This is a genomic window from Pseudomonas sp. NPDC090201, from assembly GCF_044746825.1.
GTDB lineage: Bacteria > Pseudomonadota > Gammaproteobacteria > Pseudomonadales > Pseudomonadaceae > Aquipseudomonas > Aquipseudomonas putida_AD.
The window spans coordinates 1-114,311 of sequence record NZ_JBIVCX010000011.1 but is presented as its reverse complement, the minus strand read 5'-3'; the positions used below and the strand labels follow the sequence as shown (position 1 = coordinate 114,311).

General features: G+C 63.0%; 98 protein-coding genes, 2 tRNA genes and 1 pseudogene (1 of these 101 running past the window's edge). 52 read left to right on the top strand and 49 right to left on the bottom strand.

The genetic code is table 11. The features are described 5' to 3' along the window. Positions 1-32, bottom strand: a pseudogene (locus tag ACIPOO_RS22590) (putative bifunctional diguanylate cyclase/phosphodiesterase); its annotated part reaches 2,056 nt to the left of the window's first position; the annotation flags it as partial. Positions 33-119: 87 nt separating this feature from the next. After that, on the bottom strand, positions 120-1,013 hold the full coding sequence (locus ACIPOO_RS22585) for a LysR family transcriptional regulator (protein ID WP_400609946.1): 894 nt from the start codon (positions 1,011-1,013) through the stop codon (positions 120-122). Positions 1,014-1,171: 158 nt separating this feature from the next. Between ACIPOO_RS22585 and leuC the strand changes: the two genes are divergently transcribed. From leuC to asd, 4 genes are all read left to right on the top strand, one after another. Then, on the top strand, positions 1,172-2,596 hold the full coding sequence (leuC, locus tag ACIPOO_RS22580) for a 3-isopropylmalate dehydratase large subunit (RefSeq protein WP_400609944.1): 1,425 nt from the start codon (positions 1,172-1,174) through the stop codon (positions 2,594-2,596). A 10-nt stretch (positions 2,597-2,606) separates the two neighbouring features. Further along, positions 2,607-3,245, top strand: coding sequence for a 3-isopropylmalate dehydratase small subunit (gene leuD / locus ACIPOO_RS22575; RefSeq protein ID WP_274130191.1), 639 nt, complete (start codon positions 2,607-2,609; stop codon positions 3,243-3,245). Positions 3,246-3,386: 141 nt separating this feature from the next. Further along, positions 3,387-4,469 (top strand): 3-isopropylmalate dehydrogenase, encoded by a 1,083-nt coding sequence (gene leuB / locus ACIPOO_RS22570; RefSeq protein WP_400609942.1) that lies wholly within the window; start codon positions 3,387-3,389, stop codon positions 4,467-4,469. Between the two features lie 80 nt (positions 4,470-4,549). After that, positions 4,550-5,662, top strand: a complete 1,113-nt coding sequence (asd, locus tag ACIPOO_RS22565; RefSeq protein ID WP_400609940.1) for an aspartate-semialdehyde dehydrogenase — start codon at positions 4,550-4,552, stop codon at positions 5,660-5,662. 796 nt (positions 5,663-6,458) lie between these two features. Here the strand turns inward: asd and ACIPOO_RS22560 are convergent. Both ACIPOO_RS22560 and ACIPOO_RS22555 read right to left on the bottom strand, forming a co-directional pair. Next, complete coding sequence (locus ACIPOO_RS22560) at positions 6,459-6,785, bottom strand: hypothetical protein (RefSeq protein ID WP_274130188.1); 327 nt, start codon at positions 6,783-6,785, stop codon at positions 6,459-6,461. Positions 6,786-6,868: 83 nt separating this feature from the next. Then, positions 6,869-7,780, bottom strand: a complete 912-nt coding sequence (locus tag ACIPOO_RS22555; protein WP_400609938.1) for a LysR substrate-binding domain-containing protein — start codon at positions 7,778-7,780, stop codon at positions 6,869-6,871. Between the two features lie 119 nt (positions 7,781-7,899). Here ACIPOO_RS22555 and ACIPOO_RS22550 point away from each other — a divergent pair, with 119 nt between their 5' ends. The 9 genes from ACIPOO_RS22550 (at position 7,900) to pstB (ending at position 16,181) form a co-directional block, all read left to right on the top strand. After that, on the top strand, positions 7,900-9,024 hold the full coding sequence (locus tag ACIPOO_RS22550; protein ID WP_400609936.1) for an NAD(P)/FAD-dependent oxidoreductase: 1,125 nt from the start codon (positions 7,900-7,902) through the stop codon (positions 9,022-9,024). Next, a complete protein-coding gene (locus ACIPOO_RS22545; protein WP_274130185.1) occupies positions 9,014-9,355 on the top strand; it encodes a (2Fe-2S)-binding protein in 342 nt (113 codons plus the stop codon). The genes ACIPOO_RS22550 and ACIPOO_RS22545 overlap by 11 nt, the downstream gene beginning before the upstream one ends. Then, positions 9,348-10,772: an FAD-dependent oxidoreductase gene (locus ACIPOO_RS22540; RefSeq protein ID WP_400609934.1), complete on the top strand. Its 1,425-nt coding sequence runs from the start codon at positions 9,348-9,350 to the stop codon at positions 10,770-10,772. Before ACIPOO_RS22545 ends, ACIPOO_RS22540 begins: the two co-directional genes overlap by 8 nt. Continuing rightward, positions 10,769-11,125 (top strand): RidA family protein, encoded by a 357-nt coding sequence (locus ACIPOO_RS22535; RefSeq protein WP_400609932.1) that lies wholly within the window; start codon positions 10,769-10,771, stop codon positions 11,123-11,125. Before ACIPOO_RS22540 ends, ACIPOO_RS22535 begins: the two co-directional genes overlap by 4 nt. A gap of 133 nt (positions 11,126-11,258) precedes the next feature. Further along, positions 11,259-12,035 carry an ABC transporter substrate-binding protein gene (locus ACIPOO_RS22530; RefSeq protein WP_274130182.1) on the top strand — a complete coding sequence of 259 codons (777 nt, stop codon included), beginning with the start codon at positions 11,259-11,261 and terminating at the stop codon, positions 12,033-12,035. A gap of 406 nt (positions 12,036-12,441) precedes the next feature. After that, positions 12,442-13,458, top strand: coding sequence for a phosphate ABC transporter substrate-binding protein PstS (gene pstS, locus ACIPOO_RS22525; RefSeq protein ID WP_274130181.1), 1,017 nt, complete (start codon positions 12,442-12,444; stop codon positions 13,456-13,458). Between the two features lie 73 nt (positions 13,459-13,531). Beyond that, positions 13,532-14,527, top strand: a complete 996-nt coding sequence (gene pstC, locus ACIPOO_RS22520) for a phosphate ABC transporter permease subunit PstC (RefSeq protein WP_274130180.1) — start codon at positions 13,532-13,534, stop codon at positions 14,525-14,527. Beyond that, complete coding sequence (gene pstA, locus ACIPOO_RS22515; protein ID WP_274130179.1) at positions 14,524-15,402, top strand: phosphate ABC transporter permease PstA; 879 nt, start codon at positions 14,524-14,526, stop codon at positions 15,400-15,402. Before pstC ends, pstA begins: the two co-directional genes overlap by 4 nt. Next, entirely contained in the window at positions 15,402-16,181 is a 780-nt protein-coding gene (pstB, locus tag ACIPOO_RS22510; RefSeq protein WP_274130178.1) for a phosphate ABC transporter ATP-binding protein PstB, read from the top strand. Before pstA ends, pstB begins: the two co-directional genes overlap by 1 nt. Before the next feature lie 262 nt (positions 16,182-16,443). Here the strand turns inward: pstB and ACIPOO_RS22505 are convergent, their stop codons facing one another. Further along, the gene (locus ACIPOO_RS22505; protein ID WP_274130176.1) at positions 16,444-17,376 is read right to left on the bottom strand and encodes a LysR family transcriptional regulator; all 933 of its coding nucleotides are present in this window, start codon (positions 17,374-17,376) and stop codon (positions 16,444-16,446) included. Between the two features lie 757 nt (positions 17,377-18,133). Between ACIPOO_RS22505 and ACIPOO_RS22500 the strand changes: the two genes are divergently transcribed. Together ACIPOO_RS22500 and ACIPOO_RS22495 are read left to right on the top strand one after the other, a co-directional pair. Then, entirely contained in the window at positions 18,134-18,934 is an 801-nt protein-coding gene (locus ACIPOO_RS22500) for a glucose 1-dehydrogenase (protein WP_400609928.1), read from the top strand. A gap of 12 nt (positions 18,935-18,946) precedes the next feature. Beyond that, positions 18,947-19,156 (top strand): DUF2945 domain-containing protein, encoded by a 210-nt coding sequence (locus ACIPOO_RS22495; protein ID WP_400609926.1) that lies wholly within the window; start codon positions 18,947-18,949, stop codon positions 19,154-19,156. Between the two features lie 12 nt (positions 19,157-19,168). On the opposite strand, the gene ACIPOO_RS22490 is transcribed toward ACIPOO_RS22495, so the two are convergent. Genes ACIPOO_RS22490 through ACIPOO_RS22470 form a run of 5 tightly spaced genes read right to left on the bottom strand, consistent with a single transcriptional unit; the run spans position 19,169 to position 25,153 of the window. After that, a complete protein-coding gene (locus ACIPOO_RS22490) occupies positions 19,169-20,596 on the bottom strand; it encodes a DUF2723 domain-containing protein (RefSeq protein WP_400609924.1) in 1,428 nt (475 codons plus the stop codon). Between the two features lie 40 nt (positions 20,597-20,636). Beyond that, positions 20,637-21,617, bottom strand: a complete 981-nt coding sequence (locus ACIPOO_RS22485) for a YbhN family protein (RefSeq protein ID WP_400609922.1) — start codon at positions 21,615-21,617, stop codon at positions 20,637-20,639. Further along, a complete protein-coding gene (locus tag ACIPOO_RS22480; RefSeq protein WP_400609920.1) occupies positions 21,614-22,360 on the bottom strand; it encodes an SDR family oxidoreductase in 747 nt (248 codons plus the stop codon). Before ACIPOO_RS22480 ends, ACIPOO_RS22485 begins: the two co-directional genes overlap by 4 nt. Positions 22,361-22,388: 28 nt before the next feature. After that, positions 22,389-23,705, bottom strand: coding sequence for an FAD-dependent oxidoreductase (locus ACIPOO_RS22475; RefSeq protein ID WP_400609918.1), 1,317 nt, complete (start codon positions 23,703-23,705; stop codon positions 22,389-22,391). Then, positions 23,702-25,153 carry a UbiA family prenyltransferase gene (locus ACIPOO_RS22470; protein WP_400609916.1) on the bottom strand — a complete coding sequence of 484 codons (1,452 nt, stop codon included), beginning with the start codon at positions 25,151-25,153 and terminating at the stop codon, positions 23,702-23,704. The genes ACIPOO_RS22475 and ACIPOO_RS22470 overlap by 4 nt, the downstream gene beginning before the upstream one ends. A gap of 316 nt (positions 25,154-25,469) precedes the next feature. Between ACIPOO_RS22470 and norR the strand changes: the two genes are divergently transcribed. Next, entirely contained in the window at positions 25,470-27,029 is a 1,560-nt protein-coding gene (gene norR / locus ACIPOO_RS22465; RefSeq protein ID WP_274130167.1) for a nitric oxide reductase transcriptional regulator NorR, read from the top strand. Positions 27,030-27,234: 205 nt separating this feature from the next. Here norR and ACIPOO_RS22460 read toward each other — a convergent pair whose 3' ends face one another. Beyond that, a complete protein-coding gene (locus tag ACIPOO_RS22460) occupies positions 27,235-28,671 on the bottom strand; it encodes an MFS transporter (protein ID WP_400609913.1) in 1,437 nt (478 codons plus the stop codon). Positions 28,672-28,799: 128 nt separating this feature from the next. On the opposite strand from ACIPOO_RS22460, the gene ACIPOO_RS22455 reads away from it, so the two are divergent. Continuing rightward, the gene (locus ACIPOO_RS22455; protein ID WP_400609911.1) at positions 28,800-30,119 is read left to right on the top strand and encodes an Nramp family divalent metal transporter; all 1,320 of its coding nucleotides are present in this window, start codon (positions 28,800-28,802) and stop codon (positions 30,117-30,119) included. Positions 30,120-30,269: 150 nt separating this feature from the next. On the opposite strand, the gene ACIPOO_RS22450 is transcribed toward ACIPOO_RS22455, so the two are convergent. Both ACIPOO_RS22450 and pbpG read right to left on the bottom strand, forming a co-directional pair. Beyond that, positions 30,270-30,728, bottom strand: coding sequence for a DUF2214 family protein (locus ACIPOO_RS22450; RefSeq protein WP_274130164.1), 459 nt, complete (start codon positions 30,726-30,728; stop codon positions 30,270-30,272). Between the two features lie 179 nt (positions 30,729-30,907). Next, a complete protein-coding gene (gene pbpG, locus ACIPOO_RS22445) occupies positions 30,908-31,843 on the bottom strand; it encodes a D-alanyl-D-alanine endopeptidase (protein ID WP_274130163.1) in 936 nt (311 codons plus the stop codon). A 281-nt stretch (positions 31,844-32,124) separates the two neighbouring features. Here pbpG and ACIPOO_RS22440 point away from each other — a divergent pair, with 281 nt between their 5' ends. Then, positions 32,125-32,685, top strand: coding sequence for a hypothetical protein (locus tag ACIPOO_RS22440; protein WP_400609909.1), 561 nt, complete (start codon positions 32,125-32,127; stop codon positions 32,683-32,685). Between the two features lie 96 nt (positions 32,686-32,781). Here ACIPOO_RS22440 and ACIPOO_RS22435 read toward each other — a convergent pair whose 3' ends face one another. Further along, complete coding sequence (locus ACIPOO_RS22435) at positions 32,782-32,964, bottom strand: hypothetical protein (protein WP_274130161.1); 183 nt, start codon at positions 32,962-32,964, stop codon at positions 32,782-32,784. Positions 32,965-33,201: 237 nt separating this feature from the next. Beyond that, positions 33,202-33,552: a hypothetical protein gene (locus tag ACIPOO_RS22430; RefSeq protein ID WP_274130160.1), complete on the bottom strand. Its 351-nt coding sequence runs from the start codon at positions 33,550-33,552 to the stop codon at positions 33,202-33,204. Between the two features lie 227 nt (positions 33,553-33,779). On the opposite strand from ACIPOO_RS22430, the gene ACIPOO_RS22425 reads away from it, so the two are divergent. Continuing rightward, entirely contained in the window at positions 33,780-34,595 is an 816-nt protein-coding gene (locus ACIPOO_RS22425) for a shikimate 5-dehydrogenase (RefSeq protein WP_274130159.1), read from the top strand. A gap of 127 nt (positions 34,596-34,722) precedes the next feature. Here ACIPOO_RS22425 and ACIPOO_RS22420 read toward each other — a convergent pair whose 3' ends face one another. Continuing rightward, positions 34,723-35,391 carry a YceH family protein gene (locus ACIPOO_RS22420; protein WP_274130158.1) on the bottom strand — a complete coding sequence of 223 codons (669 nt, stop codon included), beginning with the start codon at positions 35,389-35,391 and terminating at the stop codon, positions 34,723-34,725. A 119-nt stretch (positions 35,392-35,510) separates the two neighbouring features. Between ACIPOO_RS22420 and ACIPOO_RS22415 the strand changes: the two genes are divergently transcribed. Next, on the top strand, positions 35,511-36,020 hold the full coding sequence (locus ACIPOO_RS22415; protein ID WP_274130157.1) for a DUF1993 family protein: 510 nt from the start codon (positions 35,511-35,513) through the stop codon (positions 36,018-36,020). A gap of 77 nt (positions 36,021-36,097) precedes the next feature. Further along, positions 36,098-37,255: an MFS transporter gene (locus tag ACIPOO_RS22410; protein ID WP_400609905.1), complete on the top strand. Its 1,158-nt coding sequence runs from the start codon at positions 36,098-36,100 to the stop codon at positions 37,253-37,255. Here the strand turns inward: ACIPOO_RS22410 and nhaR are convergent. Next, complete coding sequence (gene nhaR, locus ACIPOO_RS22405) at positions 37,252-38,148, bottom strand: transcriptional activator NhaR (RefSeq protein WP_400609903.1); 897 nt, start codon at positions 38,146-38,148, stop codon at positions 37,252-37,254. The genes ACIPOO_RS22410 and nhaR overlap by 4 nt on opposite strands. 127 nt (positions 38,149-38,275) lie before the next feature. On the opposite strand from nhaR, the gene ACIPOO_RS22400 reads away from it, so the two are divergent. Then, positions 38,276-39,040 carry a TerC family protein gene (locus ACIPOO_RS22400; RefSeq protein ID WP_274130154.1) on the top strand — a complete coding sequence of 255 codons (765 nt, stop codon included), beginning with the start codon at positions 38,276-38,278 and terminating at the stop codon, positions 39,038-39,040. Between the two features lie 516 nt (positions 39,041-39,556). Next, a complete protein-coding gene (locus ACIPOO_RS22395) occupies positions 39,557-40,243 on the top strand; it encodes a cysteine peptidase family C39 domain-containing protein (protein ID WP_400609901.1) in 687 nt (228 codons plus the stop codon). A 148-nt stretch (positions 40,244-40,391) separates the two neighbouring features. On the opposite strand, the gene ACIPOO_RS22390 is transcribed toward ACIPOO_RS22395, so the two are convergent. Continuing rightward, the gene (locus ACIPOO_RS22390) at positions 40,392-41,675 is read right to left on the bottom strand and encodes an NAD(P)/FAD-dependent oxidoreductase (RefSeq protein ID WP_400609899.1); all 1,284 of its coding nucleotides are present in this window, start codon (positions 41,673-41,675) and stop codon (positions 40,392-40,394) included. A 205-nt stretch (positions 41,676-41,880) separates the two neighbouring features. On the opposite strand from ACIPOO_RS22390, the gene ACIPOO_RS22385 reads away from it, so the two are divergent. After that, positions 41,881-41,957, top strand: a tRNA-Val gene (locus ACIPOO_RS22385). Between the two features lie 204 nt (positions 41,958-42,161). Here the strand turns inward: ACIPOO_RS22385 and ACIPOO_RS22380 are convergent. From ACIPOO_RS22380 to ACIPOO_RS22370, 3 genes are all read right to left on the bottom strand, one after another. Next, positions 42,162-42,380, bottom strand: coding sequence for a hypothetical protein (locus tag ACIPOO_RS22380; protein WP_274130151.1), 219 nt, complete (start codon positions 42,378-42,380; stop codon positions 42,162-42,164). A 152-nt stretch (positions 42,381-42,532) separates the two neighbouring features. Continuing rightward, the gene (locus ACIPOO_RS22375; protein WP_274130150.1) at positions 42,533-42,868 is read right to left on the bottom strand and encodes a hypothetical protein; all 336 of its coding nucleotides are present in this window, start codon (positions 42,866-42,868) and stop codon (positions 42,533-42,535) included. 95 nt (positions 42,869-42,963) lie between these two features. Continuing rightward, positions 42,964-44,004, bottom strand: coding sequence for a hypothetical protein (locus ACIPOO_RS22370; protein WP_400609896.1), 1,041 nt, complete (start codon positions 44,002-44,004; stop codon positions 42,964-42,966). Between the two features lie 229 nt (positions 44,005-44,233). On the opposite strand from ACIPOO_RS22370, the gene ACIPOO_RS22365 reads away from it, so the two are divergent. The 3 genes from ACIPOO_RS22365 to ACIPOO_RS22355 all read left to right on the top strand — a co-directional run bounded on the left by ACIPOO_RS22365 (position 44,234) and on the right by ACIPOO_RS22355 (position 45,513). After that, positions 44,234-44,310, top strand: a tRNA-Val gene (locus ACIPOO_RS22365). A 231-nt stretch (positions 44,311-44,541) separates the two neighbouring features. Beyond that, the gene (locus tag ACIPOO_RS22360) at positions 44,542-45,096 is read left to right on the top strand and encodes a DUF4174 domain-containing protein (RefSeq protein ID WP_400609894.1); all 555 of its coding nucleotides are present in this window, start codon (positions 44,542-44,544) and stop codon (positions 45,094-45,096) included. A 72-nt stretch (positions 45,097-45,168) separates the two neighbouring features. Further along, positions 45,169-45,513: a 2-oxoacid ferredoxin oxidoreductase gene (locus tag ACIPOO_RS22355; protein ID WP_274130147.1), complete on the top strand. Its 345-nt coding sequence runs from the start codon at positions 45,169-45,171 to the stop codon at positions 45,511-45,513. A gap of 884 nt (positions 45,514-46,397) precedes the next feature. On the opposite strand, the gene ACIPOO_RS22350 is transcribed toward ACIPOO_RS22355, so the two are convergent. Together ACIPOO_RS22350 and dacB are read right to left on the bottom strand one after the other, a co-directional pair. After that, positions 46,398-47,030, bottom strand: a complete 633-nt coding sequence (locus ACIPOO_RS22350) for a hypothetical protein (protein WP_400609892.1) — start codon at positions 47,028-47,030, stop codon at positions 46,398-46,400. 150 nt (positions 47,031-47,180) lie between these two features. Next, the gene (dacB, locus tag ACIPOO_RS22345; RefSeq protein ID WP_400609890.1) at positions 47,181-48,647 is read right to left on the bottom strand and encodes a D-alanyl-D-alanine carboxypeptidase/D-alanyl-D-alanine-endopeptidase; all 1,467 of its coding nucleotides are present in this window, start codon (positions 48,645-48,647) and stop codon (positions 47,181-47,183) included. Positions 48,648-48,964: 317 nt separating this feature from the next. Here dacB and ACIPOO_RS22340 point away from each other — a divergent pair, with 317 nt between their 5' ends. Then, positions 48,965-49,309 carry a YggL family protein gene (locus ACIPOO_RS22340; RefSeq protein ID WP_274130144.1) on the top strand — a complete coding sequence of 115 codons (345 nt, stop codon included), beginning with the start codon at positions 48,965-48,967 and terminating at the stop codon, positions 49,307-49,309. A 68-nt stretch (positions 49,310-49,377) separates the two neighbouring features. Here the strand turns inward: ACIPOO_RS22340 and ACIPOO_RS22335 are convergent, their stop codons facing one another. From ACIPOO_RS22335 to ACIPOO_RS22300, 8 genes are all read right to left on the bottom strand, one after another. Next, on the bottom strand, positions 49,378-53,013 hold the full coding sequence (locus ACIPOO_RS22335; protein WP_400609888.1) for a transporter substrate-binding domain-containing protein: 3,636 nt from the start codon (positions 53,011-53,013) through the stop codon (positions 49,378-49,380). Positions 53,014-53,021: 8 nt separating this feature from the next. After that, positions 53,022-53,648, bottom strand: coding sequence for a response regulator (locus tag ACIPOO_RS22330; protein ID WP_400609886.1), 627 nt, complete (start codon positions 53,646-53,648; stop codon positions 53,022-53,024). A 363-nt stretch (positions 53,649-54,011) separates the two neighbouring features. Continuing rightward, positions 54,012-54,410, bottom strand: a complete 399-nt coding sequence (locus ACIPOO_RS22325; RefSeq protein WP_400609884.1) for a response regulator — start codon at positions 54,408-54,410, stop codon at positions 54,012-54,014. Positions 54,411-54,671: 261 nt separating this feature from the next. Continuing rightward, positions 54,672-56,003, bottom strand: a complete 1,332-nt coding sequence (locus ACIPOO_RS22320) for a deoxyguanosinetriphosphate triphosphohydrolase (protein WP_274129990.1) — start codon at positions 56,001-56,003, stop codon at positions 54,672-54,674. 85 nt (positions 56,004-56,088) lie between these two features. Then, positions 56,089-57,252, bottom strand: coding sequence for an EAL domain-containing protein (locus tag ACIPOO_RS22315; RefSeq protein WP_400609882.1), 1,164 nt, complete (start codon positions 57,250-57,252; stop codon positions 56,089-56,091). A 123-nt stretch (positions 57,253-57,375) separates the two neighbouring features. Further along, the gene (locus tag ACIPOO_RS22310; protein ID WP_274129988.1) at positions 57,376-57,717 is read right to left on the bottom strand and encodes a hypothetical protein; all 342 of its coding nucleotides are present in this window, start codon (positions 57,715-57,717) and stop codon (positions 57,376-57,378) included. Then, positions 57,714-58,100, bottom strand: a complete 387-nt coding sequence (locus ACIPOO_RS22305) for a phage holin family protein (RefSeq protein ID WP_274129987.1) — start codon at positions 58,098-58,100, stop codon at positions 57,714-57,716. The genes ACIPOO_RS22310 and ACIPOO_RS22305 overlap by 4 nt, the downstream gene beginning before the upstream one ends. A 5-nt stretch (positions 58,101-58,105) precedes the next feature. Beyond that, positions 58,106-58,420, bottom strand: a complete 315-nt coding sequence (locus tag ACIPOO_RS22300; RefSeq protein WP_274129986.1) for a YqjD family protein — start codon at positions 58,418-58,420, stop codon at positions 58,106-58,108. 356 nt (positions 58,421-58,776) lie between these two features. Between ACIPOO_RS22300 and ACIPOO_RS22295 the strand changes: the two genes are divergently transcribed. Together ACIPOO_RS22295 and ACIPOO_RS22290 are read left to right on the top strand one after the other, a co-directional pair. After that, positions 58,777-59,985, top strand: a complete 1,209-nt coding sequence (locus tag ACIPOO_RS22295) for an ammonium transporter (RefSeq protein ID WP_400609879.1) — start codon at positions 58,777-58,779, stop codon at positions 59,983-59,985. 101 nt (positions 59,986-60,086) lie between these two features. Further along, complete coding sequence (locus ACIPOO_RS22290) at positions 60,087-60,323, top strand: glutaredoxin family protein (protein ID WP_274129984.1); 237 nt, start codon at positions 60,087-60,089, stop codon at positions 60,321-60,323. A gap of 32 nt (positions 60,324-60,355) precedes the next feature. On the opposite strand, the gene ACIPOO_RS22285 is transcribed toward ACIPOO_RS22290, so the two are convergent. Then, a complete protein-coding gene (locus ACIPOO_RS22285) occupies positions 60,356-60,622 on the bottom strand; it encodes a hypothetical protein (RefSeq protein WP_274129983.1) in 267 nt (88 codons plus the stop codon). Between the two features lie 353 nt (positions 60,623-60,975). Here ACIPOO_RS22285 and ACIPOO_RS22280 point away from each other — a divergent pair, with 353 nt between their 5' ends. Next, a complete protein-coding gene (locus ACIPOO_RS22280) occupies positions 60,976-61,866 on the top strand; it encodes a pseudouridine synthase (RefSeq protein ID WP_400609877.1) in 891 nt (296 codons plus the stop codon). Between the two features lie 294 nt (positions 61,867-62,160). Here ACIPOO_RS22280 and ACIPOO_RS22275 read toward each other — a convergent pair whose 3' ends face one another. After that, positions 62,161-63,057, bottom strand: coding sequence for a DMT family transporter (locus ACIPOO_RS22275; RefSeq protein ID WP_400609875.1), 897 nt, complete (start codon positions 63,055-63,057; stop codon positions 62,161-62,163). 118 nt (positions 63,058-63,175) lie between these two features. Here ACIPOO_RS22275 and ACIPOO_RS22270 point away from each other — a divergent pair, with 118 nt between their 5' ends. Both ACIPOO_RS22270 and ACIPOO_RS22265 read left to right on the top strand, forming a co-directional pair. After that, the gene (locus tag ACIPOO_RS22270) at positions 63,176-64,510 is read left to right on the top strand and encodes a PLP-dependent aminotransferase family protein (RefSeq protein ID WP_400609873.1); all 1,335 of its coding nucleotides are present in this window, start codon (positions 63,176-63,178) and stop codon (positions 64,508-64,510) included. A gap of 175 nt (positions 64,511-64,685) precedes the next feature. Beyond that, positions 64,686-65,378 (top strand): ATPase, encoded by a 693-nt coding sequence (locus ACIPOO_RS22265; protein ID WP_400609871.1) that lies wholly within the window; start codon positions 64,686-64,688, stop codon positions 65,376-65,378. A gap of 76 nt (positions 65,379-65,454) precedes the next feature. Here ACIPOO_RS22265 and ACIPOO_RS22260 read toward each other — a convergent pair whose 3' ends face one another. Genes ACIPOO_RS22260 through ACIPOO_RS22250 form a run of 3 tightly spaced genes read right to left on the bottom strand, consistent with a single transcriptional unit; the run spans position 65,455 to position 68,337 of the window. Next, positions 65,455-66,204, bottom strand: a complete 750-nt coding sequence (locus ACIPOO_RS22260) for a substrate-binding periplasmic protein (RefSeq protein WP_400609869.1) — start codon at positions 66,202-66,204, stop codon at positions 65,455-65,457. A 16-nt stretch (positions 66,205-66,220) separates the two neighbouring features. Beyond that, positions 66,221-67,564 (bottom strand): diguanylate cyclase, encoded by a 1,344-nt coding sequence (locus ACIPOO_RS22255; RefSeq protein ID WP_274129974.1) that lies wholly within the window; start codon positions 67,562-67,564, stop codon positions 66,221-66,223. A gap of 2 nt (positions 67,565-67,566) precedes the next feature. Then, positions 67,567-68,337 carry an ABC transporter substrate-binding protein gene (locus ACIPOO_RS22250; protein ID WP_274129973.1) on the bottom strand — a complete coding sequence of 257 codons (771 nt, stop codon included), beginning with the start codon at positions 68,335-68,337 and terminating at the stop codon, positions 67,567-67,569. A gap of 581 nt (positions 68,338-68,918) precedes the next feature. On the opposite strand from ACIPOO_RS22250, the gene cydP reads away from it, so the two are divergent. The 5 genes from cydP to ACIPOO_RS22225 are packed head-to-tail and all read left to right on the top strand — an operon-like array spanning position 68,919 to position 72,276. After that, positions 68,919-69,116 (top strand): cytochrome oxidase putative small subunit CydP, encoded by a 198-nt coding sequence (gene cydP, locus ACIPOO_RS22245; protein ID WP_274129972.1) that lies wholly within the window; start codon positions 68,919-68,921, stop codon positions 69,114-69,116. Beyond that, the gene (locus tag ACIPOO_RS22240; protein WP_400609866.1) at positions 69,113-70,702 is read left to right on the top strand and encodes a cytochrome ubiquinol oxidase subunit I; all 1,590 of its coding nucleotides are present in this window, start codon (positions 69,113-69,115) and stop codon (positions 70,700-70,702) included. The genes cydP and ACIPOO_RS22240 overlap by 4 nt, the downstream gene beginning before the upstream one ends. Positions 70,703-70,712: 10 nt before the next feature. Beyond that, positions 70,713-71,855 carry a cytochrome d ubiquinol oxidase subunit II gene (cydB, locus tag ACIPOO_RS22235; protein WP_400609864.1) on the top strand — a complete coding sequence of 381 codons (1,143 nt, stop codon included), beginning with the start codon at positions 70,713-70,715 and terminating at the stop codon, positions 71,853-71,855. A gap of 12 nt (positions 71,856-71,867) precedes the next feature. Beyond that, positions 71,868-71,984, top strand: a complete 117-nt coding sequence (gene cydX, locus ACIPOO_RS22230) for a cytochrome bd-I oxidase subunit CydX (RefSeq protein ID WP_400609863.1) — start codon at positions 71,868-71,870, stop codon at positions 71,982-71,984. Next, on the top strand, positions 71,974-72,276 hold the full coding sequence (locus ACIPOO_RS22225) for a cyd operon YbgE family protein (protein WP_400609862.1): 303 nt from the start codon (positions 71,974-71,976) through the stop codon (positions 72,274-72,276). Before cydX ends, ACIPOO_RS22225 begins: the two co-directional genes overlap by 11 nt. On the opposite strand, the gene ACIPOO_RS22220 is transcribed toward ACIPOO_RS22225, so the two are convergent. Next, positions 72,264-73,562: an MFS transporter gene (locus ACIPOO_RS22220; protein ID WP_400609860.1), complete on the bottom strand. Its 1,299-nt coding sequence runs from the start codon at positions 73,560-73,562 to the stop codon at positions 72,264-72,266. The two genes, ACIPOO_RS22225 and ACIPOO_RS22220, sit on opposite strands and share 13 nt — an antisense overlap. Before the next feature lie 475 nt (positions 73,563-74,037). Between ACIPOO_RS22220 and ACIPOO_RS22215 the strand changes: the two genes are divergently transcribed. From ACIPOO_RS22215 to bla, 8 genes are all read left to right on the top strand, one after another. Continuing rightward, positions 74,038-74,955 carry a LysR family transcriptional regulator gene (locus ACIPOO_RS22215; protein ID WP_400609858.1) on the top strand — a complete coding sequence of 306 codons (918 nt, stop codon included), beginning with the start codon at positions 74,038-74,040 and terminating at the stop codon, positions 74,953-74,955. Beyond that, a complete protein-coding gene (locus ACIPOO_RS22210) occupies positions 74,955-75,863 on the top strand; it encodes a LysR family transcriptional regulator (protein WP_400609856.1) in 909 nt (302 codons plus the stop codon). Before ACIPOO_RS22215 ends, ACIPOO_RS22210 begins: the two co-directional genes overlap by 1 nt. Positions 75,864-76,010: 147 nt before the next feature. Further along, positions 76,011-76,634 carry a glutathione S-transferase gene (locus tag ACIPOO_RS22205; protein ID WP_400609854.1) on the top strand — a complete coding sequence of 208 codons (624 nt, stop codon included), beginning with the start codon at positions 76,011-76,013 and terminating at the stop codon, positions 76,632-76,634. An 85-nt stretch (positions 76,635-76,719) separates the two neighbouring features. Further along, a complete protein-coding gene (locus ACIPOO_RS22200) occupies positions 76,720-78,774 on the top strand; it encodes a pyridoxamine 5'-phosphate oxidase family protein (protein WP_400609852.1) in 2,055 nt (684 codons plus the stop codon). Positions 78,775-78,802: 28 nt separating this feature from the next. Beyond that, positions 78,803-79,006, top strand: coding sequence for a hypothetical protein (locus ACIPOO_RS22195; RefSeq protein WP_274129963.1), 204 nt, complete (start codon positions 78,803-78,805; stop codon positions 79,004-79,006). A gap of 68 nt (positions 79,007-79,074) precedes the next feature. Then, complete coding sequence (locus tag ACIPOO_RS22190; RefSeq protein WP_400609849.1) at positions 79,075-79,734, top strand: M24 family metallopeptidase; 660 nt, start codon at positions 79,075-79,077, stop codon at positions 79,732-79,734. 99 nt (positions 79,735-79,833) lie between these two features. Beyond that, positions 79,834-80,262 (top strand): molybdopterin-binding protein, encoded by a 429-nt coding sequence (locus ACIPOO_RS22185; protein WP_274129961.1) that lies wholly within the window; start codon positions 79,834-79,836, stop codon positions 80,260-80,262. 91 nt (positions 80,263-80,353) lie between these two features. Continuing rightward, complete coding sequence (gene bla, locus ACIPOO_RS22180; RefSeq protein ID WP_400609847.1) at positions 80,354-81,238, top strand: class A beta-lactamase; 885 nt, start codon at positions 80,354-80,356, stop codon at positions 81,236-81,238. Between the two features lie 419 nt (positions 81,239-81,657). On the opposite strand, the gene ACIPOO_RS22175 is transcribed toward bla, so the two are convergent. Next, on the bottom strand, positions 81,658-82,140 hold the full coding sequence (locus ACIPOO_RS22175; RefSeq protein ID WP_400609845.1) for a DUF2938 domain-containing protein: 483 nt from the start codon (positions 82,138-82,140) through the stop codon (positions 81,658-81,660). Positions 82,141-82,446: 306 nt separating this feature from the next. Here ACIPOO_RS22175 and ACIPOO_RS22170 point away from each other — a divergent pair, with 306 nt between their 5' ends. Next, the gene (locus tag ACIPOO_RS22170; protein WP_400609843.1) at positions 82,447-83,040 is read left to right on the top strand and encodes a trypsin-like peptidase domain-containing protein; all 594 of its coding nucleotides are present in this window, start codon (positions 82,447-82,449) and stop codon (positions 83,038-83,040) included. On the opposite strand, the gene ACIPOO_RS22165 is transcribed toward ACIPOO_RS22170, so the two are convergent. The 7 genes from ACIPOO_RS22165 to ACIPOO_RS22135 all read right to left on the bottom strand — a co-directional run bounded on the left by ACIPOO_RS22165 (position 83,041) and on the right by ACIPOO_RS22135 (position 104,495). Next, positions 83,041-84,249, bottom strand: coding sequence for an HlyD family efflux transporter periplasmic adaptor subunit (locus ACIPOO_RS22165; protein ID WP_274129957.1), 1,209 nt, complete (start codon positions 84,247-84,249; stop codon positions 83,041-83,043). Beyond that, entirely contained in the window at positions 84,246-86,405 is a 2,160-nt protein-coding gene (locus ACIPOO_RS22160; RefSeq protein WP_274129956.1) for a type I secretion system permease/ATPase, read from the bottom strand. The genes ACIPOO_RS22165 and ACIPOO_RS22160 overlap by 4 nt, the downstream gene beginning before the upstream one ends. Further along, positions 86,402-87,853, bottom strand: coding sequence for a TolC family outer membrane protein (locus ACIPOO_RS22155; protein WP_400609840.1), 1,452 nt, complete (start codon positions 87,851-87,853; stop codon positions 86,402-86,404). Before ACIPOO_RS22155 ends, ACIPOO_RS22160 begins: the two co-directional genes overlap by 4 nt. A gap of 67 nt (positions 87,854-87,920) precedes the next feature. Beyond that, positions 87,921-100,949 carry a BapA/Bap/LapF family large adhesin gene (locus ACIPOO_RS22150; RefSeq protein WP_400609838.1) on the bottom strand — a complete coding sequence of 4,343 codons (13,029 nt, stop codon included), beginning with the start codon at positions 100,947-100,949 and terminating at the stop codon, positions 87,921-87,923. 472 nt (positions 100,950-101,421) lie between these two features. Then, the gene (locus ACIPOO_RS22145; RefSeq protein ID WP_400609836.1) at positions 101,422-102,765 is read right to left on the bottom strand and encodes an MFS transporter; all 1,344 of its coding nucleotides are present in this window, start codon (positions 102,763-102,765) and stop codon (positions 101,422-101,424) included. A 48-nt stretch (positions 102,766-102,813) separates the two neighbouring features. After that, positions 102,814-103,734 carry an SMP-30/gluconolactonase/LRE family protein gene (locus ACIPOO_RS22140; protein WP_274129952.1) on the bottom strand — a complete coding sequence of 307 codons (921 nt, stop codon included), beginning with the start codon at positions 103,732-103,734 and terminating at the stop codon, positions 102,814-102,816. An 83-nt stretch (positions 103,735-103,817) separates the two neighbouring features. Then, positions 103,818-104,495 (bottom strand): RraA family protein, encoded by a 678-nt coding sequence (locus ACIPOO_RS22135; RefSeq protein ID WP_400609834.1) that lies wholly within the window; start codon positions 104,493-104,495, stop codon positions 103,818-103,820. Positions 104,496-104,706: 211 nt separating this feature from the next. Here ACIPOO_RS22135 and ACIPOO_RS22130 point away from each other — a divergent pair, with 211 nt between their 5' ends. Together ACIPOO_RS22130 and ACIPOO_RS22125 are read left to right on the top strand one after the other, a co-directional pair. Continuing rightward, on the top strand, positions 104,707-105,684 hold the full coding sequence (locus ACIPOO_RS22130) for a hydroxyacid dehydrogenase (RefSeq protein WP_400609832.1): 978 nt from the start codon (positions 104,707-104,709) through the stop codon (positions 105,682-105,684). Positions 105,685-105,759: 75 nt separating this feature from the next. Further along, entirely contained in the window at positions 105,760-107,085 is a 1,326-nt protein-coding gene (locus tag ACIPOO_RS22125) for an MFS transporter (protein WP_400609830.1), read from the top strand. A gap of 40 nt (positions 107,086-107,125) precedes the next feature. Here ACIPOO_RS22125 and ACIPOO_RS22120 read toward each other — a convergent pair whose 3' ends face one another. The 4 genes from ACIPOO_RS22120 to ACIPOO_RS22105 all read right to left on the bottom strand — a co-directional run bounded on the left by ACIPOO_RS22120 (position 107,126) and on the right by ACIPOO_RS22105 (position 111,618). After that, the gene (locus ACIPOO_RS22120; RefSeq protein WP_274129948.1) at positions 107,126-107,818 is read right to left on the bottom strand and encodes an IclR family transcriptional regulator; all 693 of its coding nucleotides are present in this window, start codon (positions 107,816-107,818) and stop codon (positions 107,126-107,128) included. A 46-nt stretch (positions 107,819-107,864) separates the two neighbouring features. After that, on the bottom strand, positions 107,865-108,344 hold the full coding sequence (gene greB, locus ACIPOO_RS22115; protein ID WP_274129947.1) for a transcription elongation factor GreB: 480 nt from the start codon (positions 108,342-108,344) through the stop codon (positions 107,865-107,867). An 80-nt stretch (positions 108,345-108,424) separates the two neighbouring features. Then, positions 108,425-110,935, bottom strand: a complete 2,511-nt coding sequence (locus ACIPOO_RS22110; RefSeq protein WP_400609827.1) for an ABC transporter permease — start codon at positions 110,933-110,935, stop codon at positions 108,425-108,427. Next, positions 110,935-111,618 (bottom strand): ABC transporter ATP-binding protein, encoded by a 684-nt coding sequence (locus ACIPOO_RS22105; RefSeq protein ID WP_274129945.1) that lies wholly within the window; start codon positions 111,616-111,618, stop codon positions 110,935-110,937. Before ACIPOO_RS22105 ends, ACIPOO_RS22110 begins: the two co-directional genes overlap by 1 nt. Before the next feature lie 10 nt (positions 111,619-111,628). Here ACIPOO_RS22105 and ACIPOO_RS22100 point away from each other — a divergent pair, with 10 nt between their 5' ends. The 3 genes from ACIPOO_RS22100 to ACIPOO_RS22090 all read left to right on the top strand — a co-directional run bounded on the left by ACIPOO_RS22100 (position 111,629) and on the right by ACIPOO_RS22090 (position 113,992). Then, positions 111,629-112,234 carry an arylesterase gene (locus ACIPOO_RS22100; RefSeq protein ID WP_400609825.1) on the top strand — a complete coding sequence of 202 codons (606 nt, stop codon included), beginning with the start codon at positions 111,629-111,631 and terminating at the stop codon, positions 112,232-112,234. A gap of 344 nt (positions 112,235-112,578) precedes the next feature. After that, positions 112,579-112,872 (top strand): hypothetical protein, encoded by a 294-nt coding sequence (locus tag ACIPOO_RS22095; protein WP_274129943.1) that lies wholly within the window; start codon positions 112,579-112,581, stop codon positions 112,870-112,872. 151 nt (positions 112,873-113,023) lie between these two features. Further along, positions 113,024-113,992, top strand: coding sequence for a L,D-transpeptidase family protein (locus tag ACIPOO_RS22090; RefSeq protein ID WP_400609823.1), 969 nt, complete (start codon positions 113,024-113,026; stop codon positions 113,990-113,992). The last annotated feature ends 319 nt before the right edge of the window (positions 113,993-114,311 follow it).

The following is a 114,311-nucleotide window of genomic DNA, read 5'->3' as shown; positions in this document are numbered from 1 at the left end:
GCGAAGTGTTTCTCCGACTCCTTTGCGGTCAGGGCCAGGCCGGTCAATTGAAACATCGAGTTGTCTGCGGTTGTGGGCATGTGATCACGAGCCTTGAAGGCATAAAGCCGGTAAGTCGATCAGTGAGCTTCACCGCTCAGGACATTCGCCTGGGCATCCAGCAGCGCCATGAACGCTTTTGCCGCGTTCGACAGCGTGCGTTCCGTGTGGACAATGTAGCCTAGCTCGCGGCGCAGCTGTATGCCCGGCAACGGAATACGTGCAACTTGTTCGTCCAGCATGGTTCTGGGCAGCACACTCCATGCCAGGCCGATGGATACCATCATCTTGATGGTTTCCATGTAGTTGGTGCTCATGGCGATATTGGGCTTGATCCCCTGGGCTTCGCACAGGCCACTGACGATGTGATGGGTAAAGGTGTTGCCGCCGGGAAACACCGCCGGATAGCCCGCGACATCGGCCAGGCTGACGTTTTCGATGTTGGCCAGCGGATGCTCGGGCGCGGCCACGAACTCCAGCAGGTCGTCCCAGACCGCCACCGCCTTGACCGATGAATGCGGCTGGGGTGCCAGAGTGATGACCGCAAGCTCGGCGCGGCCGTGGAGGATCTCGTCGTAGGCGACCTCCGAATCGAGAAACTCGATATCCAGCGCGACATTGGGGTAGGTGCGGGTGAATGTCCTCAATAGTGGGGGCAAGCGGTGCAGGCCGATGTGATGGCTGGTGGCTAGGCTCAGGCGCCCGGTGACCTCGCCGGTGAGGTTGGTCAGCGCCCGGCGGGTGTCGTCCAGCACGTTCAGAATCTGGTAGGCCCTGGGCAGCAGCGCCCGGCCGGCCTCGGTCAGGTTGATCTCGCGGCCCAGCCGGTCGAACAGGCGCACATTCAATTGTTGCTCAAGCCCTGCGATACGCTTGCTGATGGCCGGTTGCGTCAGGTGCAGGCGCTCGCCCGCTGCAGAGAAGCTGCCGGTCTCGGCGATGGCAATAAAGGCGTTGAGGTTGGCCAGGTCCATCTCGAATTCCTGTTGGTTATCCAAAGCATGAAAATTATGAATTTGAGTTATTTAAGCATATTCCATAGCATCTCCCTCACAAGCCAAGGGGTTTTTAAGAGATGTCATCGAGATGTCCGACCCAAGGCATAGAAACACGCTGATGAGGAAACCGTCTGATGGCTGGCAAAACGCTCTACGACAAGCTCTGGGATTCGCATTTGGTCAAACAGCGCGACGATGGCTCGGCGCTGATCTACATCGACCGTCATATCATCCACGAAGTGACTTCGCCGCAAGCGTTTGAAGGCCTGCGTCTGGCCGGTCGCAAGCCTTGGCGCATCGACGCCAATATCGCGACCCCGGACCACAACGTACCGACCACCCCTGAGCGCAAGGGCGGCATCGAAGCCATTGCCGACCAGGTGTCGCGCCTGCAGGTCCAGACTCTGGACGACAACTGCGACGAGTACGGCATCACCGAATTCAAGATGAACGACACCCGTCAGGGCATCGTTCACGTGATCGGCCCGGAGCAGGGCGCCACCTTGCCGGGCATGACCGTGGTCTGCGGTGACTCCCACACCTCGACCCACGGCGCATTCGGCGCTCTGGCTCACGGTATCGGCACTTCCGAGGTCGAGCACGTGCTCGCCACCCAGTGCCTGGTCGCCAAGAAAATGAAAAACATGCGGGTGTTGGTCGAAGGCAAACTGCCATTCGGCGTGACTGCCAAGGACATCGTCCTGGCCATCATCGGCAAGATCGGTACTGCCGGCGGCAACGGCCATGCCATCGAATTCGCCGGCAGCGCGATCCGCGACCTGTCTGTCGAAGGCCGCATGACCATCTGCAACATGTCCATCGAGGCAGGCGCCCGCGTCGGCCTGGTGGCCACCGATGAAAAGACCATTGCCTACGTCAAGGGTCGCCCGTTCGCACCGACTGCCGAGCAGTGGGATGCAGCGGTCGAAGCCTGGAAAGACCTGGTGTCCGACGACGACGCGGTGTTCGACACCGTGGTCGAGCTCGACGCCGCCCAGATCAAGCCACAAGTGAGCTGGGGCACTTCGCCTGAAATGGTTCTGGCCGTCGATCAGAACGTGCCGGACCCTGCCAAGGAAACCGACCTGGTCAAGCGTGGCTCCATCGAGCGCGCCCTGAAGTACATGGGCCTGAGCGCCAATCAGGCGATCACCGACATCCAGCTCGATCGCGTATTCATCGGTTCCTGCACCAACTCGCGGATCGAAGACCTGCGCGCTGCGGCGGATATCGCCAAGGGCCGCAAGGTGGCTTCGACCATCAAGCAGGCGATCGTGGTGCCGGGCTCGGGCCTGGTCAAGGAACAGGCCGAGAAGGAAGGGCTGGACAAGATCTTCATCGAAGCCGGTTTCGAATGGCGTGAGCCAGGCTGCTCGATGTGCCTGGCGATGAACCCTGACCGCCTGGAGAGCGGCGAGCATTGCGCGTCGACCTCCAACCGCAACTTTGAAGGCCGTCAGGGCGCCGGTGGTCGTACCCACCTGGTGAGCCCGGCGATGGCCGCGGCGGCAGCGGTCAACGGTCGTTTCGTCGATGTTCGCACCATGAGCCAGCACTAAGGAGCCCAGCATGAAGCCATTTACCCAACACACCGGCCTGGTCGCTCCGCTGGATCGTGCCAACGTCGACACCGACCAGATCATTCCCAAGCAGTTTCTGAAGTCGATCAAGCGCACCGGTTTCGGTCCCAACCTGTTCGACGAGTGGCGTTACCTGGATGTGGGCCAGCCGTATCAGGACAACTCCAAGCGTCCGCTGAACAAGGAGTTCGTGCTCAACCACGAGCGTTATCAGGGCGCCAGCGTGCTGCTGGCCCGTGAGAACTTCGGCTGCGGTTCGAGCCGCGAGCACGCGCCGTGGGCGCTGGAAGAGTACGGTTTCCGCAGCATCATCGCGCCGAGCTACGCCGACATCTTCTTCAACAACAGCTTCAAGAACGGCCTGTTGCCGATCATCCTGAGCGAAAGCGAGGTTGACGAGCTGTTCAAGGCGGTCGAGGCGAAGGAAGGCTACCAGCTGAAGATCGACCTGCAGGCGCAGACAGTCACCGGCGAAGATGGCAAGGTGTACAGCTTCGAAGTCGACGCGTTCCGCAAGCACTGCCTGCTCAACGGCCTGGACGACATCGGCCTGACCCTGGTGGACGGCGACGCGATTGCAGCGTTCGAGGGCAAGCACCGCGCAGCACAACCCTGGCTCTTCCGCTGACGAGCAGCTTCAAGCTTTAAGCTACAAGCGGCAAGTTGTCCGTGGCGCGGCTGCTTTTTCTTGCAGCTTGCAGCTCGAAGCTTGCCGCTCCCGAGTCGGCTCCGTATATGGGGCCGACAGCAATTTTGAAACGAGAGTTTTATGAGCAAGCAGATTCTGATTCTCCCTGGTGACGGCATTGGTCCGGAAATCATGGCTGAGGCGGTCAAGGTGCTGGAACTGGCCAATGACAAGTACCAGTTGGGTTTCGAATTGAGCCACGACGTTATCGGCGGCGCTGCCATCGACAAGCATGGCGTGCCGCTGGCCGACGAGACCCTGGAGCGTGCCCGCGCTGCCGACGCCGTGCTGCTGGGCGCGGTGGGCGGCCCGAAATGGGACACCATCGAGCGTGACATCCGCCCAGAGCGCGGCCTGCTGAAGATTCGTTCGCAACTGGGCCTGTTCGCCAACCTGCGTCCGGCCATCCTGTACCCGCAACTGGCCGAGGCGTCGAGCCTGAAGCCGGAAATCGTTTCGGGCCTGGACATTCTCATCGTCCGTGAGCTGACCGGCGGTATCTACTTCGGCGCGCCACGTGGCACCCGCGAGCTGGAAAACGGCGAGCGCCAGGCTTTCGACACCCTGCCGTACAGCGAAAGCGAAATCCGCCGCATCGCCCGTGTCGGTTTCGACATGGCCCGCGTGCGTGGCAAGAAGCTGTGCTCGGTGGACAAGGCCAACGTCCTGGCTTCCAGCCAGCTGTGGCGTGAAGTGGTCGAGCAGGTCGCCAAGGACTACCCGGACGTCGAACTGAGCCACATGTACGTCGACAACGCCGCCATGCAGCTGGTCCGCGCGCCGAAGCAATTCGACGTGATGGTCACCGACAACATGTTCGGCGACATCCTGTCGGACGAAGCTTCGATGCTGACCGGTTCCATCGGTATGCTGCCATCGGCCTCGCTGGATTCGAACAACAAGGGCATGTACGAGCCTTGCCACGGTTCGGCGCCGGACATCGCGGGCAAGGGCATCGCCAACCCGCTGGCGACCATCCTCTCGGTATCGATGATGCTGCGTTACAGCTTCAATCAGCACAGCGCCGCAGACGCCATCGAGAAGGCCGTCAGCCTGGTTCTTGACCAGGGCCTGCGCACCGGTGACATCTGGTCCGAAGGCAATGCCAAAGTCGGTACGCAGGAAATGGGTGACGCCGTAGTCGCCGCGCTGCGCAATCTGTAATATCTCGGGCCCACTGCTGCAATGTCGAGCTTCGGCTCCGTGCAAGAAGGGGCCCCACTTTTAACTAAGGTGTAGTTGCGATGAAACGTGTAGGTCTGGTCGGTTGGCGCGGTATGGTTGGTTCCGTGCTCATGCAGCGCATGCTGGAAGAGCAGGATTTCGATCTCATTGAGCCGGTTTTTTTCACCACCTCCAACGTCGGCGGCCAAGGCCCGTCGGTGGGCAAGGACATTGCGCCGCTCAAGGATGCCTACAGCATCGATGAGCTCAAGACCCTTGACGTGGTACTGACCTGCCAGGGCGGCGACTACACCAATGAGGTGTTCCCCAAGCTGCGTGAAGCGGGCTGGCAGGGTTACTGGATCGACGCGGCTTCTTCCCTGCGCATGCAGGACGACGCGGTCATCATCCTCGATCCGGTCAACCGCAAGGTCATCGACCAGCAACTGGACACCGGCACCAAGAACTTCATCGGCGGCAACTGCACCGTCAGCCTGATGCTGATGGGCCTGGGCGGCCTGTTCGAAGCCGGTCTGGTCGAGTGGATGAACGTCATGACCTACCAGGCGGCATCCGGTGCCGGTGCGCAGAACATGCGTGAACTGATCAAGCAGATGGGCGCGATCAATGCGTCGGTGGCCGACGATCTGGCCAACCCGGCCAGCGCCATCCTGGACATCGACCGCAAGGTGGCCGAAGCCATGCGCGGCGACAGCTTCCCGACCGAAAACTTCGGCGTGCCGCTGGCCGGCAGCCTGATCCCGTGGATCGACAAGGAACTGCCGAACGGCCAGAGCCGCGAAGAGTGGAAAGGCCAGGCGGAAACCAACAAGATCCTGGGCCGCTTCAAGAGCCCGATCCCGGTGGACGGCATCTGCGTGCGCATCGGCGCCATGCGTTGCCACAGCCAGGCGCTGACCATCAAGCTGAACAAAGACGTGCCGATCACTGACATCGAAGGGCTGATCAGCCAGCACAACCCGTGGGTCAAGCTGGTGCCGAACACCCGTGAAGCCAGCATCCAGGAACTGAGCCCGACCTCGGTGACCGGCACGCTGAACATTCCGGTGGGTCGTCTGCGCAAGCTGAACATGGGTTCGCAGTACCTGGGCGCGTTCACCGTGGGTGACCAGCTGCTGTGGGGCGCGGCCGAACCGCTGCGCCGCATGCTGCGTATCCTGCTGGAGCGTTGATTCGCAAGGTTTGATGCCTAAACAGAAAAACCGCCCTCAGGGGCGGTTTTTTGTTTTCACGCCTCCACTCCGGCGCCACTCGGGGGCATGCCATGATGGGCCATCCATGCCCAGGACTGGTACGGATGTAGTCACCTCAACCCTGTAGTAGCGCGCTTGCCGCGATAGCGTCCACAAGATCACCGACGCCGGCAAGCCGGACTGCTACGGATGACGTGTACCGGTCTTGTAGGAGCGCGCTTGCCCGCGACGGCGTCCTCAAGACCACCGACGCCAGCAAGCCGAACTGCTACGGATGTGGCTGACCTCACCCCTGTAGGAGTGAGCTTGCTCGCGATGACGCCTTTGAGATCGCTCCCGCCGGCAAGCCGTGCTGCTACGGGGCGGTGTACAACCAAAGATTTTGATCTTGCTTCTGATCTTGGTGCGCGATGGTGCAGGCGACACAGAACGCGACGTTAAGGCGCCAGGCCGAGCGCAGGCGTCGTGCAGGGGGATGAGCGGCAGGGATGCCGCTAGCCGTGCTGGCCATGGACGGCGCTCAGATGGACGGGATGGCGTGCCCCCGGAACGGCGCCGGAGTCAAGGGAAGTCCGAAGGACCCCAGCCTGTCGCAGGGCTTTTTTGGTTACTTTTTCAGCTCTTGGAAAAAGTGACCCGCCGTAAGGGCGGAAGGCACACTTCGCACCTCAGACACTACTGGATATACACTCGACAGAGCGTCACCCAACAACGCGGAGCGTCCAGAGCGCCGTTCCCACGCAGAGCGTGGGAACCAGCCTCGTGGCAAGCCGCTTTACTTGGCACCACTCCCACCACCCGAACCCGAGCTACCACCCGCACCACCGCCACTACCACCCATCCCGTTGCCATTACTCATCCCGCCACCCTGGCTGGTGCTGCCATTAGTGCCGTTATTCCCGCCCATGCCCTTGGTCCCAGGCGTGGAAGTCTTCGGTGAAGTCGTCGAGCCGTCAGTGTTCTGCCCCATGCTCGAACTCCCGGTACGCGGACTGTTGTTGTCCACCGGATCAGTAGGGCCGGTTGAGCCTGCGAATGCAGAACCCGCCGCAACACTCAGCAGGCCGGCAAGGGTCAAGGCAGTCAGTTTTTTGGTGATCATGATGTGAATCCCTTTTTGGTCATGGATACACATTGGTCTAACGTTCCCGCCCAGACGTGCAGTCATACCGACAGACGGTCAGCTCACGCCGTGAAGCGGTACGCCTTTGGCACATGACGCTCGATGAACGCCTGGGTGTGCTCCAGAAACGCCGTATGCAGCTTGGACACCGGACCGTGAACCGGCAGCAGCATCGCGAAATCCATCTCGATGGCAGGCTCGAACGGCTTGAACACGATGCCGTCGCCACGGTAATTCACGGCGCTCAGGGCATCGACCAGGGCAACCCCGAGCCCATGCTCGACGAACTCGCACATCGGTTGCGACAACTGGGTTTCCAGACGCAGTTCGCGCTCGACGCCATGGGCGGCGAAGATCGTGTCGATCTGCTGGCGCGAGCCGATGGAGTGGGGATAGGAGATGAACGCCTCGCCGCGCAGGTCTTCGGGCACGATCACCGGCTTCTCGCACAGCGAGTGGGAAGCGGGCAGGGCGCACAGCATGCGGGTGGCGATCAACTGTTCCGAGCGCGGGCTGGGGTAGGTGTTGGGCAGCACGATGATGCCCAGGTCGCAGCGCTGGCCGACCATCAGCTCGATCACCTGCGCCGAAGAGTGGACGACCAGGGAAACGTGCACCCCCTCGTGTTCGGCCATGAACGAGGCAATGACGCGGGGCATGAAGATCAGGCCCATGGCCGGGGCGCAGGCAATGTGCAACGAACCGCGCTTGAGGCTGCGGATGTCCTGGGCAGTGCGGGCGATGCGTTCCACGCCGATCAGTGAGCGCTGCACTTCCTGGTACAGCGTCAAGGCCTCCGGTGTGGGCTGCAGCCGGCCCTTGACCCGGTCGAACAGCTCGAAGCCGATGTCCGCTTCAAGGCTTGCGATCAGTCGTGTCGCGGCGGGTTGCGAGATGTGCAGCATCTCGGCTGCACGAGTGACGGTCTGACCGAGAATCACTGCACGAAAAGCTTCCAGCTGTCGTAGATTCATCCTGAATTCCATAACAAAAGAACATGACCGGCAGACAATAAAGCATTTTTCACGCCATTGTCTGGCCACTAGGATCGGTGGTGTCGGAATTCACAGCCAGGCAGGCCGGGTAGTTGAAGATGGACAAGACAGATGTAATTGTCGTCGGTGGCGGTTTGGTGGGTATGTCCATTGCGTATGGACTGGCACTGGCCGGACGCCGCGTCACCGTGCTTGACGAAGGTGATGACGCATTGCGCGCCGCCCGTGGCAACTTTGGCCTGCTCTGGGTTCAGGGCAAGGGCTATCGCAACAGCCTGTATGCCAGCTGGACCCGTCAATCCGTGGCACTTTGGCCGCGTCTGAATGAACTGCTCCACGCTGACACCGGCATCGACCTGCACCTGCGTCAGCCTGGCGGCTTCCAGTTGTGCATGGACGATGCCGAGCTTGCCGAAGAAACCCGTCGCCTGAACTGGTTGCGCGATGCCTTTGGCGGCGACTATCCCTTCGAATTGCTGGACCCCGCACAGTTGAAGAAGCGCCTGCCCGGTGTCGGACCGGGTGTCGTGGGCGCCTGCTATTCGCCCATGGATGGCCACGTCAACCCGCTCAAACTGCTGCGCGCATTATATGTAGCGTGCCGCGCCCGTGGCGTGGTCATCGTCAATGGCCAGAGCGTGAACGCCATCGACCAGTGCGTTAACGGGTTCGAAGTGCGCACCGCCGAACATCGCTTCAATGCCGAATACCTGGTGCTCGCAGCGGGGCTGGGCAACCGCCAGCTGGGCGCGATGCTCGGCATGGAGGTGCCGGTGCGGCCCAATCGCGGGCAGATCCTGGTTACCGAACGCTTGCAGCCGTTCCTGCAGTACCCCACCACATACGTACGCCAGACTGACGAGGGCACGGTGCAACTGGGCGACTCGCTGGAGGCCACCGGCTTCGATGACCGCACCAGCAGCCCGGTAATGGCCGAGATCGCGGCCCGCGCCGTCAAATGCTTCCCGCGCCTTGAAAACGTCAGGATGGTCCGGGCCTGGGGCGCGTTGCGCGTGCTCAGCGCCGATGGCTACCCGATCTACGAAGCGGCCCATGACAGCCCCGGCGCGTTCGTCGTGACCTGCCATAGCGGCGTGACCCTGGCCGCCGCTCACGCCTTGCGACTGGCGCCGTGGATCGCAGGCGAGCTTGACGAGCCGGCCATCGCACCCTTCAACCTGGCCCGGTTCAAGGATTTACGCGAGGTGCGCTATGCCCACTGACGCCTTGTTTCGCCGTATGCAGCAGAGCGGACGGCAGGTGCGCATCGAATTCGAAGGCCGGTCGTTGAACGTCCCGGCGGACGTCTCGCTGGCCGCCGCGTTGCTGCTCCACGACGTCGGCCACACCCGCGAAAGCGCGGTCAACGGCAGGCCCGGCGCGCCCTATTGCATGATGGGCGTGTGTTTCGAATGCCTGATGGAGGTCGACGGTCAGGCCAACGCACAGGCCTGTCTGATTGAAGTGGCGGACGGCATGTCGGTCCGTCGTCAGCGTGGGGCGCGGGATCTGATGATCGATCCGCAGCCGGACCAGGAGGTGGTCGATGAGTGATTCACGGGTGGACCTTATCGTCATCGGCGCAGGCCCTGCCGGCATAAGCGCGGCACTCGAGGCCGCAGCCCAGGGGCTCAAGGTGATATTGCTCGATGAGCAACGCCAGCCCGGCGGACAGATCTATCGCAATGTCGGGCAGGCCGACGAGCGCAGCCGCAAGATACTCGGCGCGGACTACAGGGCCGGCAAGCAGCTGGTACAGGCATTGCTCGCCAGTGAGGTGCGCTACGTGCCCAATGCCGCAGTGTGGCAGGTGACGGACGAGCATCGGGTGCATGTGCTGCTCAATGGCAATGCCCGGGTGCTGCAAGGTCGCCAGATCCTGATCGCCACCGGCGCCATGGAGCGGCCCATGCCCATCCCCGGCTGGACCTTGCCTGGCGTGATGACCGCAGGCGCCGGGCAGATTCTCTTGAAAAGCGCGGCCATGGTGCCCCAGGGGCCCGTGGTGCTGGCGGGCTGCGGACCGTTGCTGTATTTGCTGGCGGTGCAGTACTTGCGCGCCGGGATTCACATCGAAGCCCTGGTCGACACCAGTGGCCGCCGCGAAGCCTTAAGGCACGGCCGGCAACTGCGCGCAGCACTGGCCGGCTGGCCGGATCTGCTCAAAGGCGTTTCGTTGCTGGCCAGGCTCAAGTGGGCGGGCGTGCAGCATTACCGCGCTGCGCGCAACTTGCGGATAGAGGGCGAACGGCGCGCCGAGGCGCTGAGCTTCGACAGCGAAGGGCAGTCGCACAAGGTCTGGGCCTCGCTGATTCTGCTGCATCAGGGCGTGGTGCCCAATACCCAGATCAGCCAGTCCCTGCGCGCTGAACACGCCTGGGACGAGCAGCAGCTGTGTTGGGTCGCTCGCCGTGACAGCTGGGGCGAAACCAGCGTTTCCGGGATTTTCATTGCCGGTGATGGCGCAGCGATTGGCGGTGCGAAGGCGGCTGCGAGCCAGGGGCGTCTGGCGGCGCTGGCCATCGCTCATCGCCTGCACAGGCTCGATGAACTGAAGCTGACCTCACTCGCCCAGCCCTGGCAGCGGCGGCTGCGCCGACAAATCGCGGCGCGCCCGTTGATCGATGCCCTGTATCGCCCGCAGTCGCCGAACCGCATCCCCGAGGACGACACCATCGTCTGTCGCTGCGAAGAAGTCAGCGCAGGCGCGATTCGCAGCTACGTCGACCTCGGCTGCCTGGGGCCCAATCAGACCAAGGCCTTCGGCCGCTGCGGCATGGGCCCTTGCCAGGGCCGGCAGTGCGGGCTGAGCGTCACCGAGATCATCGCCGAGCACCGCAAGGTCGCTGCCGGCCAAGTGGGTTACTACCGCATTCGTCCCCCTCTGAAACCCATCACCCTGGGCCAGATGGCGGGCGAGCGTGAGTTCGATCTGTCTGTTTTTTCACCCTTGAAAAGGATTCCGTCATGAGCACCCCGATTCAACGCATCGAAAGCAATCCACGCCTGAGCCGCAGCGTGGTGCACAACGGCGTGGCTTACCTGGCCGGCATCGTCGCCGCCGATTGCACCCAGGACATTCGTGGCCAGACCCGTCAGGTGCTGGCACGTGTCGACGAGCTGCTGGCGGCCTCTGGCAGCGACAAGAGCCGCCTGCTCAGCGTGCAGATCTGGATGAAAGACATGACCGCCGATTTCGCCGGCATGAATGAAACCTGGAGCGCCTGGGTCGATGCCATCCAGACCCCGGCACGGGCGACCTGCCAGGTGCAGTTCGACGACCCTGAAATTCTCGTGGAGATCATCGTCACCGCGGCGCTTTAAGCGTTGCAGGGCAGGGCGTCGTCCTTCGGGAATCAAGAACGCCCGCCCACCGTTCACATTGCTGCTGCCATAACGGGCGCTGTCCTGAATCCCGGGGCGTGCCCGACCTGAACAACATCGTTTGGAGCTTTGCATGAACATCAAGACCCTCATTGGTACCCTGAGCCTGGCCTCTGTGCTGGCCTTCAACGCCCATGCCGCTGACGCCCCTCTGAAGCTGGGGATCGAGGCTGCTTACCCGCCATTCGCCTCCAAGACCGCCGACAACCAGATCGTGGGCTTCGACTACGACATCGGCCAGGCCCTCTGCGCCGAGATGAAGGTGAAGTGCGAGTGGAAGGAAAACGAGTTCGACGGGCTGATCCCGGCGCTCAAGGTGAAGAAGGTCGATGCGATCATCTCTTCGATGTCGATCACCCCTGAGCGGATGAAATCGGTGGACTTCACCAACCGCTACTACCGCATTCCGGCGCGTCTGGTGGTGCGCAAGGACAGCGGCATCACCGAGGTTCCTGCCCAGCTCAAAGGCCTGCGCATCGGCGTGCAGCGCTCCACCAACTTCGAGCGCTACGTGACCGACAAATTCGTTCCCGCCGGTGCCACCATCGTCAGCTACGCCTCCCAGAGCGAAGTGTTCCTGGACCTGCTGGGCGGGCGCATCGACGCCACCATGGCAAGCTCGGTGGCTATCGACGAAGCGCTGCTGAAGAAGCCTGAAGGCAAGGACTACACCTTCGTGGGACCTGCGTTCACCGAAGAACAGTATTTCGGCACCGGCATTGGCGTGGCCGTGCGCAAGGGCGATCCGTTGCAGGAGCGCTTCAACCAGGCCCTGGCCAGCATCCGTGCCAACGGCACCTACGCGAAGATCGAGAAAAAGTACTTCGATTTCGATATTTACGGGGAGTGAGGCAGGGGGCTTTCCACGCTCGATCAGCTTCGCTGCAAAACTTCGACACACTTAAGCGGAAACGAGGTGTTCGTCAAATGACGGTGAATCTCCTGCAAGCCCCGCCAGCCGTGGCTTGCAAGAAACATAACTGTCATAAACAGGCGAAAAATCACCTCTGAAATGCCCACTGGATGACGAAATGTGGCGCATTGCTATTAATTTCTCGAAAACTAGACAACCCCCGGTTTCTCCAATGAAACCGGGGGTTTTGCGTTTACAGGCTGTAGGAAATTGCCTACGAAAATCTCCAGATTTGGCGGTCTGTCCCCGGACTGTCATCAAACAGAAATGTTTCGGGTTTTAAATCTGCATCGGGTCTTCAAGTGCGACCACAAATACACATTCTCTTTGTTGAGGTATTGCCGTGAATCTGCTGACAAAAACACGCCTGTCACTCCTGCTGGCTTCGATGGCCCTGTCCGGAATGGCACACGCTACGGACGTCACTGGTGCTGGTTCGAGCTTCGTGTTCCCAGTCATCTCCAAATGGGCGACCGAGTACAGCGCAAAATCCGGCAACAAGGTGAACTATCAGTCGATCGGTTCGGGCGGCGGTATCGCTCAGATCAAGGCAGCCACCGTTGACTTCGGTGCCTCCGACGCCCCTCTGAAAGCTGAAGACCTGCAGGCCAGTGGCCTGGGTCAGTTCCCAAGCGTCATCGGCGGTATCGTTCCAGTGATCAACGTTGAAGGCGTTGAAACCGGCAAGCTGGAACTGAGCGGCAAAGTCCTGGCTGACATCTTCCAGGGCAAAATCACCAAGTGGAACGATCCAGCGATCGTTGCGCTGAACAAGGGCCTGAAGCTGCCAGAAACCGCGATCACCGTGGTTCACCGTTCGGACGGTTCGGGTACTTCGTTCAACTTCACCAACTACCTGAGCAAAGTCAGCCCTGACTGGAAAGCAGGTCCTGGCGAAGGTTCGGCCGTTCAATGGCCAGTCGGTGTGGGTGGCAAGGGTAACGAAGGTGTGGCTGCTTACGTGAAGCAGATCAAAGGTTCGATCGGCTACGTCGAATTCGCCTACGCCAAGACCAACAACATCTCCTACGCCAAGCTGGAAAACGCTGCCGGCAAGACCGTCGAGCCTAGCGCCAAATCGTTCGCCGCTGCTGCTGCCACCGCTGACTGGGCAAGCGCCAAGGACTTCAACCTGATCATGACCAACGCCCCGGGCGCTGAAGCATGGCCAATCACTGCGACTACCTGGATCATCATGTACAAGCAGCCGAAGAAGGCTGAAGAAAGCAAGGCTGCTTTCGACTTCTTCAAATGGTCCCTGGAAAACGGTCAGGCTCACGCCGAGTCGCTGGAATACGTACCACTGCCTAAAGAGCTGGTCGCCAAGATCGAAACCTACTGGAAGTCCGAGTTCAAATAAGAACTCGACGTTATCCGGCTTGCCCCTGTCACCGAGCGCTCGGTGACAGGGTTTCCTTTCGAGTGGACCCACCATGACTGAAAACACCCAATATATGTCCGCTGTCATTCCGGATGCGATTTCCGAGAGCGAAAAACGCGCGGCCCGCGATCACCGACACGACGCCTGGTTCAGGCGCACGATGATGGGAGCGGCTCTGTTGGTGCTGCTGTTGCTGGCGAGCATCGCCGGCTCGACACTCTGGGGCGGAGCCCTGGCGTTCAAGACTTTTGGTTTCGAATTTCTTACCAGTACTGAATGGGATGCGGTCAACGGCCACTTTGGCGCGTTGGTTCCGATCTACGGCACCTTGGTGACATCCTTTCTCGCGCTGCTGATCGCGGTTCCCGTGAGTTTCGGCATCGCGATTTTTCTGACTGAAGTGGCGCCGCCGTGGTTGCGGATGCCGATTGCCTCTGCCGTCGAACTGCTGGCAGGCATTCCTTCGATCATCTACGGCATGTGGGGCCTGTTCGTGTTCGGTCCGTTCATGGCGGCCTACCTGGCTCCGTGGATCAACGACAATCTGGGCGCACTGCCTCTGATCGGCCCGGTCTTCCAGGGCCCGCCCCTGGGTATCGGCATGCTGACCGCCGGTATCGTGCTGGCGATCATGATCATCCCGTTCATCACCTCGGTCATGACCGAAGTGTTCCGCACCGTTCCGGTGGCTCTGAAAGAGTCTGCCTACGCTCTGGGCGGCACCACCTGGGAAGTGGTCTGGGACATCGTCCTGCCGTATACCCGCACAGCGGTGGTCGGCGGTATCTTCCTGGGTCTGGGTCGTGCTCTGGGTGAAACCATGGCGGTGACCTTCGTTCTGGGTAACGCCCACAACTTCTCAGCGTCGCTGATGATGCCAAGCAGCTCGATTGCTTCGGTGATCGCCAACGAATTCAGCGAGGCCTACACCGACCTGCATCGTTCCTCGCTGATCGCCCTGGGCTTCCTGCTGTTTGTCGTCACCTTCATCGTGCTGGCAATTGCCCGTCTGATGCTGTCTCGTCTGTCGCGCAAGGAGGGTGTATGAGCAAGGTCGATAACGAAAACCTGTACCGGATGCGCGCGCTGAAAAACAAGCTCGCGATGGTGTTGAGCTGCGGCGCGACCCTGTTCGGCCTGCTGTGGCTGGTGTGGATCCTGATCACTACCATCGTCAACGGTTTCCAGGCACTGAACCTGCGCCTGTTCACCGATATGACCCCGCCACCGGGCTCTGAGGGGGGGCTGGCCAACGCCTTTTACGGCAGCATCCTGATGTCCGGCATTGGCCTGTTGATCGGCACGCCTATCGGCCTGATGGCCGGCATCTGGCTGGCCGAGTTCGCTCGCCACACCAAGCTGGGTAACGCGGTTCGCTTCATCAACGACATTCTGCTGTCGGCGCCGTCCATCGTGCTGGGCCTGTTTGTCTACACTGCGGTGATCCTGCCGGTCAGTGCCTTGACCAACCACCAGGTCGGCTTCTCGGCATTCGCCGGTGCCCTGGCCCTGGCCCTGCTGGTGATCCCGGTCGTGGTGCGTACCACTGATGAAATGCTGCAACTGCAACCGGCGACCATGCGTGAAGCCGCGCTGGCGCTGGGCGTACCGCAGTGGAAACTGACCCTGCAGATCGTCCTGCGTGCCGCACGTGCCGGCGTCGTGACCGGTATCCTGCTGGCCCTGGCCCGCATCACCGGCGAAACCGCACCGCTGCTGTTCACGGCATTCGGTAACCAGTTCTGGAGCGGCAACCTGCTCAAGCCGATCGCCAGCATTCCGGTCGTGATCTTCCAGTACGCCATGAGTCCGTTCGATGACTGGCATTCCCTGGCGTGGGCCGGTGCCTTGATCATGACTTTGTTTGTACTGGTGCTGAGCCTCAGCTCCCGTCTCCTTCTTTTGCGCAATAGGGCGTCCTGATGAACAACCTCTCTCTGGCCGACGAAAAAACCAAAATCCAGGTACGCAACCTCGACTTCTACTACAACGGCCACCAGTCGTTGAAGTCCATCAACATGAACATCCCCGAGAAGCGCATCACTGCGATCATCGGGCCTTCGGGTTGCGGCAAGTCGACCATGCTGCGTGTATTCAACCGCATCTACTCGATGTACCCGAAACTGGAAGCCAAGGGCGAAGTGTTGCTCAACGGCGAAAACATCCTGGCCCCTGGCTACTCGATGAACCGCCTGCGCAGCCACGTCGGCATGGTGTTCCAGAAGCCGGTGCCGTTCCCGATGTCGATCTACGACAACATCTCGTACGCAGTGAAGCACCACGAGAAGCTGTCCCGTCGCGAGATGGAAGAGCGCGTGGAAGAAGCCCTGCGTGGCGCGGCGTTGTGGGATGAAGTCAAGGACAAGCTCAAGCAGAGCGCCCAGAGCCTGTCCGGCGGTCAGCAGCAGCGTCTGTGCATCGCCCGCACCATCGCCCTGCGTCCGCAGGTGTTGCTGCTGGACGAGCCGACCTCGGCCCTCGACCCGATCTCCACCGGTCGTATCGAGCAGTTGATCACCGAGCTCAAAGAGCAGTTCACCGTGGTCATCGTGACGCACAACATGCAACAGGCCGCCCGTTGCTCGGACTACACCGCGTTCATGTTCCTGGGTGAACTGATCGAACACGGCGACACCGACACCATCTTCACCAAGCCGACCAAGACCCAGACCGAAGACTACATCACCGGTCGTTTCGGTTAAGGCCGAACCCCAGCGACGGCAAGGACGCCGTCACCTGTAGCAGCCGGGCTTGCCCGCGGGACGATCATGATGACGACCCCGCTGGCAAGCTTTTTTGCTATTGGGACGGGTCCTGTGCGAGGTTGCCTGACCTGGATCTGTGGGAGCGGGCTTGCCCGCGAAGGTGGTGGATGGACCACCACCAAATCGTCAGTGCGGACGTATTCGCGGGCAAGCCCGCTCCCACAGATTATTGACCTTGCCGCCGGATTCCATGACTGGCTCAACCCAACGGGACAGGGGGCACGGTGCTGTGGTCGCCCATGAACTGTTCCAGCCGCTTGCGCAGCCAGCGCTCGGCAGGGTCGGTGTCCATCACGCTCAGCCAGACCATCGACAACTCCAGGTTCGGCGTGATGAACGGCAACGGCTCGCCCTTCAGCAATCCCGTCTTGTTCATCGCCAGGGTCAGGTGATCCGGCAGGTTGCACAACAGATCCGTCCCCTCCATCAACGCCGGCAACGTGCTGTATTGCGGCACCGACAGCACCGCCGTGCGCTTGCGTCCGATCGCTGCCAGCCATTCATCGGCGAAGCTTGAGATGTTCGCCACATGGGACACCACCACGTGGGGGCGCGAGCAGTATTCATCGAGAGTCAAGGGTTCGGGAGACTTGTCCGCCCGCACCACCATCGGCGCCACCGTGCGCAGTAGCTTGCGCTTGGCGTTTGCGGGCAATTCGCGGGTCAGGCAGACGCCCACCGTGATCTCGCCGGACATCAGCAATTCCGAGATATTCCAGTAGTTGACCTGCTTGATGACGATGACGATTCCCGGCGCCTCCTGGCGAATCGCCCGTAGCAGGGGCGGCAGCAGGCTGTATTCGACGTCATCGGACAGGCCGATGCGGAAGGTCATGTCGCTGCTGGCCGGATCGAAATCCCGGGTCAGGCTCAGGGCCACGGACATTGCGTCCAGCGCTGGCGAGAGGTGATTGATGATCTCGTTGGCGCGGGCCGTGGGTTCCATGCGATGGCCAACGCGGATGAACAGCGGGTCATTGAACAGTGCGCGCAGGCGATTGAGTGCAGCGCTGATGGTGGGTTGGCCGAGAAACAGTTTCTCGGCGGCACGGGTGACGTTGCGCTCCTGCATCAAGGTTTCGAACACCACCATCAGGTTGATATCGGCCTTGCGCAGTTCATTGCGATTCATAAAACGTCCCCGTTGCCGGCCGGTTTTTCAGCAGAACCGGCGAAATGATGGGTGACAGTTTATGGAGGGCGGTCTGCTGGCGTCCAGTCTGGGGTTGTGAACCCGCCGGTTTGATGATCGTATGATCGTTCCCACGCTCTGCGTGGTAACGGCTGTCTTGACGCTCCGCGTCTTGGGGTGATGCGCGGATGAGGCGCATATCCGTTCGCGGCGGTGATGCTGATTCACCTTTGCGCCCTTACGGCGCGTTACTTTGTTTCGGCAAAGTAACCAAACCATTTGCGACAGGCTGGGCCCGACTGCGTCGGGTTCCCTCGACTCCGGCGCCGTTCCGGGGGCACGCCGTCCCGTCCATCTGAGCGCCGTCCATGGCCAGCACGGCTAGCGGCTTCCTGCCGCTCATCCCCCTCCACGACGCCTGCGCTCGGCCTGGCGCCTTAACGTCGCGTTCGGCGGCGCCTGTGCCATCGCGCATGAAGATCAAAAGCCAGATCAAAATCAAAAGCACACCACCGTCCCGTAGCAGCACGGCTTGCCGGCGGGAGCGTACGCAAAATCGCCCCGCCGGCAAGCCGTATTGCTGCGGGTGTGTCACCTAGATCCTGTAGGAGCGCGCTTGGTCTGGGCCGCATTCGGACGATGGCAGCCGTAAGATCGCCCCCACCGCCAAGCCGAGCCGCGACGGTGGGAGTTTTCTGAACTTAGGTTGAGCGCCATCAGTCAGCATCTACACGCTCATCACAAGGCTGAATACCCCATGCAGATTTCCTTGAAGGGCCAGGTCGCGCTGGTCACTGGTGCCAGTTCCGGGCTTGGCGCGGCGGCGGCGAAGGGGCTGGCGGACTCCGGTGCGGCGGTGGTGGTGAATTTCCATTCCCAGGCCGGGCCTGCTGAAAAGCTCGTCGATGAAATTCGCGCAGCCGGTGGCCAGGCGATTGCCGTGGGCGCCGATGTCTCGAAGGAAGAGGAGGTCGAGGAGCTCTTCGAGAAAACCATCGAGGCATTCGGCAGGCTCGACATCCTGCTGGCCAATTCCGGCCTGCAACAGGACGCCGCCATCGACCAGATGACCCTGGAACAATGGAACACGGTCATCAACGTCAACCTCACCGGCCAGTTCCTCTGCGCCCGCGCGGCCTTGCGCCAGTTCGCCACGCAAGAGATCCGCCCCGACATTTCCCGCGCCCTGGGCAAGATCATCCACATGAGTTCAGTGCATCAGGTCATCCCCTGGGCCGGTCACGTCAACTATGCGGCGTCCAAGGGCGGGGTGGATCTGCTGATGCGCAGCATCGCTCAGGAAGTCGGCGAGCGGCGCATCCGCGTCAACAGCATCGCACCGGGCGCCATCCGCACGGCGATCAACACCAAGGCCACCTCTGGCGACGCTGAGAACAAGCTGCTCAAGCTGATCCCCTATGGCCGGGTCGGCGAGCCCGAGGATGTTGCCAACGCGGTGGTCTGGCTCGCCAGCGATGCCTCGGACTACATACACGGCGCAACCTTGTTCATTGACGGCGGCATGAGCCTCTACCCAGGCTTTCGCGACAACGGTTGAAGGAGCAGCATCATGAGTCACGCATTCAAGAAGGGCGACCACGTGCGGTGGAATTCCGATGTCGGGCATGTGCTGGGCGTCGTCACCCGGGTGATCACCCACGACGTCGAATTCATGGGCCGCCAGCGTCACGCCTCTAAAGAGCAGCCGCAGTACGAAGTCAAAAGCGACAAGACCGGCCACCTGGCGATGCACAAGGAGGAGGCGCTGGAGAAGGTCTGACCGGCGCGGTGTTCAGCGCGCCCGCAACTCAAACCCCACCGCCATCGCCTGCAGGTCGAACCTGTCCGCGACCCCTGCGCAGTAGCTGGTGCGGGCCAGGTAGGCGCCCGGGCCCTTGAGGTAGGCGTCGATGTTGGCGACTTCTTCGCACAGTTCGAAGGTGCGGTCTTTGAGCAAGCCGCTGGCCTGGGCCGAGCGCAGTGCGCCGTTGGGGGTCCAGTCGGCGATGATGAGGGCGCCCTGGGGGGCGGATTTTTCGTAGCTCATGACGAACTGTTCGGCGGAGCGATCCGGCAGGTAGGGGGCCATGAAGTAATGAATGTCGTCCCTGAACGGCAGTGCCTCCTTGTGGGTGGGCAGTCCGATCAGGCCGCTGGCATACACCGCGAACACGCTGAGGATCACCGCGGGTGCGCCGAGGGGCGAGGCGTTGAGCAGCGGCGTGGCGCGGCGTGGCAGCAGGGCGTGCAATTGCATCACGCCGATGATGCTGAGCAGTACCGCGCCGGGCAGGAAGAAGGTGAAGCGGTCGGTGACGTTGTAGGACACCGCAAACACGAAGTTCATCATCGCCGCCACCCACAGCAGCCGCAGTTTCGGATTGCGCGGGAGCAGCACCAGCCCGAGCACCTGCGGGCCGAGCAGGGAGAGCAATAGCAGGCCGACGGAGTTCTTCTCGTGCCACATGTCGTCGAAGCGGAACAGCGAACCCTGCCAGCTCTGTTCGGTGGTCTTGTCGGGGATGCCGATCAGGTAACGGTGGCCGATGTCGATCAGGCCCAGACCGTTTTGCAGCTCATGATAGATGCCGGGGAAGGCCACGCTGAAGCCCAGGGCAAAGCCGGGCAGGGTGATGAGCGTTCGAGCCTTGTATTGCCAGACCAGTTGTACGTAGAGCGGGAACAGCACGATGAAAGTGAGCTGATGAATCGCCCCGGCCAGCCCCGTGAGCATGCCGATCAGAAACAGCCTGGGCAGCACACCAAACCGCGACTGCGGGTCCAGGTGCAGCATGTAGGCCAGCGTCACCAGCAAGGTGTGCAGCAGGTACACCTCGGCCTTGGTCGATACCCAGAACACGCAGTGGCAGAGGATTGCGGCGGCGGCGCAGAGCAGGGCGATCTGCGGGTTGGCGCCGGCGTTCTTCGCCAGCCGGTAGACGGCCCAGGCCAGCGGAATCAGCAGCAACGAGTTCATGAAGCTGAGCAACAGCGGCCCGAACGCCGAGAACAGCGCCGTGGTGACGAACAGGTACAGCGGATGATCCAGCGGCCCCAGGGTCTGGCTGAAGTAGTTGCCCTGGGACGCGTCAGCGAGAAACATGCCGTTGTCCATCCACTGGATCGGCCCGCTGGACGCATGAAAACTGGCGAGGATCGCGCCGATCACCAGTAACAGCGGTATCACCACCGACGCCCGCATCCTGACTTCTGCCACCATAAAATGCACTCCTGTCCCTGTTCGCGCGTTGTTGTGAAGGTTATCGAGCGGCCTGCGGTTCGGGCGCGGTTGCGCCTTTGAGCCGCAGCAGCATCACGGCGCCGATGGCCACGGCGAACCACAGCGTGGCCAGGCGAATCAGTACGGTGGCAGCCACGGCGTCGGCGCCGTTCATGCCCTTGTAGACCAGCAGCCCGACCATCACCGCTTCCGCGCCACCCAGCCCGCCGGGCATGAAACTCACCGCCCCTGCGAGCATCGCCAGGGCGTAGACGAACACTGCGAAGGTGAGCTCGATGTCAGCGCCCATCCATTGCAGAATCCAGTGAAAGGCCACGGCCTCGGCACTCCAGGCCACCACGCTGAGCAGCGTCAGGCCAAGCATCAAATGAAGGCGATGGCATTGCTGGGCGTGCCCCAGCACTTGCAGCAGATGGCGCAGCAGGCTGGTCACCTTGCCGCCTTCGACGGGGATCATCAGGGTCAGCCGAGCCAGCAGCCGACGCTGGGACAGCACCAGTAATCCGATCATCACCAAAGCGACACCCACCACGATCATCGGCATCGCCTCCGGGTACAGCGACAGGCCGAACAGGGTCAGCAGCACCACGGCGAACAGATCCGACAGCCGCTCGCTGAAAAACGCAGCAAAGCTCTGCGGCCAAGGCATGCCCCAGCGTTTGAGCAGCACCCCGCGCAGGGCTTCGCCGGCCTTGCCGGGGGTGGTGGTCAGGGCGAACCCGGCCAGATAAATGCTCAGGCTCGGCCGCCACGGCATGGGGTGGCCCAACACCTTGAGGTAGCACTGCCAGCGCAGGAACCGCAAACCGTAGTTGATGCCCGACATCGCCAGCGCGATGACGATGCCCAGCAGCCCGACTTTCCCCACCGCCGCGCCCACTGCCTGCCAGCCGCCCCACAGGGAAAAACCCAGGTAGCCCAGGGCCGAGCCCACCACGGACAGGATCACCGCCCGATAGCGCCAGCCCGACAAATGCAGCGCGGCGGGTTCGCTGCTCACAGGTTCAGCCTCTTGAACACCGGCTGCGGGATCGAGCGGATGACCAACATGATCAGCCCCCAGAAACCCGGCGCGTACAGGGTCGGGACCTTGTTGGCGATGCCCTTGACGATGCGTTGGGCGACCTGCGCCGGCTGTGCCAGGAGGGCCGCGGGCAGCGACAGGCCCTGGGTCATGGGCGTGTCGACGAAGCCTGGCTTGATGGTGGTCACGTGGACGCCGACCTTGAACAGGCGCGCCTGCAGGCCTTCGCAATAGGTTGAAACCGCCGCCTTCGCGCTGCCGTAGAGGTAGTTGGAAGGACGTCCGCGATCGGCGGCCACCGACGAGATGATCGCCAGGCTGCCGCAACGCTGGGTCTCGAACTGGTTGGCCAGGGAGGTCAGCAGCGCGATCACCGAGGTGCCGTTGTTGGCGAACTCGCGCAGGGCCAGATCGACGTCGCGCTCGCAGGCTTTCTGGTCGGGCAGGGTGCCGTGGGCGATCAGCGCGATATCGATCTGCCCCAATGCCGTCAGGCAGCGCCCCAGCATCAGGGGGTGCGCCTGGATGTCGGTGGCGTCCATCTCATGCAGGGTGACGTTCTTCGCCCCCCGGGACTTGAGGTCGGCGGCGGTCTGCTGGAGCTTGTCGACGTTGCGCGCCACCAGGAAGAAATCGCTGCCTTCGCTGGCCCAGAGGCGGGCGCAGGCGCTGGCGATGGCCGAGGTGGCACCGATGATCAAGACTTTCTTGGTGTTCAATCCATTCGCTCCTTCATGAACAGCTCCTTTATGCCAAGACGCGGCGCCAGAACCGGGACATCAGCGCGGGGTCACGCAGCGCTTCGAGCTGCTCCCACGCGGGGTAGGCGCGACGAAAATCCGCGCCCGTCATGTGCGCATCCTTGGCCGGATACAACCGGCCACCCGCGGCCCGGACAATCTCGTCCAGACGCGGGAAAACCACGCTTTGCAGGTGTTCGCTCTGGGGGAAATCCAGGGCCAGGGACGTGCCCGGCATCGGAAACGACAGCAGGCCAGGCGAGCGTATGTCGCCGCAGCGCTTGAGCACGGCCAGGAACGAACCCAGGCCGGCTTCGGCGATGGCCCGCAGCAGTTCGCCCATGGCCGCTTCGGCATTGGCGCCGGGGATCACGCATTGATACTGCTGGAAGCCCTGGCGGCCATAGATGCGGTTCCAGTGCAGAATGCGATCCAGCGGGTAGAAAAACGGTTCGTAGGCGCTGCGGCCCAGGGTTCGCTGAGCGGGATGCAAACGCCAATAGAGGTTGTTGAAGGCCCCCAGCGACAGGGTGTTGATCAGCGAGACCGGTGGCGTGACCGGCATGCTGAACCTGGCCCTCTGGCCGGTTTCCAGCGAGCCGTACTGCGCATGGTCGCCGACGATGAACACACCGCGCCCGGTGTTGGCACCCTTGGCCAGGCAGTCGATCCAGGCCACGCTGTACTCGTGCTTTTCATCCAGCTCATCGGACAGCGCGAAGAACTCGGCCAGATTGGCAAAGCGCACGGTGGTGGTATCGATCTGGCTGGCACGGATGGGCATCAACTGAATCTGCGCCCAGTGCACGATACCGGTCAGGCCCAGCCCGCCGATGGTGGCGGTGAACAGCGAGGTGTTGCTGCTCGCCGAACAGGTGATTTGCGCCTGGCCGTGACGCAGCAAACCGAAACTGCGTACATGTCGACCAAAGGTGCCGCGCACATGGTGATTCTTGCCGTGCACATCGTTGGCGATGGCGCCGCCCACCGTGGCGAACTGGGTGCCGGGTGTCACCGGCAGGAACCAGCCGCGGGGGATCGCCACCTTCAACACCTCCGCCAGCGTGATGCCGGCCTCGACCTTGAGCAGGCCATGCTCCCAGTCGGCTTCGATCAGTCGATCCAGCGAGCGCATGTCCAGCACTTCGCTGCTGGCGGCCAGGCAGCTGTCGCCATAGCTGCGGCCGTTGCCGTAGGGCAGACTGCTGGCGTGGTCGTCCACCACGCGCTGCAAGTGCGCCGGCAGATCGTCCAGCCATACGCAACGGTGACCGTGCTGCGGGGCGCGTGGGAAGCGGCCCCATGAATACAGGTCGGTGCTCATGCGGCAATCCAGAACATCAGCAGGAACACCGCGCCGATCATCTGGCTGATGCGATCACGGATGGCGAACACCACTGGGTCTTCGTTCATCTCGCCGCGGTGGGTGAGCATCCAGACCCGGGTCACCCAGAACAGCAGCAGCGGGCAGGCCAGCCAGATGACATGGGGCGTGACGTACAGCTCGGTGGTCTTCACATCCTGGATGTACAGCGCCAGCACCATCACCGCCAGGTAGCCCGAGGAGGCGCCGAGCGAGGCGATCATGTCCAGGTCACCGGGGTAGTAGCCGCGCCCTCGGGCCAGGGTCGTGACTTCGCGGACCCTGGCATCGCGCAGTTCGGCGTAGCGCTTGACCATGGCCAGGCTCAGGAAGATGAACATCGAGAAGGCCAGGATCCAGAAGGTCAGCGTCAGGCTGAATGCCGCGACCCCGGCGATGATGCGCGCGGTGTAGAGCATCGCCAGGACGATCACGTCCACCGCCATCAGCCGCTTGAGCTTGAGCGAATAGGCCAGTGTCACCATGTAGTAGGCCGCCATGACCGCCGAGAACTGCCAGGGCAGCAGGGTCAGCGCCGCGCCGAACGCCAGGATCAGCAGCGCCGGCACGGCGATCAGCCCGGCCTTGATCGACAAGCGTCCGCTGGCGAAGGGCCGGTTGAATTTGGTCTTGTGGTGGCGGTCGTCGCCCAGGTCCAGCATGTCGTTGAGGATGTAAACGCTGGAGGCGCACAGGCCGAAGCAGAAAAACGCAAACACGCCGTCGCGCATCAGCTCGAATTGGGTAAAGCGGTGGGAGGCCAGCAGCGGCACGAAGATCAGCGCATTCTTGAGCCACTGGTGCAGGCGCATTGCCTTGCGCCAGTCGCGCAGTTTGACAGTGTTGGTGTGCAACGTCGGCTGGACTTCGCTCATGGCGCTGACCCGCGATTCGACACCGCGATCAGGGTTGACTACATGGGCGTTGCGCGACACTTTCCAGATCGGCAGATCGTCTTTGGAGTTGCCGACGTAGTCGAAACCACCTTCACCAAAGTGGGCAACTAACAGGTCGCGCTTATTATTACCGGACAAGTTTCGGTTGGCGTTGGAGGCCAATACCAGATCGAAGAGTTGCAGGTGTTCGGCGATGCGTTCGGCCAGGCTTACATGGCTTGCCGTGGCCAGCACGATCATCCGCCCGTTGGCCTGTTCGGTCTTGATCATCTCGATGACTTGGGCATCGTAGGGCAGCACTGAGACGTCAATCCAGGTCTCCAGCGCCAGCCCTTCCTTGAGCGCAGCCTTGCCCCGGAGCAGCCAGCCCAGCAGCTTGAAGACCTTCAGTGGCTGGCTCCTGAGGAAAGCCATCGCGGTTTCCATCAGAAGATCGGTGCGCAGCAGCGTGCCGTCCAGATCCACCACCAAGGGGGGGAAGTCCTCTAGAGCTCGTCCCTGAATTCTTGCCATATCGAGTGCTCCGTTCGAGTGCATCTCGAATATAAACAAAATATTTCCGGTAAAGACTTAATTAAATCAAAGTGCGTCAGTAACTACGGCAACTGCTTGGCGCCAGAATTAAATAGTCAACTCAATATAATGTTCGACTACGGGCGTTTCAGGCATGAAACAAACCGCGCCGGTTAGTTGGCGACCGGTTGCTGACGCGCCTGTGGTGTTGCGCAGCATTGCGCCGAACGCTCTGTTGTAGTCTTTCGAGGGGCACTGTGGTCATAATGACCGCATTTTCCGCGACGCGATCCGGATCATTACGCCCGGAGTCTTCATGACTAACCCTTTGCTGTTGGCGCTGGTTCCACTGGTTGCCGACCTGTCCCGCGAGCTGCCGGATGACGAACGCTATCGCCGCCTGCTGCGAGCCTTGCGCCAATTGCTGCCGTGCGATGCGGTGGCGTTGCTCAAGCTTGAAGACGATGTGCTGGTGCCACTGTCAGTCGAAGGCCTGAGCCCCGACACGGTGGGGCGCAGGTTTCGTCTGGGCGAGCATCCGCGGCTGGACATCATCCTGCAGCACCGCGAACCGACCCGCTTCTCCACCGACTGCGACCTGCCTGACCCCTATGACGGGCTGGTGGACGGCGTGCACGGGCATCTGGAAGTTCACGATTGCCTGGGCTGTCCGCTGTACGTGCAGGACACATTGTGGGGCGTGATCACCCTTGATTCGCTGAACCCGGCCAGCTTCGGCAGCGTCGACCTGGACAACCTGCAGGCTTTCGCGAGCCTGGCGGCGGCGACGGTCATGGCCAGCGAGCGGATCAATCAACTGGCGCGCAATTTCGAAGACCAGCGGCAACTGGCCGAGGTCTACAAGCGTGCGGCGGGCGGGCGAGGGCCTCGGGAGCTGATCGGTCAGAGCGCGGTGCACCGTCGTTTGCAGCAGGAAATCCAGTTGGTGGGCAACAGCCCGCTCACAGTGCTGATCACCGGGGAAACCGGGGTCGGCAAGGAACTGGTGGCCGAGGCGATTCACCTGAGTTCACCCCGGGCGCAGAAACCGCTGATCAGCCTCAACTGCGCGGCACTCCCGGAACTGTTGGTCGAGAGCGAGCTGTTTGGCCACGTCAAAGGCGCGTTCTCGGGGGCGGTGAGCGGGCGCAGCGGCAAGTTCGAACTGGCCGACGGCGGCTCGATTTTTCTAGACGAGGTGGGGGAGTTGCCACTACCGGTGCAATCCAAACTGCTGCGGGTATTGCAGAGCGGGCAACTGCAGCGGGTGGGTTCCGATCAGGAGCACCGGGTAGACGTGCGGATCATCGCCGCGACCAACCGCGATCTCGCCGAAGAAGTGCGCGCCGGGCGGTTTCGTGCCGACCTTTACCATCGCTTGAGCGTCTATCCGCTGGTGGTGCCGCCGTTGCGTGAGCGTGGGCGCGATGTGTTGCTGCTGGCGGGCTATTTTCTGGAGGAAAACCGTGCGCGCATGGGGCTGCGCAGCCTGCGCATGAGCAGCGAGGCGCAGAAGGTGCTGGTGGCGTATCCCTGGCCGGGCAACGTGCGGGAGCTTGAACACCTGATCAGCCGTGCGGTGCTCAAGGCGCTGTCGGCCCACCCCGAGCGGTCGCGCATTCTGACCATCGAGGCGCCGATGCTGGGGCTCGATGAAGAGGTTCGGATCGATGCGGCGCTTGTGCCTGCGCCGGGAATTGCGTCGCCGGTGGTCAAGCCTGGAGAAGGGCTGAAGGAAACCGTCGATGCGTTTCAGAAAGTGCTGATCGAAGATGCGCTGGCGCGGTATCAAGGCAAATGGGCCGAAGTCGCCCGTGAACTGAACGTCGACCGGGCCAACCTCAGCCGGCTGGCGAAGCGGTTGGGGATTCGCTGAGAGCTGGCAAGGATCTGTGGGAGCGGGCTTGCCCGCGAAGGCGTCTGGTCTGACGCCTGGGTGGTGCATGATCCGCCGCATTCGCGGGCAAGCCCGCTCCCACAGATTAATCAGTGCAGCCCCTCGGATTTCTTGAGCACCCTGGCCCAGTAGCAGCCGGGCTTGCCCGCGGGGGCGGCGTCTGGGGCGCCGCATCAACGGTGGCTCACCGATGAGCAATGTCCTCCAGCGCCAGGTTGCGGGTCCGGGGCCCGAACGCGCCGATGGTGATGATCACGATCAGCATGCTGACGACGATAAAGGTCAGCACCCCCGGCGTGCCGAAGTGGTCGAGAAACAAGCCGATCAGCAAGCTGCTGAACACCGTCGACAGGCGGCTGAACGAGTAGCAGAACCCCACCGCCCGGGCGCGGATGTTGGTGGGAAACAGTTCGCTCTGATACGAGTGATAGCTGAAGCTCAGCCAGGCATTGCAGAAGGTGATCATTACCCCGCAAACAATCAGCCCCACCGGCGTGGTCTGCTGCGCGAAGAGGGTACCGAAGATCATGGCGCCCAGGGCCGAGCCGACAATCTGCCACTTGTTCTCGAAACGGTTGGCGAATTTCACGAACAGCAACGGCCCCAGCGGATAGGCCAGGGTAATGATGAACGCATACGCCAGGCTGTGGGTCACGCTCACGCCCTGGCCGGACAGCAGCGCCGGCAGCCAGTTGCCGAAGCCGAAGAAACCGATGGCCTGGAACACGTGGAAGACGATCAGCATCAAGGCGCGACGGCGATAGGGCGGCTGCCAGATATCGGCGAAACGCCCTTTGCCTTCGACCGCAACGTTGTGGGTTTCCGGCATGTCCAGCGCCTTGCCATGGTCCTTGATGCAGCGGGCTTCCAGGTCATCCATGATCTTTTCCGCTTCGACAAAGCGCCCGTGCTGCGCCAGCCAGCGCGGCGACTCCGGCAGGCGCGAGCGCAGCCACCAGATGAACAGCGCAAACACGGCGCTGGCGATCACCACGAAGCGCCAGCCGCTGTAGCCAAACGGATCCTGGGGCACCAGCCACCAGGACATCAGCGCCACCGCAGGCACCGACAGAAACTGCACGAAAAACGCAAAGGCGAACGCCGAGCTGCGCATGCGCTTGGGCACCAGTTCCGAAAGATAGGCGTCGATGGTCACCAGCTCAATGCCAAGGCCGATACCCACCAGAAAGCGCAGGCAGATGATGCCCAGGGCCGAGGTTTGCAGGCCCATCAGCACAGTGGCGACGGTGTACCAGACCAGCGCGAAGGTGAAGATCGCCCGCCGGCCGTACCTGTCGGCGATGGGGCTGAGCAGGCTGGCGCCCAGGAACAGGCCCAGGAAGGTCGCCGAGGCGAACGCGGCCTGGTCGGAGAAGCCGAACACACCTTCGGCGCCGGTGGCGAACAAACCGGCGCGAATCAGCCCGGGGCTGATGTAGGCGGTCTGGAACAGGTCGTAGAGTTCGAAGAAGCCGCCGATGGACAGTAACGCCACCAGTTTCCACAAGGTGGCGACAGCGGGCAGGCGGTCGATACGTGCCGAAATGTGCGCGGCGCGTACCGGGTCCAGGCCGTCGGCCGGTGAATGTGCAGGGTCAGAGGAGGGGGAAAGGGCAGACATTATTGTTTTCCGATTCTTTTTTCGAAAGCGTGGGACCCCGCATGTTAGAGCTTTTGAATAGATTCAAGACAAAATATTTCCGTGCGAGGTAAGCTTCAGGGCTGATCGCAATCACTTCCCGGATTCCCGTGAAATACAGACTCCCGACCACGGCCACCGCGCCGTTCTGCCCCTCGGCGGTGACCGACAGCGTCGCCATTCCGGCCAATGCCTCGTTCCTGCGCAAGATGATGCTGTTCGTGGGGCCGGGTCTGTTGGTCTCCATCGGCTACATGGACCCCGGCAACTGGGCAACGGCCATCGAAGCCGGCTCGCGCTTTGGTTACGCGTTGCTGTTCGTCGTGGTGCTGGCCAGCCTGTCCGGCATGGTGTTGCAGAACCTCTGTTCGCGGCTGGGCATCGCGACCGGGCGCGACCTGGCGCAATTGTCCGCCGAGCGCTACAGCCGCCGGGTGGGCATGGGCCAGTGGATTCTGGCGGAGCTGTCGATCCTGGCCACCGACCTTGCCGAAGTGCTGGGCGCGGCTCTGGCGTTTCATCTGTTGCTGGGGGTATCGATCAACACCGGCGTGGCGCTGACCGCGTTCGACACAGTGATCGTCCTGGCCTTGCAAGGCGCCAACTTCCGTCGCCTGGAAGCCATCGTGCTGGGCCTGATCGCCACCATCGCCACCTGCTTTTTCATCGAGCTGGTGCTGATCAAACCCTTCTGGCCGGACGTGGTCGCCGGGCTCAAGCCCTCGTGGGATGTGCTGAGCAATCAGGAGCCGCTATACATCGCCATCGGCATTCTCGGGGCGACGGTCATGCCCCATAACCTGTACCTGCATTCGTCGGTGGTGCAGACCCGGGTCAACGGTTCATCCGTTGAAAGCAAGGCCAGCGCGATTCGCTATGCGCGGGTGGACACCATTGCCTCCCTGAGCATGGCGCTGGTGATCAACGCGGCGATCCTGATCCTGGCGGCGGCTGCGTTCCACGGCACGGGACATGCCGATGTGGTGGAAATCCAGGACGCTTATCACCTGCTCGATCCGCTGGTGGGCGGCGCGCTTGCCAGCGTGCTGTTCGGCGTTGCACTGCTGGCGGCGGGGCAGAGTTCGACTTTTACCGGCACCATCGCCGGTCAGGTGGTGCTCGAAGGCTTTCTCAACGCGAAGATTCCTTGCTGGCAGCGGCGCCTGATTACCCGGGCACTGGCACTGATTCCGGCGCTGGCAGGGGTGATCTGGTTCGGCGATGGCGCGGTGGGCAAGATGCTGGTGCTCAGTCAGGTGGTGTTGAGCCTGCAACTGCCGTTTGCCCTGTGGCCGTTGATTCGCTTTACCAGCGACAGCCAACTGATGGGCCCCTTTGCCAATAACGCTGTGACAAAAGTGCTGGCGTGGGGCTTGTTCAGCCTGATCTCGGCGGCCAACGTGGCGTTGCTGGTTTTCTGGGTGAATTGAACAGGGCCCGGATCCCACCTGTAGCAGCACGATGCTGTGAACACCCACCTCGCTGTGGGAGCTGGCTTGCCAGCGAAGGCGTAGGGTCGGTCGCCATGGGGTTGGATGACACGACGCTTTCGCGGGCAAGCCCGCTCCCACGGGCTATGTTCAACTGATCAGAATCCCCCGCGCCATCCCTGTCGCGGCGATCACGATGATCACCATCAACGCCGCTTCCATATGGCTGATCCGCGCAAAGCGGCGCGAGCGGCTGGTGTCGATGGGCTGGTTTTTCTTGAATGCGATGCGCCAGCCGATCAGGGCGAACATCGGCACGACCTCAAGCGCCAGGATCGCCACGAACGCGGTCATCTTCAGGTGAAACAGGGGTTGATGCAGGTAGTAGAACGAGCCTTTCTCAAGCCCGCCGAAGGCGCGGAATGCGCCGGTGATCAACAGAATGCCCGCTGACAGGCCCCAGATATTGTCCACCACGAACACATCGCGAAACGAGCGCGGGTCATCGGTACGCAACCGGCGCAAGGCCCGCCCCCGAGCCAGAACCGCCGCCAACGCAAAGCCAAAAGCCAACAAATGCAGCGCAGCCAGTACCCATTTGATGAGCATGGTTCAACTCCCCCGAGCGATGTGCGAAGCCAGCATCAACAACACAAGCGTAGCGGGTGGTTGGAGGTTATGCGTTGTGCCATGGATGAAACAATTGACAGGATCCGCTGGCGCGTTGGGCAGAGCAGGGAGGGGAGCGCAGAGGCCGCCCGGCGCGGAGCGGCTCTGGTCGGGCGGGTTTATTCGGCGGCCTGCAGGCCTTTCTGCTTCATGATCAGGTTCTTTTCTTTCTTGTACTGCAACGCCACTTCCGGCGCCGGGCCGCTCTTGCCGGTTTCCATCCACAGGCGCATGCGGCTGGCATCGGCGAAGTGGGTGTACTTGCCGAACGCATCCAGAATCACCACCGACACCTGACGGTTGGCCATGCTGGTCAGCAGCACCAGACAGTGCCCGGCCTGGTTGGTGAAGCCGGTCTTGGTCAGCTTGATGTCCCAGTTGGACTTGCGCACCAGGTGGTCAGTGTTGCTGAAACCCAGGGTGTAGGTGGGTTTGCGGAAGGTGACGGTCTTCTCGGGCGTGGTGCTCAGTTCACGCAGCATCGGGTAGTTGCGCGCGGCCAGCGCCAGTTTGGTCAGGTCGCGAGCGGTGGACACGTTGAAGACCGACAAGCCGGTAGGTTCCATATAGACGGTGTGGCTCATGCCCAGCGCCTTGGCCTTGGCGTTCATGGCCTTGATGAACGCCGGGTAGCCGCCCGGATAGCTGTGGGCGAGGCTGGCCGCTGCGCGGTTTTCCGACGACATCAGGGTAATCAGCAACATGTCGTGGCGATTGAGTTCACTGCCCAGCTTGACCCTGGAAAACACGCCTTTCATTTCGGCGGTCTGGGAGATGTCGACCTTGACCATCTCGTCCATTGGCAGCTTGGCGTCGAGGGTGACCATGGCCGTCATCAGTTTGGTGACCGAGGCGATGGGCACGATGACGTCCGGGTTGCTGGAATACAGCACCTGGCCGGTCTGCAGATCGGTAATCATGGCGCTGCCGGAGGCCAGATGAAGGTTGGCCGGGTCACGGTTGAAAGCAGCGGGTTCGTTCGCAAGTGCACCGGTGGAGAGTGCGGAGCCTGTAAGTGCAAATAATAGGCCGATGAGGGATGTGCGAATTTTCAAGAGCGAAGCTCACTTTGATTGGAGACAGCGTGGAAAGCCGTACTTTTTTCAAGAACGACAACAAGATCGGCGCATTTTAGGAGCATGTTTCTAAGTATGTCGATGGGGTGCCTTGGACGTTTGCGTAATAAAAACAGCCTGTATGGCATTCGTTCAGGTTAAGGATCCAAAAAGCCTGTATTTAAGGCGGTTGCGCCGATATTCATGGCACTCGGGGCAGCCACCGATTAGCATTCCACGCCATCGAAACCATTCATTCGAATTGACCTAGGAGTTGTGCAATGCCCAAAGGGTTTATCAGCAAGGACTACGCCGCCCTGGTGTTTGTCGCGGTAGTCGTTGCGGTGCTCTTGCTGGTGGCGGGTTTGTTTGTCAGGCCGTCCGACTGGGCAGGCTGGATCCAGGCCATCGGTTTGATCGTCGGCCTGATGATGGCCGTCACCGTGCCTGCCATCCAGCGCCGCCAGGACCTGGCAGCCCGGCAGAAACAACTGCGTGACCGCGAAACCGGCTACGCACGCCGCATGCAGTACCTGTGTGGCGAGCTGAACGAGCTGCTGGCCAGGATCACGGTCAACCTGGTGCATCTGCGCGCCACTGACCGCCACCGTTTGCAGCGCACCCTGGAGGATTACCTGCACCGCCTGTTCGAGTCCCACAAGCTGGACCAGAACGATGACCGCGTGGTGATCGCCCATGAGTTGCGACTGGTGGCCAACGACATGATCGAGGAACTCGAAAGCGGTCGATCCGATCGCGTGGTGCTGGGCGCCCTGGAAAAACGCCTGCAGAAACTGGCCCATCGTTGCCAGGTCAACGCGACCCAGGCCGAGCGCATCTGAGCCAGGCGAATCGCAGGCAAAAAAAAGCCCGCGTCAGGGATGCGGGCTAAAGGGAAGTGCGGAGCAACGCACGATTCAGGGAAGAGCGAATTCGTTTCAGCCGTTGAGCTGACGGGTTTCCAACTGTTGCGACAGTGCTTGTGCCGCAGGCAGTGACGACAGAGGACCGCTGACAGGCTCGCCGTTGTGCATCAGGTACCAGCACGCCAGCAGGCCGCGTTCACGAAGCTGTGCGGGGACTGCGCTGCCAACTACCGACATGATTTGAACCTTGGTCATAAGTGCCTCCATCAATCTATGGCGCTACTTTACGGCCGGGCTCGGGCGAGCAGAAATCACTGCTCTCGATAGTCGTCATTGACGAGCCAGAGGTCAGTTCCTTATCAAGGACGCATGAAGGATCAGACGGGCGCTCTTGAGTACAAAACACCCATGAACGACAACCCCGCCTTGTGAGCGGGGTTGTCGTTTGTGTGCTGCCGGTGAGAACCGGAAGCTTGCGGGGTCAGCCTGCCGTTACCAGCGGCCGCCACCGTGGTAATAGCCGTGGGGCGGGCCGTAGTAGCGAGGCGGGCCATAGTAGGCCGGGCCGTAGACCACCGGACGTTCAACCACGTAGGCCGGCTGCACGTAGACAGGCGGTGGAGGTGGTGGCGCGTAATACACAGGCTGCGGCGGTGCCACATACACCGGGGCTGGCGCTGCATACACAGGGCCTGACGCCACGGCTGCACCCACAACGCCACCGACGACTGCGCCGATCACTGCCGCTCCGCCCCAGCCCGGGCCGCCGCCATGGGCTTGAGCCTGACCTGCAAGGGCGAGGGCACCTAACAACAAGGCAACCTTGGGGATGTGACGAATCATGACTGTTCCTCGGGTGTTCAGTCCCGTTGTCGCCAGCCTGCGTTACGCTCAGGCAATGCCACGGGATAACTTCTCAGACAACGGGTTTCAGGAATTCTGCGAAGCCGTTGCGTAAATTTTGTGTAAGGTATTCGACAACATTGAGAACAATTGCTCGGGTTTGTGCCGCAAGCGATTGAATTCTACGCTGTTGTCCTGATGTTCACTAATACCGTTCAGGAGATTTCATGTTCCATACCCCAACCAGGGAAACCCTGCTGTGTATGTCGCTGGCCGCCCGGCCGGGCAACTTCGGTGTGCGCTTTCACAATCACTTGTATGAGCAGTTGGGGCTGAATTTCTATTACAAGGCCTTTGCGCCGACTGACTTGCCCGCAGCCATCGCCGGGATGCGTTCGCTGGGCATTCGCGGCTGTGGCGTGTCGATGCCGTTCAAGGAGGCGTGCATAGCGCTGGTGGACGAGATGGACGCGTCGGCGGCGGCGATTGAGTCGATCAACACCATCGTCAACACGGATGGCCATCTGAAGGCCTACAACACCGATTACATCGCGGTGGCGCAACTGGTCGACAGTCACAAGGTGCCCCGCACCCGGTTTGCCCTGCGCGGCAGCGGCGGCATGGCCAAGGCCGTGGCCTGCGCAATGCGCGATGCGGGGTTCACCGATGGGCTCATCGTTGCGCGCAACGAGCAGGCGGGCAGGGCGCTGGCGCGCACCTGTGGGTTTGAGTGGCAGCCTGAACTGGGCGCCGAGCGTGTGCCGCTGCTGGTGAACGTGACGCCATTGGGGATGATCGGCGATCAGGCCGAGGCCCTGGCGTTTGACGTGGACGCCATCGAGGCGGCGGACACCGCGTTCGACGTGGTCGCCAGCCCTGCGCGCACGCCGTTTATCCTTCATGCCGAAAAGCATGGCAAGCAGGTGATTACCGGGGATCAGGTCGCGGCGATCCAGGCGCTGGAGCAGTTCATTCTGTACACCGGCGTGACGCCGAGCGAGGAGCAATACCAGGCCGCCGCAGCGTTCGCCCGGGCGATTTGACGGGTTGCCGTATACCACAGATGGCCATCGTGCTGCGGGCAAACTCATCCCGTAGCAGTCCGGCTTGCCGGCGAGGCGTCCGTGAGATCGCCCCCGCCGGCAAGCCGTGCTGCTACGGGTGAACGGGTTAGCCCTCCAGCCGGGCCAGGCGTTCTTCCAGTGCGGCGATGCGCGCTTCCAGTTCCTCGACGCGCTCGGCCAGCGCCGGGTTGCCGCTGCTGGCGCGTTCCACGGGGTTGTGCCGCGCCGCGACAATCGCCTCCATGTCCGCCGGGTCGCCCAGGGTGTGCATGTAGCGGTCTTCGCGCTGGCCGGCCTGTTTCGGAATCAGCACCGCCAGCCCGCGCGCGATCAGGCGCTCGAGTTGGTGAACCACCGCGTCGCTGTCGTCGAAATCGTGCATGCGGTTGCTGCGGGTCAGCAGTTCGTTGACTGTCTGCGGGCCGCGCAGCAGCAACAGCCCGGTGAGGATCACCTGCGCCGGCACCAGCTCCAGGGTCTTGTCGACACGGTGCTCCCAACGGTCGGCGCGGCTGCCCATCACCAGGCGGGTCAACTGATGCCCCTCCAGCGCCCGCAGGCTCTGCCCGACTTGCCCGGGCGTGAGGTTCATCACCGGCTCGCGGCTGGTTTTCTGGTTGCAGGCCAGTACCAGGGCGTTGAGCGTCAGGGGATAGGTCTCGGGATTGGTGGCCTGTTTTTCGATCAGGCAGCCCAGGATGCGCACCTCAAAGCTGTTCAGTTGCAGGGCGGCTGCGTCATCGCCAGTGTTTTCAGAATCCGGTTCGGTGGACATGACCCTTTCCCTAAGCGTTGAAAAGGCTATGAGGGTAGGGTCTGGATGAGGTAAAAGACAAGCCGCGTCAGCATGCACTGCATGTCTTTTCATTGCGACTCAACCCATCAGGAACTGCCATGACCATTTCTCTCTACGCCGCTTCGATTCCTGTGTTCAAACAGATGCTAACCGCCCTGGGCGCGGTGCTGAAAAAAGGCGAAGAGCACGCCGCCGCCAAAAACATCCAGCCTGATGCCCTGCTGCAGGCGCGTCTGTTCCCGGACATGTTCCCGCTGGTGAAACAGGTGCAGATCGCGGTCGACTTCGCCAAGGGTGCCGGTGCGCGCCTGTCCGGCATCGAGCCGCCGAAATATGAAGACACCGAAACCACCTTCGCCGAACTGCAGGCTCTGCTGTCCAAGGTCCTGGCATTCCTGGACACCATCACCCCGGATCAGGTCGATGGCAACGAAGAGCGCGAAATCGTCCTGCGCCCAGGCACCGACAAAGAGAAGCGCCTGAGCACCCAGAAATACCTGCTGCATTACTCCCTGCCGCAGTTCTTCTTCCACGTCACCACCACTTATGACCTGCTGCGTCACAACGGTGTGGAAGTCGGCAAGCGCGACTACATGGGCACTTTCTAAGCGTTCACCGCTACTGCTCAGTGTCACCCGACCGACCGCTCCGTGAGGACTGGTCGGTTCGTCTTTCTGGAGATTCGATGTTTTTCCCAATTTACCTGTTGTCAGCCGCAGGCTTCACGGTGCTGACCACAGAGTTCGTCATCGTCGGCCTGTTGCCGGCCATCGCCCGCGATCTGGCGGTTACCATCCCCCAGGCCGGGCTACTGGTCACGCTGTTCGCTTTCACCGTCGCCTGCTTCGGGCCGTTCCTGACCGCCTACTTCTCACGCTTCGAACGCAAGCGTCTGTTCATTTCGGTGCTGATCATGTTCGGGGTGGCCAACGCTGTTGCGGCGATGGCGCCGAACATAGGCGTCATGGCCATTGCCCGGCTGATTCCGGCGCTGGGGTTGCCGGTGTTCTGGGCGCTGGCCAGTGAAACGGCGGTGGACATCGTCGGCCCTGACCACGCCGGCCGCGCCGTTGCCAAGATTGGCTTCGGTATCGTCTGCGCCACAGTGTTCGGCATTCCGGTCGGCACCCTGATTTCCGACGCATTCGGCTGGCGCAGCGCCTTTGCGATCCTGTCGGTGGTGGCCTTCGCCAAGGCCTTGCTGCTGTTCATCTACCTGCCGCGCAGCGTGCACAAGGATCAGGCGTCTTTTGGCAGCCAGTTCGCCATCCTGCGCAGCAAGCTGATGCAGGGCCATGTGCTGCTGTCGGTGCTGGTGTTCAGCGGCATGTTCACGGCCTACACCTACCTTGCCGACATGCTCGAACGCCTGGCCGGTTTCAACGGCACGGTGGTGGGCTGGTGCCTGATGGGCTTCGGCGCGGTGGGACTGGTGGGCAACTCCCTGGGCGGGCGCCTCGTGGATCGTCACCCGCTGATCGCCAGCCTGACGTTCTGCACCTTCATGATCGGCGGCATGGTCACCGTGGTGCCGAGCATGCATTCGGTGCCGGCGCTGGCCCTGGCGCTGGCGGTCTGGGGTGTGACCCAGGCGGCGCTGTTCCTGGTCAGCCACGTACGCCTGATGAAGGCCGCGCCACAGGCTCCGGCCTTCGCTGCATCCCTCAATATTGCCGGCGGCAATCTGGGGATCGGCCTGGGAGCCCTCATCGGCGGCCGGGTCATCGACCACCTGGGGCTGGACAACCTGGGCTTCGCCGCCGCAGGCATCATTCTGCTGGCGATCCTGCTGGCGTTGCTGCTCATGACCGCCAGGCCTGACGCCGAGCCCTGCAACGCCTAGTCAGTGAATAGCTGCTGCCTCGCACCCTCGGTAATCGCCACGATGCCAGGGTGCTTGACCTTGCGCTCGACCGAGATCGCGTAAAACGACTCGGTCACCGCATCTGTCTGGCCGATCAGCTCGACGTCGTACTGCTCCATCACCTCGTCGGCAATCACGCTTGGGGCGATGAAGATCCCGCTGCCGGATTTGCCAAAGGCCTTCATCAAGGCACTGTCGTCGAACTCGCCGACGATCCGCGGCTGCACGTTCTGCTCGGCGAACCAGCGCATCAGGCGGCTGCGCACCACGGTCTGCTGTCCAGGCACCAGCAGCGGCGCACCTTGCATGTCATGGGGGAAGTTCTGGCCATGCGCCCTGGCCAGGGCTGCCGTGGCAAAAAAGCTGATGCCGCATTCCCCCAGTTTCTGGCTGTAGCCCTTGATGTCCAGATGGGAAGGCATGGGGCTGTCGGAGATCACCAGGTCCAGGCGCTGAATGGCCAGGTCCGCCAACAGCCGCTCCAGTTGATCCTCGCGGCAGGTAATGCGCAGCGGCTCGTTCAGCGTCATGGTCGGGGCGAGCAGGCGATAGACGATGGATTTAGGCACCACGTCGGCCACCCCGACCCGAAACAGGATCTGCTGTTCATCCGGCTGGGCACGCAGCAAGGTTTCCAACTCGCCACCCAGTTGAAACATCTGCTCGGCGTAGGGCAGGGCGATGCGTCCGGTTTCGGTCAGTTCCAGCCGCCGTCCGACGCGCTTGAACAGCGCCACGCCATAGGTCTGTTCCAGCAGGCTGATCTGCCCGCTGATGGTCTGCGGCGTGAGGTTCAACTGCTCGCAGGCGCGCACGATGCTGCCGGTCTTGGCCACCACCCAGAAGTAATGCATTTGCCGATAATTGAGCATCAGACGACAGGCCCTTCAATACTTCGTAATAACCGAAGTATATACCTGAAAAATACGAATTTTCCTGAAGTGTTTGCCTCCCTAGAATGCCGCCTATCTTCTCGAACCGTATCAGGATGTGTAGAGCATGGAATATCTTCTGGAACTGGCGGCAAGCCCCACGGCGTGGATCGCTCTGGCGACGTTGGTGGTCATGGAAATCGTGCTGGGTATCGATAACCTGATCTTCATCTCGATCCTGACCAACAAGCTGCCGGTGCACCAACGCACCAAGGCGCGCCGGGTCGGCATCAGCATGGCGTTGATCCTGCGCCTGGGCCTGCTGACCACCGTGGCCTGGATCGTCCAGTTGACGGAGCCGGTCATTGACATCCTGGGGCAGGTGTTCTCATGGAAGGACATGATCCTGATTGCCGGTGGCCTGTTCCTGGTGTGGAAGGCGACCACCGAGATCCATCACAGCATGGATGCCAAGACCGAAGAGGAAAAAACCGTTTCCAGCACCGTGACCATGGGCATGGCGGCTGCGATCGGGCAGATCCTGATGCTGGACCTGGTGTTCTCCATCGACAGCATCGTGACCGCTGTCGGCATGACCGAACACTTGCCGATCATGGTGATCGCGGTGATCGCGGCTGTCATCGTGATGCTGGTGGCGTCCGAGCCCCTGGCCAAATTCATCAATGACAACCCTACGGTCGTGATGCTGGCGCTGGGCTTCCTGATCATGATCGGCATGACGCTGATCGCCGAAGGCTTCGGCGCCCATGTACCGAAAGGGTATGTGTACACCGCGATGGCGTTCTCGGCCCTGATCGAGGGCCTGAACATGCTGGCCCGTCGGGCGAAGCAGAAGAAGGCGGACGCCCAGGCTCAGGTTCAGAAGGTCTGAGTCAGGCCCGGGGTTAAACGCCACGCCATTGAAAACGGTCGGGATGGGAACACCATCACCGACCGTTTTGTCATTTCAGCTATGGATCCGAGTCAGAAAAAGTTTCAGTGCGCGTGGGCGTGACGATGTTTGCGCGACGGCGCCTGAGCGGGTTTCACATTCGCGTGGGTACGGTGTTGCGGATGATGGCGGCGGGATATGCGCATCACACCCCACAACATAGCGCCAGCGACAGCCAGCCACGCAGCGATCAACATCACAATGGTCATTCCGAGGCTCATGGATTCCTCCGGTCTTTTCTTTTCGTCTCTTTGTAACCGACAGTCTAGTACGCCCGTTGTTGCTGAAAATTGACCGAAGGTCGAGCGGGCAGGACCGATTTGTTCTATCCCGGCCTCCTGACTGCATGTTGAGGCTATACCCGGACGGGCTGCGGTTCTATGATCGGCGCTCGGCCGGGTCGCGGGTTGCCCGGCGCCAGACAAGCGAGTGAACAACGTGTCGGTACTGTCTCGAATGGATAGCTCTGCAATCAAAAGGACGTGGTGCGCAATGGGCCTGGCCCTGTTTCTGGCCGGCTGCGCGGATTCCCACGGCTACAAGCCCGGGTACCCGGCGATGTACAAGACCCTGCCGGACCGGGTCGAGATCAACTCGGTGCCGTTCTTCCGTGGCCAGGCCTTCCAGAGCGGGCCCAATGCGCTGGCCAGCATGTTGACCGTGCATGGCGTGCAGACCACCCCGGGCCTGTTGGAAAAACCGCTGAAGCTGCCGGGTGCAGAAGAAAAGCTCGACCAGAACATGAGCAACCTGGCCCGTGAGTATGGCTTTGTGGTGTACCCGGTGGACCATCAGTTCACCGACCTGCTGGCTCAGGTGGCGGCGGGTTATCCGGTGCTGCTGCGTTTCTCGGAGGGTTCGATGTGGTGGAAGGACCAGCGCTATGGCGTGCTGGTGGGCTTCAACCAGAACAAGCGCACGGTGCTGATTTACACCGGGCTTGGGCGGCTTACGGTGAGCTTTGACGAGTTCACCTCTGACTGGAACAACGCCGGCAACTGGGCGGTGCTGGTGCAGAGCCCACGGCAGTTGCCCACACCGGTAGACCGCGACCGCTGGCTCAAGGCCGCCAATGACCTGGCGCAAGCCGGGCAGGAGCAGGCAGCAGGGGAAGCGGTCAAGGCGATCAATAGCGCCAGGTGACGGCGGGTACGCGGTCCGCTCATACCTGTGGGAGCGGGCTTGCCCGCGAATGCGTCAGGACTGACGATTCGATGGTGGCTGATCCGACGCCTTCGCGGGCAAGCCCGCTCCCACAGTTACCCGCCGTCGCCTGCAAGCCGGATCGCGGTCAGAACCCCAGCTTGTCCCGCAAGCTGTAATACCAGGCGCCCATCGCCGTCAGCGGCGTACGCAGCAGCTGCCCGCCCGGGAACGGGTAATGCGGCAGGCCGGCGAAGGCGTCGAAGCGCTCGGCCTGGCCGCGCAGCGCCTCGGCCAGTACCTTGCCCGCCAAATGGGTGTAGGTCACGCCATGGCCGCTGCAGCCCTGGGAGTAATAGATGTTGTCGCCCAGACGCCCCACCTGCGGCAAGCGCGACAGTGTCAGCAGGAAATTGCCGGTCCAGGCGTAGTCGATCTTCACGTTCTTGAGCTGCGGGAAAGCCTTGAGCATCTTGGGCCGGATGATCGCCTCGATGTTCGCCGGGTCACGCGCGCCATACACCACGCCGCCACCGAAGATCAGACGCTTGTCGGCGGTCAGGCGATAGTAGTCGAGCAGGTAATTGCAGTCCTCGACGCAATAGTCCTGAGGCAACAGGCTGCGCGCCAGTTCTTCGCCCAATGGCTCGGTGGTGATCACCTGCGTGCCGCAAGGCATCGATTTGGCCGCCAGTTCCGGCACCAGATTGCCCAGATAGGCGTTGCCCGCAACAATGATGAATTTCGCCCGGACCTTGCCCTGTGCAGTGTGCACGACGGGGTTCGCACCACGATCGATGCGCACCGCCGCCGATTGCTCGTAGATCACGCCACCCAGCGATTCCACCGCTGCCGCTTCACCGAGGGCCAGGTTCAGCGGATGGATGTGGCCGCCACTCATGTCGAGCATGCCGCCGATGTACTCGTCGCAGGCCACGACTTCACGAATGCGCCGCTTGTCCATCAGTTCCAGCTGGGTATGCCCGTAGCGCTCCCAAAGCTTTTTCTGCGACTCCAGATGGCCCATCTGCTTGGGGGTGAGCGCGGCAAACACGCCGCCGTCCTTGAGGTCGCACTGGATCTGATATTTGGCCACGCGTTCGCGTATGATGCGCCCACCCTCGAACGCCATCTGGCCCATCAGTTGCGCCTGTTTGGGGCCGACCGTGCGTTCGATGACGTCAATGTCGCGGCTGTAGCTGTTGACGATTTGCCCGCCATTGCGACCCGAGGCACCGAAGCCGACCTTGGCGGCTTCCAGAACGGTCACCTTGAAACCGTTTTCCAGCAGGAACAGGGCGCTCGACAGCCCGGTGTAACCGGCACCGATGACGCACAAATCGGTTTCCACTTCGCCTTGCAGCATGGGCCGGGCAGGGGCGGAATTGGCCGAGGCGGCGTAGTAAGACTGAGGGTATGCGGTGTTCGTCATCCTGTAAGCCCCTGTTTTATATTTTAAACGAATGCGTCGATCCTACCTGAGATAACAGGGCGCCACCAGCGGGTTCGAGGGGTAAAAGTGTCTTAGATATGTGCCACTTTGCCCGCGTGTCGTTCAAAATTCCATAGTATTCAAAGAGTTGTGAAAATTACCGCTTGACAGTTTGTCGAATATTCGTAGAATGCCAACCCACAGCAGGCACGTAGCTCAGTTGGTTAGAGCACCACCTTGACATGGTGGGGGTCGTTGGTTCGAGTCCAATCGTGCCTACCAGATAAATCCGCTCTGCTGGCGGTAACGAAAAGGGCGATCCGAAAGGGTCGCCCTTTTTTGTTATGCCTGTGTCAGGCACGCGGCGGGATGAGTTCAGGCTTCTGAAACGTGCGGTAGCAATTTGATATCCAGCCAGTCAAAATGCGTGCCTCACCTTGATCGCCATGGGTGCGACATGACTGAAGCAGTGCTGGTTGCGTTGCGCTAACCCTTGGCGCGTACGATGCGGCCCGCCCTGATTTCGTCGACGTAAGCGCGCAGCCTGTCGGCATCCCGGTATTGCTGGTTCATCAGGTGCAGCACGGCGACCACGTCCACATCATCGATGCTCTCGGCCAGCCGGCTGATTTCTCCTGCGGTTCGTTCAAGATTGCCGGCGATGGCGTTCAGATCGCGCTTGAATTCCAGCGCTGACTTTTTCATTCCCACGGTATCGATCCCCCAGGACAGAACTTGGTTAGCCCTGTCCCGTCTTAACAGCGCAGCATAACAACGGCGTGATAGTAGCCGTTGTCAGGGGCGTTATCCGTCGGACGATTCCGTGATGGAGGTAGGTGATTTCTGAACGCTACAGCTCAGCCGCCAACACCGCCCGCGCTCGAAGAGCTGCCTGACGACCCCTTGGAATTGCTGCCGGTAGAGCCGCTACCGGTGGTATCGCCGCCGGGAAGGTCCGCGTCATTGTTGCGGGTGTCAGTGCCGGTATTCATGCCTCGACGAATGCCGGTAGCCGGGTCGCCCTTGTCCTGATCGGTGCCCTGGCGCTGCATGTCGGCTCCTTGGGTTCTGGGGTCCACGCCCATCTGTGATGGCGTGGGGCCCATCTCCGGTGCTGCCGCTCCCGCCAGTGTGGTCAGGGAGGTGATGCTCAGTGCACAACCCAATGCCAGTGCCGCAAATGATGTGTTCATCAGGAGATCTCCATGTCTTAGGTCCTGTCCTGATGTTGGGCTGTCGGATCTCGAACATAGTGCCATCATGGCGACCAGCGGCGGTCCGGCGCCGATCATGGTGGCAGGGGAGGCGGTGTGTCGGGGACAACGGTTTCCAGGGATGACGGCAATAACGGCGCATCGCCCAGACTGCCTTCGATCTCTCCTGCCAGGTAATACACCCCGGACATGACGCCGAATTCCGGGTTGTCGATCAGGCTGCGCTTCTTGTCATTGAGCGCTGTATAGAGGCTGTTGCGCATCTGTTCTTCCATCGAGGCGCGTTCGTTCTGATGGGTGATGGCACCGAACCCGGCCATACCCACCGAAATCATCAGCCCGGCGACCCTGCCGACGGCCGCCGCAATGGCACTGGCCGCGCCCCGGGGCGCAAGGCTGGCTTCGAGTTTTTCGCTGGAGCGAATGGCGACCGAAGAGATTCCCGCATCAGGCCTGCCTGCTTCCGGTCCTGTCGCGGCCCGGTGGATACGCTCGATGAGGGCGATGTAAGCGGGCAGCTTCACCAAGGGTTCGGCATGCACCAACTGGTACAGGGTGGCGTCGTTGCTGGACGGTGGCGCAAGGGAGATGGCCGGAATGTCGTTCAGGTGCGCGGCGAACTGATCGTCGGGAATGTTGTGCTGCTGTGCAATCTGCGGCAACTGCTGACCCAGTTGCTGGATGTAATACGCCGTTGCCTGATGGATGACCGCTTCGGGGTCGATCTGTTTGGACACAGGGTCCAGCACGCGTTCGTGATATTGCTCTTGCAGGTAGGCATCCAGGCGCTGGGCGGCGGTCGGCTCACCTTTTTTAGCGCTGACTTTGTACCAGCTCACTTTCAGAGTCAGCCACTGCTGGGTCCAGTAACCGGCGAACCAGGGGATGAAGTGCGTCTCGGTGCGCTGGTAGACGCTGTCCATCCAGCTGTCCATGGTCTGGGTGGCGTACTGGCGGGCGGGAAGGGTCGCGTTCTTGGACGCCGCAACGATTTCCTGATCCACCTGATGCCAGGTCTCGGCGGGAATCTGGACGGCGGCGGGCGCAGGTTTGTGAGCGGATGCGCAGCTAGCGAGTATCACTATCACGGGAAACAGCAGGGCGCGCACGTTCACGATGGCAGTCCCCTGGGTGTCTGGGCAATCGATCCGCAGCAGGCCCGAGCGGGCAAGCCACTGGTTTTTCCAGTATAGGCAGTGAAAAAGCCGGGGGCTCTGCGGGTGAGAACTTCCCGAGCCTGCGAGGTGGGCGACGGGCACCGCAAAAAATTCGCATATTCATAGGGTTAGTGTGAAAAAAGACGTTGACACACTTTTGAAATTCCGTAGAATGCCGCCTCACAGCAGGCACGTAGCTCAGTTGGTTAGAGCACCACCTTGACATGGTGGGGGTCGTTGGTTCGAGTCCAATCGCGCCTACCAAACAAAATCCGCTCTGCTGGGCGGTCACGAAAAGGGCGAATCGAAAGATTCGCCCTTTTTTGTTGTCTCGAATTTATCAACCTGCAGCGCCCGTCATACGAGGGGCATGCACCTCTCGGCGATATCCAGCCGCCTGCTTTCCCGAAAAAAATCCTGATTTTTCAATCCATCGGCTGGACCTTTTGCCACGATGCGCGATCATCAGTGCATGGATTTCGAAAGGAGGTGCGTATGTTAAGTCGGTCACTGACCCTTGCCATTCTGTTTGCCGTGTCCAGCCCGTTGCTGGCGGCCGACAGCGATACCCCACTGGCCCAGGAGCGTGGCAGGTCTCGTCCGTTGATCATCATCGCCTCAAGTTCGGTGGACCCGACGCTGGTGAGCCTCAAGAAGAGTCTCGACGAGCCGGCCAACAAGGAGGCCTTCACCAAGCGCAACATGGTGCTCTATACCATCGTCAACATGATGGGCAAGCGTGACGGCAAGGACATGGACGCCCAGTCGACCATGGCGCTGATCCGCGATCTCAAGCTGGGCGCGCGGGCGGGCTCCGAGGCGCAGGTGATTCTGGTGGGCAAGGACGGCGAGACGAAGATCGACCACAAGGGCGCCATCGATCCCAAGGAGATTTTCAGCACCATCGACCAGATGCCGATGGCCGAGAAAGAGGCCGCCGCGGCGGCACCGGTTGCTCCTGCCGCAGAGCCCAAGGCGGCTGCGAACGGCAAGCCCGGCAAGGCTGGCAAGGCGGCTGCGTCCGCTCCGCCGGCGCCGCTGGATGACTGACCGGGTGTGACAAAGATAGGGGCGGCTTTGGCTTGCTGCTAATATCGCTCCTTTTTGATCGAAAGGACTGTCATGAAACACTGGGCGGGAGCTGTAGCGCTGGCGATGCTGGCGGGGTGCATGAGCTTGAATTCGACGCGTTCGGCGGGGCCGGTGCAGGTTTATGCCAGTCAGAAGCCTGCGGTTGCGGTGGCTGAGTGCATCAAGGTGACCTGGGCCAATGTGCAGATGTTCGGCGATGTGGCGGATGTGTTCATGGACAAGGGCAAGCCGGGTGAGTTTACGGTCTATACCACCGAGGGTGAGTATTTTGCCGATGTGGCGGGCAAGGGTGGTTCGACGGCGATCAGTTTCTATGCCAAGGCGGGTGGCAAGGCTGTAGATCAGCGTGGGGCGGCGTTGGCTACTTGTCTTTGATCTGCTGATGGTTCGCCTCCCGCAGCATGATCGCTGATCGCTGATCGTTCCCACGCTCTGCGTGGGAATGCCTTGGGTGACGCTCTGCGTCACCGGGGGGACTTCCAGATCGGGGTAGATCCGTTTCTTGGGATGGTGCTGAGTGCGCCTTCCGCCCTTACGGCGGGTCACTTTTTCCAAGAGCTGAAAAAGTAACCAAAAAAGCCCTGCGACAGGCTGGGCCTCGACTGCGTCTCGGTTCCCTCCCTCCGGCGCCGTTCCGGGGGCACGCCGTGATGGGCCGTCCCTGGCCCGCACGGCTTTCGCGGCTTCCTGCCGCTCATCCCCCTCCACGACACCTGCGCTCGGCCTGGCGCCTTGACGTCGCGTCCGGCGGCGCCTGTGCCATCGCGCACCAAGATCAAAAGCCTTGGTTGTACACCGCCCCGTAGCAGCACGGCTTGCCGGCGGGAGCGATCTTGAGGGCGCCGTCGCGGGCAAGCGCGCTCCTACAGACATAGACACAACCCGTAGCAGTCCGGCTTGCCGGCGTCGGCGATCTTCAGGCCGCCCCCGCCGGCAAGCTGTGCTGCTACAGGGGGGCGCCTGGTTTAGGCTGCGTCCGGACGACGATGTGCGCAAGATAATCGTTCCCACGCTCTGCGTAGTAACGCCTGATTTGCCGCTCCGTTGCTTCGGATGTCGCGTATGAAGATCAAGATCAATAAATTCGGCTGTACACCGCCCCGTAGCAGCACGGCTTGCCGGCGGGAGCGATCTCAAGGGCGCCGTCGCGGGCAAGCGCGCTCCTACAGATATAGACACAACCCGTAGCAGTCCGGCTTGCCGGCGTCGGCGGTTTTCAGGCCGCTTCCCGCCAGCGAGCTGACTCCCGCGAGGCCTTTTTACATCGGCGGTGTGACGCCATTCTCACCCGCTGAAATAGACATCGCGTTCAATGCGCCGTCTTCGGCTTTCTGGGCCTGGAGCACGATTTTCACGCCGGGTTTGAGAAGTGTGCGGTCGGCCGGTACCAGGTTGACGATGGGCACGTCGTCGGGGATGACGATTTTCTTCTGGCCGCCTTTGTAGTTCACGGTGATGGTGCGGCCATTGCTGTTGACCAGGTCGCCGACGGAGCCGTTGGTCATGGTGCTGTCCTTGCCCAGGTCGAACGCGCGGTGGCCGTCGCCGGTGCCTGCCATTTCGGGCGGGAAGACATGGACTTCCAGTGCCTTGAGGGTGCCGTCCGCTTGCGGAACCGCGGCTGAGCCTACGTAGCTGCCGGGCTTGATGTCGGCGACCTGGGCGAGGGTCACGCCGCGTACCTGGGTGTCTTTGGTCAGGTTGACCTGCAAGTCTTCGCCGCGATTGCTGTGCACCTTGAGTACGTCGCCATCGACAGCGGTGATCGCGCCGCGCACTCGGGTGGGTTTGGCGTCGTCGGCGAAGGAGGGGATGGCCATGAGCAGGGCTGACGCCAGCAGGCTGGAGGTCAGCAGGGTGTCGAGCAGTCGTTTGCCGGTGGTGAGTTTCATGGTGGTCACAGTCCTGTGGGTCGGAGCGAGTGACTGAGCATAGCGCCGCTGGTGGGCGCTGTTCATGACGTCTGTGTCAGAAACGGCAGTGGGCAATGGGCAAAAAAAAACCGATCCAGCGAGGGATCGGTCTTTTTCACGACAGAGGCATTACTGCTGCAGCGATATCGTGGTGTTCGCCAGTTTTGGCTGGTTGAACATGCTCACCAGCACTTCATCGAGAATCGACGAGGCACCCCATGGCCGAGGGTCGTTGAGGATGGCGACCACGGCCCAAGTGTTGCCGTTGCTGTCACGGCTGAAGCCCGAGATGGCGCGCACGGTGTTCAGGGTGCCGGTCTTGATGTGGGCTTCGCCACGCAGCGCGGTGCGTTTGAGGCGCTTGCGCATGGTGCCGTCCATGCCGGCCAGCGGCAGGGAGCTCATGAACTCGGCTTGATACGGGCTGTTCCAGGCGGCTTGCAGCATCTGCGCCATTTCCCGGGCGCTGACACGTTCGGCGCGGGACAGGCCCGAGCCGTTCTCCATTACCAGGTGCGGGGCGGTGATGCCTTTCTTCGCCAGCCACTGGCGGATCACTCGCTGCGCAGCCTTGGCATCGTCGCCGTCGGCCTCGTTGCGGAACTCCGAACCCAAGCTCAGGAACAGTTGCTGGGCCATGGTGTTGTTACTGAACTTGTTGATGTCGCGAATGATTTCAGCCAGATCCGGCGAGTAGGCCTTGGCCAGCAGTTTGGCGCTGCCCGGCACGACGTCCAGGCGGTCCTTGCCCAGGATGGTGCCGCCCAGTTCCTGCCAGATCGCGCGCACCGCACCTGCGGTGTAGGTCGGATGATCGAGCAGCGACAGATAGGTTTGCGAGTTGCAGCCGTCACCCAGTTGGCCGGACACCGTCACGGTAATGCCGCCGTCGGCTTCCGGCACCGGGTTGTACAGCACGTCACCGGTGCACTTGTTCGACGCCAGCGCCTTGACCTGGTTGTTGATGCGGATCGCGGCAATCGGCGGCTCCACCGACACCAGGATCTTGCCGCCGTCGTTGCGGGTCACGAAGCGCAGGGCCTTGAGGTTGACCATCAGCGAGTCGGGGCGCACCAGGAACGGTTTGTTCTTGTCGTTGCCGTCATCGTCGAACACTGGCAGTTGCGGCTGGACGAAGTGGCTGCGGTCGAGCACCAGGTCACCGGTCACCTGCTGTACGCCGTTGGAGCGCAGGTCACGCATCAGCAGCCAGAGCTTTTCCATGTTCAGCTTCGGGTCGCCGCCACCCTTGAGGTACAGGTTGCCGCGCAGCACGCCGTTGCTCAGGGTGCCATCGGTGTAGAACTCGGTCTTCCACTGGTGGGTTGGGCCGAGCATTTCGAGTGCCGCATAGGTGGTGACCAGCTTCATGGTCGAGGCCGGGTTGACGGAGACGTCGGCGTTGAAGACGGTCGGGGTACCCGGCCCGGTCAGTGGCAGCAACACCAGTGACAGTGCGTTGCTGTCGAGTTTGCTGGCCTTGAGGGCCTGCTCGACCTTGGGCGGCAGCGCGGTATTGATGGGGGCGGCAGAAACGCAGAAAGAAATCGGCAGAAGCAGGGAGGCGAGAAACAGGGGACGCAAAGATTTAATCATTCAATAAAACCCTACTGCAAGACCAGATGGAGAGGGGATGGATTCCCTCATGACTCGAAAAACCGGAACGGGTGAAAAAGTCCCGCGCCGCCGGAAGGTACAGAAGCCCTCCGATAAAGCGGCATTATGCCGCAAGCTTTGGTGACTTGCGCCAGAGTATCGCCGTCAAAAGCGGCTATTTTTGCAAATGCCTGCCGATTGTCACGTTAAAACCTGACTTTCTGCGCTGTGTCGTCGGGCGACGGCGTGGTTTTCGGGCTTTTGGGCGCCCAAGCTGGTAGAGTGCCGCCCGATATTTACTTTTGAGGATTGTTTCCATGGCGACTAATCGTTCCCGCCGTCTGCGCAAAAAACTGTGCGTCGATGAATTTCAGGAGCTGGGCTTTGAATTGAACCTGGAGTTCAAGGAAGACCTGGACGATGCGGCGGTCGATGCCTTCCTCGACGCTTTCCTGGAAGAGGCGATGGATGCCAACGGTCTGGACTACGTTGGCGGCGATGACTACGGTCTGGTGTGCTCGGCCAAGCGTGGCTCGGTCACCGAAGAGCAGCGCGCCACCGTCGAAAGCTGGTTGAAAGCTCGCAGCGAAGTGACCAAGGTCGAAGTCAGCCCGCTGATGGATGCCTGGTACCCTGAGAAGCCGATCAACCCGGTTGCCTGACTGCTACCGCGTTGAACAAGGGGAAGCTGGCGTCGAGCCTGCTTCCCTTTTTGCTTTCTGTGACCCTGTCAGCGCTGCTGGTGCTGTAACAGCCCTTGTTCCAGCGCGGCCATGGCCTCGACGAGGCGCTGTCCCAATGGGGCGAGCAGCGTTTCACCGGCGTGGTCGTCGCACGCCAGTTCCAGTTGCCCGCACAAATCGATCACCCGGCCCGCGCTGATGATCTTCGCCGCGCCCTTGATCTTGTGCGCGACGTCATGAATCTCCTGCCTGTCACCCCGTGCACTCGCCTGGACCAGTTCGGCGGCGTCGTCACGGCAACTGCGGATCAACTGGTCGATCAGGTGCTGGATCATTTCCGGGCGATCCCCGGTCAATGCCACGATGCTGCTCATCTCGAAGGGCGGGCTGCCGCGCTGCTGCTGCTCCGGGCGCCCTGGGCGCACGCCGACCCGTGACAGGCGATCATTGAGCGCGTTCAGGCTGATGGGTTTGAACAGGCAGTCGTCCATGCCCGCCTCGCGGCAGCGCTGCTTCTCTTCGGGCTGGGCGTTGGCGGTGAAGCCCAGCACGATGCAGGGTGCAAGGCCTTGCTCCTGTTCGTGGGCGCGGATGGCGCGCGCCAGGTCATAGCCGTTCATCACGGGCATGTTGCAATCGACGATGACCAGATCGAAATGCCGGGCCAGCCAGTGCTCCAGCCCCTCGGCGCCCTGTTCGGCGATCTCGCAACGATGCCCCAGGAATCCCAGTTGCTGACACAGCAACAGGCGGTTGGCGGGATGGTCGTCGACCACCAGGATGTCCAGTGTGGCCGCGCCGTGGGCGTCGTTTTCTTTTGGCGCGGGCAGGTTGGCCAAGGGGTCGAGGGTCATCAGCTCGAAGGTCATCTGCACCCGGGTTCCGACGCCCGGCTGGCTGTCAAGGGTAAGGGTCCCGCCCATCATTTCGCACAGGCTGCGGCAGATCACCAGGCCCAGCCCGGCGCCGGTCCTTGCCAGTTGCCCGCTGTTGTCCGCCTGGGCGAAGGGGGCGAACAGGCGCTGCTGGTCTTCGTCGGAAATCCCGATGCCGCTGTCCTGGATGACCACCATCAGGCGGATCAGCTGTTCACTGGTGGCGTCCTCGCTCTGCAGGCTGATGCGAATCTGCCCCTGCGGGGTGAACTTGATCGCGTTGCTGATCAGGTTGGAGAGAATCTGCTTGAAGCGCAGCGGGTCGATCAGCACGTCGATGTTGGTCCGGCTGTCCAGGTCCAGTTGCAGGGTCAGGCTCTTCTGCCGGGCCAGGCCGTCGAACACCCGGACCACCGACTCGACCAGTTGGCGCAGGTTGGCGCGTTCGGGACTGAGGGTCAGGCGGCCTGACTCGATGCGGGCGATGTCGAGAATATCGCCGATCAACTCCAGCAGGTCCTTGGCCGAACTGTAGGCCACCTCAATGGCGGGGCGGTCGAGCTGGCCCTGATCGGCGCGCTTGAGGGCCAGTTCCAGCATGCCGATGACGGCATTCATGGGGGTCCTGATTTCGTGGCTCATGGTTGCCAGGAAGGTGCTCTTGGCCCGGTTTGCGTCGTCGGCCTGCTGCTTGGCCGATTGCAGGTCCTCGATCAACTGGCGCCGTTCGCTGATGTCGATCCAGCCGCCGATGATGCCCTGGACCTTGCCCAGGGAATCACGGAACGGCAGGATCCAGTGATAGATGGTCAGCGAGCGGTCGCCGATATGCAGCGAGCGGTCCAGGATCAGCGGCGCGCCATCGGTCATCACCTGCTGATAGTCGGCAACGTACTGGCGGGCCTCCTGGGCATCGCTGAGCACGCCGTCCAGGATGGTCTTGCCGATCACCTCTTCGCGCCTGGCCGAAAACGCCGTCAGGTAGCTCTCGTTGCACATCTGCAACAGGCCCTTGCGATCGCGCACGTAGATGGGGTGCGGCGTGCCGTTGACCAGCGCGCTCATGAATTCGAACTGATCGCTGAGCGCCCTTTCTGCTCGCTCGCGCTGTTTGATCTGGCGGCGCATCCAGGCGTTCCAGGCCAGCGAGCCGAGCAGCAGCAAGCCCGCACCGACGACGATCTGGTAGACCAGCAACTGGTAGTCCTGCCAGGCGCCGCGGCTGGGTGGGATGTAGGTTCTCCAGCGGTTGTTGATCACGGCCAGGTCTTCGGGTGCGATGCTTGACAGGGCCTTGTCGATGATGGCCGTGAGCTCGGTGGCATTGCGCGAGGTGGCCATCGCGATGCGTGCCGGCTCCTGGCCTACCGTGACGCGCATTTGCAAATCGTTCTGCAGGGCCCGGGAAGAGATGTAGTAGCTGGCGCTGAACAGCGAGGTGACGGCGCCTTCGACCCGGCCGTGGGCGAGCATGTCCAGTGCCTGTGGCGGGTTGTCGACTTCCACTGGATAGATGCGCGGATGCTCTCGCCGCAGGTAGGGCAGGGTCGGGCTGCCGAGGGCCAGGGCCACGCGTTTGCCATCCAGTTGTTCAAGGTTGGCGGGGCTCGCCGGCTCCTTGCGGGTGACCAGCACGAAGGCGTTGTCCATGTACGGGCGACTGAAATTGAAGCGTGCCTCGCGCTCGTCGCTGGGCGCCAGCGCGCCGATCAGGTCGGCCTGGCCCTGGCTCACGCGGTTCATCATGTCGGCCATGCTGGGTGCGCGGCTGACTTCGAATTGCAGGCCGGTGCGCAGGCGGATCAGGTCGAGCAGGTCGGCGGTCACCCCTCGAAAGTTGCCGCTGGCATCGAAGAAGGTCAGGGGGGCGTAGGCGTCGTTTATCAGCACGCGCACCTTGGGGTGCTGGGCGATCCAGCGCTCTTCGCGCTGGGTGAGCAGCAGTTTCTGATCGGTCAGCAGCAGGTCGGTGCCCGCGCCCCAGCGTTTGGAGATGGCAATGCGTTCGTCGATCGGGATGCCCTTGAGCACCAGGTTGACCACGTCCAGCAACGCTGTGTTGTCCGCGCGCACGGCAAAGCTGAAGCCGTTGGCCTCGTGCTTGCCGAAGTTGGCCATCTGGATGTTGTTCAGATAGCCCTTGCTGATGACGTAGTGCGTGGAAATGGCATCGCCCAGGAAAACGTCGGCCTGATTGAAGGCCACGGCGTTGATCGCGCTCTGGAACGAGGGAAAGAGTTCCAGCCGGGCCTTGGGGTACAGCGCCCTGATGTCGTCCGGCGGCAGGTAGTGGTACGCCATGCTCAAGCGCAGGCCGTTGAGGCCATCGGTCAGCGACCGGGTCTCGCCGGTGCGGGTGACCAGCACCGGCTGATCGACCGCGTAGGGCGATGACAGGGTGATGCGACCCGTGGCGGCCTCGTAGCCATTGGCGCTGCCCAGCAGGTCGATCTGGCCGTCGACGAGGGCGTCGATGGCCTGGTCCCGCGTTTCGAAGCGCAGGACCTTGACCGGCAGCTCCAGGGCGCGGCCCAGGATACCGGCGTAGTCTGCGGTGAAGCCTTCGTAATCGTGACCGGTCAGGGTCATGTCGAACGGGGGGTAGTCCGGAGCGGTCGTGCCCAGGATCAGTTCGCGCTTGTTGCGCACCCACTGCCATTGGGTTCGATCCAGCGTGACGTCCATGTGCGCCGGATTCGAACGACTCAGCAGGGTGTAACGTTCGGCCGCATGGGCCTGGGTCTGAGCGGTCAGGCTCAGACAGGCGAATGCGGCTGCTATGCAGTAGTCCTTTAGCCCCTTCGACATCCTATCTCTCACACCAGCGAATTGCGTTTAGCCATCTCTATTAGTTCAACCAGAGTCTTGGCTTTGAGTTTTTGCATGAGGCGGGTCTTGTATGTACTGACCGTCTTGTTGCTCAGGAACATGCCCTTGGCGATTTCCTTGTTTGTTCGCCCCTGGGCAAATAGCTGCAATACCATCAATTCGCGGTCGTTGACCAGTTTGAAACGCTCGAGTTCGTCCGGGTCACCATCGCGGGCCGACATTGCGCCGAGCGCCTGGCTTGGAAAGTAATTGTAGCCGGATAATACCGCTTTCACCGCGCTGACAAGTTCACTGAGGTCTTCCTGTTTGCATACATAACCTGCGGCACCCGATTGCATGCAACGTATTGCAAAGAGCCCCGGTGCCTGGGCGGTCAATACCAGAATCTTTGCGGGAAGATTCATGGCGTTGAACCGGGCCAGCACCTCCAGGCCATCGAGCTTCGGGATGCTGATGTCGAGAATGATGAGGTCCGGCATGCATTCACGCACCATCTGCATGGCGTCGACGCCATTGTCGGTCTCGCCGACGATCTCGTAGTTTTCGTTTTCCAGCAGCATTCTGATGGCCAGGCGAACGACGGGATGATCGTCGATGATAAAAACTGAGTTCATGATTCAATCCATAACAGGCAGCGAAGAAAGCGCGAACCTTATCGCAGATGTTCGAGGGCGCGCATGGACAGAACAGGTCTGCGGCCATATATAGGAAAGTTCCTACATGATTTAGCGGCTTTCCGTACGTAAATGCTCGTAATGTGCATAAATGTTTAAAAAATGCAAAGCCTGCAGCCAGGCGAAAGCAGTTATCAGAATGCGCCCGTTTATTTCGATTAGGAATGTTCCTACATGAACATAAGTATCGAGCTACATATTTAAACAGTGTCAGATTTTGAAACAGTCAGGCGCCGTTTCACCTTTTCGGGTGTGCGCGCTATCTTCATTTGCATCAATCTGTGATTGGATGTCGAAGTGGGGTCAGAGGTCACTTGATTCGGGTGATATAAGTTGCAAAAGTTCAAGGGTGTTCATGGGTTTTGTCAGGCAACCCAGTAATGGAAGCCCTCGGCGGCGGGCTTCGCTTTCGATCTCGGCAAGCTGCGTGGGCTCAAGGCCGCTGAGCAACACCGCGTGGCGAATCAGCCCGCGCGTGCTGGCAGTCTCGATCAGGTCCGCGCCGTCCATGCCCGGCAGGCGCTGGTCGCAGAGCAGAAGGTCATAGGGCTCGGGGCTGCGCTCCAGCGCTGCGAGGGCTTCGGTGGCGTTCAACGCAGGCGTCACTCGATACAACCCGTGGTTGTTCAGCAGGACCTGCAAGGCGATGAGCTGGAATGGATGATCCTCTACCAGCAGGATTCGTAGGGTATGTCTGGGCATCGGGTCGTCCGGAAAGAGGCATGGGTGGCTGATTGGACAGGGCGCTCGTCCGGGAGCAGGCGCGGTGAGGCGTTCAGGGCTGGTGAGTATCGGGACCGGCCTGTGGGACGGCCGGATTATTCGGCAGGTGCTGTGAAGCGACGATAGGCCGTTTCCGAGCGCCTTGTAGGAAGTTTCCGAGAATTCGGTTTTCTTTTCCTGAAATGGTGAAAAGAAAAGCCCGAAGTCACGCCTGACTTCGGGCTGTTTTCGATGAAAAAGTCAGACCGGGCTGGAGCGGCCAGTCATTTCACGGGCCATTTCGCTGGCGTAGCTGTCGGTCATGCCGGCAATGAAGTCGATGACCCTGAGGAAAGAAGTGTGCAGCGGCCACTTCGGATCCGGGGCGTTGTTGCCCAGCAAGTCCAGGATGCGTCGGCTCTTGAACGACGGCGTGTGACCATCGAACTGTTCCAGGGCCGCGCCACAGAATGCGTTGAGCAGGATCTCGAGCGTGGTGTAGGCGCCGATCTCGTGCAGGGTCTTGCGTTTGTCCTGGAAGATTTTCTTGCGGGCCATGTCCTTGGCGTTGAGCACGCAACGCTTGGCGGGGCCGTGCATGTGCTCCACCAGATCACCCTGCAAGGTGCCCGCCAGCAGCGCGTCCTGCTGCTCGACGAAGGCGCGGGCGGCGGCGTTGGTCAGGTGTTCGATGGCCTTGCCGCGCAGGATCGCCAGTTTGCGCCGGCGCGAGTCGCCAGGGCCCAGTTGACGGTAGGTTTCCGGCAGATCATCGCCCACCAGGCCTAGCAGCAGCGACTCGACCTCGGGGTAGGTCAGCAGCTCCATTTCCAGGCCGTCTTCAAGGTCGATCAGCGCGTAGCAGATATCATCCGCCGCCTCCATCAGGTACACCAGCGGGTGACGCGCCCAACGCTGGTCTTCCAGTTGCGGCAGGCCGAGCTTGCCGGCGATCTGCTCAAGGATCGGCAGCTCGCTCTGGTAACAGCCGAACTTGTGTTTCTTGTAGCCCAGGGCGTCGGCGTGGCGGGCGGTCCAGGGGTATTTCAGGTAGGTGCCCAGGGTCGCGTAGGTCAGCCGGGTGCCACCTTCGAACTGGTGATACTCCAGTTGCGTCAGGACGCGAAAGCCCTGGGCGTTGCCTTCGAAATTGAGAAAGTCGCTGCGTTCGGCGTCGCTCATTGCGTCGAGCCAGCCGCGGCCTGCGGCCTGCTTGAACCAGTTGCGGATGGCGTCTTCACCCGAGTGGCCGAACGGCGGGTTGCCGATGTCGTGGGCCAGGCACGCCGACTGCACGACCATGCCCAGGTCGCTCGGCTCGCACCAGTCGGGCAGGGCGCTGCGCAGGGTTTCGCCCACACGCATGCCCAGCGAGCGGCCCACGCAACTGACTTCCAGCGAGTGGGTCAGGCGGGTATGGATGTGGTCGTTGCTGGTGACGGGGTGGACCTGGGTCTTGCGGCCGAGACGGCGGAAGGCGCCGGAGAAGATGATGCGGTCATGATCCTTGTGGAACGGGCTGCGGCCCAGTTCTTCGGGGCTGTGCAGGGTCTTGCCGAGGCGCTCGCGGGTAAGCAGTGTTTGCCAATCCAAGGCCGGTACTCCATCGGGTGATTACCGGCCTAGCTTCACGCCTCCCCCGCAAAGCTGCAAGGGGCAGATCGTGACGGGGCGTGAATCAGAAACCTGCCGCGTCGACGTCGATCAGCAGCAGCCGCTGGCCGTTGTCGAAAAACTGCCCGGCGGTCAGGCAATACTGGTTGCTGGTGGCGTCGCGGTAGGTGTTGGACAGGGTCAGCCGGCGCTCATGCCAGCCCTCGGCGAGCAGGTGGTAAAAGTAAGGCCGCCAGGACCAGTTATGGCCCAGGTAGCGGGTGTCGGCCAGCCAGGCGCCGTTCTGCCACTCAAGGTTGGGGGTCAACTGGGTGCCGTGGCGGTCGCATTGATAGAAGCGCAGCAGCCAGGGGAAATCCGCCACGTTCGGCAGCTCGTCCAGCGGCGCGTTGCCCTCGGCCCAGCCCTGAAGCCGTTGCATGAGCTGGCACAGTTGCTTGCGCAGCGTCATCAGGCGCTCGCGCTCGACCACCTTGCGCTGCACGTAGCCGTCACGCAGTTGCGCGAAGCGCTCGACGAAGGCGTCGGCGGCGAAGAAGTCAGTCTCGGCCTGGGCAAAGAGAAAACCCTGCACGTAGCGCGAGCCGCACTCCAGAGCGAAATGCAGTTCGGCCTCGGTCTCGACGCCCTCGGCGATGATCCAGCAACCGGTCTTTTCCGCCATTTGCGCCAGGGCCTTGACCACGTCGCTGCTCGGTCCGCCTCGCGCCGCCGCCTGGAACAGGCGCATGTCGAGCTTGAGGATGTCCGGCTGCAAGGCCAGCACCCGGTCCAGTTGGGAGTAGCCTGCACCGAAATCGTCGATGGCAATGCGCGCACCGGCTTGTCGATAACGCGCCACCACGTCGGAGAGCCGCTGGCTGTCGCCGCCCAGCTCGGTGATTTCGAAGACGATCCGCTGCGCCGCGATGCCGTGGCGTTGCAGCTGCTTGAGGCTGGGCAGCGGCTGGTCGGGACGCAGGCGGCTGATCCAGCGCGGCGAAATGTTCAGGCTCAGGAACCAGTCGGCGGGGGCCTCGTGCAGGCGTTGCAGGGCGTTGTCGCGGATCAGCCGGTCCAGGCGGCGCAGCTCGGCGGCAGGCCTTCTGGGGTCGGCGAACAGCGGCCCCACCGAGGCAAGGCGACCGTCGTCCTGACGCAGGCGCCCCAGCGCTTCCACGCCTGCGATCCGGCCTGTCGCGGTATCGATGAACGGCTGAAAACAGGCTAGCGGTTGCCCATCGATCACATGGCCTCCTTATGGGTCATTGGCATTATTGTCGACACAAACGGCTACGCCCTGGCCCGACATGCATCGTCGAGCGAGGGCGTAGGCCTGGGTGTGTTGCAAGAATGCAGCCAAAAGGCCATCTCAAGGACGGCGCGAGGTGCCTTGCAGGATGAGTTTGATGATCGGCATCAGGCTGGCGCTCAGCTTGATCAGCCGGGTCACGCTGCCTGTGCGCTGGCTGCGCGTACCCTTACCGGTGAGAAAGCCGAGCAGGGACACGATGCCGACTCCCCACAGCGGCGCGTGCTTGATGCCCAGCGAGCCGGGCAGGTCGTGGGCCATGCCGCGCATGCGATGCAGGGGCCGCATCAGTTGCGCCGACTCGTGCCGAATCTCCTGACGGTGCATCTCCATGCGCAGGCGGATCAACGCCTTGCGCAACTCGCGACGGTTATGGGTCTGGGGCAGTTGGGGCAGGCTCATGGCATCAGTCGCTCGCGGTCGTTGGCCAGTTCTTCCAGAGTGGAATGGAAGGGGGAAGACTCATCGAACACTGCTGCCTTGAGGCGCATCGCGCAAAACAGCGCCGCCAGGGAATAGAACACGCAGAGCCCGATGATGCCGGTCAGGCGATAACTGTCCCAGACCAGAATCAGCAGCAGCGCCGACAAGCCGATCAGCAGCAGCAAGGCAAACACCAGCGCCAGCCCTGCAAATAGCAACAGGCTGACGGTGCGGGCTTTCTGTTCCTGCAGCTCGATGCCGAACAACTCGACATGGCTATGCAGCAGGCCCAGAAATGCCGCGCCCAACCGGCGTGGCGAGGAAGTGTGGTCGGTCCCGGATGGACCCGTTTCAGACGTCATGCCGATCAGCGCCGAGTGGCCAGAAGGCCCAGCAGGAAGCCGACGCCGGCGGCGATGCCCACTGATTGCCATGGGTTGGTCTGCACGTAATCTTCGGTCGCTGCCAGTGCATCCTTGCCGCGTTCGCGTAGGGTCTGCTCGGCCAGGGCCAGGGTTTCACGGGCGCGCAGCAGGCTGTCGTTGATCTGGTCGCGCAGCTCGTCAGCCTGATCGCCGGCCAGGGAGGCCGTGTGCGCCAGCAGCTTTTCCGTGTCGGCAACCAGTGTCTGGAAATCTGCCATCAATATGTCCTGGGCTTTCTCTGCTGTTGGGCGAGCCATGATGTTCTCCGTTGGGGTGGCAATATTGGGTTTCGAGTATGGCTCATTACTGAAGGTTCATTCCAATTCCCCGCAGATGAGTGCCGGTTGGCTGGTACAGGTTTTGCTTTGCGATGGTGCGCCAGGGAGGCGGCGCGCTCCAATGCAGAGCGCGCATGTCGGTCAAGCCGGCAAAACCTAGAACCTGAATCATAAAACCTGGAAAAACGCCCCAGCGTTCAACATTTCTGTCTTTCTGCGTGCGCCAAAGCGGGTCGCAGAGGTCTCAGGGTGCGCCTATTTGGTGCTTTTCCTGGCGCGGGATAGAAGGGTTGTGCTGCTTTGGTGCTTTTCGTTAATTGCAGGCCTGCCTCTCGATGGAAAACATGCAAAGCGCAGTGGACACCCTGGTCCACAGCTCCAATACCCTGTTCATTCTGATCGGCGCGGTCATGGTTCTGGCCATGCACGCCGGGTTCGCCTTTCTGGAAGTCGGCACGGTGCGCCAGAAGAACCAGGTCAATGCGCTGTCGAAAATCCTCAGTGACTTCGCCGTATCGACCCTGGCCTACTTCTTTATTGGCTACTGGATTTCCTATGGGGTGAATTTTCTCCAGCCCGCCGCTGTGCTGGCGACGGATCACGGCTACGGCCTGGTGAAATTCTTCTTCCTGCTGACCTTTGCCGCCGCGATCCCGGCGATCATCTCCGGTGGCATCGCCGAGCGGGCGAAGTTCGCGCCGCAGCTGTGCGCCACGGTGCTGATCGTCGCGTTTGTGTATCCGTTCTTCGAAGGCATGGTGTGGAACGGCAACTTCGGATTGCAGGCCTGGTTGCTCAAGACCTTCGGCGCAAGCTTCCATGACTTCGCAGGTTCCGTGGTGGTGCACGCCATGGGCGGCTGGCTGGCGCTGGCGGCCGTGACCTTGCTCGGTGCGCGCAACGGCCGCTATCGCGACGGCAAGCTGGTGGCGTATCCGCCTTCGAGCATTCCGTTCCTGGCGCTGGGATCGTGGATTCTCATCGTCGGCTGGTTCGGCTTCAACGTCATGAGTGCGCAGACGCTCGACGGCGTCAGTGGGCTGGTGGCGGTCAATTCGCTGATGGCGATGGTCGGCGGCACGGTCGCAGCGCTGATCGTCGGTCGCAATGACCCAGGCTTCCTGCACAACGGTCCGCTGGCCGGGCTGGTGGCAGTCTGTGCCGGTTCTGATCTGATGCACCCGGTGGGCGCACTGCTCACGGGGGTGATCGCAGGTGCCGTGTTCGTCTGGTGTTTCACGGCCGCGCAAGTGCGCTGGAAGATCGACGACGTGCTGGGCGTCTGGCCGCTGCACGGTGTGTGCGGCGTCTGGGGCGGGATTGCCTGCGGCATCTTTGGCCAGGTCAGCCTGGGCGGGATGGGCGGGGTCAGCCTGATGAGCCAGTTGATCGGCACCGCGCTGGGTGTGGTCGTTGCACTGGCCGGGGGCTTTGCGGTGTACGGGCTGATCAGGCGCTGCCTGGGCCTGCGCCTGAATCAGGAGCAGGAGTATTACGGCGCGGATCTGTCGATCCACAAGATCGGGGCGGTCAGCCACGACTGATCGCCTGGGCGGCGGTGCGGCGCCGGTTGAGGCTCGACGTCATTTCGGGGCGGGCCTAAACTGGCGCTCTATGCTGCCGCTCGTGACCAGAGGATCACTCCATGCCGCCGGAATGCCAACTGTTCGGAACCCTGGGCTGTCATTTGTGCGAAGTCGCCGAGGCCGAGCTGATGCCGTTGGTGGAGCATGGCTTGCTGGTGGAGTTGGTGGATATCGCCGAGAGTCAGGCAATGAATGAAGCCTACGGCTTGCGGATTCCGGTGCTGCGGCGCACCGACACCGGTGCCGAACTGGACTGGCCGTTCGACACCGATCAGGTGGTGGTGTTTCTGCGCTAGCTTTGTTGCCAGCGGCAGCCACGCTTGCGGGATTACAGGTACTGAGTGTCCACGACCATTGCCTTGGCAACGGCTTCTTTCTGCGCTTCGGTCATGCCGTCCCAGACGTGCACCTTGGCGAAATAGCCAAGACCGGCCACCACGTACAGGCTCAGAGTGAAGATGATGGCGACCGACATGAAGGTCCAGCGGCCCATGTCATGCTCGTCATCCGAGAAGGACTGCGAGTAGTTCTCTTCGTTTTCCACCGAAGTACCGGTGGAAAGGCGTTTGATCCATTGAAACAGTTGGCCGAGCATGGTGTTTCCTCAAAGTTTTAAAATGAAATCTGTAGGGCAGTTGCGCCTGACGGGCGTTTGCAAAAGCTGAAAACGAAAAAAGCCCGTCGAGGACGGGCTTTCTTTTTATGAGGTCAGGTCTGGCAGGCGTTTTCGGTGTCGAGCATCCATGAAGGGATGTGCGTTCGGGTGCGCGCCTGCTTGCCGATTTGGAAACATTTTAGAACAAATCAACTTGAGAGGCTACCGGCGTCATCTAGTTGTCAGACAACTGGTCGTGTTTCGGCGTGCGACATAAGGTCGCGCGCTCCGGCTGGCTCGCACAAGCGCCGAGGGTAGGGGATAATCCAGGCTTTCCCGATCCAGAGTCATTCATGTCGCAGTCCGTTTTCGCCCCCGCCGACACTCAGGCCAGCACCCTCTATCTGCCGCCAGGCCCGTGGCTGACGGTGCTCGACTGTCTTTGCGATCACTTCCGCGCCATCGGCCGCGAGCAATGGCTCGACCGCATCGCCCGTGGCCGGGTGCTTGACGGGGAAGGGCAGCCCATCGCCCTGGATTTGCCCTATCGCGAAGGGCTGCGCATTCACTATTTCCGCGAAGTGCCCAATGAAGTGCCGATTCCGGTGCAGGAAACCATTCTGTATGCGGATGAGCATCTGGTGGTGGCGGACAAGCCGCATTTCCTGCCGGTGACGCCTGCTGGCGAGTATGTCGAGCAGACGTTGCTGCGGCGCCTGATTCGCACGCTCGACAACCCCCATCTGGTGCCGCTGCACCGTATCGACCGGCACACGGCGGGGCTGGTGCTGTTTTCGGCGAACAAACAGAGCCGCTCGGCGTACCAGGCGTTGTTTCCGACACGGCAGATCGACAAATCCTACGAAGCCATCGCCAAGGCGCTGCCGGAGGTGGAGTTTCCAAGGGTGCACAAAAGCCGGCTGGTCGATGGCGAGCCGTTTTTCCGGATGCAGGAAGGCCCGGGGCAGGGCAATACCGAAACCCGCATCGAGGTGCGCGAGCGTCAGGGTGAACTGTGGCGTTACGGCCTGTACCCGGTGACCGGCAAGAAGCACCAGTTGCGCGTGCACATGGCAGCGCTAGGGGCGGCTATCTGCAATGACCCGTTTTACCCGGATGTGCTCAAGGATGTGCTGGACGATTACGACAAACCGTTGAAGTTGCTGGCGCAAGGGCTGCGCTTTGTCGATCCGGTGACAGGGCAGGAGCGAGTCTTCGAGAGTCGCATCAAACTGGCGTGGTGACGCCCGGCGCCCGTTATCCCCATCCTGCCGCCTTCGCGGGCAAGCCCGCTCCCACAAGGGGTAGGGTGGTTTGCAAGTCATTTCACAACGCATGACCTGTGGGAGTGTGCTTGCGCCCGTTATCCCCATCCTGCCGCCTTCGCGGGCAAGCCCGCTCCCACAGGGGGTAGGGTGGTTTGCACGTCATTTCATAGCGCATGACCTGTGGGAGTGGGCTTGCCCACGAAGGCGTCTTTGAGATCGCCGACGCCGGCAAGCCGGACTGCTACAGGTCTTCTGTGGCGAAGCGCAATGTCAACGGGCGAATCGGCGGGCGCCGGCAACGCACAGGATCACGGCAAGCGTCACCCCGAGCATGCCAAGGCTCACCTGCTCGTGCAGCAGCGTCGCCGCCAGCGCCAGGCCGAAGAAGGGTTGCAGCAACTGCAACTGGCCAACCGCAGCGATTCCCCCTTGAGCCAGCCCTCGATACCAGAACACAAAGCCGATCAGCATGCTGAACAGCGACACATACCCCAGGCTCAGCCAGGCGGGCAGGGTGATGTGAACGAAGGATGCAGGTGCGGTGATCCAGGTCAGCGCCAGCATCACAGGCAGCGACAGCACCAGCGCCCAACTGATGACCTGCCAGCCACCCAGTGTTTTCGACAACTTCGCCCCTTCGGCATACCCCAGCCCGCACACCAGCATCGCCAGCAGCATCAGCAAATCGCCCTTGGGTGAAGCAGTCAGCCCTTGAGCCAGCGCGTAGCCCACCACCAGCCCGCTGCCCAGCAACGAAAACAACCAGAACACCGGGCGCGGGCGCTCGCCACCGCGCAGCACGGCAAACGCGGCAGTGGCCAGCGGCAGCAGGCCAACGAAAACGATCGAGTGCGCAGAGGTCACATATTGCAAGGCCAGCGCGGTGAGCAACGGAAAACCGACCACCACCCCCAGCGCAACGATCAACAGCGGCAACCACTGATCCCGGGCAGGGCGCTTTTCCCTGAGCAGCCACAGCATGCCCAGCGCCAGGGCACCGGCAATCGAGGCGCGTGCGACGGTGAGAAAGACCGGCGCGAACTCCTGGACGGCAATCCGCGTGGCCGGCAACGACCCGCTGAAAATGATCACGCCTATCAGACCGTTGAGCCATCCGCTCGAGGCTTTTTGCGTGGGCAGGGGTTCGAGCTTCGATACATGTTCCATGGTGTCGGGCCTCGGTGACGGCGGGGGAGGTGCAGTCGGCAGGCAGTGCCTGTTGCATGCCGGGAATGCTAAGGCGCAGAATCAATACAATCAAAAAATTGTCATGGATACATCACCCATGCCTCGCGCCCGCTACAAGACCGTGGTTGACACCTTCGCCAGCGACATCGCCTCCGGAGCCCTGCCGCCCGGCACCCGTTTGCCGACCCACCGTCAGTTGGCCGAGCAACAGGGGCTGGCGTTGGTGACGGCATCCCGGGTCTATGCCGAGCTTGAGGCGATGGGGCTGGTCAGTGGCGAAACCGGGCGCGGTACTTTCGTGCGCGAGATCGCGCTGCCCCTGACCCATGGCGTCGATCAGCAGGCCACCGCAGCGGGGATGCTGGACCTCAATTTCAACTACCCGGCGCTGCCGGGCCAGGCGCAGATGCTGCGCACCGGGCTGCGGCAGTTGGCATTGTCGGGGGATCTGGAAGCCTTGCTGCGCTATCAGCCCCATGCCGGGCGCCTGCATGAGCGTGCCTGCATGGCACGGCACCTGATCGACCGCGGGCTTGGGGTGAGCGCCGAACAGATCCTCATCGTCAGCGGCGCCCAGCATGGCCTGGCGGCAACGGTCATGGCCTTACTCAAGCCCGGCGATGTGGTGGCGGTGGATGCGCTGACCTACTCGGGCTTCAAGGTCATCGCCCAGGCCCATCGGCTGGAGCTGGTGCCGATCCCGTTGAGCGAAACCGGGCCCGACCTTCAGGCGCTTGAAACCCTCTGCGCGAAGCGCCGGATCAAGGCGGTGTATGCGATGCCGACGCTGCACAATCCCATGGGCTGGGTCTTGGACGCGGCCTGGCGCAGGCGGCTGGCGGACATCGCCCAGGCCCACGACCTGCTGCTGATCGAGGACGCGGCCTATGCGTTTCTCGCGCAGAACCCGCCCGCGCCCTTGCAGACGCTGGCGCCCGACCGCACGGTCTATATTTCAGGTTTCTCCAAGAACGTCGCCACCGGCTTGCGGGTTGGTTACATCGCCGCGCCCCTCAAATGGGTGGCGTCGATCGAGCGGGCGATCCGCGCGACCACCTGGAACACCCCGGGTGTGATGACGGCATTGGTCTGCGGATGGGTCATGGATGGTACCGTCGAGCGTCTCGAAGCCGAGAAACGCAAGGACGCGATGAGTCGCAACCGGCTGGCCAGAAAGACCCTGGCCGGGCTTGCGGTGATCAGCCATCCGGCGTCGTACTTTCTATGGCTGCCGCTGCCCGAAGAAGTGCGCGCCGATCAGGTGGCCGTGGCATTGCTTGCGCAGGACATCGCCGTGTCCACTGCCGAGCCGTTTGCCGCCTGCGGCCCCGTTCCCCACGCATTGCGCCTGGCGCTGGGATCGCTGGAGCCTGAGGCATTGACCGCTGCACTGCATAAAGTCCGCCAGGTGATCCTCAACTTAGCGGTCTGAGTTAGTTCGATTACGCCTATTGGAAAGTTGTTTTATTCGCGAAACCGTAAAGGACTTTCTCAATACCTCTACCATTCGTGAAATCGATAGTGAACATCAAGAAACGGGAGTTCTTTTTTTCCAGCAAAGGAGCAGGATAGAGCCATACCGAACTGGCTTTAGAAGGACATGCGCGATGAGAATTTCAACCCTGCTGACGCTCGTCGCCGTATTGACTGGCGGGTTCGCCGCCGCGCCTTCCTATGCTGCCGATAACGCGCAAGCCTACACAGCGGCGGAGCAGTCCTGCCATTTCCTGCCGGTTGCCGACAGCGCGCTGAGCCTGAAAAAGTCCCAGTCGGTGGGCGTGCTCTACAGCGAAAACACTGTAGGCACCCTTGAATATCTGGAGCGCTACCACGCTGTCGCGCTCAAAGGCATCAAGAGCGGCAAGCTGGATTCGCGCATCAGCAATGCCTTCATCAACAGCTCCGATCCGAAACTGGCCATCGACTGGCTCAAGGGTTCCTTGCAGAAGGAGTTTGCCTCGGTGACGGTCTACGACAATCTCGATGCACTGATGAAGGCGCGTCCCGATGTGGTAGTCATGCTCGACACTTATAGCCAGTTGGTGACCCAACGCAACAGCAAGTTCGAGGCGCGGTTCGTGGCCAAGTTCTACGACGCCAACCTACAATACATCGGCCAGGCGCAAGGGCTGGGCGAGAAAGAACTGAGCTCGATCTGGGTCCACGACAAGGCCGCACCGGAAATCGCCGCGCAGATCGACCAACAACGCGAATTGCAGATCAATGCCCTGAAACAGTTCGACCTGTCGCTCAAGGCGCTGGTGACTTCCGGCGAGGTAGCACAGGTGGCGGGCAACTGATCGCCAACGCCTGACGAAACATTCAACGGCTCTGCCCTCTGGCAGGGCCGTTTGCGTTTGCGGGGAGGGAGGGAAACTAGCGGGCGAGGACCTTGGCCACGGTGCCGTCGTTTTTCAGTTGGGCAAAGGCGTTGGTGATGCGCTTGACGGTTTCTTCCGGCGTCTTGAGGCTGATGGCGACGTACAGGCCCTTGGACAGGTCGTCCAGGGTGTAGACCGCCTCCAGGTCTTCGTAGGCAATGTGCAGGTCATCGCACTGTTCCCGCGCCTCGCGTTCGGGCATCGGCACCAGCAGCACCTGGCCGCTGAGCAGTTTGCGCAGGTTGTCAAGGTTGTTGGCCGACACCACCATCTTGCTGAATCCCTTGCCCTCCAGGTATTCCTGGCGCGAGTCGTCGCGCACCACGCCGACGCTGTAGCTCCTGGCGTCTTGCAGGGTCTTGACCACCACGTCGCGGCGTTCGCGCAGCTTGTAGAACGAGGGGGTGACCTGATCCAGCTCGCCGACCCACTTGAACAGCGGGTCGCGTTCGGCGCTGCGGATGATCGGGTAGATCAGCACATTGGGTTCCAGACGCGCCATGTCATAGGCGCGCGCCCACGGGTAGAGCGTCATGTGGTAATCGGTGATGCCGGCCCGGGCGAGGGTCTGTTCGACGATCTCGCTGGCGACGCCCACCACCTTGCCGTTCTCGAAGGCGCTGTAGGAGGAGTCCTCGGTGACCACTTGCAGCGTGTCGGCCCTTGCATTCAGGCACGCGAGAGCCAGCACGGTGGCACAGAACGCCAGTGAACGCCGTTTGACCGAACGGGGGGTGGTACTCATGAAAGATGCTCCCTTTTCAGATCACGCAGCGATTGCGGCCCTGGCTCTTGGCCCGGTACAAGGCTTTGTCGGCGCTTTGCAACAACTGGTCGAAACGCTCCATGGTCGCCGGATCCAGCTCGGCGACGCCAATGCTCAGCGTGACATAAGGCGATACGTGCGACGCGCCGTGGGGCAGCTGCTGGTTGGCAAGCAGCTCACGCAGGCGCTCGGCCGACGCTGCGGCCTGTTCGCGGACCTGGCCAGGCAGCAGGACGGCGAATTCCTCACCGCCCAGCCGCGCCACCAGTTCCCCGGAGCGCGAGAACAGTGCGCTCATGGTCAGGGCCACGTCGCGCAGGCATTGGTCGCCCATGGCATGGCCGTAGGTGTCGTTGTAGAGCTTGAAGAAATCGATGTCGCACATCAGCACCGAGAGTGGCTGGTGGTGGCGCAGGGCCCGGTTGAATTCCAGCTCCTTGAGCTCGTCGAAGTGGCGACGGTTGGCCAGCCCCGTCAGCGGGTCGAAGCGGGTCAGGGCTTCCAGGCGAATGTTCGCCGCCTGCAATTGCGCGGTGCGCTGCTCGACCACTTCGGCCAGGTGGTCGCGGCTGGCGGCCAGGGCGATTTCGTCCCGGGCCTGGCGCTCCAGGTGGGTGGCGAGCTTGTCCTGCAGGTCATTGACCCCGGCTTCGAGCATGTCCAGTTCGTCACCGGCCTTGCCACTGCGTTCGAGCATCAGGTGATGTTTCAGGTTCTGCGGCGTGAGCTGTTCCAGGTGCCGGGCGATGCGCCGCACGTGAAGGGTCACCGAGCGGTTGAACATGCCCATGATGAGCCCGGCCAGCGCCAGGGACTGGATGACCTGGGTCAGCATGATGATCCAGACTTCCTTCCACAGCCGCTTCCAGAGCAGGCTCTCGTCGCCTTCGATGGTCAGCTCGCCCACCACTTCGTTGGCGCCGGGGTAGGGGGTGACCGTCAACTGGCGGTGCAGGGCGGGGGCGAGGATCGAGCCGCTGTGGCCGGGATGCTGACGTTGCAGCAGTTCAGCCGCACGGCCCGGGCGCAGGATTTTCAGTTCGACCTTGCCCACCGGCGCGGCCAGCGCGACGCTGTCGATCTGCGCCTGCAACGCGTCGTTGTCCATTTCCCAGACCGCCTTGGACAAGGTGCCCTGGAACACCTGGTCGATCAGGCTCAGCTCGGCATTCATGGTCGCCAGGTTGTTGTTCCAGGCAAACCAGGTGCGAACGGTGACCGTGGCGACGGTAAACAACAGGCAGAACGCCAGGGTGGCCAATACCAGCCTGCGCGCCAGCGAGCCGCTGCGTGGGGGCACGGCTTCCTCGGGAAGATTCGAATCGGACTCTGCGAGCATGCTCAATTCCATTTCCGCGCAATGGCATCGTAGGTTCCGTTCTCACGGATGGTCTTCAGCCCTTTCTTGAACAGCGCAACAGTAGCATCCGCAGTCCCGGCACTGAAAGCCATGTTGAAGCCCCCCGAATCCTCAAGCTCGGGCACACGCAAGGAGCGCACCAGCGTGCGCTCGGGATCGTCGCCGGCCTGGCGGGCCAGCCAGGTGGCGTTCAGCTCGTCGGAAATCCACAGGTCGACATGGCCGGTGCGCAATTTCTGGTAGTTGAGTTCGTAGCGGTTGCTCGGCTGCAACTGCTGGCCGACTGCAAAGCGCTTGCCGATCAGGTATTGCTCGCCGACGTCTTCGTTGACCGTGGCGGTCTGCCAGTCCCGTGCGTCGTCCAGGTCCATGAGGCTGACGGGGTGGGATGCAGAGGAATAGATGTACCAGCGGGAGGTGGCGATGGTGCCCACCCACTTGAACAGGTGTTCGCGCTCGGGGGTCCGGGTAATGGAGTAGATCAGCACGTTGGGATCGTGCAGCGCCAGGTCATAGGCCCGGGCCCAGGGCATGGACTGGATGGTGGCATCGACGTTCACTTCCTTGAGCACCGCCTGCACGACTTCGGTGCTCATGCCGGTCAACTGGCCGTTGAGGGTCATGTTGTAGGGCGCCAGCTCCTCGGTGACCACCCGGATCGGCTCAGCCTGGCTCGCACAAACGTTCAGGCACGCGAGCACGACGGCGTAAAGCACGTTGCGGGCCTTGAGTTTGTGGTTGGGGGGCGTCATGGGTGGCTACCTCATCGATGGCAGTGGTGGCGCTCATCCGGCTGACGGCCCGGGGCGCCTACGTGACAACTGCCTTCACGTTACTGATATCGGCTGCAGTGGCGGGCTCTTGAGGGGATTGGGTGCCGTTTATCATCTAATTGGGGGTGGGTTGGGTGTGATTGAGGGGATTGGAGGTGTGGTGGCGTTGGTTTGGCTTGGGATGGTTACGTGGATGCCCTTCGGGCCTATCGCGGGCAAGCGCGCTCCTACATTTGTTGCAACGCGCCATGGCCTGATGGACCGCGTTGATAGCCTTGGTGCCTGACACAAAATCTTTGGGTGTACCCGCGAGGCTACCCACTCGGTCCATCAGATGCGGCACGTTGCAAAAGATGTAGGAGCGCGCTTGCCCGCGATGCGCCCGCAGGGCATCCACGTAGCAATCCCCCGCCAAGCCCCTCAAAAACCCACAATCCAATACCAACCACAGTCCCCCTGTGGCACTACGCCACACCCCCCATCCCCCCGCCCTTGATCCAGATCAAAATCCTCAGAAAGGTCTGTAGGAAAAATACCTCGTACCCCGACGAGTCCTCAACATGCCTGGCCCTTTCGATTTCCTCAAACACCCGCTGGCGAAAGAAATCGGGCTGATCCTGTTGCTCAAACTCATCCTGCTGATGGGCATCCGGAGCGTCTGGTTCGACGCGCCGGTCGACGTCAGCGATGACGGGGTGCAAGTCGGCCTGCATGTAATGGGTGCCCCTCCCGAACCTGATGAGAAGAACCCACAATGATTTCGGAATCAGTCGTCGACCTGTCTCGACTGCAATTCGCAATGACCGCGCTGTACCACTTTATCTTCGTCCCCCTGACCCTGGGCATGACCTTCCTGCTGGCCATCATGGAGTCGGTGTACGTCATGACCGGCAAGCAGGTCTACAAGGACATGACCCGGTTCTGGGGCAAGCTGTTCGGCATCAACTTCGCCCTGGGCGTGACCACCGGGCTGACCATGGAGTTTCAGTTCGGCACCAACTGGGCCTACTACAGCCATTACGTGGGCGACATCTTCGGCGCGCCGCTGGCCATCGAAGGGATGATGGCGTTCTTCCTCGAATCGACCTTCATCGGACTGTTCTTCTTCGGCTGGGATCGCTTGAGCCGTGTGCAGCATCTGGCCGTGACCTGGCTGGTAGCGATTGGCTCGAACATGTCGGCGCTGTGGATTCTCATCGCCAATGGCTGGATGCAGAACCCGGTTGGCGCCGAGTTCAACTTCACCACCATGCGCATGGAACTCACCAGTTTCAGCGAGCTGGTGTTCAACCCGGTGGCGCAGGTCAAGTTCGTGCACACCGTGGCCGGCGGTTATGTCACCGGCGCCATTTTCGTCCTGGCGATTTCCAGTTGGTACCTGCTCAAGGGCCGGGATACCGGCTTTGCACGTCGTTCGTTCGCCATCGCTTCGGCGTTCGGCATGGCGTCGATCCTGTCGGTGATCGTGCTGGGCGATGAGTCCGGCTACGAGATCGGCGATGTGCAGAAAACCAAGCTGGCGGCCATCGAGGCTGAATGGGAAACCGAACCGGCCCCAGCGGCCTTCACCTTGTTCGGTCTGCCGAACCAGGCTGAGCAGCGAACCGACTACGCGGTGAAGATTCCCTACGTGATGGGCATCATCGCCACCCGCTCGGTAGACAAACAGGTCACAGGGATCAAGGACCTGGTCAGCGAGCATCAGGGCCGCATCCGCAACGGCATGATCGCCTACGAGTTGCTGGGCAAGCTGCGCGCCGGTGACCACAGTGCGCAGACCCTCGATGCCTTCAACGACGTCAAGAAAGACCTGGGCTACGGCCTGTTGCTCAAGAAGTACACCGACAAGGTGGTGGATGCCAATGAGCAGCAGATCAAACAGGCGGCGCTGGATTCGATCCCCCACGTGGCGTCGATCTTCTGGACCTTCCGCATCATGGTTCTGAGCGGTGTGCTGATGCTGCTGTTGTTCGCCTGCGCCTTCTGGGCCTCGGCGCGCAAGAACGAGACCGGCAAGCGCTGGTTGCTCAAATGGGCGCTGTTCAGCCTGCCGCTGCCGTGGATCGCCACCCAGACCGGCTGGTGGGTGGCCGAACACGGTCGCCAGCCCTGGTCGATTGGTGAAGTGCTGCCGGTGCACCTGTCGGCTTCGACGCTTTCGGCGGGGGATGTCATGGGCTCGATCCTGGCGCTGGTGGCGTTCTACACCGTGCTGCTGATTATCGAGATGTACCTGATGATCAAGTTCGCCCGCTTGGGGCCAAGCAGCCTGCACACCGGGCGTTATCACTTCGAACGCGGTGAAAGCGACGTGACCGCAGCCAAACAACCGGCGCTGGCCTGAGGAACAGACGATGTTCGATTACGAGACACTCAAACTGATCTGGTGGGTGCTGGTCGGCGTGCTGCTGATCGGTTTCGCTCTGACTGACGGCTTCGACCTGGGCGCAGCGATGCTGATGCCTTTCGTGGGCCGCACCGACACTGAACGCCGGGTGGTCATCAACACCATCGCCCCGCACTGGGACGGCAACCAGGTGTGGCTGATCACCGCCGGTGGCGCGCTGTTCGCCGCCTGGCCGCTGGTCTACTCGGCGGCGTTTTCCGGGTTGTACTGGGCGCTGCTGCTGGTGCTGTTCGCGCTGTTCGTGCGCCCGGTGGGCTTCGACTATCGCAGCAAGCTGGAGAACACCCGCTGGCGCCAGAGCTGGGACTGGGGCCTGTTCGTCGGCGGCCTTGTACCGTCGCTGGTGTTCGGCGTGGCCTTCGGCAACCTGCTGCTGGGCGTGCCGTTTCAGTTCGATGACACCTTGCGTTCCAGCTACCACGGCAACTTCTGGCAACTGCTCAGCCCCTTCGGCCTGCTGGCCGGGGTGGTGAGCCTGTCCATGCTCGGGCTGCACGGCGGCACCTGGCTGATGATGCGCACTGAAGGCGCGATTGCCCGTCGCTCGCGGCGTGCAGCGCAGTGGCTGTCGCTGGTGTTTCTGCTGGCGTTCGTCGGCGCGGGGGTGTGGCTGTTGCTGGGGGGAATTCAGGGCCTGTCGATCACCTCGGCCTTCGATGCCGGCAGCGCGCTGAACCCGCTGTCAAAGACCGTTGCCGCTACCAATCACGGCTGGATGGCCAACTACCACGCGCATCCTTTGACCGTCATCGCGCCGTTGCTGGGGATCTTTGGCGCACTGCTGGCCTTGCTCGGTGCCAGCGCGGGGCAGGGCCGGACAGCGTTCGCGGGCAGCAGCCTGGCCATTGTCGGCGCCTTGTGCACGGCGGGTTTCGCGCTGTTCCCGTTCGTCATGCCATCGAGCCTGGACCCGGCCTCGAGCCTGACGGTGTGGGACGCGGTGTCCAGCCACAGAACCCTGGTCATCATGCTGGTCGCCGCCGCCATCTTCGTGCCGCTGATCCTCTGCTACACGCTGTGGTGCTACGCCCGCATGTGGGGCAAGGTCACCGATGCGCACATCGAACAAAACCCTCACGGCCTGTATTAAGGAGCGACAGACATGTGGTATTTCGCCTGGATTCTCGGTGTGTTGCTGGCCTGCAGCTTCGGCATCATCAATGCCTTGTGGCTTGAGGCTTCGGATACTGACGTGGTGGAGAACGGCCGTGACCGCTAGGGTTGCCCGTTCACCGTTCGGCCATGCCATCAGCCGGGTGCTGTCCCTGCTGATGGCGGTGCCCATGAGCCTGGTCCTGCTGATTCACCCCGCCTCGATGCTCGATGCCGACGGCCACTATTCCCACAGCCTGCTGATGCTGGTGATGTGGGGCGTGGCCGGCGGGTTCGTCCATGGCGTCGGTTTCGAGCCCTGGGCACGAGCCTGGCGGGTGGTGTTTCACCCGCTGTTGGCGTGGGGCCTGATGGGCGCAGGCTACGGGATGTGGCTGACGGCCCGTCAGTTGCTCTGAGGCTGAGCCTGCGCCGCCTTGACCACCGGCACGATGGACAACGCAATCAGCGCCGCGATCACGCACAACAGGCCCGAGATGAAGAACGCGGGCAGGTAGCTGGCGAAGTGAGTGCGTGTCCATCCGGCGCCGTAAGCGGCAAAGGCGGCGCCCAACTGGTGACCGGCGAACACCCAGCCGAAGACGATGTTGGCCCGCGCCGGGCCGAACTTCTGCACGGTGAGCTTGACCGTCGGCGGTACGGTGGCGATCCAGTCCAGGCCATAGATCAGCGCGAAGAACGACAGGCCGTACACCGTGAAATCCGAGAACGGCAGGATGATCAGCGACAACCCGCGAAAGCCGTAGTAGCAGAACAGCAGCCAGCGGTTGTCGTAGCGGTCCGACAGCCAGCCTGAACCGATGGTCCCGAAGAAGTCGAAAATCCCCATCACCGCCAGCATGCTCGCGGCGGTGGTGGCGATCAGGCCGTAATCGCCGCACATGCTGATGAAGTGCGTCTGGATCAGGCCGTTGGTGCTGGCGCCGCAGATGAAAAACGTCATGAACAGCACCCAGAACGTCCAGGTTCCGGAGACTTCACGCAGCACCTTGATCGGTGTGACCAGCAATTGGCCCAGGCTCTGTTTGCTGGCAGCGGTGGGCTGGATTTCGGTGTCGCCGTAGGAGGGCAGTTGCAGGTCGGCGGGGTGATTGCGCATCAGCGCCAGCACCGCGACGCCGGCGATGACGATGGCCACGCAGATGCAGGTCAGGGCGGTGCGCCAGCCAAAATGTTCAGTGAGGTTGGCCAGCATTGGCATGAACACCAGTTGCCCTGTGGCGGAACTGGCCGAGAGCAAGCCCATGGCCATGCCGCGACGCTGGGAGAACCAGCGGGTGGCGACGGTGGCGCCCAGCACCATGGCGGTCAGGCCGGTGCCAAAACCCACCACCAGCCCCCACAGGATGACTAACTGCCAGAATTGGGTCATGAACAGCGAGAGGATCATGCCGGTGGCGACCAGGGTCAGCGCGGACAGCACGACTTTGCGCACGCCGAAATGGTTCATGAAGGCCGCAGCGAAGGGGCCGGTCAGGCCGAACAGGGCGAAACGCACGGCCAGCGCCGAGGAGATTTCGGCGGTGTCCCAGCCGAATTCCGCCTCCAGCGGTTTGATGAACACCCCAGGCGCGCCGACGGCACCGGCCATCACCAGCATGGTCAGGAAGGTCACGGCCAGGATGACCCAGCTGTAATGGATGCGGCGGCGGGAGAGGGAAGCCGCGAGGACGGACGAAACCATGAGTGTTTCCTGAGGGTGTGTTGAGAAAAGTGGAGTACGGTCGTGCGCTAATATGAACGCTCAGTCGGGTGGTCGTCGTCAAGCGGATATTTCAGGATGTTTCGCCTCGCGCCTCATCTCCTGTAGGAGCGCGCTTGCCCGCGACGGCGTCCTTGAGTTCGCCGACGCCGGCAAGCCGGACTGCTACGGGGATGTGGCGCCTGCTCTGTAGGAGCGCGCTTGCCCGCGACGGCGTCCTTGAGATCGCTCCCGCCGGCAAGCCGTGCTGCTACGGGAATGTGGCGCCTGCTCTGTAGGAGCGCGCTTGCCCGCGACGGCGTCCTCAAGATCGCTCCCGCCGGCAAGCCGTGCTCCTACGAAGGGATTTCGCCTCGCAACGCCCAGGCAAAGCCCCCGAAACGCTATTACCCTTGCCTCACCGCCCGCTGCACGTGTAAACCATGTCCCCGCCCACCCTCAGATACCGAGCCCCGCCTTGGACAGATTTCAGGAAATGCAGGTTTTCATCGCCGTCTGCGAAGAGCGCAGTTTCGCCACTGCTGCCCGGCGCCTGGAGATGTCGGCGCCCAGTGTCACTCGTGCGGTGGCGGCGCTGGAGAAGCGCATCGGCACGCTGTTGCTGTCACGCACGACCCGCAGCGTACACCTGAGCGAAGCCGGCCAGCGTTACCTGAGCGACTGCCGGCGTATCCTCGGCGAACTCGAAGAAGCCGAAGACTCGGCAGGGGGCAGCATCGCCGAGCCTGTCGGCCAGCTCACCGTCACCGCGTCCATGCTGTTTGGCGAGTTGTTCGTCATGCCGCTGGTGGTCGGCTACCTGCAGCAATACCCGGGCGTGAGCGTCAACGCGCTGTTGCTTGATCGCGTGACGCAGATGGTCGAGGAGGGCATCGATGTTGCCGTGCGCATCGGCCATCTGATGGACAGCAGCCAGCACGGCATAAAGGTCGGCGAAGTGCGCCGCGTGCTCTGTGCATCGCCCGCGTACCTGGATGCCCACGGCCGCCCGCAGCACCCCAATGACCTCAAGCAACACCGGCTGGTGATCTCCGCATCCAGTGTGCTGGTTCGCCGCTGGGACTTCATGGAAGACGGCAAGCCGCTGCAGGTGGATCTGCACTCGCGGCTCACAGTGTCGGCCAACCAGGGGGCGATCTCGGCCGCCGCGATGGGCTGGGGCGTGACGCGGGTGTTGTCCTATCAGGTCGCAAGCCAGGTGGCCAGTGGCGAGCTGGAGCTGATACTGGAGGACTTCGAAGAGCCGCCGGTGCCGGTGCACGTGTGTTATCAGGCCGAGCGCAAGGTGTCGGCCAAGGTGCGGACTTTTGTCGACTATTGCGTCGAACGCATGAACAACGACCCCGCGATCAAGGCCGCCGGGCGCAGCCGCTGATGGATCGTCATCAGCAAATGACCGTGTTCGCCGCCGTGGCCCGCGAGCAGGGGCTGGCGGCGGCCGCGCGCAGGCTCGGGGTTTCCCAGGCGACCATCAGTCGCTCGCTGGCCGCCCTGGAAACCCGCCTCGGCGCGCAGTTGCTGAACCGCAGCACCCGCGGCGTGAGCCTGACCGAGGTCGGCCGTGCCTTCGCCAGCGAATGCGAGCGGTTGTTGCGCATGGCCGATGAAGCCGACGCATCGGCCAATGGTCTGCACGTCGAACCCAAGGGCCTGCTGAGCCTGGTAATGCCCTTGCTGTTCGGTGATCGTCTGTTGATGCCGATTGTCCTCGACTACCTCAAGGCCTGGCCGGGCATCGAGATGTCGGTCACCTATCAGGACCGCTTTCCCAACCTGCACGAAGAAGGCATCGATGTGGCGGTGCTCATCGGCGCGCTGCCGGATGCGTTCATGGTCGCGCGTGAAGTAGGTGCCGTGCGCCAGATCGTCTGCGCCAGCCCCGCGTACCTCGCGCGCCACACCGAACCTCGAACCCCAGCCGATCTGGCCGCCCACTCGGTCGTGGTGTGCAGCGCCGACAACCGCATGCAGGAGTGGCGCCTGCGCCAGAACGGTTTGATGCGCACGGTGCCCTTGAAGCCGGTGCTGCGCTGCACCACGCCCAGGTCGGCCATCGAGGCATCGGTCAGGGGCGCAGGGCTGGTCTGCTGCCTGCACTATCAGGCTGACGAGCACCTGCGCGCCGGGCAACTTGTCCCCGTGCTCGAAGCCTTCGAGCCCGATCCCGTTCCGGTGCATCTGGTCTATCGTGAAGGGCGGCGGGCATCGGCGCGGGTGCGCAGCTTTGTGGATTTTGCCGTTGAACGCATGCGCCAGCACCCCGTGCTGTCCACCGGAGGATGACCGCGAAACGCCAATAATTTCATGAGATGAAATGCTGGATTGCCTTTCGTGGTGATTCTGTCTTCTGCTGTTGTGGATCAGTATCGCTCCATCAGTACGGATCAGCCCGCACTGACACCCACTCACACAGAACCAGGAGCCAAACCCATGAGCGCAATCAAGCTGTATCACTTCCCGCTGTCCGGCCACGCCCATCGTGCACAGTTGATGCTGTCGCTGCTGGGGCTGGAGCCTGAAATCAGTTTCGTTGACCTTGCCAAGGGCGCGCAGAAAAACGCCGAGTTCCAGGCACTGAACACCTTCGGCCAAGTGCCTGTGATCGACGACAACGGCACGATCATCGCCGACTCCACTGCGATCCTGGTGTATCTGGCGAAGAAATACGACACCACCGGCCAATGGCTGCCTACCGATGCCGAAGGCGCCGCTCAGGTTCAGCGCTGGCTGTCGGTGGCCTCGGGCCAGATCAACAACGGCCCGGCCCGCGCCCGCCTGATTACCGTATTCGGCGCAGGTTTCGACCCGCAAGACACCATCGAACGTGCCCACGCGGTGCTGCAGATCATCGAGAAGCACCTGAGCGGCCGCCAGTTCCTCGCCGCCGATCACGCCACCATCGCTGACGTCGCCGCCTACACCTACATCGCCCACGCGCCTGAAGGGAACGTGTCGCTGGAAGCCTGCCCGAACGTGCGCGCCTGGCTGGCCCGTGTCGAAGGGCTCAAGGGCTTCGTGCCGATGCCGAGCACCAAGGCCGGCCTGGTGGTTTGATTGCAGGGAGTGCGCGGCTGCACGGCACGCGCACTCCACGATCCGTCGATGATTTCACTGCTCGGAGGTTTGCGTCATGAACGACATGTCTTCTGAAAAAAACTCACCGTGGCATCCGGGTGAACTGCAGATGCAGGAACACGCCGGTGTCGCCGAGCGGATGAAAGCCCTGGGCAAACGGGTCGTGCGCGACTTCATGCCCGATCAACATCGTGAATTCTACGAGCATCTACCGTACCTGTTCATCGGTGCGGTGGATGCACAAGGCAGGCCCTGGGCGAGCCTGATGGACGCCGACGTCGGCTTCATCGCATCGCCCACCGAGCACCGGCTGGACATCGCCCGCTTGCCCGACAGCGACGATCCGATGGGCGAAGCCTTTGCTCCGGGCACTGCAGTGGGCCTGTTGGGGATCGACCTGCACACCCGGCGCCGCAACCGCATGAACGGCCATATCCAGGCCATCGACGATCAGGGTTTTTCGATCGGCGTCGAGTATTCGTTCGGTAACTGCCCGGCCTATATCCAGTTGCGTGAACTCAAACAGATCCCTCTGGATGTCGCTGGTAAAGAGCAGCGTCCGCCAGTGCAGCATATGGACGCCCTGTACGACGCAGCGGTGGCGATGATCAGTGCGGCCGACACGCTGTTCGTCGCCAGCTACGTGGACCTGGAGGGTGATGCGCCTCGTCGTTCGGTGGACATGTCCCACCGCGGCGGGCAGGCCGGTTTCGTCCGGGTCGAAGGCAACGTGCTGACCGTGCCGGATTTCGCCGGCAACCTGTTCTTCAACACGTTGGGCAATCTGCTGGTCAACCCGAAAGCCGGCCTGCTGTTCATCGACTTTCCCACCGGTGACGTGCTGCAACTGACCGGGCGCGCCACGGTGATTCTCGAAGGCCCGGAAATCGCGGCATTCCAGGGGGCAGAGCGGCTCTGGCAAGTGGAGGTCGAGGCGGTGGTTCGCCGTCCGCAGGCGCTGCGTTCGCGCTGGGAGTTCGAAGAGTTTTCCCCCATGAGCCTGCTGACCGGCGACTGGGAACAGGCCGCGACCCGGTTGCAGGCCGACGCCCTGCGCGATCAGTGGCGGCCATTGCACGTGACGCGGATCGAAGACGAAAGCGCGGGCATTCGCTCCTTCTACTTCGAGCCCGCCGATGGTGCAGGCATGCCGGCGTTCAAGGCCGGGCAGCACTTGCCGTTGCGCCTGACCCTGCCGGGCCAGGACCGGCCGGTGATCCGCACCTACAGCCTGTCCAGTGCGCCATCGGATGAGTTTTTCCGCATCAGCGTCAAGCGCGACGGGCTGGTCTCGGGGCACCTGCATGACGTGTTCAAGGTCGGTGATGTGATCGAGGCGCGGGCGCCGCAGGGCAGTTTCGTCCTCGATCCGCTGGAAACCCGGCCACTGGTGCTGCTGGGTGCCGGTATCGGCGTCACACCCATGTTGTCGATGCTGCGCGAGGTGGTTTATCAGGGCAAACGCATGCGCAAGATGCGCCCCACCTGGTACGTCCAGAGTGCACGTCGTCTGGTGGATCTGGCTTTTCGCGAGGAATTGGACACACTGGTTGCCAGCGCCGGAGACAAACTCACGGCCGTCCGCCTGCTGAGCCAGCCCGAAACCGAGGCTCGCCTGGGTCATGACTTCCACCTCGCAGGTCGCATTGACCTGAATCTGCTCAAGGCACTGTTGCCGTTCAACGACTTCGATTTCTATGTCTGCGGACCGGCAAGCTTCACACAAGGGCTGTATGACGAGTTGAGGGCGATGCACATCCGTGACGAGCGGATCCACGCCGAGACCTTCGGACCCTCGACCCTCAAGCGTACCGGCGATCAACAGACCGCCGGGATCGAACAGCCGCCTGCGGCCACGACATCGGTGCCGGTGATCTTCGAGAAGTCCGCCAAGGAGGCGCGCTGGCAGCCCGATGGCGGAAGCTTGCTGGACCTGGCCGAAAGCCGTGGCCTTACCCCTGAATACAGTTGCCGCGGCGGTTCGTGCGGCACCTGCAGGACCCGGCTCGTCAGCGGCCAGGTGCATTACCCGGTCCCACCCGCCGAAATGCCGGCGGCCGACCACGTGCTGATCTGCTGCGCAGTCCCGGCCCAAGGGCCGTTGGTGCTCGATCTGTAACCATCCATGCGTGTGCAGGAGTGTTGTGATGAGTAACTGGCCCGCTTTCGAGAAAGAAGACGATACCAACCAGTGCCAGACGTCCGAGCAGGAAGTGTCGTGGCTGTTGCCGCAGTCTCTGGCGTCGCTTGCCGGTGAACTGGCCGCCGACCACGAGGAGCAGGACAACCCGGCAACGTTGCGGCTGATTACCTGGGTGCGCTCGGTTTCGACCTTCAGTCGGCATCGGTGATTGCCCGTTGCATCGCTATGTAGTAAATGTCATAGCGATATCACAACGGCAACACTCGAGAGGACGCAATGAACGCAGCAGCGAAGGAAGCGGTTGGGGCGATTTACGACATCCAGGCCATGCGCCATGCCCAGGCCATGACCTGGAAGGCCATCGAGCTGGTGTCCCGACGCATCAAGCCGGGCATGCTGGAGTCCGAGGCGGTGGCCCTGGGCAAGGCGGCGCTGGCCGAGCTCGACACCCAGCGCATCTGGCACCCGATGCTGATCCGCTTCGGCGCCAATACCCTGAAAACCTTCAAGCAGCGCTCCGATGGCGACCCGGTGCTGGGCGAGAACGACATCTATTTCATCGACATGGGCGCCGTCTGGCAGGGCCATGAAGGCGACGCCGGGGCGACGTTCACCACTGGCAATGACCCTGAAATGCAAGCCTGCGCCGCTGCCGCCAAAACCCTGTTCGATGTGGTCGAGCAGCGCTGGAAGACTGGCGCCGTGCAAGGCGTCGAGTTGTACCGCTTTGCCGAGGAGCAGGCCACGGCCATGGGCTGGAAGCTGAATCTTGAGATCAAGGGCCATCGCGTCTGCGATTTTCCCCATGCGATCTATCGCGGCGGTAACCTGGGGGATTTTGACGCAGTGCCCAATCCCGGCCTGTGGATTCTGGAAATCCAGATCGCCCACCCGAGCAAGCCGTATGGCGCGTTCTATGAGGATCTACTTTCCTGACTTTTAGGTCAGAAAAATTGAGCGTTGTAGTTGTAATGACATAACGCTCCCTTCGAAGATGGGCGGCGATTCATTCCCCTCATGACAAGGACACACGACATGAAAGTCAGCGCCCGCAACGTATTCAAAGGCACCGTCAAACAGATTCAGGAAGGCTCGGTGAACGCCGAGGTCGCCCTGACCCTGGCCGGCGGCGAAGAGCTGGTGGCGGTCGTCACCCTGCAAAGCGTCAAGAGCCTGGGGCTGGCGGTGGGCAAGGAAGCGGTCGCGCTGGTCAAGGCGCCGTGGGTCATGGTCATGACCGACGCGAGCGGCTTTCGCCTGTCGGCGCGCAACAGCCTGCAAGGCAAGGTCAGCCGGGTCAGCGATGGTGCGGTAAACGCCGAAGTGATCATTACCCTGGCCGGCGGTACAGAGGTCTACGCTATCGTGACCCGTGAAGCCGTGACCGAGTTGGGCCTCAAACCTGGCGTCGACGCCACTGCGGTCATCAAGGCATCGCACATCATTCTGGGCGTGCCTGCCTGAGTCGAGCATCAACCTGTGATGGCAGCCTGCGCAGACGGCTGCCTTTGCTGATGGTCGGAGATACTTATCTGCACCAACAAGGACGTGAATCTTGATTTCCCGCAGAAGCCTGATCGGCGGTTCGCTACTGGCGATCCCCGCGTTGTACAGCCTCTCAACGCTTGCGGCCGATGTCGCGAGCCCTGCCAATACTTCCATCGAACAGCAATTGGCCGAGCTTGAGCGTCGCCATGGCGGGCGGCTGGGCGTTGCCATTCTCGACACCGGCAGCCAGCGGCTGATCGCCCAGCGCGGCGATGAGCGGTTCGCCCTGTGCAGCACCTTCAAGGCGTTGCTGGCGGCATTCGTGCTGGTGCGCGTGGACAGAAAGCAGGAAGACCTTTCGCGAATGATCGTCTACGGCAAGGAGCAGTTGGTGCCTTATTCGCCGATCACCGAGAAACATACGGGCGAGGGGGGCTTGAGCGTTGGTTCGATCTGCGAGGCGGCGGTCACGCTGAGCGACAACACCGCTGCGAACCTGCTGCTGGACAGCGTCGGCGGCCCGCAGGCACTGACCGACTGGCTGCGCTCGACGGGGGATGACACCACCCGCCTGGACCGCCACGAACCCGAACTCAACGAAAACCGCCCTGGTGACCTGCAAGACACCACCACGCCAGTGGCGATGCTGAATACCTTGCGCACGCTGGTGTTTGGCAACGTGCTGTCACCGGCCTCGCGGGATCAGTTGATCGCCTGGCTGGTGAGCAACAAGACCGGCGACCAGAAACTGCGCGCCGGCCTGCCCAAGGGTTGGCGCATCGGCGACAAGACCGGCTCGGGCGCCAACAACGCCAGCAACGACGTCGCCGTGATATGGCCCACCAGCCGCGCGCCGATGATCGTGACGGTGTACTACACCCACTCCAGGGCCGACGCCGCGCAGGTCAATGCGGTGATGGCCGAGGTAGGGCGGTTGGTTGCGTCGGTTTGATCTGCCGAGTCATCGAATTCCCGTAGCCGCACGGCTTGCCGGCGTCGGCGATCTTGCGGCCGCCATCGCGAGCGAGCTCACTCCTACAGGATTGGGGTGGATTCGATATTCTTTGCCACACCCGAAACCGTAGGAGCGCGCTTGCCCGCGAATGGGCGGAGCATTCAATCGAAATGTGTGTGTGGCACCACGTCCGTCGCGGGCAACTCTGACCGTAGCAGCACGGCTTGCCGGCGTCGGCGATCTTGCGGCCGCCATCGCGGGCAAGCGCGCTCCTACAAGATTGGGGTGGATTCGATATCTTCGCCACACCCGTAACCGTAGGAGCGCGCTTGCCCGCGAATGGGCGGAACATTCAACCGAGATGTGTAAGGAGCACCACGCCCGCCGGCAAGCCGTGCGGCTAAGCGTATCAACGATCACCCCACCAGCAACGCCGCCCCATACATCCCGATGGCAAACACCACATGTCCCACCACATTCTGCAACCGCGCCAGCGCAGGGTTGGGGGCCTTGTTGCAGGCGACTCCCACGCCCATTCCCGGTTGCAGAATGAACCAGCCTGCGCCCACCGTTACCAGGCCCACCAGCAATGCCGGAAAGAACGTCGGGCTGTGGGCCCATTGCACGCCCCAGATCGTCAACAGCACCGCGGCAAAAATCACCCCCACCGTGTAATGCCCGATCCAGCCAATGCGCAATTCATCCGCCACTTCAGGAGAATTCGCGATACCCCGGCGGTGCACGAACTGCCCGTGGCGCATGCCGGCAAACCAGCGGCCCACCAGATGCCAGGGCGGCGTCGGCAAGCCCAGGGTGGCCTTGAGCAACACCGCCCACAGATCAAGCAATGCTGTGCCGCCTATGCCGATCAGCAAGGCCAGAAAAATGAATTCGAACATGGTGCTCCCTGGAGGTCAGACGGAAGGTAGACGGAAAGCAAACGCGTCCGGCCGCCTCACTCTAGCAGTTTTGCCGATGTTGGCAGCCATTCGCAGAATTAAAAAGAAATTCACTCAACGCACAACGAAAGACTTGGATCCAATAATCTCAGTGCATCGATAGCAGACAAGCGGTAGCGTGAGGCTATTGATAGGATGATGGCTCAATGACATATTTGCGCCCTCATCAACCAACCTCGTGTGCCAAACATGCGTGCCATCTCGTCATTGGTAGCGGCCTCAGTGCTGCTTGGCGGATGCAATGGAATGCCCACCGCTTTCAATCAGGATCCCGTGTACAACCAGGCTTTCGTCGTCCATTCGGGCGCGCCGCTACCCTACATGCTCATGGGTACGGCCGTGCAATGGAACGAGGAGTATGCTGTCACCGTCAAGCACATTCCCTACATCCCGGGGTCGGTCTATCAAGGCCGCAGCGATGTGCAGTTTTTCAAGCACAAGGCCGATGGCGTTCCGCTTTGGCGGGCGTACAAGCCCGGTGAAGCGCTGACGGCGGTGGGGTTCAATTCGCTGTATGTGCCGGTCAAGGGCAGTGGCCATGCGCTTCCCGCGCTGGTGCGCCTGGACACCAACGAAGGCAGCGTCATGTATGGCACCCACGACGGACCGGTCGCCAAGGGCATGTCTGGCGGCCCGGTGTTCTCGGCCGACGGCAAGGTGGTCGGCATCACCGTGGCGTTCCTGACGTCCAGCGACCTTCAGGCCATCAAGCGGCCGGACCTGGCCAGCCAGCCACGGGTGAGTATCTTCCTGCCGTACGTGGAGATCAGCCGCGAGTGGAGCCGCTATCTGGCCCAGTCGAACCCGGCCGGTCAGACGACCCACGTCGCCAGCCGCTGATCAACGTTCGCGCAAGGCTTCGCGGGCGCGGTTGAGCGGTTTTATCAGGTAATCCAGCACCGTCTTCTCGCCGGTGCGGATATCCACCGTCGCAATCATGCCGGGAACGATGGCAAAGGTCTTCCCGGCCTTGTTACGCAGCACATCCGAGTCGGTACGGATGAACACCCGATAGTAGAAGACCTCTGGCTTGACCTCGTCCTGGATGGTGTCCGGGGAGATGGTCACCACCTTGCCGTCCAGGCTGCCGTAGATCGAGTAGTCGTAGGCGGTGATCTTCACCTTGGCCTGTTGATCGGGATGGATGAACGCGATGTCCCGAGGCGAGATCCGCGTCTCGATCAGCAGCTGTTCATCCAGCGGCACGATCTGCATCAACTGGCCGTTGGGTGGGACCACGCCGCCAATGGTCGTCACTTCGATGTCCTTGACGATCCCGCGCACCGGCGAGCGCAGGGTCAGGCGCGACAGCGAGTCGTTGCGCCCGCGGATCACCGCCACCAGCATCTGCGCTTCGGCGTTGGCCTTGGCCAGGTCCTCGCGGGCACGCACCATGTAATCGGACTTGGCCTCGGTGGCCTTGAGTTCCAGTTCCGAGCGCTGGCGGTTCAGGCGCAGCACCTCGACCTTGCTGGATGCGCCGATCTTGGCCAGGTTCTCGGTGATTTCCAGTTCGCTGCGCACCAGTTTCAGCGAGCTCTGAATGCCGGTCAGGGTGTCTTCCAGACCTTTGCGGCGGGCCTTGTAGAGTTCGCTTTCGGCGCGGATCAGGTTGGGCGAGTCGTTGAGCGAGGCGTCGAATTTCAGCGGCTGGTCGCTCACCTCCGCCTGCAGGCGATTGACGCTGGCCAGTGCCGCCTTGTACTTGGCTTCACTCTCGCCGACGTTGGACTCGGTCTTCACCGCATCCAGTTGCGCCAGCACCTGGCCGCGTTCCACCAAGGCGCCTTCGGTGACGTTCATCTGCTTGACGATCCCGCCCTCCATGGACTGGATCACTTGCTCCCGGGAACTGGGCACCACCTTGCCGGTGCCGGTGGACACCTCGACCACCTCGAACAGTGCCGCCCAGATGAAGAAGCACGCCAGCATCAGCGCGCAGCCCCAGATCACCCTGACGCCGCCGCTGACCTTGCGCTCGTCGCTGCCATCCAGATACGAAACCTGATCGGGCAGGCGTGGGGTGTTGTCAGCCGTCAATGCCTTCATGCCGGTGCTCCTTGCGGTGTACGCAGCCTCGCGAGGGCGGCGTCGCGATGGTCATCGATGACGATGCGTCCGTTGTCCAGCACGATGATGCGTTCCACCAGTTGCAGCACGCTGACCCGGTGGGTGGCGACGATCAGGGTCCGGCCCTGGCACCAGGTGGCGAGTTTTTCCAGCAGGAAACGTTCGGTGATGTCATCCAGCGAGGCGGTGGGTTCGTCCAGCAGCAACACCTGGGGCTGGCGGATCAACAGGCGTGACAGCAACAGGCTCTGCCGCTGCCCGCCGGACAGCCCGAGGCCGCCTTCCAGGACCAGGTGGTCCATGCCCTTGGGCAACTGGCGCACGAAATCCAGCGCGCCGGTCACGGCCAGCGCGGCGATGATTTCCTGATCGCTGGCCTGGCCCGCGCCCAGGGTGATGTTGTCCCGCAGGGTGCCGTGGAACAGCCGGGCCTGCTGCGACATCAAGCCGACGTCGCGGCGCAGGTCGGCGGGGTCCAGGTGGCCGAGGGCGATGCCGTCCAGGGTGGTCTCGCCGCTGCTCAGGTCCATGCCACCGGCCAGGGCGTGGAGCAGGGTGGATTTGCCCGCGCCGTTGCGCCCCAGAATGGCGATGCGCTCGCCGGGACGGATCTTCAGGTCGATGCCGCTCAGGGCCATGGGCGATTCTTCGCTGTAGCGAAAACCGGCCTGACGCAACTGGTAGTCGCCACGAATTGCCGGCAGGTGCACGCGCTGGCTGCCTTCGGGGTGATCCACCGGCATCTGCATGATGCGGTTGAGCCCTTCGAGGGCGACCTTGGCCTGCTGCCAGCGGGTGAGCACGTGGGTGACCTGGGCCATGGGGCCCATCATCCTCGATGACAGGATCGAGGCCGCCACCAGGCTGCCGGTGGTCAGGTCGCCGGAGATCACCATCGGCGCGCCGCAGACGATGACCACGGCGAACACCCCGCCTTGTACGCTCTGGGTCCAGGCCACCAGGCTGTTGGTCAGGTTGCGCAGACGCAGGCTGCTCTCGGCGGAGGCTGCGTTGTAGTGGTTCCATTGTTGCTGGAAGCGCTGCTCGGCCTGCAATGCCTTGATGTCGTCCATGCCTTGCACGCTTTCCACCAGCATCGCGTTGCGCAGCGCGGCTTCACGCATCGATTCGTTGGCAAGCCTGGCGAGCTTTCGCTGGGCCAGAATGCCGGGCAGGATCATCGCCACCAGTGCGATCAAGGGGATCAGCACCAGCGGCCCGCCGATCAGGTAGAACACCAGCAGAAACAGCAGGAAGAACGGCATGTCGGCCAGCGCCGTGGCGGTGCTGGAGGTGATCAGGTCGCGAATCTGTTCAAGCTCGCGCAACTGCGAGATGAAGGAGCCGGTGGACTTGGGCCGCGCCGAATTGCGCAGGCGCAGGGCGTGGCCGAACACCAGGTCCGAGACCCGCAGGTCGGCGCGCTTGCCCAGTACGTCGGTGATGCGCAGGCGCATCAGGCGCATCACCAGGTCGAACACCAGCGCCAGCATGACACCGCCGAACAGCACGTACAGGGTCGGCATCGATTCGGCCGGAATCACCCGGTCATAGACCTGCATGGAAAACAGCACCCCGGCCATGCCCAGCAGGTTGGCCACCAGCGAGGCGAGCATGACCTGGGAATAGGGGCGCAGGTCACTGAGCACGATGCGGCGAAACCAGTGTTCGTCGTAGGGCTTGATGTAGTCGTTGGTGCGCACGTCGCTGAGTGGCTGGGTGGGGCGCAGGATCACCGTGCGCAGCGCCTGTTCGGCCAGGGTCGCGGGGTCCATGCGGCTCTGCAGGCCCTGGTCGCCGCTGAAGGCGATGCCCAGTTCGCCTTGCTCGCTGACACTTTCGATCACCCCGACCTGCCCATCGCGCAGTTGCACCACCAGCGGCGTGCGCCAGCGGCTTAAGCTCTTGCGGTCGTAGCTTGCGAACTTGACGCTCAGGCCGGCCTGGCGCGCCATGTGCCGGACCACTTCCTCGACCCGCCCTTCGTTTTGCAGGGAGGCCAGGCGGATGCTTTCCGGGGAGACGTCCAGCCGGTAATGCCGCGCGACCTTGAGCACGGCGTCCAGCCAGGGCCCGAAATTCTGCCGGCTGCCGTCTGCGCTGCTGTCGCTGGGAATGACGATGGCATCGGTCATGGCAGGATCTCCACGTGCTGAATGCTGCTGTGATCAATGGCGAATGCCCGGCGCAGGCCGCCGCTGTTGTACAGGCAATCGATTTGCAGGCGGCGCAGGTCGGCCTGGGTATTGGCCAGGTCGAAACGCGACTGGTGGATTTCCTGCTCGGCGTTGAGCAGGTCGAGCAGGGGCCGGGTGCCCAGATCCAGGTACTGCTTGCCGTACAGCTCGCGGGCCTCGGTGATGCTGTTCTGCCGTGATTCCAGGGAGTTGAGCCGGCGGGTGAGGCCGGAGGTCTGCGCCTGGGATTCGCTCAAGCCCTGGCGGGCCTGAAGCTTGGCCGCGTCTTCGGCCGAGTCGGCAGCGGTCAGCGCGTAGCCTGCCGCGCGGCTGCGGGCGCTGATGGCGCCGCCCTGGTAGATCGGCACTTCCAGGTTGAGAAAGATCGCCGCCTGGGTGCGGTCCACGGCGGGGTTCTGGTTGTCGTAATTGTTGTCCAGGTACTGATTGAGCGATGGCTCAAGAGACAGTGTCGGATAGGCCTCGGCCTTGGACTGCGCCAGTTCGGCCTGGGCCTGGGTACGCTGTGCAACCGCCTGCAGCACCGCAGGCAGTGCATCGGTGATGATCGGGGCATTGCAGGACTGGTTCAGCGAAGGGTCGAAGCCGTCGTTGACCTGTGGGGTGGTCTGGCGGCCCAGCAGGTTGGCCAGGGTCATCTCCCAGCGCGCGTACTGCGATTTGTATTCCTGCAGGGTGGCAATCGCGCCATCGACCCGGGACTGCGCCTGCACCACGTCCGAGCGGGTACTGGCACCCATGTCACTGCGCTGCTTGGCCAGCTCGACGATTTCGCCCACGCCGTGGATCTGCTCGCGGGCGATCTCCAGCAGGTGCTGGTAGCGCTGCACCTCGATGTAGGCGAACGCGGTGTCGCGTCCCACCTGGTCGATGGCCAGCAGGATGCTCGCCTGGCTGCGCGCTGCCTTGGCCCGCGCCGCCTGCACGGCGTTGTCGACCTTGCCGAAGTCGTACAGCATCTGCTTGAGGGAAATGCTCACCGACTGGCTGCCGGCGTCGCTGCCGTAACCACTGCTGTAACCTCCCTTGATCCCGCCGGAAATCTGCGGGTAATAACCGGCCTCGGCGACGTTGATGCCTTCGGCTTGCTGGTACAGCGTGCCGACGGCTTCGGCGATGCTGGGGTGCCAGTCCACGGCCAGTCGCACGGCCTGCTGCAGGCCCAGGGTTTCCCCTGTTCCGGTCCCGGGTACACTGGCGTCGCTGCCCGGAATCTGTGGATAGGCGGGCGTCTTGCCGGGGTTGCCCGGCTGTTTCCTGCGGTCCTTCTCCGGCTGGCTCTGCAGCCGGGAAGGGCTGATGCTGCGCAGAGCCGGATCGATGTAGTCCTCGCCCCACGCCCCGATGATGTTTCCCTGACACAGGCCGATGGTCAGCACGACCATCGACCATTTCCTGCGGCGAACAGACTTCACATGATTCCCTTACTGTCGGTTTGCTGGCTGCCTTGCGTCACACCACGTGTATGCCGTTCTGTACCCACAAATGGTGGTTCGGATCCTCCGTTGGGGTGTATTGGGTATAGCCGATTCCATCGATTTGGTGGGTTCCGGTATCGGCAGTCCAGGTGTCGGTCATGTGCACGCTGTCCTTGCTGTCCCCCTTGATGACCAGCGTGTTGTTGTCCGATGAAGTGATCGCCAGCACGTCGGACAGGTTCAGGGTCAGCGACACCGCGCTTGTGGTGTTCAGGTCCAGGATCTCGATGTTGTGGATGCGGCTTTGCAGATCCCCCAGGTTGATCGCCGCATCACCGCCGGCCCACAACAGGGTGTCGGTGCCTGTGCCGCCATCGACCGAGGCGAAGTGCTGGTCGGCGATGATCAGCGTGTCGTTGCCCGCGCCACCGTTGAGGGTGACGGCGCCGCCGTGGGAGCCGTCCAGCGTGTCGTTGCCGGCGGTGCCCTGGATCAGCTCGGCGCTGGAGGCAGGTCCGACGGCCACCAGCGCGCTGTGATCTTCCACGGCGCTCAGGCTCGAGAACGTGGTGGCGGTCACGGCACTGGCCTGGTCCAGGGTGACGACCAGGGTGGCGGTGTCGGTGGTGCCGTTGGGGTGCGTCAGTTGATAGGTGAATGTGTCCTGATGCCCGACTACCGCACTGGTCGACCCGGCGTTCAAGGTGTAGATGTAGCTGCCGTCGGCATGCACCAGCAGCGAGCCGTAGGTCCCGGTGAGGGTGGTGCCGTTGTAGCCCGGGGTGACGTAAGTGCCGGCCAGCAACACACTGAGCACGGTGTAGGGCGAGCCCAGTACATCGACGCCGCCGCCTGCGGTGTCGGTCAGCAGGTTGCCCGAAACCGGCGTGTAGCTGCCGACCACGAACTGGTTGCTGTAGGTGGCGGTGTTGGTAACGGTCGTGGTGACGGTGGTCAGGAGGCTGACGCCGCTGACGGCGACTCTGACCTGGTAACTCCCGGCGGCCTGCCCGGTGAAATTGATCCCATAGTCGCCGCCGCCAATGCTGAGCAACGCATTGCCTGCGTAGGATTTGACCAGTTCATACTGGCCGCTGGTGGTGTTGAGCTTGTACAGCCCGACCGTCAGGCCGCCCAGCAGATTGAGCAGGTTGCTCGCATGCAGCACGACGTTCAGGTTGCCGGTGGCGTTGGCGGCGACGGTGGTGTTGTAGGAGCCACTGCCAGCACCCAGAACGATGCCGAAGCTGCCGCCGGTGGTCGAAGTATCCACCTTGTTCGCCAGGGTGATGCTCGAATGGGCGATGTCATCGGTGGCGTCCACCAGCAGTGCCGGGCTTGCCAGGCTGCTGTCGTTCCAGATCTCCGTGGCCTGCGGGCTGTCGATGCGCACGTAGAGGTTGGCGGTGCTGCTCAGGCCGTTAGGGTGCACCAGCTGGTAGCTGAACACATCGACCTTGCCGACGCTGCCTACGCTGCCGTTGCTGGTGTAGCTGTAGTGGCCGCTGGAGTCGATCGTCAGCGTGCCGTACAGGCCTTGCACCGTGGTGCCTGCGCCTGCCGCGACGTAGCTGCCGCCTTTCATGATCTGCAGCACGGCACCGTTGTCCGGCCCGGTCTGGTCCACCTGGCCATTGGTGCCGACGTCGGTGATGACGTTGCCGGTAGTCGGAGTGCCTGCGGTGCCGTTGAACTGGGTCAGGCTGTGAATATCCAGTTCCAGTTGGGTGTTGACCGTGGTCACCAGGCCCACCCCGGAGCTGGACACCACCAGGCGGTAATCGCCGCTGAGCAGGTTGGCCATCTTCACTTGCAGCCCGGTGGTGCCCAGGCCCAGGAGGTCGAGCAGGCCGCCATTGCCGTTGACGTCCAGGGTGACCCAGGTGCCGCTGGCATTCTTCACTTGCAATGTGTAGTTGATGCCGTTGAGCAGGTTGAGCAGGCTGGACGTGGTCAGTGTCAGCGTCGGGTCGATGGTGGTGCCGCTGGCCACGGTGAAGCTGTAGGTCTTGGTGAAGCCTGCGAGCAGGGTGGAGAACGAGTCGGTGTAGTTCTGCACCACGGTCGCAGGGGTGATGTTGACCGTCGCGACGGCCAGGTTGTCGCTGGCGGTCACCGGCGCATTGGCGTCGATGTCCGGTGCAGTGACGTTGGCGCCCACCGAGACGTTGCCCCGCGGGTCGGTCAGGCTGACCACCAGTTTTTCGCCGTTGATCTGCGCCGCGTTCAAGGTGACGCTGAACACGCCGGTGCCGCCGACAGTGCCGGTGCCCAGCACCACGCCGCTGGCGGATTTGACCGTGACGGTCGCACCGGCTTCACCGTTCCCGCTCAGGCTCAGGCCATCGCCGCTGACCACCAGGGTGGTGGCGGCAACCGGAGGCGTGAGGTCGGGGGCCGTTGCACTGGCCACCGTCGACACGTTGCCGGCCGCGTCGGCCTGGGTCACGTTCAGCACTTCGTTGTTGATCTGCGGCGTGTTCAATGCCACGGAGAAGGTGCCGTTGGCGGCCACCGTTGCCGTGCCAAGCACCAGCCCTGCGGCGGTGCGCACGCTTACGGTGGAGCCCGCAACGCCGGTACCGGTCAGCAGTGTGCCGCTGGCATTCACTGCCACGCCGGTCGGGGCGCCCGGTGCCGTGGTGTCCGGCGCGGTCAGGGTGCCTGCCGCCGAGACGTTGTTGGCCGCATCCACCAGTCGCACGGTCAGGGCCTGGCCGTCGAGCTGCGCGGTGTTGAGTGTCACGTTGAAGGTACCGGTCACGCCGACCTGGCCAGTCCCCAGCAGCACTCCGGTTGCGCTGTATACATTCACCGTGGCACCGGCTTCGCCGGCACCGGTGAGGGTCAGGCCGTTGGCAGCGAGCGCCAGAGACGTCGGCACCAGCGGTGCCTGGATATCCGCAGCGGTGAGATGGCCGACAGGGGACAGGTTGCCCGCAGGATCGCTCTGCTGGATGTTCAGCACCTGGCCGTTGAGCTGGGCGCTGTTCAGGGTAATCGCGAAGGTGCCTGAAGCGTTCACTACCCCTGTGCCGAGCACCGTGCCTGCCGCGTTGGTGACCTTGACCGTGGCACCGGCCTCGCCCGTACCCGCCACCAGAAGTCCGGCGGCGTTGAGCGAAAGGTTGCTCAGCGCTGCGGGCGGGGTGGTGTCGGGGGCGGTGAAGGCCGTACCGGTGGAGACGTTTCCGGCGACGTCCGCCTGGGTCACGGTCAGGGCCTGGCCGTTGAGCTGCGCCGCACTGAGGGTGACCGAGAACGTACCGTTGGCGGCCACCAGTGCAGTGCCGAGCACGCCGCTGGCGCCGCGGACGGTCACGGTGGCACCGGCTTCGCCCAGGCCGCTGAGCACCAGCCCGGCGGCATTGATGCCAAGCGAAGTCGGCGCAACCGGAGCGGTGATGTCCGGAGCCGTGATGTTGAGGGACGTCGATGCGTTGCCCGCGACGTCCGACTGATGGGCGCTGAGAATCTGCCCGTTGGCCTGCGGCGTTGTCAGCAGTGCGCTGAACGTGCCGTTGGCGCCCACCACGGCAGTGCCCAGTACGGCCCCGCCCGGTGCATTGATGGTCACGGTCGCGCCGACTTCACCACGGCCGGTCACCAGGGTGCCGGTGGCGTTGATGGCAAGCTCGGTGAGCGGTGCCGGTGGCGTGGTGTCCGGTGCGATCAAGCCGGTCGGCAGGGAGATTTCACCCGTGGTTGCGGTGGCGGTCACCTGCAGGCTCTGGCCGTTGGCCTGCGCCGAGGAGAGCGTCACTGTGAAAGTGCCGCCGGCTCCGGTGGTGCCTGTGCCAAGCACGGCGCCCCCCGCGCCATAGACGGTGATGGTGGTCCCGGCTGCGGCTGCGCCGGTGAGTGTCAGGCCGCCGGCCGAGAGCGCCAGTTGCGTCGGCGCATCCGGTGGCAGCAGTGAAGGCACGGTGAAGTTCACGCCCAGCGAATGGTTGTCGCTGGCGTCCGTCTGCACCACGTTAAGCACTTGGGTGGACGGGATGGTGCTGGTCAGGTTGATGGTAAAGGTGCCGTCGGCTGCGACAACGCCGGTACCGACCGTCAGACCCGCCTGGGTCACGACCACGGTGGCGCCTGCTTCACCCCGGCCGACCAGTTGGGTATGGGCGGCGTTGATGGTCAGGTTCGTCACCAGCGCTGGAGCGGTGGTGTCGGGCGCCGTGACCACCAGGACCGGCGAGTGGTTGTTCGCACCGTCGGTGGCGACCACAGAGAGCAACTGGCCGTTGGTCTGCGCAGAGCTCAGGGTGATCTGGAACTGGCCGCTGGCGTTGGCCTGCCCGGTACCCAACACCACGCCGGCGGCGGAAGTGACGGTGACGGTGCTGTTGGCTTCGGCGGTCCCGGAAAGGATGGTGCCTCCCGCGCTCAGCACGGCACTGGCTGGAATGAGCGGCGGCGTGGTGTCCGGTGCAGTGACCGGGACGGGCGTGGAGTCGTTGTTCGCCGCGTCCACCTGCACCACCGTCAGCACCTGCCCGTTGAGCTGGGCGCTGCTGAGCGAGACGCTGAAGGTGCCGTTGGCGTTCACGGTCCCGGAACCCAGCAGCGTGCCGGTGCTGCTGGTCACGGTGATGTGTGCACCGGCCTCGCCGTTACCGGTGAGCACCAGGCCGTTCTGGCTGACAGCCAGGCCGGTCACGGGCAGTGGATCGGTGACGTCGGCCACCGTGTAGGTGGCGACGTCCGAGCGGTTGGTCGCGACGTCGGTCTGGGTCAGGCTGAGCACCTGGCCATTGAGTTGCGCGCTCGACAGCGACACGCTGAAGGTGCCGTCCGCGCCCACCGTGGCGGTGCCCAGTACGGCGCCGCTGGCGCTGGTTACCCGCACCAGCGCACCGATTTCGCCGGTGCCGGTCAGAGTCAGGCCGTCCGAGGTCAAGGCAGTGACCGCAGGTGGCGCCGGTGGCGTGTGGTCGATGGCGGTGACCGTCGCGGGCAGGGAAGGGTTGCCCGCCCCATCGCGCTGCACCACGCTGAGCACTTCGCCGTTCAGTTGTGCCTGGGTCAGGGTGACGGTAAAGCGCCCGTCGGCGCCGACAGTGCCGGTGCCCAGGGTGGTGCCGGCGGCATTGGTCACCAGCAGTTGCGCACCGGCTTCACCGGTACCGGTGAGGATCAGCCCGGTGTTGTCCACGGCCAGTTGCGCGACTGCGGCAGGCGGCGTGGTATCAGGCGCGATCAGGCTCCCTGCGACCGACGCATTGCCCGCGGCATCGGTCAGCACCACGAACACTTGCTCGCCGTTGTGCTGGGCCTGGGTCAGGTTGATCAGGAAGCTGCCGTTGGCGCCGACGCTGCCGGTGCCGATCACGGTGCCGTTGGCCAGGGTCACGCGGATAATCGCGTCGGGCTCGCCATTACCGGTCAGGGTGCTGCCGGTGGCGTTGAGCAGCAGGTTGGTGGCCGTTTGTGGCGGAGTCAGGTCAGGCGCGGTGACAGTCACCGGCGCGCTGATGTTGCCCGGTGGGTCGGCCTGCTGAACGCTCAGGACCTGATGGTTGAGCTGAGGCGCGTTGAGGGTGACGCTGAACGAGCCGTTGGCCAGAACCACGCTGGTGCCCAGCACATTGCCCGCCGCATCCTTGACGGTGACCGTCGCGCCGGCCTCACCGGTCCCGGTGACCAGCAGCCCCGAAGCGTTGATGGCGACGTTGTTCAGTTGATCGGGTGCGGTGGTGTCAGGTGCCACCAGGCTCGCAACAGGCGACACGTTGCCCGCCGCATCGGTCTGGACCAGGGTCAGGACCTGAGCGTTGGTCAGCGGGTTGGTCAACACCAGCGTGAAGGTGCCGGTGCTGCCCACCAGCACGTTGCCCAGCGCGTTGCCGCTGCTGTCGGTCACGGTCACCCGCGCACCAGCCTCACCGTGGCCGGTCAGGGTCTGGCCGTCGCTGGAGATTGCCAGTTGGGTCAGGGCCAGTGGTGCGGTGGTGTCCACCGTGGTCAGACTGCCGGGCAGAGAGGTGTTGCCCGAGGCGTCGGTCAGGGTGACCGACAGCAGTTGGCCGTTGTTCTGCGGCGTGGTCAGGGTGATCGAGAAGCTGCCGTCGATGCGCACGCTGCCGGTGCCCACCAGGGCACCGGACGGGTTGTAGACATTGACTGTGGCACCCGCTTCGCCGGTCCCGGACAGCACCGTGCCGTCGCTGGTGATCGCAAGGGCCGCGGGTGCGAGAGGCGCCACGAGGTCCGGTGCGATTAGGTTGACGCTGGGTGATTCATTGCCGCTGGGGTCAGTCTGGCTCAGGTGCAGTTGTTGTCCTGCGGTCTGGGCGGCGTTGAGGTTGAGGCTGAAGGTGCCGTTGGCGGCAACCACCGCCGTGCCCAGGGTCACGCCTCCGCCGCCGGTCACCGTCACGGTGGCTCCGGCCTCGCCACGCCCGGTCAGTGCCAGGCCATCGGCGGCCAGCACCAGGTTGCTCAGGGCCGAAGGTGCGGTGACGTCCGCTGCGGTGTAGGCGGTGGACAGCGAGTTGATGCCGTCGCTGGAGGTGGCGCTGGCCGAGAGGTGTTCACCATTGAGCTGCGCGGCGCCGAGGGTGACGCTAAAGGTGCCGTCGCTGCCCACCAGTGCCGTGCCCAGGACCGTCCCTGAAGCGCTGCGCACGGTGACCGTGCTGCCGACGTGGGCGGTGCCGGTGAGGGTCAGGCCGTCGGCACTGAGTGACAGTTGCGTCGGTGCCGGTTCGGCCAGCGAGCCTGGCGCGGTGACCGTGGCGCTGGGCGAAGCGTTGCCGGCGGCGTCGGTCTGAATGACGGTGACACTGGTGCCCGCACCGGCTGCCGGGGTCAGGGTCAGGCTGAAGTTGCCGTTGCTGCCGACCGTGCCCGTACCCAGCTGATTGCCGCTGGCATCGCGCACCACGACCGTGGCGCCGACTTCGCCGCTGCCGGCCAGGGTCACGCCGTCGGCGCTGATCGCAAGGTTGGCCACGGCGGCAGGCGGGGTGCTGTCACCGGCCTGGAACGCTGCGGCAGGTGAGACGTTGCCCGCGGCATCGGTGGCGGTGACGCTGAGGTTTTGTCCGTTGAGCTGAGGACTATTCAGCACCAGTTGGAATGTACCGTCCGCTGCCGTCGTACCGGTGCCCAGCACATTGCCCGCCGCATCGCGCACGGTCACCGTACTGCCCGCTTCGGCGGTACCGCTCAGTTGCAGGCCGGCCGGGTTCAGGGTCAGCCCCAGTGGGCTGTCGGGGGCGGTGTGGTCAACCGAGATCACGGTCACGGCGGTGGACACGTTGCCGGGTGGATCTTCCTGGGTAACGGTCAGCACCTGGGCGTTGAGCTGCGGTGGATTGAGCGTCAGGCTGAACGAGCCGTTGCTCGCCACCAGGCCCGTGCCGAGCAGGGTGCCATCGGCGCTGCGCACGGTGACGGTCGCACCGGGTTCACCATGGCCGATCACCGTGGCGCCGTCGGCATTGACCGACACCTGGGTGAGCGCGGCAGGCGGGGTGATGTCCGGCGCATCGACGGTGACCGATGGCGAGACGTTGCCGCTCGGGTCGGTCTGGCTGATGTCCAGGGTCTGGCCATTGTTGGGGGCCGGGTTGAGGGTGACGATGAAATTGCCGTCACTGCCGACCACTGCGCTGCCCAGCAGAGTGCCGTTGGCGTCGGTCACCTTGACCGTGGCGCCTGCCTCGCCGGTGCCGCTGACGGTGCTGCCGTCGGGGCTGATCACACCCACCTGCACAGCGGCGGGCGGGGTCTTGTCGACGGTATTGAGCGGGGTGTCCGCAGAGGTGTTGCCCGCAGCGTCGGTGAGGGTGACGTGCAACGGCGCGCCGGTGTTCTGGGCGCTGGGCAGGGTCACCTGGAAATTGCCGCTCTGATCGACTGTGCCGGTCGCCAGCACGTTGCCGGCCGCATCACGCACGGTCACGGTCGCGCCCGCTTCGCCCTGGCCACTGACCACGGTGCCGACGTTGTTGATGGTCACCCCGGTGGCGGCGGCCGGTGCGGTGAGGTCCGGCGCGTTCACGGTGGCCGGTTGCGAAGGGTTGCCTGCCGGATCGCGTTGGGTGGCGGTCAGCGCCTGGGCATCGATCTGCGCTGCGTTCAAGGTCACGTTGAAGCTGCCGTCGCTGGCCACCACGCCAGTGCCGAGAACGGTGCCCGCGGCATTGGTAATGCTCACCGTCGCGCCAGCCTCACCCCTGCCGGAGACCACGGTGCCGTTGCCATTGATGGTCAGTTGGGTCAGGGCATCGGGCGGCGTGTTGTCGGCGGCGACGATGGTGCCTGGGACCGAGGTGTGGCCATCGGCATCGCTGGCAGTGACGTGCAGGGTCTGCGCGTTGATCTGCGCGAAGGCCATGCGGATGTTGAAGCGGCCCGCGCTGTTGACCACACCGGTCCCCAGCGGGCTGCCGTCGTTGCCGGTGATGGTGATGGTGCTGCCGGGTGTGCCGGCGCCGGTCAGGGTGAAGCCATCGGAGCTCAGGACCAGGCTGCTCGGGGTCGCCACTTGGGTGCCATCGGGGCCTGTGAGTGGCGAAGGTGTCGAGTCATTGCCGGCGGCGTCGGTGCTGATGACTTGCAGGCTGCTGCCATTGGCGGCAGGCGTGGTCAGGGTCACCACAAACACGCCGTTGCTGCCCACGGTGCCGGTGCCCAGGATGGTGCCGGTGCTGGTCTGGACCGTGATGGTGGTGCCAGCCTCGCCGGTGCCGGACACGCTGGTGCCGGTCGGGTTGATCGCCAGGTTGCCGACGGGTGGTGGAGGCGTGGTGTCCGGTGCGTTGACCGGCGCAGGCACCGATGTGTTGGTGCCGTCGGTGGCGACCACCTGCAGCGCTTCACCGTTGGTCAGCGGTGTAGGCAGCGTCAGGGTGAATGTCCCGCTTTGACCTACGACAACGGTGCCCAGTGACTGACCGTTGGCGTCGAACACCTGCACGGTGCTGCCGATTTGAGCCGTACCCGACACGATGGTCCCGGTGTCATCGACGCTCAGGCCGCTCGGCACTGCCGGGGCGGTGACATCGGGAGCCGTGACGTTGGTCACCGGCGAGGGCAGGGTGCTGGCGTCGGTCTGGGTCACGCTCAGGACCTGGCCGTCGAGTTGGGCTGGGGTCAGGGTCACGCTGAAGGTGCCGTTGGCAGCCACCACGGCGGTGCCCAGAACGGTGCCGCTGGCGTCCTTGACGGTCACGGTATCGCCCGCCTGGCCGTTGCCGGTGACGGTCGCGCCGTTGCTGCTGATGCCCACGCCAGTCAGGCCTGGCGGCGGGGTGGTGTCGGGAGCGGTGAGGGAGGCATTGGGCGAAACATGCTGCGCGGCGTCGGTCTGGTTGACCACCAGCACCTGGCCGTCATTGAACACGCCCGACAGTGAAACCGTGAAGGCGCCTGTGCCATCGACCACGGCAGTGCCAAGCAGTGCACCGTTCGGCCCATACACATGAACCGTGGCGCCCGGTTCGCCAACGCCGGAAAGCTCGTTGCCGGCTGCATTGAGGGTCAACTGGGTCGGCGCGACCGGCGCCTGCAGATCTGGCGCAATCACCGGCACCGGTGTCGAGGTGCCTGGCGAGCCGTCGGCCTGGGTGACGCTGAGGTTCTGGCCATTGATCTGGGCCGAGGACAGGTTGACCTCGAAACGCCCGTTGGCGCCGACCACCGCCGTGCCCAGGCTGTTGCCCGATGCATCGTTCACCGTGACGGTCGCACCGATCTGGCCATTACCGGTCACCACCTGGCCATTGGCGGAGATCGTCACATTGGTGACGCTGTCAGGCACTGTCAGATCGGGTGCGGTCACCGGCGAAGGCTGCGAAACGTTGCCCGCAGGGTCGGCCTGGGTCACTTGCAGGACTTGCGAATCCACCTGTGCGGTGGTCAGGGTCAGGGTGAAGTGGCCATCGCTGCCCACCGTGCCTGTGCCGATGATCGCCCCGGACGGGCTGCGAACTGTGATGCTCGCGCCTGCTTCACCGTTACCGGTCAATACCCGGCCCTGGCTGTCCAGCGCGAGCCCGGTCAGCGGTGCTGGCGCCTGGGTGTCGGGGGTGATGTAGGGCAGGACTGGCGCTGCGTTGCCTGCGCTGTCGACAGCGCTGATGGACAGGGTCTGGCCGTTGTTCTGCGGGCTGCTCAAGGTCACGTTGAAGTGCCCGTCGGCGGCGACGATCGCAGTGCCGAGCACATTGCCGTTGCTGTCGCGCACCGTGATGCGCGAGCCTGCTTCACCCAGGCCGCTGAGCACGGTGCCGTTACTGCCGATGCTGAGATTGGTCGGTTGCAGCGGACCGTCCAGATCGGCGGCATTGACCGTCGTGGTGGGTGACGCGTTGCCAGCGGCGTCGGTCTGCAGCACGCTCAAGGTCTGGCCGTTGGTCTGGGCGCTCGACAGGGTGGCGCTGAAACTGCCCGTCTGGCCAACCACTGCGGTGCCGAGCACGTTGCCCTGGGCATCTTTGACGGTGACGGTGGCGCCTGGCTCTCCGCGTCCTGTCAGGGTCAGGCCGTTGTTGCTGACCGCAAGGTCGCTGACGATGGCGGGCGGGGTGGCGTCCGGCGTGACGACGGGAACGCTCACGGAGTCCTCGCCGCCGCTGACGGCCACCACGTCCAGCGTGGCGCCGGTGATCTGTGGCGGATTGAAGGTCACGTCGAAGGTGCCGTTGGCCGCCACGGTGGCGCTGGCGATGACCGTGCCGTTGGCGTCGCGCACTTCGATCAGGCTGCCAGGGGTGCCGGTACCGGTCAGGTGCGTGCCATCGGGGCTGAGCGCCAGATCGCCGGGAGTAGCGGGGCCGACCGCGTCAGGGGCGATGACCGAAACAGGGGGCAGGTGGTTGCCCTGGGCGTCGCTCTGGGTGATCTGCACCACATCGCCCGGATGGACGGCTGGCGAGAGGGTGGTCTGGAACGTGCCGTTGGCCGCCACCACGGTGGTCACCGTGACGCCGCCACTGGTAATGGTGATCGTCGCCAGCGGTTCGCCTTTGCCGGAGATCTGCGTGCCGTCGGCACTGATCACCACATCGGTGACCTGTCCTGGTGGCACGGTATCGGGTGCGGTGACCTCGACCGGCGCAGAGCTGTTGCCAGCAGCGTCGGTGGTCACGACGTCCAGATGCTCGCCGTTGATCTGCGGCGAACTGAGGGTCACGCTGAAGTGGCCGTTGACGTCGGCCCGGCCGACGCCGATGACGGTCCCCGAAGCATTGCGAATCAGGATCCGCACGCCGGGGTTGGCAAGGCCGGTCAGGGTCAGGCCGTCTGCGGAAATAGACAGGTCGCTGGGCGCCACGGGTGGCGTGGTGTCATGGGCCTGGACCGCGACATTGGGCGAGGTGTTGTTGGCGGCGTCAGTGAGGCTGACCTGCAGCACCTCACCGTTGACCTGGGCAGGGGACAGGGTCACCTGGAACGAGCCGTCGGCGCCGACGACAGCGGTGCCCAGCACGTTGCCATTGGCATCGATCACCGTCACCCGGGCGCCCACTTCGCCGTGGCCGGTGAGCAGCGTGCCGCTGTTGCTGATGGCCAGGTCAGTCGGGGCATCGGGTGGCGTCTGGTCAGGGGTGCCGGGATTGTCGAGGTCCGGTGCAAGGGCCTGTGCCGCGCCCGAGACATTGCCTGTCGCATCGGTGGCCGTCACGCTCAGGGTCTGCCCGTCGACTTGCGCGGGGTCGAGCGTGAGGTTGAACGTACCATCGGCCGCAACCACGCCGCTGCCGAGCAGGGTGCCGTCAGCAGCGCGCACCTGGATGGTCGCGCCGGGTTCGCCGGTGCCGGTCAGGTGTGTGCCGGTCGCGTCCACCAGCAGGTTGGCCGGTGCATCCGGTGCGGTGGTATCGCCTGCGGTGGCCGTGCCTGGCGTCGAGGTATTGCCCGCTGCGTCGGTGGCCGTCACGGTCAGGGTCTGGCCGTTGGCTTGCGCGGGGCTCAGGGTGAGGTTGAACGTGCCATCGGCTGCTACCACGCCGCTGCCGAGCAGAGTGCCGTCTGCACCACGCACCTGGATGGTCGCGCCCGGTTCGCCGGTACCGGTCAGGTGCGTGCCGGTCCCGTCCACCAGCAGGTTGGCCGGTGCATCCGGTGCGGTGGTGTCGCCCGCAGTAGCAGTGCCGGACGCCGAGGTATTGCCAGCAGGGTCGGTGGCCGTGACGGTCAGGGTCTGGCCGTTGGCTTGCGGCGGGTTGAGCGTGAGGTTGAACGTGCCATCGCCTGCCACCACGCCGCTGGCGATCAGGGTGCCGTCTGGTGCGCGCACCTGGATGGTCGCGCCCGGTTCACCGGTACCGGAGAGATGCGTGCCGGTCCCGTCCACCTGCAGGTTGGACGGTGCATCCGGTGCGGTGGTGTCGCCTGCGGTGGCCGTACCCGGCGCCGAAGTATTGCCAGCGGCGTCGGTGAGGGTGACGTTGAGGTTCTGGCCGTTGGTTTGTGGCGCATTGAGGGGGATTTCGAAACGCCCGTCGCTGCCCACGGTGCCGCTGCCCAGAATGTTGCCGGAGGCATCACGTACCGTGACCCGCGCACCGGCCTCGCCGAGCCCGCTCAACATCAGGCCGTTGGCGGAAACCAGCAGGCTGGTCGGGGCATCGGGCGCCGTGGTGTCGCCTGGTGTGCCGCTTCCGCCACCGCCACCACCGCCGCCGCCACCCGACACGGCCGCCGCGCCGCCGGCGCCCAGCAGACCCAGGCCGGCAATGGCCCAGGCCGAGGTGGCACCACTGACCACGCCGGTGCCGGCGATCAGTTCGTCAATCGAGGAAATCTCTTCGAAGGTGAATCCTTCGAACGCTTGCGCGTTGTACTGCGCTTGCCAGAGGGCGCCGTCCTCGCCCTGGAAAACCATGTCGCTGGCGACCCCGTCAGGGCCGGGGGTGAAAAAGTTGGCAACCTTGATGTGCTCGCCATTCTTCAGATTGACGACCAGATCCTGACCGCTGCGGCTCACGGAAGCCACCTTGTCGGGGGATACGGGCATTTGGACTACAGCGGGGTTTTTGAGCTGCAGATCGCCCCAGGCATGGGCATCAATCTGAGAGGTTGCTTTGTCAGCGACAACGACGTTTTCCATTTCCAAAATCCTTTTGCTTCGCTTTCACAAAAAACAACTACGCGACAATTCCTTGGGCGTGGGTGTGCCGTTCATGCCGTCCAGGATCCATACGGAGCGCGAGTCAGACCTGTTCTACTTGTTGGCTGGTTGGCGAGGCGGGACGCATCCGTGACCTCGATATGTGCATGGATCACCAAACGTTAGATTGGATCCACGTGAGTTCAATGCACAGGTTTTGACGTACGGGTGTATCCCTTCGGATTGAGGGCGCTAACCCCCTGAATGGAAAAGAAAGCGTGCCGATGTTCGCGTAATCACCAGCGGTCTGATATTTCAGAAATAATTTCGAACCCCTTCAAACGAGGGTGCGTGTGAAGCGGCGTGATGGCCGGACAGCGGCTGGAAAAAACAGAGGCGGGCGGGAATTCGATCAGTTTCGAGTCTGGCAAAAGTCGACCGCCTCCAGGTGGAGGCGATCATAGGGTCAGGATCAGTGCGTTGCAGTGGGTTGAAGCGGCGGGGTAGATACAGGCTTGCGCCGCGCTGGGTCACCCAGCCACAGCATCAGGCAGGTGCCGATCATCAGGATTGACGCCACGGCATAGAAGGGGCCTGAATAGGACTGGGTGGCGTCCTTGATCAGCCCGATCATGAACGGCCCGACAAAGCCGCCCAGATTGCCGATGGACACGATCAGCGCCAGTCCGCCCGCTGCCGCGCGGCCCGTGAGGAAGGTCGAGGGGATGGCCCAGAACGTTGCCTGGAAACACAGGATGCCGGCCACCGCGCAGGCCAGGCTTGCGATCTTCAGCACCGGCGCGTCGATCAGCGCCGCACTCACCAGCGCCAGCGCGGCGAAAGCCAGGGCGCTGACCACGTACGGCAGGCGCTGCTTGCTGCGGTTGGCCAGGCGTGCCCAGAGCGTCATGCTGATGGCGCCCAACACATAGGGCAGCGCCGCGACCAGGCCAACGGTGCTGTTCTGCATTCCCAGGCTCTTGATGATCTGCGGCATCCACAGTCCGATGCCGATGGAGCCGACGATGCAGCAGAAGTTGATCGCCGCCAGCACGAAGACCTTCGGGTTGGTCAGCGCGCCGCGCAAGGTGTTGCCATGGGAGGCACCGATGGCCGCCTGCTCGCTGCTCAGCCGCTCGGACAGCCAGGCTTTTTCCCGCTCGCTCATCCAGCGCGCCTTGGCCGGGGAGTCCACCAGCACGAACAGGCAGGCAATCCCCAACAGCACTGCGGGCAGGGCTTCGGCCACCAGCAGGAACTGCCAGTTCTTCAGGCCCAGGATGCCATGCATGTCCAGCAGCCAGCCGGACAGGGGCGATCCGAAGATGTTGGCCACGGGAATGCCCAAGAGGAAGGTAGCGGTGGCTTTTGCCCGCCACTTTCCGGGAAACCAGTAGGTGAAATACAGGTACACGCCGGGCGTGAAACCGGCCTCGGCCAGGCCCAGCAGGAAGCGCATGATGCTGAAGCTCACGGGGCCTGTGGCGAAGGCGGTCCCGATGGAAATCAGGCCCCAGGTGATCATGATCCGGGCAATCCAGATACGCGCGCCGAAACGCTGCATGAGCAGGTTGCTGGGGATTTCGAAGATGAAATAGCCGAAGAAGAACAGGCCGGCCGCCCAGCCGAACATCGTGGCGGTCAGGCCCAGGTCCTTGTTCATGCTGATGGCGGCGAAGCCGACGTTGGTGCGGTCCAGGTAGCTGATGACATAGCAGGCGAAGATGAAAGGCAGGATGCGCAGCATCACGCGGCGCAGCAGCTTTTCACCCTCGGCATCGGACAGGCCGGGGAGGGCCGGGTTTTCTCGGGTCATGGCGTCACTTCTTCTTGTCGTTGTTATGGGGGACTGCGGTGCCGGTGGTCAGCTATGGGAATACATGGCCAGGCCCGGCACGGGCGTACGGACTTGCAGGATGGAGCCGGTGTGCGATTCGGTAATGAACAGTGTTTTGCCGTCTGCACCGCCGAAGGCCAGGTTGGTGTTGCTGATGCCTTCGCACGAAACGATGCGCTGCAGTGGCTCGCCAACCCTGGACAGCCGCCAGACCGAGCCGAAGCCGGTGTGGGCGATGTACAGGTTGCTGTCGGCGTCCAGCGCCAGGCCGTCCGGACCGCCCAGGCCGCCATGCAGTTGGGCGAACACCCCGACTTTGCTGATGATCGAGCCGTTGCCCAGCGGAATGCGCCAGATCTGCTGGGCGCGGGTCACGGCGATCAGCAGGTGATTGAGCTTGGGGTCGTAGACGATGCCGTTGGGGCTGGGCACGGTATTGAGCAGGCACGTCAGGTTGCCCGCAGCGTCGAGTTTGTAGACGCGCCCGGTGGGATCCTGCAGCCCGGTCTGGCCCTGGTCGGTGAAATACATGTCGCCGTTTGGCGCGAACACCAGGTCGTTGACGCCCTTGAAACCTTCGGAGCCGGCCGATTCGAGAAACGGCTGAATGTGGCCGGTGGCGGCGTCCAGCACCATGATTCCGCGTTTGTAATCGGTGATGAAAATGCGGCCGTCGCGGTGGATCTTCAGGCCGTTGGGCCAGCCATCGTACTCACAGACCAGCGTCCACTCGCCTGCGGGAGAAATGCGGAAAATCCGCCCGTAGGGAATGTCGGTGACGTACAGGTTGCCGTCGCGGTCGAACGACGGCCCTTCCAGGAACGAATCGATCAACTGGCCCTGGCGGTTGCCGTCTGCCCAGGCCGTGCGGCGCGGATTGCGAAAGTGCTCGGGCAAGCGGGTGAATACGGTGGTTTCGACGATCTGTGGAGCGGGAAAGAAGCTCATGGCGGCTCCTGCTGCAATCAAGGGGCGTGGCGGGAAGGTGGCGATGCATCACGGGGTGCCAGACAGGCACCCCGTGGCGGCCGTCATTGCGGCAGGGCGCAACCTTTCTGCTGGAGGGATTTGAGGACCCAGCTGCGGTCGTTTTCGCCGCGGGCGATCTGCTCCAGCTGCTTGACCTCGGCCGCGTGCTTGGCGTGGGCGCGGTCGTACACAGCCGCCACCTCGTCATAGGGCACGCAGAGCAGGCCGTCGTCGTCGCCGATCACCAGATCCCCTGGTTCGATGACCATTCCGGCGATCGCAATCGGTACGTTGACCTCGCCCGGACCGTCCTTGTACGGGCCGCGATGGGACACGCCAGCGGCGAACAGCGGGAAGTCGCCGGCACCAATGTTGGCGGCATCGCGGATCGCGCCGTTGATGACGATGCCGGCCACGCCGCGCTTGACCGCGTAGGCCACCATCATCTCGCCGATCAGGGCATTGCTCAGGTCGCCGCCGGCATCGACGACGATCACGTCGCCCGGCTCTGCGATGTCGATTGCGTAATGCAGCATCAGGTTGTCGCCAGGGCGCGCCTTGACCGTCAAGGCAGGGCCTGCCAGCACGCCGGCGCGGTGCATCGGACGCAGGTTGGCGCCGCCTGCGGTCATGCGGTTCATCGAGTCGCTGACATTGGCCACGGGCACTTCACGAAACCGTGCGACCCACTCCGGGCTCACTTTGCGCTGGGCTTGCAACACTCGAAATCCGATTGTCATGGGCATTCTCTCTTGAAATTGTGGTATGCCACCGGCTGTGATCGCCGGGTCTGAAAATAGAATTGCATTTCATAATTCGAATATCAACGGTCTTTGATGACGAATTTGATGGGCGGTAAAGCAGTCAAATTTTTAATATTGCAACGGCGTTTCATTGTGATAGGGTGTTTTCAGGCCCGCTGAGGGCCAGCCATAAAAACAAGGTGACACCATGACTCGCAAAATCCTCCTGACCGGCCTCGCGCTGGCTCCCGATGCAATGGCGCTGGCTGCCTCCAGAGGCGTCACCGTGATTCCCACCACGCCCTACATGCCCGCCGAGCAGATGGTCGAAACCCTCAAGGCCGAGCAGCCAGACGCCATCGTGGTGCGCACCGGCAAGCTGACGCGGGAGATGATCGACGCCAGCGCGAACCTCAAGATCATTGCCAAGCACGGCGTGGGCTACGACACCATCGACATCAAGGCTGCGGCCGAGCGCAAGGTGCCGGTCACGATTGCAGTGGGTGCCAATGCGCAATCGGTGGCCGAGCACGCCTTCGCCCTGATGTTCAGCGTCGCCCGGCGCACCGCCTGGCTGGACGCACGGGTGCGAGCCGGGCACTGGGACAAGGCCACTGCCAATGGCACCGAACTGTTCGGCAAGACCCTGGGCCTGGTGGGGCTGGGCGCCATCGGCAGCGTGCTGATGGACCTGGTCGCGCCGCTGCGCATGCAGGTCAAGGTGTATGACCCCTACCTCAAGCAACTGCCGGCGCGCGATCATGTGAGCCGTGAGGAGAACTTCGAGCGTCTGCTGCAAGAATGCGATGTGATCAGCCTGCATTGCCCGCTGACGGACGCCAACCGCAACCTGTTCAGCACCGAGCAATTCGCGCTGATGCGGCCCGGCAGCCTGCTCATCAACACTGCCCGTGGCGAGCTGATCGACACCGCAGCCCTGGTTCAGGCCCTGTCCAGCGGGCAGATCGGCGGCGCAGGGCTCGACACCTTCAACCCCGAGCCGCCACCGGCCGACAGCCCGCTGTGGGGCCTGGTGAACCTGGTGGCCACTCCCCACGTGGGCGCCAACACCCTGGAGGCCCGTGAACGTGTGGGCCTGGTGGCCGTGCAGCAGATTCTCGATGCCCTGGATGGCCACGCGCTGGATCCGCGCTGTGTGGTCAATCGCCAGTTGATCGACGAATGAACGCCGCTCGCCGTCCCGGGACGGCGAGCTGGCAAGCCGGCGTCATCTCCACAACAATAAGCACAGGAGAACCCCATGAATGTGAAAGCAGAGGTCAGTGAACTGGAGCAGGCAACGATGCGCCGCGTGGCGTGGCGCCTGCTGCCGTTCCTGATCGTGTGTTACCTGATCGCGATCATCGATCGCGGCAACATCGGCATGGCTTCGCTGCAGATGAACCATGACCTGGGCCTGACCCCGGCGGTGTTCGGTCTGGCCAGCAGCCTGTTTTTCGTGTCGTACTTCCTGGTCGAGGTGCCGAGCAACCTGGCGCTGCAGCGTTTCGGCGCGCGGGTCTGGATTGCGCGGATCATGATTACCTGGGGGCTGGTGTCGGCCGGCACCGCGTTTGTCGACGGCGCGAACTCGCTGTACATCATGCGGTTTCTGCTGGGTGCGGCCGAGGCGGGGTTCTTCCCGGGCGTGCTGCTGTACCTGACCTACTGGTTGCCATCGGCCTACCGTGCGCGGATGGTCGCGATCTTCATGGTGGCGATTCCGGGGGCGAACTTCCTCGGCTCGCCACTCTCGGGTTATCTGCTGACGCTGGACGGCATGTTTGGCATGCGCGGCTGGCACTGGCTGTTCATTCTGGAAGGCATTCCGGCGGTGCTCCTGGGGATCGCCTGCCTGTTCGTGCTGACCGATCGCCCCGACCAGGCCAAATGGCTGGCGGACGATCAGCGCGAGTGGCTGGTGAATCGGCTGGCTCAGGAGCGTGCGCAGAAAACCCAGATCGGTCATATCTCGCTGTGGCAACTGCTCAAGCACAAGGACATCTGGGCGATGGTGCTGATCTACACCGGGGCTTCGGCGGCCGGCAGCACCATGAGCGTGTGGGCGCCGCAACTGCTCAAGACCTTCCATCTGGACAGCTTGCAGATCGGCCTGATCAATGCGATTCCTTACGGTCTGGCGTCGTTGTTCATGATCCTGTGGGGGCGCAGTTCCGACCGTCGCAACGAGCGGCGCTGGCACACTGCAGCCACGCTGTTCCTGATCGCGGCAGGTCTGCTGCTGGCGCTGGTGACCTCATCGCTGGTCGCCACCGTGGTGTTGTTGTCGATGGTGTTGATCGGTGCGTATTCGATGAAGGGGCCGTTCTGGGCGCTGGCGTCGAGCTGGATGTCCAGCAGCACGGCGGCGGCGGGGCTGGCGGTGATCGGCGCCTGGGCCAACCTGTTTGGCGGCGGCCTGATGGTCAACGTCTACGGCGCGATTCATGGCGCCACCGGCAGCTACGCCCTGGCGCTGATTCCGCTGGCGTTGCTGAACCTGGCCGCCGGCACCATGGTGCTGGTGCTGGGCCGCAAGCATCAGCGCAATCAGGCTCAGGGTGCCAACCCGGCCAGCGTCGGCTGACCCTTTCTTCTCGCCACTGGCCAGGCTGGGCGGGGGATCCTTACTGGATCCGCCCACCCAGGCTGCGCGTCAGATCTTCTGCCACTTCCATGAACACCGCCCGCAGCGAGTCGGCGCGCTCGGCGTTCAGGCGGCCGGCAGGTCCGGACACCACGATCGCACCCATCAACTCCTGCTGCGCACCGAAGATCGGCATGGCCATGGACGCCGAGTGAGGGTCTGTGATCCCGGCCGAATAAAACGGTTCGGGATGCTCGGCGGCCCGTGCGAAGCTGCAACGCAGCGCCTCGGCACTGGCGGCACCGTCCATGGGGCGGATGTCGCCGGGCTGCAGGTGCAGGCGCAGACGGTGCGGGGAGTTCACCCGGTACTGGCACATGCGGTAGGCGCCGTGGCGCACGTAGAACGAGGCGGTTTCTCCGGTTTCGTCGCACAGCCGGTGCAGGCGTGGCAGGACGTGTTTTTCGAGGTCCAGCGACTCCTGATACACCGCGTTCAGGCGCATCACTTCACTGGCCAGGGTGTAGCGACCGTCCGCCAGGCGATTGACGAATCCGAACGTCTCCAGCGAGACCATCAGCCGCATGATCGTGCTCTTGATCAGGTCGGTGCGCTCGGCCAGTTCCACCAGGGTCAGTGCGGTATCGCCGGTGCGGAAAGCCGTCAGCACGGTCAGCACTCTGTCGGCGGATGCCACCCCGTTCACGGCGGGACGCGGTTTGGTCTTGACCATCAATTGCTCCTCGGTAACGCCGCGCGTCGACTGGCGGCGTTCAATTTCAAGCGGGTTTTTCGTAGGTGATGCTCAGCACGTACCAGAGTGCCTCTCCGGTCGGCGTCTGCACCGAGAATTCCTCGTCCACCTGCTTTTTCAGCAGGGCGCGGGCCATGGGCGAGTCGATGGAGATGTAGTCCATGCGGCCATAGATTTCGTCGTAGCCGACGATGCGAAAGCGCTTGGTTTGGCCGTCTTCGTTTTCGATCTCGACCCACGCACCGAAGAACACCCGGCCTTCCTGTTCCGGGGCGTAATCGACCACGCGCATGTCTTCCAGACGCTTGCGCAGGTAGCGCACGCGGCGGTCGATTTCGCGCAAGAGCTTCTTGTTGTACTGGTAGTCCGCGTTCTCGCTGCGATCGCCCAGGGAAGCCGCCCATGCGACCTTCTGGGTGATTTCCGGACGGTAGACGCGCCACAGGTGATCGAGTTCTTGCTTGAGGGCGGTGTGGCCTTCACGGGTGCAGATGTTGGTGCTCAAAGGACTTCTCGGTGGTGAAGGGAGTGCTCCATGCACGATGCCGACATCTTTGCTGTCGGCATCGTCAGGGTCAAGCCTCGTCAGCCTTCGCGCAGCACCGTCAAGGGGCTGGCGTTGAGCGCGCGGCGAGTGCCGAACACGCCTGCGGCGCCGACCAGCAACGCGCCGATCAGCGGCAACAGCAACAGCCAGGGGTGCGGATACCACTGCAGGGAAAAGGCGTAGCGGTACAGCACGAAACTCACCAGCTCGCAGCCCAGTGCTGCCAGCACGCCGCTGACTGCGCCCAGCAGGCCGAACTCGATGCGCCGGGCTCGGGTCAGCAGGGCGCGGTTGGCGCCCAGGGCCCGCAGCAATGCACCCTGGCGGATGCGCTCGTCCAGCGTGGCCTGCAAGCCGGAGAACAACACCGCAAGGCCTGCGGCGAGCACGAACAGCAGCACGTACTGCACCGCCAGGGTCACCTGATCGAGGATGCTGCGCAGTTGCTCGAGCAGCGCCTCCACTTGCAGGATGGTCACGGCGGGGAAAGCGCGGGACAGCTCGACGATCTGCTGGTCGTTGCCGGGGGCCAGATAGAAGCTGGTGAGGTAGGTGGTCGGCACGTCCTTGAGGGTGCCGGGCTGGAAGATCATGAAGAAGTTGGGCTGGAAGGTGTCCCAGTTGATGTCTCGCAGGCTCGTGACCTTGACCTCGTGGGTCGCGCCGCCGATCACGAAACTCAGGGTGTCCCCCAGCTTGATCTCCAGGCTTTTCGCCAGCTTGGTTTCCACCGAGACGCCCGGTATGCCTTCAGCCGGCGCCTGTTGGTCGTTCCACCATTGGCCCTCGGTGATGGTGTTGCCTTCCGGCAGGTTGGCCGCCCAGGTCAGGTTGAGGTCGCGCTGGGTGGCGTTTTCACCACGGGAGTCCTTGGTGACGAACTTGGTCACCGGCTCGCCATTGATGCTCATCAGCCTTCCCGGAATCATCGGGTACAGCGGCGCGGCGTGGGTCGAAAGACGGCTCATGCGCTCGCCGAAGTTGTCGCGCTCGGCGGGCAGGATATTCAGCGCGAAGTAGTTGGGGGCGTCCTTCGGCAACTGGTTTTGCCAGGTATCGAGCAACTCGCCGCGCAGCAGGGCGATCAGCCCCATCGACAGCAGGATCAGGCCAAAGGCCAGGGATTGCCCGGCAGCTGCCATGGGGTGACGCAGCAACTGGCCCAGACCCAGCCGCCACGGCAGTGACGCGCCTGCCAGCAGGCGGCGCAGGCTTTGCAACGCCAGCAGCAGAATGCCCCCCAGGATCAGCGCTGCGACCAGGCCACCGCCGAGCAGGGCGAAGGTGAGGATCAGGTCCAGGCTCAGGCGCCACATGATAAGACCCAGCGCCAGCAGCGCCGCGCCGTACACCAGCCAGCTGCTGGCCGGGATCGGCAGCATGTCGCGGCGCAATACCCGCAGTGGCGGCACACGCCCAAGCGCTGCCAGTGGCGGCAGGGCAAACCCGGCCAGCGCCACAAGGCCCGTACCGATGCCTGCCACTGCCGGCAGCCAGCCTCCAGGTGGTACGGCGGCGGGAAGCAGGTTTTCCAGCAAGTAGAACAGCCCCAGTTGCGCAAACCAGCCAAGCAGGGCGCCGGTGACGCTTGCGGCGATGCCGAGCATGGCCAGTTGCAGGCTGAATAGCACCAGTGCCTCGTTGCGTGACAGCCCCAGGCAGCGCAGCAGCGCACTGGCGTCGAAACGGCGGACCGCAAAGCGCGCCGCCGACAGGGCCACGGCCACACCAGCCAGCAACACTGCCACCAGGCTCGCCATGTTCAGGTAACGCTCGGCCTTGCCCAGCGCGCCGCCGATCTGCTGGTTGCCGTCACGGGCGTCGTCGATCTTCTGGTTGGCGGCTAGTGCAGGTTCGATGGCTTTGCGATACGCCGCCAAGTCCTGCGGCGTGCCGCGCCACAGGTCGCGGAAGCTGACGCGGCTGCCCGGCTGCACGACCTTGGTGGCCTCAAGGTCGGCCATGTTGATCATCACCCGGGGCGTCAGGCTGTAGAAATTGCCGGCGCGGTCGGACTCGTAGGTGAGCACGCGGGTGAGTTTCAGGCTGGTGGAGCCGACGTCGATGCTGTCGCCGACCTTGAGGTTCAAGGCGACCAGCACTCGCGCTTCGGCCCAGGCCTCTCCGGGGCCGGGCTCGCCGCCGCTGGTTTCGGGCTGGTAAGGCGCATCGGCGCTTTTCAATTCGCCTCTGAGCGGGTAGGCGGCATCCACCGCCTTGACGCTGGCCAGCTGGATGCCGTTATCGGTGGCGACCACGCTGGAGAAAATCACGATCTGCGAGTGGTCCAGCCTGAGCGCCTTGCCGGCCTCGATCTGCTCGGGCTTGGCCGGCGTGGAGCCACTGAGGATCAGGTCGGCACCCAGGAATTCCGTGGCCCGCAGCAGCATGGCACTGTTCAGGCGCGAGCCGAAGTAGCCAATGGCGGTACTGGCGGCCACGGCGACCACCAGTGCGAAAAACAGCACGCGCAGCTCCCCGGCGCGGGCATCGCGCAACAGTTGGCGGGCGGCGAGGCTGAGCAGGCGGGCGAACGGCAGGCGTGCCATCAAGGCTCCATGGGGGTGACCAGGCGGCCACCTTCAAGACGGATCAGGCGCCGGCAGCGGTGGGCCAGGCGTTCATCATGGGTGACCAGCACCAGCGTGGTGTTGCGCTCCTGGTTCAGTTCGAACAGCAGGTCACTGATGCGCTCGCCGGTGTGGCTGTCGAGGTTGCCGGTGGGTTCGTCGGCGAACAGCACGTCGGGGTCGGCGGCGAAGGCGCGGGCAATCGCCACTCGTTGCTGCTCGCCGCCAGAGAGCTGGCGTGGGGTGTGGGTCAGGCGCTGGCCCAGGCCGACCCGTTCCAGCAGGTGCCGGGCCTGTTCGCGGGCGTCTTTGCGGCCTTCCAGCTCCATGGGCAGCATGACGTTTTCCAGGGCATTGAGGCTGTCGAGCAACTGGAACGACTGGAACACGAAGCCTACGTGTTCGGCGCGCACGCGGGCGCGCTGGTCTTCGTCGAGTTCGCTGAGGTTGCGCCCTGAAAGGGTGACCGAACCTGTGCTCGGCAGATCCAGCCCTGCCAGCAGCCCCAGCAGGGTCGACTTGCCCGAGCCCGAGGCGCCGACGATGGCCAGGGTGTCGCCCTTGTTCAGTTCCAGCGAGAGTTCGTGCAGGATGGTCAGGTCACCTTCGGTGCTGGGGACCACTTTGTTCAGGTTCCGGGCACTGAGAATACTTTCGCTCATGGAGAATCCGATGCGTGCGTGGTTATTGAGTGCTGGCCTGGGTTTGCTGCTTGTGTGTCAGGCAGCGACAGCAGGTACGGTGCTGATCGTTGGGGATAGTATCAGCGCGGCTTTCGGCCTGGATACCCGCGTCGGTTGGGTCAGCCTGCTGGAAAAGCGCCTGGCAGAGCAGGGCTACAAGGATAAAGTGGTCAATGCGTCGGTCAGCGGCGATACCAGTGGTGGCGGCCAGGCGCGGCTGCCGGCGCTGCTTTCCGAGCACAAGCCGGACCTGGTGATCCTCGAACTGGGTGGTAATGACGGCCTGCGTGGGCAGCCACCTGAACAATTGAAACAAAATCTTGCATCGATGATCGACAGCGCCCGCGCCGCCGGTGCCAAGGTGCTCTTGCTAGGCATGCAGATCCCGCCCAACTACGGCGCACGGTACACCCAGGCGTTCAAGCAGGTGTATGTGGACCTGGCCGAGCAGAAGAAGGTGGCGCTGGTGCCGTTCATGCTCGAAGGGGTGGGCGGGCATCCCGAATACACCCAGGCGGACGGCCTGCATCCGGCGGCGAATGCGCAGCCCAGGTTGCTGGATAACGTCTGGCCGCAGTTGAAGGCGTTGCTTTAGGGTTGGCTCTGGATTCTTACGTTGTTGCCCTTCGGGCCTGGTCGCGGGCAAGCGCGCTCCTACATTTGTTGCAACGTGCCGAGGTCTGAAAGATCGCCTTGTCCGCCTTTGGCATGCCAACCCAACTTCAAATGAACCCCAAAGGCTACCAACTCGGTCCGTCAGGCGATGGCACGTTGCAAAAAATGTAGGAGCGCGCTTGCCCGCGACAAGGCCCGAAGGGCACCAGAGTCGCAATCCCAAGCCAACCCAGAAAACACCCCAACCCCGAAAAATAAAGGCCTCCAGCCCTTTTCTGGACGGGGGCTTTCGGCTAAGGTTGCGCCCCCGATCTGGAGCCCCCGATGCGCCGTCCTGCCTGGTCCCTGTTTGCCTACCAATTGATCGAGCCCGATGAGCAGCTCGACCTGTTCGCGTGCCAGGAAGTTCGTGTGCATCTGGCCGCCCGGCAACTGGAACTGGCCGGTTCGGCCGACCGCACCCTGTGCGGCTCGCTCCTGCCTGCCCAGCCGCGCTGGTCGGCGGTCGAGCAAGCGATCTACAGCGACGAGCGACTGTGCCCGCTGTGCCGCGCGATCATCGACGCCCAGCGCCGAGGCTGGCAGCCCATCTGGCCGGAACTGGACCAGACGGTCTGAAATATTCCTCCTGGCCGAGCCCCCGATTCGACGTCACCTGAACCGCAGGTGAACGTGCAGCCTTGCAAGCCGTCGCGCCTACTCCCGAAGGGGCGGGCGGGCGTGTACAATCTCGGCCATTCAAGCCTTCCGTTACCCAAGGATTCCCCGGATGTTGTCGCGCATTCCAGCTTTCGCCCGCTGTCTGTCGCTTGCTGCACTGTGTGCGGCCGGCCCTGTCTCCGCCCTGGAGTTCCCGTTGCCTCCTCCCGGCGAGGACATCATCGGCCAGGTGCAGACCGTCACCGCCAAATACGAAGACACCTTCGCGGACCTGGGCACCAAGTACGACCTGGGCTATCTGGAAATGATCGCCGCCAACCCGGGCGTCGACGCCTGGCTGCCGGGTGCGGGCACCCAGGTGATCCTGCCAACCCGTTTCATCCTGCCGCCGGGCCCGCGTGAAGGCATCGTCATCAACCTGGCCGAGTACCGTCTGTACTACTACCCGAAGGGCAAGAACGTGGTGTACACCTTCCCGCTGGGTATCGGCCGCGAGGGCTGGGGGTCGCCGATCTCCACCACCAAGGTGACCGCCAAGACCCCTAACCCGACCTGGACGCCACCGGCATCGGTCAAGGCCGAGCACGCGGCCGACGGTGACATCCTGCCTAACGTGGTGCCGGCCGGCCCGGATAACCCGCTGGGGCCGTTCAAGTTCGGCCTGGGTATTCCGGGTTACCTGATCCACGGTTCGAACAAGAAGTTCGGTATCGGCATGCGTACCAGCCACGGGTGCTTCCGCATGTACAACAACAACGTGCTGGAGATGGCGGGGATGGTGCCGGTCGGCACGCCTGTGCGGATCATTTCCGAGCCGTACAAGTTTGGTGTGAGCGGTGGCAAGGTCTATCTCGAGGCGCATACGCCGCTGGACGAGAGTGGCAATCCTTCGGTGGTGGACAAGCATACGGCGGTGATCAATGCGCTGCTCAAGCGTGAGGATCTGGCCAATAGTCTGCGGATCAATTGGGATGAGGTGCGGGATGTGGTGGCTGCCGAGGACGGTATGCCGGTCGAGATCGCGGTGCCGGGGAATGCGGCTCCTGTTGTCGGCGGGGCGCCTGTTACCCTGCAGTAGTCTCGCTCTCTGGAGTTTCTCTGATCTGATCGTTCCCACGCTCTGCGTGGGAATGCCTTGGGTGACGCTCTGCGTCTTTTGTGTGACTTGGGGATCGGGTGTATATCCGGTATCTCGGGTGGCGCGGGATGCGCCTTCCGCCCTTACGGCGGGTCACTTTTGGCATTCGCCCCAAAAGTAACCAAAAGGTCTTTGCGACAGGCTGGGCCTCGACTGCGTCTCGGTTCCCTCGACTCCGGCGCCGTTCCGGGGGCACGCCGTGATGGGCCGTCCCTGGCCCGCACGGCTTTCGCGGCTTCCTGCCGCTCATCCCCCTGCA

Bases quoted from the DNA above. Each gene is read 5' to 3' on its own strand.
- ACIPOO_RS22110 (WP_400609827.1), bottom strand. From the start codon at position 110,935: ATGGCACGCCTGCCGTTCGCCCGCCTGCTCAGCCTCGCCGCCCGCCAA.
- ACIPOO_RS22160 (WP_274129956.1), bottom strand. From the start codon at position 86,405: ATGACCGATGCCATCGTCATTCCCAGCGACAGCAGCGCAGACGGCAGC.
- pstC (WP_274130180.1), top strand. From the start codon at position 13,532: ATGACTGAAAACACCCAATATATGTCCGCTGTCATTCCGGATGCGATT.
- ACIPOO_RS22395 (WP_400609901.1), top strand. From the start codon at position 39,557: ATGGATAGCTCTGCAATCAAAAGGACGTGGTGCGCAATGGGCCTGGCC.
- ACIPOO_RS22250 (WP_274129973.1), bottom strand. From the start codon at position 68,337: ATGACGCCCCCCAACCACAAACTCAAGGCCCGCAACGTGCTTTACGCC.
- nhaR (WP_400609903.1), bottom strand. From the start codon at position 38,148: ATGCTCAATTATCGGCAAATGCATTACTTCTGGGTGGTGGCCAAGACC.
- ACIPOO_RS22305 (WP_274129987.1), bottom strand. From the start codon at position 58,100: ATGACGTCTGAAACGGGTCCATCCGGGACCGACCACACTTCCTCGCCA.
- ACIPOO_RS22355 (WP_274130147.1), top strand. From the start codon at position 45,169: ATGAAACACTGGGCGGGAGCTGTAGCGCTGGCGATGCTGGCGGGGTGC.
- ACIPOO_RS22390 (WP_400609899.1), bottom strand. From the start codon at position 41,675: ATGACGAACACCGCATACCCTCAGTCTTACTACGCCGCCTCGGCCAAT.
- leuC (WP_400609944.1), top strand. From the start codon at position 1,172: ATGGCTGGCAAAACGCTCTACGACAAGCTCTGGGATTCGCATTTGGTC.
- ACIPOO_RS22325 (WP_400609884.1), bottom strand. From the start codon at position 54,410: ATGCCCAGACATACCCTACGAATCCTGCTGGTAGAGGATCATCCATTC.
- ACIPOO_RS22450 (WP_274130164.1), bottom strand. From the start codon at position 30,728: ATGCTCATCAAATGGGTACTGGCTGCGCTGCATTTGTTGGCTTTTGGC.
- ACIPOO_RS22375 (WP_274130150.1), bottom strand. From the start codon at position 42,868: ATGAACACATCATTTGCGGCACTGGCATTGGGTTGTGCACTGAGCATC.
- cydX (WP_400609863.1), top strand. From the start codon at position 71,868: ATGTGGTATTTCGCCTGGATTCTCGGTGTGTTGCTGGCCTGCAGCTTC.
- ACIPOO_RS22260 (WP_400609869.1), bottom strand. From the start codon at position 66,204: ATGAGTACCACCCCCCGTTCGGTCAAACGGCGTTCACTGGCGTTCTGT.
- ACIPOO_RS22340 (WP_274130144.1), top strand. From the start codon at position 48,965: ATGGCGACTAATCGTTCCCGCCGTCTGCGCAAAAAACTGTGCGTCGAT.
- ACIPOO_RS22540 (WP_400609934.1), top strand. From the start codon at position 9,348: ATGAGTGATTCACGGGTGGACCTTATCGTCATCGGCGCAGGCCCTGCC.
- ACIPOO_RS22255 (WP_274129974.1), bottom strand. From the start codon at position 67,564: ATGCTCGCAGAGTCCGATTCGAATCTTCCCGAGGAAGCCGTGCCCCCA.
- ACIPOO_RS22135 (WP_400609834.1), bottom strand. From the start codon at position 104,495: ATGACAATCGGATTTCGAGTGTTGCAAGCCCAGCGCAAAGTGAGCCCG.
- ACIPOO_RS22335 (WP_400609888.1), bottom strand. From the start codon at position 53,013: ATGTCGAAGGGGCTAAAGGACTACTGCATAGCAGCCGCATTCGCCTGT.
- ACIPOO_RS22425 (WP_274130159.1), top strand. From the start codon at position 33,780: ATGTTCCATACCCCAACCAGGGAAACCCTGCTGTGTATGTCGCTGGCC.
- ACIPOO_RS22120 (WP_274129948.1), bottom strand. From the start codon at position 107,818: ATGGTCAAGACCAAACCGCGTCCCGCCGTGAACGGGGTGGCATCCGCC.
- ACIPOO_RS22505 (WP_274130176.1), bottom strand. From the start codon at position 17,376: ATGAATCGCAATGAACTGCGCAAGGCCGATATCAACCTGATGGTGGTG.
- ACIPOO_RS22500 (WP_400609928.1), top strand. From the start codon at position 18,134: ATGCAGATTTCCTTGAAGGGCCAGGTCGCGCTGGTCACTGGTGCCAGT.
- ACIPOO_RS22125 (WP_400609830.1), top strand. From the start codon at position 105,760: ATGAATGTGAAAGCAGAGGTCAGTGAACTGGAGCAGGCAACGATGCGC.
- ACIPOO_RS22550 (WP_400609936.1), top strand. From the start codon at position 7,900: ATGGACAAGACAGATGTAATTGTCGTCGGTGGCGGTTTGGTGGGTATG.
- ACIPOO_RS22475 (WP_400609918.1), bottom strand. From the start codon at position 23,705: ATGAGCACCGACCTGTATTCATGGGGCCGCTTCCCACGCGCCCCGCAG.
- ACIPOO_RS22285 (WP_274129983.1), bottom strand. From the start codon at position 60,622: ATGCTCGGCCAACTGTTTCAATGGATCAAACGCCTTTCCACCGGTACT.
- norR (WP_274130167.1), top strand. From the start codon at position 25,470: ATGACTAACCCTTTGCTGTTGGCGCTGGTTCCACTGGTTGCCGACCTG.
- ACIPOO_RS22535 (WP_400609932.1), top strand. From the start codon at position 10,769: ATGAGCACCCCGATTCAACGCATCGAAAGCAATCCACGCCTGAGCCGC.
- ACIPOO_RS22210 (WP_400609856.1), top strand. From the start codon at position 74,955: ATGGATCGTCATCAGCAAATGACCGTGTTCGCCGCCGTGGCCCGCGAG.
- ACIPOO_RS22460 (WP_400609913.1), bottom strand. From the start codon at position 28,671: ATGTCTGCCCTTTCCCCCTCCTCTGACCCTGCACATTCACCGGCCGAC.
- ACIPOO_RS22275 (WP_400609875.1), bottom strand. From the start codon at position 63,057: ATGGAACATGTATCGAAGCTCGAACCCCTGCCCACGCAAAAAGCCTCG.
- cydB (WP_400609864.1), top strand. From the start codon at position 70,713: ATGTTCGATTACGAGACACTCAAACTGATCTGGTGGGTGCTGGTCGGC.
- ACIPOO_RS22130 (WP_400609832.1), top strand. From the start codon at position 104,707: ATGACTCGCAAAATCCTCCTGACCGGCCTCGCGCTGGCTCCCGATGCA.
- ACIPOO_RS22265 (WP_400609871.1), top strand. From the start codon at position 64,686: ATGAGAATTTCAACCCTGCTGACGCTCGTCGCCGTATTGACTGGCGGG.
- ACIPOO_RS22350 (WP_400609892.1), bottom strand. From the start codon at position 47,030: ATGAAACTCACCACCGGCAAACGACTGCTCGACACCCTGCTGACCTCC.
- ACIPOO_RS22380 (WP_274130151.1), bottom strand. From the start codon at position 42,380: ATGAAAAAGTCAGCGCTGGAATTCAAGCGCGATCTGAACGCCATCGCC.
- pstB (WP_274130178.1), top strand. From the start codon at position 15,402: ATGAACAACCTCTCTCTGGCCGACGAAAAAACCAAAATCCAGGTACGC.
- ACIPOO_RS22200 (WP_400609852.1), top strand. From the start codon at position 76,720: ATGTCTTCTGAAAAAAACTCACCGTGGCATCCGGGTGAACTGCAGATG.
- ACIPOO_RS22410 (WP_400609905.1), top strand. From the start codon at position 36,098: ATGTTTTTCCCAATTTACCTGTTGTCAGCCGCAGGCTTCACGGTGCTG.
- cydP (WP_274129972.1), top strand. From the start codon at position 68,919: ATGCCTGGCCCTTTCGATTTCCTCAAACACCCGCTGGCGAAAGAAATC.
- ACIPOO_RS22310 (WP_274129988.1), bottom strand. From the start codon at position 57,717: ATGAGCCTGCCCCAACTGCCCCAGACCCATAACCGTCGCGAGTTGCGC.
- ACIPOO_RS22145 (WP_400609836.1), bottom strand. From the start codon at position 102,765: ATGACCCGAGAAAACCCGGCCCTCCCCGGCCTGTCCGATGCCGAGGGT.
- ACIPOO_RS22560 (WP_274130188.1), bottom strand. From the start codon at position 6,785: ATGATCACCAAAAAACTGACTGCCTTGACCCTTGCCGGCCTGCTGAGT.
- ACIPOO_RS22090 (WP_400609823.1), top strand. From the start codon at position 113,024: ATGTTGTCGCGCATTCCAGCTTTCGCCCGCTGTCTGTCGCTTGCTGCA.
- ACIPOO_RS22415 (WP_274130157.1), top strand. From the start codon at position 35,511: ATGACCATTTCTCTCTACGCCGCTTCGATTCCTGTGTTCAAACAGATG.
- ACIPOO_RS22430 (WP_274130160.1), bottom strand. From the start codon at position 33,552: ATGATTCGTCACATCCCCAAGGTTGCCTTGTTGTTAGGTGCCCTCGCC.
- ACIPOO_RS22470 (WP_400609916.1), bottom strand. From the start codon at position 25,153: ATGGCAAGAATTCAGGGACGAGCTCTAGAGGACTTCCCCCCCTTGGTG.
- ACIPOO_RS22220 (WP_400609860.1), bottom strand. From the start codon at position 73,562: ATGGTTTCGTCCGTCCTCGCGGCTTCCCTCTCCCGCCGCCGCATCCAT.
- pstA (WP_274130179.1), top strand. From the start codon at position 14,524: ATGAGCAAGGTCGATAACGAAAACCTGTACCGGATGCGCGCGCTGAAA.
- ACIPOO_RS22290 (WP_274129984.1), top strand. From the start codon at position 60,087: ATGCCGCCGGAATGCCAACTGTTCGGAACCCTGGGCTGTCATTTGTGC.
- ACIPOO_RS22300 (WP_274129986.1), bottom strand. From the start codon at position 58,420: ATGGCTCGCCCAACAGCAGAGAAAGCCCAGGACATATTGATGGCAGAT.
- ACIPOO_RS22495 (WP_400609926.1), top strand. From the start codon at position 18,947: ATGAGTCACGCATTCAAGAAGGGCGACCACGTGCGGTGGAATTCCGAT.
- ACIPOO_RS22105 (WP_274129945.1), bottom strand. From the start codon at position 111,618: ATGAGCGAAAGTATTCTCAGTGCCCGGAACCTGAACAAAGTGGTCCCC.
- ACIPOO_RS22270 (WP_400609873.1), top strand. From the start codon at position 63,176: ATGCCTCGCGCCCGCTACAAGACCGTGGTTGACACCTTCGCCAGCGAC.
- ACIPOO_RS22555 (WP_400609938.1), bottom strand. From the start codon at position 7,780: ATGAATCTACGACAGCTGGAAGCTTTTCGTGCAGTGATTCTCGGTCAG.
- ACIPOO_RS22185 (WP_274129961.1), top strand. From the start codon at position 79,834: ATGAAAGTCAGCGCCCGCAACGTATTCAAAGGCACCGTCAAACAGATT.
- ACIPOO_RS22100 (WP_400609825.1), top strand. From the start codon at position 111,629: ATGCGTGCGTGGTTATTGAGTGCTGGCCTGGGTTTGCTGCTTGTGTGT.
- asd (WP_400609940.1), top strand. From the start codon at position 4,550: ATGAAACGTGTAGGTCTGGTCGGTTGGCGCGGTATGGTTGGTTCCGTG.
- ACIPOO_RS22155 (WP_400609840.1), bottom strand. From the start codon at position 87,853: ATGGTCGTGCTGACCATCGGCCTGTGTCAGGGAAACATCATCGGGGCG.
- ACIPOO_RS22095 (WP_274129943.1), top strand. From the start codon at position 112,579: ATGCGCCGTCCTGCCTGGTCCCTGTTTGCCTACCAATTGATCGAGCCC.
- leuD (WP_274130191.1), top strand. From the start codon at position 2,607: ATGAAGCCATTTACCCAACACACCGGCCTGGTCGCTCCGCTGGATCGT.
- ACIPOO_RS22170 (WP_400609843.1), top strand. From the start codon at position 82,447: ATGCCCACCGCTTTCAATCAGGATCCCGTGTACAACCAGGCTTTCGTC.
- ACIPOO_RS22420 (WP_274130158.1), bottom strand. From the start codon at position 35,391: ATGTCCACCGAACCGGATTCTGAAAACACTGGCGATGACGCAGCCGCC.
- ACIPOO_RS22545 (WP_274130185.1), top strand. From the start codon at position 9,014: ATGCCCACTGACGCCTTGTTTCGCCGTATGCAGCAGAGCGGACGGCAG.
- ACIPOO_RS22295 (WP_400609879.1), top strand. From the start codon at position 58,777: ATGGAAAACATGCAAAGCGCAGTGGACACCCTGGTCCACAGCTCCAAT.
- ACIPOO_RS22150 (WP_400609838.1), bottom strand. From the start codon at position 100,949: ATGGAAAACGTCGTTGTCGCTGACAAAGCAACCTCTCAGATTGATGCC.
- ACIPOO_RS22490 (WP_400609924.1), bottom strand. From the start codon at position 20,596: ATGGTGGCAGAAGTCAGGATGCGGGCGTCGGTGGTGATACCGCTGTTA.
- leuB (WP_400609942.1), top strand. From the start codon at position 3,387: ATGAGCAAGCAGATTCTGATTCTCCCTGGTGACGGCATTGGTCCGGAA.
- ACIPOO_RS22240 (WP_400609866.1), top strand. From the start codon at position 69,113: ATGATTTCGGAATCAGTCGTCGACCTGTCTCGACTGCAATTCGCAATG.
- ACIPOO_RS22530 (WP_274130182.1), top strand. From the start codon at position 11,259: ATGAACATCAAGACCCTCATTGGTACCCTGAGCCTGGCCTCTGTGCTG.
- ACIPOO_RS22165 (WP_274129957.1), bottom strand. From the start codon at position 84,249: ATGAAGGCATTGACGGCTGACAACACCCCACGCCTGCCCGATCAGGTT.
- ACIPOO_RS22280 (WP_400609877.1), top strand. From the start codon at position 60,976: ATGTCGCAGTCCGTTTTCGCCCCCGCCGACACTCAGGCCAGCACCCTC.
- ACIPOO_RS22195 (WP_274129963.1), top strand. From the start codon at position 78,803: ATGAGTAACTGGCCCGCTTTCGAGAAAGAAGACGATACCAACCAGTGC.
- ACIPOO_RS22585 (WP_400609946.1), bottom strand. From the start codon at position 1,013: ATGGACCTGGCCAACCTCAACGCCTTTATTGCCATCGCCGAGACCGGC.
- ACIPOO_RS22175 (WP_400609845.1), bottom strand. From the start codon at position 82,140: ATGTTCGAATTCATTTTTCTGGCCTTGCTGATCGGCATAGGCGGCACA.
- ACIPOO_RS22330 (WP_400609886.1), bottom strand. From the start codon at position 53,648: ATGAACTCAGTTTTTATCATCGACGATCATCCCGTCGTTCGCCTGGCC.
- ACIPOO_RS22400 (WP_274130154.1), top strand. From the start codon at position 38,276: ATGGAATATCTTCTGGAACTGGCGGCAAGCCCCACGGCGTGGATCGCT.
- dacB (WP_400609890.1), bottom strand. From the start codon at position 48,647: ATGATTAAATCTTTGCGTCCCCTGTTTCTCGCCTCCCTGCTTCTGCCG.
- ACIPOO_RS22190 (WP_400609849.1), top strand. From the start codon at position 79,075: ATGAACGCAGCAGCGAAGGAAGCGGTTGGGGCGATTTACGACATCCAG.
- ACIPOO_RS22440 (WP_400609909.1), top strand. From the start codon at position 32,125: ATGCCCAAAGGGTTTATCAGCAAGGACTACGCCGCCCTGGTGTTTGTC.
- ACIPOO_RS22360 (WP_400609894.1), top strand. From the start codon at position 44,542: ATGTTAAGTCGGTCACTGACCCTTGCCATTCTGTTTGCCGTGTCCAGC.
- ACIPOO_RS22205 (WP_400609854.1), top strand. From the start codon at position 76,011: ATGAGCGCAATCAAGCTGTATCACTTCCCGCTGTCCGGCCACGCCCAT.
- ACIPOO_RS22140 (WP_274129952.1), bottom strand. From the start codon at position 103,734: ATGAGCTTCTTTCCCGCTCCACAGATCGTCGAAACCACCGTATTCACC.
- ACIPOO_RS22435 (WP_274130161.1), bottom strand. From the start codon at position 32,964: ATGACCAAGGTTCAAATCATGTCGGTAGTTGGCAGCGCAGTCCCCGCA.